We start from the raw sequence: 113786 nt of genomic DNA, 5'->3' as shown, positions 1-113786 counted from the left end.
GCGGTGCGGGCGAGCTCCGCGGCGAAGACCATCCCCACGGCGACCGCCGCGCCGTGGCGCCACTGGTAGCGCTCGTTGTGCTCGATCGCGTGGCCGAGGGTGTGCCCGTAGTTGAGCACCTCCCGGCGCCCGGCCTCCCGCAGGTCGCCGGAGACGATCTCGGCCTTGACCCGGATGCCGCGCTCCACGAGCTCGCGCACCACCTCGGACTGCGAGTCCCGCACCGCCTCCGGGTGGCCCTCGATGAGCTCGAGGATCCGCTCGTCGGCGATGAAGCCGCACTTGACGACCTCCGCCATGCCGGTGAGCAGCTCGTTCTCGGGCAGCGTCCGCAGCGTGTCGAGGTCGCACAGCACGGCCGCGGGCGGGTGGAAGGCGCCCACGAGGTTCTTGCCCTCCGCGGTGTTGATCCCGGTCTTGCCGCCCACGGCGGCGTCCACCATGCCGAGCAGGGTCGTGGGCACGTGCACCACCCGCACCCCGCGCAGCCAGGTGGCGGCCACGAAGCCCGCGAGGTCGGAGACCGCTCCCCCGCCCACGGAGACGATGGCGTCCGAGCGGGTGAAGTCGTTCTGCCCCAGGACCTGCCAGCAGAAGGACGCCACCTGGACGTGCTTGCCCTCCTCGGCGTCGGGGATCTCGGCCGTGAACGCCTGGTAGCCCTGGCCGCGCAGCTCCTCCATGACCACGTCGCCGGTGCTGCGCAGCGCCCTCGGGTGGATGACCAGCACGCGCTGGACCCGGTCGCCGAGCACGCGGGGGACCTCCCCGAGCAGCCCGTGGCCCACGAGGACGTCGTAGTTCTCGGCCGGACGGTCCCCGGTGACGGGGATGGTCGTGACGGTGCGGGGAGCGGACTCGCTCATGCCTGGACCTCCTGGGTGCTGTCGGTGGTGCCGCCGGCGGCCCGCGCGGACCGCAGGCGGACGAGCTCCGCCTCGAGGTCGGCGCCGATCTCCGCGACGGGTCGGTTGCGGGTGCCGTCGAGGGTGATGTCGGCGAGCTCCTCGTAGCAGGCGCGCCGGCACTCGTAGAGCTCCTGCCAGCGCCGCTCCGGGTCCGGCTGGAGCATGGGCCGGGTCCGGTTGCCGCTGATCCTGGGGAGCACGGTCTCGGCGTCCACCTCGAGGTAGGCGACGAGCTCGTGGCGCAGCAGCTCCCGGGTGGACGGGGTCATGGGGGCGCCGCCGCCCACGGAGAAGATCGCGTTGGCGTGGTCGGGGTCCCGGAGGATCTCGGCGATGGTGTCCGCCTCGAGGTCGCGGAAGTACTTCTCGCCGTGCTCCGCGAAGATCCCCGAGATCACGCCGTAGCGGGAGACGATCACCTGGTCGGCGTCCACGAAGTCGTAGCCGTAGAACTTGGACATGTGCAGGGCCAGGAAGGACTTGCCGGCGGCCATGGGGCCGATGAGCACCACGGGCCGCTGCGGGACCGCGGTGCCGTCGGCCGGGGCGGGGAACTGCGCGTTCACGCCTGGCCCTCCCCCGTCTCGGCGGGCGCCACGAGCGGGTCGCCCATGTGGTCGTCGCGCGCCGCGGCGTCGCCCTCGAACTGCCCGAGCTCGCCGGAGGAGTGCAGGTTCTCCGGGACGGCGGCGAGGTAGGCGTCCTTGTTGCGGGCGGTCTCGGCGATCGAGTCCCCGCCGAACTTCTCCGTCACGGCGTCGGCGAGCACGAGGGCCACCATCGCCTCGGCCACCACGCCGGCCGCGGGCACGGCGCACACGTCCGAGCGCTGGTGGTGGGCCCGGGCGGCCTCGCCGGTCGCGACGTCGACGGTGCGCAGGGCCTTCGGCACGGTGGCGATGGGCTTCATGGCCGCGCGCACGCGCAGGACGTCCCCGATGGACATGCCGCCCTCGATCCCGCCGGCCCGGTTGCTCACGCGGCGCACCGCGCCGTCGGCGCCGCGGGCGATCTCGTCGTGGGCCTCGGACCCGGGGCGGGACGCGGTCAGGAAGCCGTCCCCGACCTCGACGCCCTTGATCGCCTGGATGCCCATCAGCGCCCCGGCGAGGCGGGAGTCCAGCCGGCGGTCCCAGTGCACGTAGGAGCCGAGTCCCGGCGGCAGGCCGTAGGCGAGGACCTCCACGACGCCCCCGAGGGTCTCCCCGTCCTTGTGCGCGGCGTCCACCGCCGCCACCATGGACTCCGCCGTGGCGGGGTCGAAGCACCGCAGGGGGTCGGCGTCGAGGGCGGCCACGTCCGCGGGCAGCGGCCGCGGGGCGTCCACCGGCGCGCTCACGGCGCCCACGGCGGTCGTGTGGGAGACGAGGCGCACACCCACGGCCTCGAGCATCTTCGCGGCGACGGCGCCGAGGGCCACGCGCGTGGCGGTCTCCCGGGCGCTGGCCCGCTCCAGCACGGGGCGGGCCTCGTCGAAGCCGTACTTCTGCATCCCGGTGAGATCGGCGTGGCCGGGGCGGGGGCGGGTCAGGGGGGCGTTGCGGGCACGGCCCTCGAGCACCTCATCGTCCACGGGGTCCGCGGACATCACCTCGCGCCACTTGGGCCACTCGGTGTTGGCGATCTCGATCGCCACCGGTCCGCCCTGGGTCACGCCGTGGCGCACGCCGCCGAGCAGGCGCACCTGGTCCTGCTCGAACTTCATCCGCGCGCCCCGCCCGTAGCCGAGACGGCGGCGGGCCAGGGCGTCGCGGACGTCCTGGCTGGTCAGGCTCACCCCCGCGGGGACGCCCTCGATGATCCCGACGAGCGCCTCGCCGTGCGACTCGCCGGCCGTGAGCCAACGCAACATAACAACTCTTTCCGTTTCGGGGTCTCGTCGGCCGGGTCCGCAGGGCGCGGCCGCCGACGGGTCTCAGGTGCGGGGCAGGGACGGGACGGGGAGGACGGGCCGCCCCACCGCCGTGCACATCGCCGCGATCACGTCCTGTTCCCGGGGCAGGGGTGTGCCCGGATCACGGCCGGTGAACAGGCGGATCTGGTCCACCGCCTGGAAGATCAGCATATCGAGTCCCGGGGCCACCGCTCCCCCGGCCCGGGCCCAGGCCCCGGCGACCGCCGACGGCCACGGATCGTAGGCGGCGTCCAGCAGGACGCCCGTGGTCGCCGGGGAACCGGCCTCGAGCTGCGCCGCCAGCTCGTCGGCGCCGTGCGGTGGGAGGGTCGAGACGACCACGTCGTAGCCGGCCAGCAGGCCCGGCGCCTCGTCCCAGGCGCGCAGGAGCACGGGGATCCCGAGCCGGCGGCCCGCCTCGGCGGCGCGCCCGGCGCGGACCGCGGAGCGCACGAAGACGTCCACGGAGGAGGCTCCGAGCAGCTGCGCGGCGGCGACCGCGGCCGTGGCCGTGCCCCCACCGCCCAGGACGGCGGCCCGGGGCGCGTCCGGGACCGTGCCCGCCGCGAGCACCGCGCCCACGATGCCCGTGACGTCGGTGTTGTGGCCCAGGACCGTCCCGTCGGCGCGGAAGAGCAGGGTGTTGACCGCGCCGACCGCGTCCCCCAGTCCCGTCAGCTCGTCGGCGCACGCCGCGGCGACCGACTTGAGGGGCATCGTCACCGACAGCCCGCGCCAGGCGGGGTCGCCGCGGCGGGCGTCGACGAACGGCGGGAGCTGCTCCTCGACGAGGTCGTGGGCGTCGTAGTCCACGTCCTCGCCCAGCACCGCGTACGCGGCGCGGTGCAGGTCCGGGGACCTCGAGTGGCCGATGGGGTGGCCCACCACGGCCGCGTGGGCGGGGCTCACCCGCACCGGCCCTCGTTCTCGCTGCACCACTGGTTGTACTCCTCCACGTACTCGAGGTGCTGCGCGTAGGTCTCGGAGAACTTCGTCTCGCCCGTGTCGAGGTTCACGGTGACCCAGAAGTAGTAGTCGTTCTCCTGCGGGTCGGCGGCCGCCGCGATGGCGGCGTCGCCCGGGGAGCCGATCGGGCCCACGGGCAGCCCCGGGTTGGCGAAGGTGTTGTACCGGTTGGACTCGTCGCGGCGCTCCTCCTCCGTGAAGTCGTAGCTCCTGCGGTCGAGGCCGTAGGTCACGGACGCGTCGGACTGGATGAACCCGGAGGTCTCGCCGTCGGGGTTGTCGAGGCGGTTCTGGATCGCGCCCGCCACCACGTCGTAGTGCTCGGGCTGGACCTCGAACTCGATGATCGAGCCGATGGTGAGCACCTCGAAGATCCTGTCCTCGCCGCTGACACCGTTGTCCTCCAGGGTCGCCCGGGTGCGGTCCACCATGTCGCGCAGGATCTGCTCCGCGGTGGCGTCCAGCGGGAACCGGTACTCCCCCGGGTGCAGCCAGCCCTCGAGGGTCGGGAAGCGCCCGGGGATCCCGAACGCCTCCGTGTCCTCCTCGTAGGCCTCGAACTCGGAGACCGGGATGCCCGTGGACTCGCTGAGGACCCCGAAGACGTCGGACATGCGCAGGGTCCGGTTGACCGCCGCGTAGTGGGTGGCCTCGTCCTCCTCCATGAGCGCGTCCACGGCGGCCTCGGAGCTCATCTCCGTGCGCAGCTCGTACTCGCCCGGCTGGATGAACTGCTCGGCGTGCTCCTCCTGGTAGGTCTCGACGAACGTCTCGGCGTCCGCCACGATCCCCTGCTCCTGGAGCGCCACGGCGATCTGCCCGGTGGTGGCGCCCTGGCCCACGGAGAACGTCACGGGGTCCTTGCCGTCGCCGCGGTAGTCGCGGATCTCGAACCAGCCGAAGGTCGAGCCGAGCACGGACACGGTGATCAGCGCGGCGAGCAGGAACAGGGCGATGGCCGTGGTGAGGGACACGCGGCCGCGGCGCTGCCGCCGCTTGACCTGCTCCGGGGTGAGCTCCTCGTGCTCGAAGACGCCGCGCAGGCCGGTGGAGGGCTGCCGCGAGGACGGCGCGTCCAGGAGGCTCCCCAGACCGCCGCCGCCTCCGGAGGACTCGCGGGCTCCCTCGGGTCGGCGGGACGCCGACTGGTCGTACGGATCGTCGCTCACGAATGCTCTCCGTCCGGATCGGTGGTCGTCAACGGTGCCGTCCGCGCCCGGTCGGGCGCTCCGGCGGTGTCCTCGGCCGTGCTCCCGGCCTCGCGGGACGGCTGCCCGTCCTGCGCCCCGGCGGGACCGTGCCCGTCGAGGTCCCCCCCATTATGCGCGACCGCCGGTTCCGCGGCGGCAGGGACCGGCGGGTCCACCGGCGCCCCGGGCTCCGCACCGGTCGCCCTGGCCCGGTCCACGGCGCTCTGCAGGATGGTGGCCGCGGCCACCTGGTCGACCTTGTCCATGTGGTCCCGGCGGGAGACCCCGGCCTCGAGGAGCGCCCGGTGGGCGTCCACCGTGCTGAGGCGCTCGTCGACCAGCCGCACCGGCACCTCGCGGCCCTTCACGCGCAGCCGCCGCACGAGGGCCTCCGCGTAGTCGCGGGCCATCGCGGTGGAGGCGTTCTCCCCGCCGTCGAGGCTGCGGGGCAGGCCGACGTAGACGGCGACGACGTCGTGCTCCTGGACCAGGCCGGCCAGCAGCTTCACGTCGAAGCCCTTCCGGGGGTCGCGCCGCAGCGTGGTGAGCGGCGTGGCGAGGATGCCGTCGGGGTCGCACAGGGCCACCCCGACGCGGACGAGGCCGACGTCGACCCCCATCCGCCGTCCCCGGGCGAAGGCGTCGCTCACGCGGCGGTGCCGCCCGTCGCCCGGGCGATGTCGGCCAGCACCGCGTCCAGGGCGGCCCCGACCTGGGCGGGGTCCTGCCCGCCGCCCTGGGCGATGTCGTCCTTGCCGCCGCCGCCGCCGCCGAGGACCTGGGCGGCGGTGCGCACGAGCCGGCCGGCCTGCACGCCCGCGTCGCGGGCGCCCTCGGTGGTGGCCACGAGGACCAGGGGCCGGCCCTTGGCGGTGCCCGTGACGGCGACCACGAAGGGCTCGGCCGTCATCCGGCCGCGCAGGTCGAGCGCGAGCGAGCGGACGTCGTCGGCCCCGGAGACCTCCCCCATGTCGTGGGCGAGGACCTTGACCGGGCCGACCTGGCGCACCCCGTCGAGCAGGGACCCCGCCTGCGCCTGCAGCTTCTCCCGGCGCAGCACCGCGAGCTCCTTCTCGGCCGACTTCAGCTTCTCGAGGGTGCCCGCCAGGCGCTCGGGCAGCTCCGCGGAGGACTGCGCCTTGAGCATGCCGGTCAGCTGGTGCACGAGGGTCCGCTCGGCGGCGAGGTGCCGGAACGAGTCCAGCCCCACGAGCGCCTCGACGCGGCGGTTGCCCGAGCCCACGGACTGCTCGGTCAGCAGCGTGAGCGAGCCGATCTGGGCCGTGCCGCCCACGTGCGTGCCGCCGCACAGCTCCCGGGACCACGGGCCGTTGAGCTCGACCACGCGCACCCGGTCCCCGTACTTCTCGCCGAACAGGGACATGGCGCCCATGGCCTTCGCCTCGGCGAGGGCCATCTCCTGGGTCACGACCTCGTGGTTGGCGTGGATCGCGGCGTTGGAGACCTCCTCGATCTCCTGGCGCTGGGCCTCTCCGAGGCCCTCGCCCCACGCGAAGTCGAAGCGCAGGTAGCCCTCCTTGTTGAACGAGCCGCGCTGGACGGCCTCGGGGCCGAGGACGTCGTGCAGGGCCGCGTGCACGATGTGGGTGCCGGTGTGGGCGGCCTCGGCGGCACGGCGCCGGGCGACGTCCACCTGGGCGTGCACCGTGGCGCCGGAGAGGGCCTCGCCCTCGCGCACCACCGCCTGGTGCACGGACAGCCCCTTCACGGGCTGCTGGACGTCGGTGACCTCGAGCACGAACCCGTCGCCGGAGATCGTGCCCCGGTCGGCGGCCTGGCCGCCGGCCTCGGCGTAGAACGGCGTCTCGTCCAGGACCACCTCCACGTGCGTCCCGGCCGGCGCGGCGGGGACGCTCACGCCGTCCTGCAGCAGGGCGCGCAGCACCGTCCCGTGCCCCAGCCGGGTGTAGCCGGTGAACTCCGAGCCGCCCTCGTCCACGAGCCGGCGGAACACCGAGAGGTCGGCGTGGGCGCCCTTCTTGGCGCGGGCGTCCTGCTGCGCGCGGTGGCGCTGCTCCTCCATGAGACCGCGGAAGGCCGTCTCGTCGACCGCGACCCCGGCCTCGGCGGCCATCTCCAGGGTCAGGTCGATGGGGAAGCCGTAGGTGTCGTGCAGGGCGAAGGCCTCCGCGCCCGAGACGGTCCGGCCCTGCTGCCGGGCGCCGGCCACCGCCTCGTTGAGCCGGGTGGTCCCGGACTCGATGGTCTTCAGGAACGCCCGCTCCTCGGCGTAGGCGATCCGGGAGATCCGCTCGAAGTCCTCGGCCACGTAGGGGTAGACGCCGCGCATGGCGTCCCGGGAGGCGGGCAGCAGCACGGGCAGGCAGGGCTCGGTGACGCCCATCAGGCGCATCGCGCGGATCGCGCGGCGCAGCAGGCGGCGCAGGATGTACCCGCGGCCCTCGTTGGAGGGACTGACGCCGTCGGCGATGAGCATCAGCGAGGAGCGGACGTGGTCGGCGACCACGCGCATCCGCACGTCGTCCTCGTAGCCCTCCTCCCCCGGCTTCTCCGAGCCGCGGTAGCGCTTGCCGGAGAGCTCGGCCGCCCGGTCGAGGACGGGCCGGACCTGGTCGGTCTCGTAGAAGTTCTCCACGCCCTGCAGGAGCATGGCCAGGCGCTCCACGCCGAGGCCGGTGTCGATGTTCTTCTCGGGCAGGTCGCCCAGGATCTCGTAGTCCTTGCCCGTGCCCTCGCCGCGCTGGTACTGCATGAAGACGAGGTTCCAGATCTCGATGTACCGGTCGTCGTCGACGGCCGGCCCGCCCTCCCGGCCGTACCGGGGGCCGCGGTCGTAGAAGATCTCCGAGTCGGGGCCCGCGGGGCCGGGCTGGCCGGTGTCCCAGTAGTTCTCGTCCCGGCCCATCCGCTGGATCCGCTCGGCGGGCACGCCCACGGTGTCCTTCCACAGCGTGTAGGACTCCTCGTCGTCCTCGTACACGGTGACCCACAGCCGGTCCGGGTCCAGGCCGAAGCGGCCCTCGTCCACGGGTCCGGTGAGCAGCTCCCAGGCCATGGGGATGGCCCGCTCCTTGAAGTAGTCCCCGAAGGAGAAGTTGCCGGCCATCTGGAAGAACGTGCCGTGCCGGGCGGTCTTGCCCACCTCGTCGATGTCGAGGGTGCGGATGCACTTCTGGATGGACGTGGCGCGCCGGTAGGGGGCGGTCTCCTGGCCGAGGAAGTACGGGATGAACGGGACCATGCCCGCGATGGTGAACATGGCACCGGGCTGGGAGGAGATGAGCGAGGCGGAGGGCACCACGGTGTGGCCCTGGCCTTCGAAGTAGTCCAGCCAGCGCTTGGTGATTTCCTGAGACAGCATTACCGGTGCTTTCCTTCGCGGTGGGTCGAGGGGGGTGTCGAGGGGTCGGTGGGGTCCGCCGAGGCCTCGGCCCCGTGGGGAGCGGTGGTGCCGTCGAGCACCGGCGGGGCGGTGTCGCGGGCGGCGAGGCGCGCGGCCGGCGGCCGGGGCGCGGCCACGCCGAAGGACTCGCGCAGCTCGGCCTCCCGTTCGTCCATGCCCGCCCGCACGGCGGCGGCGAACCGGTAGAGCCGGGACCGCCAGTCCCCGGCGCGGGGGGTGCGCGCGGTGCCGGCGGCCTCCCGGACGGCGAGGTCCTGGCCGGTCGAGCGGGCGAACCGGGTGGCGGCGGCGCCGAGCACCCCGCCGGCGGCCACGAGGGCGAGCCTGCCCCAGAAGCTCATGGCCGGTCCTCCCCCGGGGCGCCGGGGACCGGCTCGTCGGCGGTCCCGAAGCGGTCGGCCCGGTGGGCGCCGCCCGTCGCGGTGTCGCCGGTGAACGCCCGGCGCACGCCGTGGGAGAACGCGGCGACCTTGATCAGCGGCTGGCCCACGGTGGAGGCCACCAGGGAGGACAGCGCGGAGACGTTCGCGGAGGCGTCGGAGACGTTGGTCGTGATGCCGTCCACCTTCTCGAGCTGGGAGTTGGTGGTCGAGACGGTGCGGGTGACCTCGTCGATGAGGGGGACGGTCTCGTTGTTGAGCGAGCGGATCGTCAGCCGCAGCTCGTCGAAGACCTTGCCGAGCTTGAGGATCGGCACCGCGAGCAGGAGGACCAGCACGGCGAACACCCCCGCGGCGAGCAGTCCTGCGATTTCTCCACCGGTCATGGGGCGGCGCGCTCCTTGCTGGTCGGGTCGAGGGGACCGGGGCGGCGGGGCCGCCCGGGCGTGCGGTGCCGGGCAACGGTGCGGTGCCCGGGGATCAACTGTACCGAACGGGAGAGCCCGCGGCGCAGGCGCCGCGGGCTCTCCGCCGGTAAGGCCCTGCTCCCGGGGCGTCCCGGGAGCAGGAGCCCGCAGGATCAGGCCATGCGGGCGTAGTACTCCACCACGAGCTGCTCCTCGCAGGTCACGGGGACCTCGGCGCGCTTGGGCTTGCGGACCAGCTTGGCCTGCAGCTTCTCGATCTGCACGTCGAGGTAGCCCGGGGTGTCGGGCAGCACGGCCTGGTGCGCGCCGGCGGCGGCGACCTGGAAGGGCACCATCTTCTCCGACTTGGCGTGCACGTGGATCAGCTGGCCCTCCTTGACCTGGTAGGAGGGGCGGTCCACCCGCTCGCCGTCCACCAGGATGTGGCGGTGCACGACCATCTGGCGGGCCTGGGCCATGGTCCGGGCGAAGCCGGAGCGCAGGACCAGGGCGTCCAGGCGGGACTCCAGCAGGGCGACCAGGTTCTCACCGGTCTGCCCCTCCTGGCGCTTGGCCTCGACATAGGCGATGTGCATCTGCTTCTCGCGGATGTTGTACTGCGCCCGGAGACGCTGCTTCTCGCGCAGCCGGACGGCGTAGTCCGAGTCGGCCTTCCGGCGGGCACGGCCGTGCTCACCGGGGCCGTAGGGACGGCGCTCGAAGTACTTCTCGGCCTTCGGGGTCAGGGCGATCCCGAGGGCGCGGGACTTGCGCACCTGGCGGCGCGCACGCGTGTTGTTAGCCACGTTTACCTTTCACAATGCGGTGCCCTCCCCCGTCCGGTGCCCGGCGCGGGGGGAGCGTGTTCTGTTCGGTCCGGCCTCCGAGGACGGGACCGGTCCCGCCGGAGAGGTGAGGATCAGCCGCAATCCTCCGGTCCTACAAGCGCCGTGGCCGCTCGCCGTGCACCGTGGTTGAGGCGGTGCGCCGGGCGTGCGGGAGCACGGGCCTTGCCGGCCGACGTCCCACTATAGCGTGTGCGGGCCCGCGGCGCGCCCCGGGCCCGCACAGTGCGGGCCGGCCCCCACAATGCGGACCGCCCCCACAATGCGGACCGGCCCCCGCCCCCGTCCCGGCGCGCCGGAGCGCCGCCCGGGACTCCCGGACGGCGCTCCGACGGCGAGCCCTCGGCGCGGACGCGGTCAGTCGACGTCCTCGTCCACCCAGTCGAAGGTCTTGGTGACGGCCTTCTGCCAGTTGCGGAACAGCCGGGCGCGCTGGGCGTCCTCCATCTGCGGCTCCCAGCGCTTGTTCTCGGCCCAGTTGGCGGTGACCTCCTCCGTCCCGGACCAGAAGCCGACGGCGATGCCCGCGGCGTAGGCGGCGCCGAGGGCCGTGGTCTCGGTGACCTCGGGTCGGATCACGGGCACCCCCAGCTGGTCCGCCTGGAACTGCATGAGCAGCTCGTTGGCGGTCATCCCGCCGTCCACCTTCAGCTCGGTGATGTCCACCCCGGCGTCGGCGTTCATCGCCTCGACCACCTCGCGGGACTGGTAGGCCGTGGCCTCCAGGGCGGCGCGGGCGATGTGGCCCTTGTTGACGTAGCGGGTCAGGCCCACCAGGGCGCCGCGGGCGTCCGAGCGCCAGTACGGGGCGAACAGGCCGCTGAAGGCCGGGACGAAGTAGGCCCCGCCGTTGTCCTCGACCGACGCGGCCAGGGACTCGACCTGCGGCGCGGAGGAGAGGATGCCCAGGTTGTCGCGCAGCCACTGGACCAGGGACCCGGTCACCGCGATCGAGCCCTCCAGGGCGTAGACGGCGTCCTGGTCGCCGATCTTGTAGCACACGGTGCTCAGCAGGCCGTTCTGCGAGTGCACCACCTCGGTGCCCACGTTCATGAGCACGAAGCTGCCCGTGCCGTAGGTGTTCTTGCCCATGCCCTTCTCGAAGCAGGCCTGGCCGAACATCGCGGCCTGCTGGTCGCCCAGGATCCCGGCGATCGGCACGTCCTTGAGGAAGCCGCGGGTGCGGCCCTTGCCGTAGACCTCGGAGGAGGAGCGGATCTCGGGCAGCATCGACGTGGGGATGCCCATGTCGGCGCAGATCTCCTCGTTCCAGTCGAGGGTCGCCAGGTTCATGAGCATGGTGCGCGAGGCGTTGGTGACGTCGGTGACGTGCACCCCGCCGTCCACGCCGCCGGTCATGTTCCACACCAGCCAGGAGTCGGTGTTGCCCATGAGCAGGTCCCCCCGCTCGGCCCGCTCCCGGGCGCCGTCCACGTTGTCCAGGATCCACTTGACCTTGGGGCCCGAGAAGTAGCTGGCCAGGGGCAGCCCCACGCGGTCCTTGTACCGGTCCGGGCCGGCGTCCCCGCCGAGCTCCTCGGCGATCTTCTGGGTCCGGGTGTCCTGCCAGACGATGGCGTTGTAGACGGGCTCCCCGGTGGTGCGGTCCCAGACCACGGTGGTCTCGCGCTGGTTGGTGATGCCCACGGCGGCCAGGTCCCGGGCGTTGATCTCGGCGGAGGCCTCGGCGTCCGCGACGACCTTGCGGACGTTGCGCCAGATCTCCATCGGGTCGTGCTCCACCCAGCCGGCGCGCGGGAAGATCTGCTCGTGCTCGAGCTGGCCGGTGCTGACGATCGTGCCCCGGTGGTCGAAGATGATGGCCCGGGTGCTGGTGGTGCCCTGGTCGATGGCCATGACGTGCTGCGGTTCGGTGCTCACGGGTGGTACCTCACTTCGTTGTGGTGTGCTGCGGGTCGGACGGGTGCGGGCCGCCGGGCTCAGGCCGGCGGGTTGGAGTAGAGCTGGAAGAAGCCGCCGGCGAGCATCGCGCCGAGGACCGGGCCGAGGACCGGGACCCAGGCGTAGGCCCAGTCGCTGGAGCCCTTGCCGCGGATGGGCAGCAGGGCGTGGGCGATGCGGGGCCCGAGGTCACGGGCGGGGTTGATGGCGTAGCCCGTGGGTCCGCCGAGGCTCGCGCCGATGCCGACCACGAGCAGGGCCACGGCCAGGGGGCCGAGCTGGGACGGGGTGTTGCCGAAGAGCAGGATCACCGCGACGAGGACGAAGGTGCCGACGATCTCGGTGACCAGGTTCCAGCCGTAGGAGCGCACCGCCGGCCCGGTCGAGAACACGGCGAGCTTGGTCGCTCCGAGGACCTCCTCCTCGATCTCCTCGTCGAAGTGCTTCTTGTAGGCCAGGAACGCCACGACGGCGCCGAGGATGCCGCCGACGAGCTCGCCGGCGAAGTAGACGAGCGTGCTGACCGCGGTGATGGCCACGCCGGGGGCGTACTCCTCGGCCCCGCTGGCCCACAGGCCCACGGTCACGGCGGGGTTGATGTGGGCGCCGGACTGGTAGGCCACGTACACGCCGGCGAACACGGCCAGGCCCCAGCCGAAGTTGATCATCAGGAAGCCGCCGCCGACTCCCTTGGTCTTCGGCAGCACGGCGTTGGCGACGACGCCGCAGCCGAGCAGCAGCAGCATCGCGGTGCCCGCGACCTCGGACCAGAAGACGGTGGACAGGGGGATCGGCACGGCAGGCGCGACGGCCTGGACCACTGCGTTCGACATCGACAGCACTTGCGACTCCTCGGTTGGTGCGGACTGGGTGGACCGGTCGTCCGTCGGGGACGGCCGGTGGGGTGGGTTTCTGGGTGGACGGGGTCCGGTGGGACGCGCGGCGGCGGGACGCTCAGCCGTCGGTGGGGCGCACGAGCTCCAGGACGTCGGGGGCGGCGGCGCGCGCGGAGGCCGCCGCGGTGTCGTCGGCGGTCCCGGCGGCGGCGTCCTCCGCCGCGCAGCGCAGCCGGTAGGCCTCGACCTCGGCCTCGCGCCGCCGCCCGTCCCAGCCGAGGGCCTCGGCCGCGAGGTCCGCGACCTCCTCCACGGCGTCGAGGCCGTGGCGGGCCTGCTCCCACGTGAGCCGGGTGCGGGTGTCGTAGAGGTCCTCGAGGTGCAGCGCGCCCTCGTGGGTGCAGGCGTGCACGATCTCGGCCCGCAGGTAGGCGGGGGCGCCCGCCAGCGGGCGGCCCAGGTCGGGGCGGTCCTCCACGAGCTCGGTGATCTCGGTGATCGCCGAGCCGTAGCGGCCGAGCAGGTGCTGCACCCGCTCCTCGTCCCAGTCGTGCCGGGCGCCCAGGGTCCCGGCCTGCCGGCCCAGCGCGAGGTAGCCCTCGGCGCCCAGCAGCGGCGTCCGGTCGGTGACCGAGGGGACGGCCTCGGCCCGCTCCTCGCCCAGGGCGAGGTCCACGGCGTCCCGGGCCATCACCCGGTAGGTGGTGAGCTTGCCACCGGCGATCGTGATCAGGCCGGGGGCGACCTCGGTCACGGTGTGCTCGCGGGAGATCTTCGTGGACTGCGCGTCCCCGCCGTCCTTCTTCGTCCCGGGCTGCAGCAGCGGCCGCAGTCCGGCGTACGTGCCGATGACGTCCTCGCGGGTGAGGGGCCGGTCCAGGACCACGTTGGCGTGGTCGATGACGTAGTCGATGTCCTCCGCGGTGGCCACCGGGTTCACGAGGTCCTGGTGGTACGGGGTGTCGGTGGTGCCGATGATCCAGTACCTCGCCCACGGGATGATGAACAGCACGGACTTCTCGGTCTGCAGGATCAGCCCCTTCTCGCCGCGGATCCGCTCGCGGGGCACGATGATGTGGATCCCCTTGGAGGCGAGCACCTTCAGCCCGCCCTCGGCGTGGGCCAGGTCCTGGGTCTGCTCCGTCCACACCCCGGTGGCGGCGATGACGGTCCTCGCCCGGACCGTGTGCTCCTGGCCCGTCTCGAGGTCCCGGACGGTGGCCCCGACGACGCGGCCGGAGTCGTCCTTCGGGAAGTCCACCGCCCGCGTCCGGTTGGCGGCGAGAGCGCCGTAGCGCACCGCGGTGCGCACGATGGTCAGGACGAGTCGGGCGTCGTCGACCTGGCCGTCCCAGTACTGCACGGCGCCCACCATGGAGCCGGGCTTCACGTCGGGGAAGACCCGCTGGACGCCCTTGAAGCCGTAGTGGCGCTGGTAGGGCAGGGTCGCGACCTTGGCGCCGAGGTGGGCCAGGGCGTCGTAGAGGCCGATGCCGGCCGTGACATAGGGCCGCTCCCAGAAGCGGTGGGTCAGCGGGTACAGGAAGGGCACGGGCTTGACGAGGTGGGGGGCGAGGAAGTCGAGCAGGAGCTCCCGCTCGCGCAGGGCCTCGGAGACGAGCTTGAAGTCGAGCTGCTGGAGGTAGCGCAGACCGCCGTGGACGAGCTTGGAGGACCACTGCGAGGTGCCCCCGGCCCAGTCCTGGGCCTCGACGATCCCGGTGCGCAGCCCCCGGGTCACGGCGTCCAGGGCGATGCCGGCGCCGGTGATGCCTCCGCCGACCACGAGGACGTCGAGCTCGGGACCGCCGGAGAGCTCGGCGAGCGCCCGGTCGCGCTGGGTGCTGGAGAGTGCGGGGTGGGCCATGGTGGGGATCTCCTCGGGGCGGGTCGTTGCGGGTGGAAACGTGCTCTGCATCACACTCTGTCCCGGATTGCACCTATGCTCAAAGAGAATGAACGGACGTGCAGCCCGAGGAGGACACCGTGCACGGTGATGCCGAGCTCCACCACGCGGCGGAGCTGTACTACGTGCAGGGCATGACGATGGAAGCGGTCGCGGACCGGTTCGGCGTCTCCCGCCCCACGGTCTCGCGGATGCTGCAGTCCGCCCGGGAGCGGGGCATCGTGCGGATCAGCCTGAGTGCTCCCCCGCACGCGGGACACGACCTGTCCCACCGGCTGCGGGAGGCCTTCGGCGTGCAGGTGCACGTGGCGGGCACGCCCCGCACGGCCACGGAGCCGCAGCGGCTGGAGTCCGTGGCGCGCGCCGCGGCCGGGCTGCTCGGCGACTGGTTCGGGGACGGGATGACGCTGGCGGTCGCGTGGGGGACCACGACCTCGGCGATCGCGGGGCACCTGCAGCCCAAGGCCGTGCGGGACGCCGTCGTGGTGCAGATGAACGGCGCGGTGAGCGTCCGCTCCCCGGGCGCGGCGCAGTCCTCGGCGCTGCTGGGGCAGATGTCGACGGCCTTCGGGGCGGCGCTGGTGCCCTTCCCCACCCCGGCGTTCTTCGACCAGGAGGAGACCCGCCGGCTGATGTGGCAGGAGTCCTCGGTGCGCCGGGTGCTCGCGGTGCGCAGCGCGGCGGACCTGGCGGTGTTCAGCGTGGGGGCCTTCCGGGGGCCGATGATCTCCCAGGTGTACAGCAGCGGCTACCTGCCGGAGGACGCGCTGCGGGAGCTGTCCGCCCACCGCGTGGTCGGCGACGTGTGCACCGTGTTCCTCCGCGAGGACGGCACCTACGCGGACATCGACTACAACCGCCGGGCGAGCGGGCCGACGCCCATGGAGCTGCGGCGGATCCCGCGCCGGCTGTGCGTGGCCGCGGGGGACCACAAGGTGCCGGGCGTGGTGGGGGCGCTGCGCGCGGGCGTGGTCACGGACCTGCTCCTCGACGAGCGCACGGCCGCGGCGGTGGTGCGCCACCTGTTCGGCCGCTGAGCCCGCCGGTCACCGGCCCCTCGGGGCGCGGCCGGTGCGCTTCCCGGTCTCACCGGCCCCGGACGATGCCCCGCAGGATCTCCAGGCGGTGGGCGATCTCGCGCTCGCGGCCGTGCTCGGTCGGCCGGTAGTAGTCGGTGCCGACGAGCTCGTCCGGAGGGTACTGCTGGGCGGCCACGCCGTTGGGCTCGTCGTGGGAGTAGACGTAGCCGCGGCCGTGGCCCAGCTGGCCCGCGCCGGGGTAGTGGGCGTCGCGCAGGTGGAGCGGGACGGGCCCGGCCCGGCCCGCCCGGACGTCGGCGACGGCCTCGTTGATCGCGGTGTAGGCGGCGTTGGACTTCGGGGCGGTCGCCAGGTGCGCCACGGCCTGGGCCAGCGGGATCCGTCCCTCGGGCATGCCGATGAGCTGGACGGCGTCGGCGGCCGCGACCGCGGTCTGCAGGGCGGTCGGGTCGGCGGTGCCGATGTCCTCGGAGGCGGAGATGATGAGCCGGCGGGCGATGAACCGGGGGTCCTCCCCCGCCTCGATCATCCGGGCGAGGTAGTGCATCGCGGCGTCGACGTCCGAGCCGCGGATGGACTTGATGAACGCGCTGACCACGTCGTAGTGCTGGTCGCCGTTGCGGTCGTAGCGCACCGCCGCCCGGTCGAGGGCCTCCTCGGCGTGCTCCCGGGTGATCACGGGGACCGGACGCCCGCGGTCCTCCTCCGCGCCGTCCTCCTCGCTGTCCTCCTCCTCGCCGTTCTCCCCGTCCTCCTCCTCGGTGCGGTCCACCGCCGCCGGCTGCTCGGAGAGGGCGACCCCGGCGGCGGCCTCCAGGGCGGTCAGGGCCTTGCGGGCGTCCCCGCCGCACAGGTCCAGCAGGTGCTCGCGGGCCTCCGGGGAGAGCTCCACCTCGCCGTTCAGGCCCCGGGGGTCGGCGACGGCCCGGTCCACCAGCGCCCCGATGTCGGCGCGCTCCAGCGGCTGGAGGGTCAGCAGCAGCGAGCGCGAGAGCAGGGGCGAGATCACCGAGAAGGACGGGTTCTCCGTGGTGGCCGCCACGAGCACCACCCACTGGTTCTCCACCCCCGGCAGCAGCGCGTCCTGCTGGGCCTTGGTGAAGCGGTGGATCTCGTCGAGGAACAGCACCGTGGTGCGCCCGTGCAGGTCGCGGTCGGTGAGCGCCTCCTCCATGACCTTCCGGACGTCCTTGACGCCGGCGGTGATCGCGGAGAGCTCCACGAACTTCCGGGACACCCCGCGGGCGATCACGTGGGCCAGGGTGGTCTTGCCCGTGCCGGGCGGGCCCCACAGGATGATCGACGACGGTCCCGCCGGCCCCCGGTCCTCCCCCGCCAGGACCTGCAGCGGGGAGCCGGGCTTCAGCAGGTGCTGCTGGCCCACGATCTCGTCGAGCCGGCGCGGGCGCATCCGCACCGCGAGCGGTGCCCGGGAGCGGGTGCGCCGTCCCCGCCCGGCGGGGCGGGCCGGCGCGGCGGCGTCGCGCCGGTCGCCGTCGGAGGCGTCGAGGTCGTCGAAGAGGGAGCCGGTCACCCCCTCAGGCTAGCGGCTGTCCCCGTCGTGGCCTGTCGGACGACAGACGATCGGCGTACGATCAGCATGCTGATCACGTCGGTTCCCCCGGTGGGCGGACGGCGCAGGACGACGGTCGACCAGGAGCGGGCTCCACCCGGGAGCCCGCCCGGCCGTCCGAGGGACGAGGTACCGGTGTTCGAACCCCCCAGTCTGATCTTCGCCGCCGCCGGTCTGGCCGTGTTCGCGGCCGCCCTGCTGCCCCGTCTGCTCGTGCGGGCACCCGTGTCGATGCCCATGGTGTTCCTGGCCGCGGGCGCGGTGGTCTTCTCGCTGACCGACAGGCTGCCCGATCCGGACCCGGTGGCCCACAGCGACGTCACCGTGCACCTCAGCGAGGTCTGCGTGATCGTGTCGCTGATGGGTGCCGGGCTGGCGCTGGACCGCCCGCCGGGGCTCAGGCGGTGGGCCACGACCTGGCGGCTGCTGGGGATCGCCATGCCCCTGAGCCTGCTCGGGGCGGCGCTGCTCGGGTGGTCGGTGCTGGGGCTGAGCGCGGCCGGCGCCGTGCTCGTGGCCGCGGCGCTCGCCCCCACGGACCCGGTGCTGGCCTCCGAGGTCCAGGTCGGGGAGCCCTCGGAGACCCAGGACGACCTCGAGGGCGAGGACGAGGTCCGGTTCGGGCTCACCTCCGAGGCCGGGCTCAACGACGGCCTGGCCTTCCCCTTCGTCTACCTCGCCATCGGCCTCAGTCTCGTGGGCACCGACCCCGTGGCGTGGTTGCCGCACTTCCTCGCCGTGGACGTGGCCTGGCGGATCGCCCTCGGCTGCCTCGTCGGCTTCCTGGTGGGCCGGCTCCTGGGTCGGATCTTCCTGCGCTCCGCGCTCGAGAGCGTCCGCACGACCGTGCACTCCGAGGGATTCGTGGCCCTGGCCGCGACCTTCCTCACCTACGGCCTGGCCGAGATGGTCGAGGGCTACGGCTTCATCGCCGTGTTCGTGTGCGCGGTGACCATCCGCGCGGTCGAGCGGGTCCACGGTGTGCACGGCGTACTGCACAGCTACATCGAGCAGCTCGAGCGGCTGCTGACCGTCGTGGTGCTCGTGCTCCTGGGCGGCGCCGTGTCCCGCGGCCTGCTCAGCGGGCTCACCTGGCGCGAGGTCCTCGTCGCGGCGGCCTTCCTCCTGCTGGTCCGTCCCCTCGCCGGGTGGATCGGCCTGCTCGGCGGCCGGACGGGCCCGTGGGAGCGCGGCGTGATCGTCTTCTTCGGCGTGCGCGGCATCGGCTCCGTCTACTACCTCGGCTACGCCCTGTCCGAGGGCGAGTTCGCCGCGGAGGACCAGGCCCTGTGGCGCATCGTGGGGCTGGTGGTCGTCTCCTCCATCGTGCTGCACGGAGTGACCGCGGGTCCCGTCATCACGAGGCTCGACCGTGCCCGGAGGCGCAGGGCGCGGAAGGGGACGGGAACCGAGGAGGCCGCCTCCCGCACCCCGATCTGACGCCCCCCGTACGGCGGGGGCGAGCGGCGCCGGGGCCGGGCACGGCGGTCCCGGGCTCAGCCCCGCCGGGGCCGGTCCAGCTCGGCGCTGTCCAGGACCAGGGTGAACGGGCCGTCGTTGACGAGCTCGACCTGCATCGCCGCCCCGAAGCGGCCGGTCTGCACGTGCGCGCCGAGCTCCCGCAGCGCCTGGACGTAGGCCTCGAACACCGGCTCCGAGACGGGTCCGGGAGCGGCCGCCGACCACGAGGGGCGCCGGCCCCGGCGGGCGTCGCCGTAGAGGGTGAACTGGCTGATCGCCAACACCGGGGCGCCGAGGTCGGCGCAGGACCGCTCCCCCGCCAGCAGCCGCAGCGTCCAGGTCTTCTCGGCCAGCTTCGCGGCCGTTGCGGCGTCGTCGTCGTGCGTCACCCCCACGAGGGCGACGAGGCCCGGTCCCTCGATGGCCCCCACGACGTCTCCTCCGACGGTCACGGCGGCCCGGGCCGCCCGCTGCAGAACGATGCGCATGCGCCCCAGTCCACCACAGGCGCGGACGGACCGGGAGCACCGCTAGCCTCGTCCCATGGCAGCAGAGCGCACGACGTCCCGGCCGAGCACCGTGGTGGCGGAGGTGTTCGCGCCGGCCCCGCTGGTGCTGTCCCTGCTGGTGCTCGCCGGCTGGTCGGGAGCCGGGTGGCCCGGGGCCGCGTGGGGCCTGGGCACGGCGGTGGTCGTGGCGTCGCTGCCGATGCTCGTGCTGCGGGTGCTGGCCCGGCGGGGACGGGTGGACGGGCACTTCGTGCGCTCCCGCGCGCAGCGGCTGCCCGTCTACGCCGCCACGGGGCTGCTGACGGCCCTCGTGGTGGTGGCCGAGTCCGCGCTGGGCGCCCCCGTCATCGTGCCGGTGACCGCGGGGTTCGTGCTGCTGGGCATCCTGGTGCTGCTGCTCGTGACGCTGCGGTGGAAGGTCTCGGCCCACGTGGCGATGGCGGCGTGCTGGGCCGTGGCCCTCGGCGTCCTCGCCGCCCCGTGGGCGGCGCTCGCCGCGGCGCCGGTGCCGTTCGCGGTGGCCGTCTCGCGGGTGCGCACCGGGGACCACACCCCGGCGCAGGCGGTCGTCGGCGCGCTGATCGGGGTGCTCATCGGGGTGGGCTACGCGGCCGCCGCCGGCAGGGTGCTCTGACGGAGGGCCGGGCCCGGGCCCGTGCAGCGCGGCGCCGGGGCGCCGGCCGCCCAGGGACGGGACGGGGCCTGCTCAGGGCAGGACCGAGAACCCCGGCGGCAGCGGCCGCCGGCCCGTGAGCGCCAGCAGGATCCCGGGCAGGTGCCCGCCGTCGGCGCCGATCTCCAGCAGGGTCTGCCCGGCGTCGGCCAGGACGTGCTCCGGGGGCGTGCGGTCCAGCCCGCAGGCCTGGGCCACGTCGAGGCCGTGCACGGCCAGCTCGAACGTGCGGGTGGGCACGTAGGCGCGCAGCCGGGTGCCGCCCACCACGGTGCGGATCAGGGGGTCCTCGTCGAGCGGCACCTGCGCGAGGGCGTCCCGGGCCCGGTCCAGTGACGCCCGGACGGTGTCGGCCGGGTGCCGGCCGAGCTCGTGACCGGCGACCACGCCCCGGGCCGCGACGTCGGCCGGGTCCGTGGCGGCCGCGGCGAGCGCGTAGTACTGGGCCACCCCGGTGCAGGTCTCGTCCTCGGCGGGGACCGTGAGATAGCTGCCGAGCGTCACGAGCGCGCGGTGGGTGTGGCCCACCAGCGCCCGGACGTCCCAGACGCCGGGGCCCGGGCGCGTCCAGTGGTGCGGGCGGAGCTCCTCGACGAGCTCGGCGAACCAGGCCCCGGCGTCGAGCAGGGCGGTGCGGGCGGCGGCGGGATCACGGCTCATGGGCTCCCCTGGGGTGCTGCGGCGGGGACGGGACACGGCCCCGGACGTGACGGAAGCCTACTGCGGGGCGCCGGCGGCGGGACCCATGTTGCGTCCGGTTGCGCCCGCACACCCTCCGGCCGGGGCCCGGGCGCGCGGTGGTGCCCGCGGTCCGGGCACGGCACGGTCGCGGGACGCCCGGCGGCCGCCGGGACGTCCTACGCTCGGGGGAGTCCGCACGGGCGCCCGTCCTGGCGGCCCGCTCCTGCCCCGCTCCGTGTCCAGTTCTCGTCCCGTCCTCGTCCCGGAAGGCCCAGCATGCCGCCCCGCCCCTCCTCACGGACCATGGCCGCCGCCTCGATCGGCGCCCTGACGATCGCCCTGACCGGCTGCGGCCAGGAGACCCAGGACGTCCAGGAGGTGGACTCCGACTACGCCCGGATCTGCGTCGAGGACCAGGACGGGGAGGGCGGGGCGGAGCCCGTCCGGGTCGACGACGAGTGCGAGGACGACCGCGGCCCGCGGGTCGGCGGCTTCTTCCCGATGTGGGTGCTCATGAGCTCCTCCCGCGCGGTGCCCGTGCCCGCCGTCGGCTCGTCCGTGCCGTCCTCGGCGGGCTGGACCACCGGCCGCCCGCCGGCCTCGGCCACCGTGGCCCGCGGGCTGCCCCGGAACGGGACCGCCGTGGGCAAGAGCGGCGTCTCGCGCGGCTTCGGCGGGTCGAAGACCGGCTGGGGCTCCTGATGCGGCGCATCGACGGCCTGGCCCCACGGCCCGGCTGGGAGCGGACCGTGCGCGACGAGGGGCTCACCTACGCCCTCACCGAGCGACCCGACGGCCGGCGCTTCTCCTACTGGAACGAGACGGCCGCCTACGTCCTCTCCCCCGACGAGGTGGACGAGCTGGAGACCGTCACGGACGAGCTGCACCGGATGTGCGCCGAGGCCGCCCGGTACCTGGCCACCGGCGCCCTGGGCACGCTGGGCCTGTCCGAGGCGGCCTTCGAGCTCGCCCAGCACTCCCTGCGGCTGCGGGAGCCCTCGATCTACGGCCGCTTCGACCTGGCATGGGACGGGACGGGCCCGCCGAAGATGCTCGAGCTCAACGGCGACACCCCCACCGGTCTCGTGGAGGGGGCGATCTGCCAGTGGAGCCGCGTCGAGGCGCTGTTCCCGGGCCTGGGCGAGGACCACCCGGAGTTCGACCAGCTCAACGGGCTGTGGCCCATGCTCGTGGAGCGGTGGCGGCAGCGGCTGCCGTTCTCGGCCACGAAGACCCTGCACGTGGCCTACACCCGTGCGGAGGAGTCCGGGGAGGACGCCGCCAACGCCGCGGTCCTGGCGAACACCGCCGCCGAGGCCGGCTACCGGACCGTCCTGCTGCCCGTCGAGGACGTCCGCTACGACACCCGGTCCCGCGGCTGGGTGCACGCCACCGGGGACGTGGACCACCCCGTGGTGGTGGGGCCCATCGAGGAGATCTTCGCCCTGCACCCGTGGGAGCAGATGGTCGACGACGTGCCCGGGGCGTTCGTGCTCGAGGACCCCACCCTGATGCACCACTGGTACGAGCCGCCGTGGAAGATGTTCCAGTCCAACAAGCTGCTGCTCGTGGCCCTGTGGCGGTGCTTCCCCGGCCACGAGAACCTGCTGGCCGCCCACCCGGACGGGCCCGGTGAGCTGCGGGAATGGGTGCGCAAGCCCGTGTTCGGCCGCGAGGGCGACGGCATCGAGGTGCACGCCCGCGACGTGCGGATCCGCGCGGAGCACGCCCACGACTCCCCGCTGGACGTGTGGCAGGCCTACACCCCCGTCCGGAGCTTCCCGGGCTCCGACGGCGCCCCCAACCACCCGGTCATCGGCTCCTGGGTGGTGGGCGAGGCCGGCGCGGCCGGCATCGGGATCCGGGAGTCCGACGGCCCGCTCACCGACTACTACTGCCGCTTCGTCCCGAACATCATCGACAAGAAGGGCCTGCTGTGACCGCCCACCTGCTCCCCCGGTCGATCTCCACCACGACCTCGGCGGTCATCGGGTCCACCTCGATCGCCCCGCTGTACTCGGCCGTGGTCACGGTGGGGCTGATCCACGCCCTGGTGGGCGCCTGGACCCCCGTGGTCCTGGTCGGCGCCGTGCTCCCCATGGCGGTCGTCTCCCTGTGCTTCGCCCGCCTGGACGCGCTCTACGAGGACCAGGGCACCGTCTACCGGTGGGCCCGGGAGGCCTACGGGGCGTTCACGGGGTTCCTGGGCGGCTGGGGGCTGTGGCTCTCGGCGACCCTCGTGCTCGCCTCCCTGGCCTGGGTCACGGCCGACTCCGCCCTGTTCGCCCTCGGGATCGGCGCCGGGCCCTGGACCACGACCGCCGTGGCCGTCCTGCTCATGGCGGCCTTCGCGGCGGTCTCCTCGTCCGGGATCCGGGTCTCGGCCGCCGTGCAGTGGGTCCTGGCCGTGCTGCAGCTGATCGGGGTGGGCGTGCTGGTGTGGGCCGTGCGCACCGCGCCGGCCCTCCCGCCCGGCACGGGCGCCGAGGACGGCGAGTGGACCGGCTTCTACGGGGCCGCGGAGCTCGCGACCGGCGCCGCCGTGTCGGCCGGGGACGTCGCGGCGGCCCTGCTGCTGGCCCTGTTCCTGTACTGGGGGTGGGACTCCACGTTCTCGCTGACCGAGGAGTCCACCACCCAGCGCGCACCGCGGGTCTCGGCGTGGATCGCCCTGGGCGTGGTGGCCGCCGCCTACGCCGCCATCGGCTGGGCCTACGCCCCGGGCTCCTCGGTGGCCTCCCCGCTGCTGGCCGCCCTCGTGGCGGTCTCCGCGGGCGCCTCCATCGGCACCACGATGATCCCCACCTCCCGCGGCCTGATGTCCATGGCCCGCGGCGGGCACCTCCCCCGCCGCTTCCTGTCCCTGTCCTTCGCCACGTGGACCACCGCAGCCGTCGCGGCCGCGTGGATGACGTTCTCCGGTCCCCTGTTCGACGACTCGATCGGGATCATCTCGGTGCTCGTGGCCCTCTACTACGGCCTGGCGTGCGCGGCGGTCGCGAAGCTCGGCCGGAGCGCCGGGGCGCGGGCGCTCGGTGCGGTGGGCACGGTGCTCATGGCCGTGGCCCTCGTGCTGACGGCCGCGGAGTACGCGCTGACCGCCTCGTGGGTGTGGGTGGGCCTGCTGCTGGGGCTGCTCGTGGTCCCGCTGTGGTTCCTCCTGGGCCGGGGCCGCGACCCCCTGCCGGGCGCCCACGAGCGCACCCCGCACCTGGAGAGCCTGCTCGACTGACACTACCCGCACGGGCCGGGCCCGTCGTCGTCGTGCACGACCGGACCCGGCCCCCGCGGGCGCCGCCGACGGCTCAGGCGTCGACCGGCTTCTTCTCCCGGGCTCCGGGCTGCGCCGCGGCACCGGACTTGGCCTCGGGCTTGGCGTCCACCCCGGCCTCCTTGCGCTGCTGCGGGGTGATCGGCGCCGGTGCGGCGGTCAGCGGGTCGTAGCCGTTGCCGGTCTTCGGGAACGCGATGACCTCGCGGATGGAGTCCGTGCCGGCCAGCAGGGCGACCACGCGGTCCCAGCCGAAGGCGATGCCGCCGTGCGGGGGCGCGCCGTACTGGAAGCCCTCGAGCAGGAAGCCGAACTTCTCGTCCGCCTCCTCGCGGCTGATGCCCATGACCTCGAAGACCCGCCGCTGCACGTCCTGCTGGTGGATGCGGATGGAGCCGCCGCCGATCTCGTTGCCGTTGCAGACGATGTCGTAGGCGTAGGCCAGCGCGTGCTCGGGGTCCTGGTCGAAGGTGTCCAGGAACTCGGGCTTGGGCGAGGTGAACGCGTGGTGCACGGCGGTCCACTGGCCGGCGCCCACGGCCACGTCGCCGGACTCGACGGCCTCGGCCGCGGACTCGAACAGGGGCGCGTCCACGATCCACACGAACGCCCAGGCGTCCTCGTCGATCAGCCCGGTGCGGTGGCCGATCTCCACGCGCGCCGCGCCCAGCAGGGCGCGGGAGGACTTCCGCTCGCCGGCGGCGAAGAAGATGCAGTCCCCGGGCTGCGCCCCGGTCGCGGCGGCGAGGCCATCGCGCTCGGCCTCGGTGATGTTCTTGGCCACCGGTCCGCTCAGGGTGCCGTCCTCCCCGACGAGCACGTAGGCCAGGCCCTTGGCCCCGCGCTGCTTGGCCCACTCCTGCCAGGCATCCAGGGTGCGGCGCGGCTGGGAGGCCCCGCCCGGCATGACCACGGCGCCCACGTAGGGGGCCTTGAACACGCGGAAGGTGGTGTCCTGGAAGTACTCGGTCAGCTCGGTGAGCTCGAGGCCGAAGCGCAGGTCCGGCTTGTCGGAGCCGTACTTGGCCATCGCCTCCGCGTAGGTCATCCGGCGGATCGGGGTGGGGATCTCCACGTCGATGAGCTTCCACAGGGCGGCCACGATGCGCTCGCCGAGGGCGATGACGTCATCCTGCTCCACGAAGGAGGCCTCGATGTCGAGCTGGGTGAACTCCGGCTGGCGGTCGGCGCGGAAGTCCTCGTCCCGGTAGCAGCGGGCGATCTGGTAGTACTTCTCGATCCCGCCGACCTGCAGCAGCTGCTTGAACAGCTGCGGGGACTGCGGCAGGGCGTACCAGGAGCCCGGGGCCAGGCGGGCGGGGACCAGGAAGTCGCGGGCGCCCTCGGGCGTGGAGCGGGTCAGCGTGGGCGTCTCGACCTCGGTGAACCCGTCCTCGTGCAGCATCTCGCGGGCCACCCGGTTGGCGTCGGAGCGCAGCCGCATGATCCGGGCCGGCTCGGGCCGGCGCAGGTCCAGGTAGCGGTGCCGCAGCCGGGCGTCCTCGCCGACCTCCACGTGCTCGTCGATCTGGAAGGGCAGCGCGGCGGCGGTGTTGAGCACGGTCACGGTCTCGGCCATGACCTCGACCTCGCCGGTGGCCAGGGCCGGGTTCTCGTTGCCCTCGGGGCGGCGCTCCACCGTGCCGGTGACCTGCAGCACGAACTCGTTGCGCAGGTGGTGGAAGTCCGCCTCGTCGCGCACCACGATCTGGGCGACCCCGGAGGCGTCGCGCAGGTCCAGGAAGGCCACTCCTCCGTGGTCGCGGCGCCGGCCGACCCAGCCGGCCAGCGTGACGGTCTCTCCGATGTGCTCGGCGCGCAGGGCGCCGAGGTTGTGGGTGCGCAGCACTGAAAAACCCTTCGTTGTTCGGGAGGTGCGGACGGGGCCGCGCTCGTCGCGCGTTGGTCCGGTGTTTCCCCGGTGCCCCTACTCTCGTTCCGGGACGAGTTTACAGCCCGCCCCTCGGGCCCCAGGACGACGACAGGACGACCATGAGCACCTCCCCCGGCCACCCCGCCCTCGCCCGCCGCCTGGGCACCCTCGACGCGGCCGTGATCGGGGTGGGCTCGATGGTCGGGGCCGGGGTGTTCGTGGCCTTCGCCCCGGCCGCGGCGCTCGCCGGTCCCCGGCTGCCGCTGGCCCTGCTGCTGGCCGCCGTGGTCGCGTGGTGCAACGCGAGCTCCACCGCCCAGCTGGCCGCCGTCCACCCCGCCTCCGGCGGCGCCTACCTGTACGCGAACCGGCAGCTGGGCCCGTGGCCGGGCTTCGTGGCCGGCTGGGGGTTCGTGACCGGCAAGACCGCGTCCGCGGCCGCGATGGCCCTGACGTTCGGCCTCTACACGGCGGAGCTCACAGGGGCCGACGACGCCGGGGCGCGGCTGCTCGCCGTGGCCGCGGTCCTCGGCCTCACGGCGGTGAACCTGGGCGGGGTCACCCGCACGGCCCGGCTGACGCAGCTGCTGGTCCTCCCGGTGCTGGTGGTCCTGCTGGCGGTGGCCGTCCTGCTGTTCGCGGGCACCGGTCCGGCCGCGGGCGGGGCCTCCGGGGCGGGGCCCGGCGGCTGGGTCGGCGCGGCGTGGGACGGCACCGCGTGGGGCGTGCTGCCGGCCGCGGGCACCCTGTTCTTCGCCTTCGCCGGCTACGCCCGCGTGGCCACGATGGGCGAGGAGGTCCGGGACCCGGCGCGGACCATCCCCCGGGCCGTGCTGGGGGCGCTGGCGTTCACCCTGCTGCTCTACGGGCTGCTCGGTCTCGGACTGCTGCGCTTCCTCGGGGTCGACCGGCTGGCCGCCTCGACCGCCCCGCTGCTGGCCGTGGTCCGGGACGCCGGCTGGGCGGCGGGACCGGCGACCGCGGGCGCCGTCGTCGTCACCGCGGCCGCCGCCCTGGCCACGCTGGGAGCGCTGCTGGCGCTGGTCGCCGGGATCTCCCGCACGGCCCTGGCCATGGCCCGCGAGCGGGACCTGCCCGGGCCGCTGAGCGCGGTGTCGCGGCGGCACCGGGTGCCGTGGGCGGCGGAACTGGCCGTGGCCGGGCTCGTGGTGGTGCTCGTGCTGGTCGGCGACGTGCGCACGGTCATCGGGTTCTCGAGCTTCGGGGTGCTCGTCTACTACGCGCTGGCCAACCTCTCGGCGCTCACGCTGGCGCAGCGCCCCCGGTGGGCGCCGCGGGCGGTCAACGCGCTCGGTCTGACCGGTTGCCTGGTCCTGGCCTTCACGCTGCCGTGGCAGTCCGTGGTCACCATGCTCGGGGTCTTCGCCGTGGGCCTGGCCGGGCGCGCCCTGGTCCTGGCCCGGCGGCGCTGATCCCGCACACCGGGCCACGCCACACCGGCCTCTCGCCGCCACCGCGCGCCGGCCCCTCGGTCACCCGCCACCGTCCCGCGCCGAGCCCCCACTCGCGTCGCAGTTCCCCAGGAAAAGCGGTATGAATCAAGCTGTTTGCGACAGCTGTGGGTTGATGGGGTTGAGTGGCTGGTTGATCCAGGCCTGGGTGGGTGGGGTCTTGATCGTGTGGCCGGGCCGGGCTCGGGCGGGGTGGGCCCGGTCGTAGGCGGTGCGGGCGGTGGTGCGCGCGGCATGGATGGCCGGCCAGGTGCCGTGGTGGACGCTGGCCGGGGTGTAGCCGTTGAGCCCGCTGTGGCGGTGGTGGTCGTTGTAGTCGGCGAAGAATGCCTGGCACCAGGAACGGGCCGCGTCCAGGTCGGTGAAGCGCACCGGGATGGTCGGGGTGTACTTCACGGTCTTGAACAACGCCTCGATGTGCGGGTTGTCGTCGCTGACCCGCGGGCGGGAGTGGGAGGGTCGGATCCCGAAGCGGGCGTAGAGCTCGTGAGTGCTCCCCGCGCGCATGGCCGAACCGTTGTCGGCGTGGACGACCTCCGGCACGGTGGTCGAGGCGGTGATCGCCTCGGTGAGGAACGCCGCGGCCGTCGCGGCACCCTCCCCGGTGGCCACGTGGTGGCCCACCGCCGCACGGGAGAACAGGTCCATGATCGTGAACAGCTTGTAGCGGGCCCGCCCCGGGCCGGTGAGCTCGGTGACGTCCCAGCACCAGACCTGGTTCGGGGCGGTGGCGGCCAGCACCGGTTTCGGGCGCGTCCCGCCGGGCACCGGGGCCCGCTGCCGGCGCCAGTCCCCGGTCAGCCCCGCCTGACGCACCAGACGGTGCGCGGTGGCGGCGGAGCAGTGGTACCGGCCCGCGTCGACCATCCGTTGCCAGGCCTCGGTGACCGACAGGTGCCCGTAGACCGGGCCGGTGAGCTCGCCCAAAAACGCCGCGGCCTCGCCCGCGGTGATGCGGTGGGCGTAGGCCCTCTCGCGCTGATGGATCGGCTCCGGGCGCGGGCCTGCGTCGTTGTCCTGCCGGCGGGAGCGGTAGAAGCGGTCCTTGGAGATCCCCACCAGTACGCACGCGCCGCGCACGCCGTGCCCGGCACGGCTCAGGGCCGCGACCGCGGCGAGGGCGAGTCGCCGGTGGGTCCTTTCAACCACTGCGGCCAGCCCTGGTCCGATTCCGGAATCGGTTCCGGGCTCCGGGTGCGGGCCCTGGCGCTCTTGGCGGCTGCTTCCAAGAGCGCGGAAGCTTTTCCCAGGATCTCCACCGCCTCCTGCGAGGTGGCCAGCTGGTCCTTGAGCACCTCGTTCTCGGCCCGCAACCGGGCCAGTTCCGCTCGCTCCTCGTAGCTCAACTGTTTCCTTCCGGACACTGGTTGCACCGTCTCGGCCGGGTCCACCAGACGCCCCTGGGCCCGAGCCCGCACCCAGTCATAGACCGTGGTGGGGTCCACCTGGACGTGGGCGAAGAACGCCGCCTTGGCACCACGATCGGTGCACTTGTCGAACTCGATCAGCAGCTCCCACCGCTGCGCAGCACTGAAGTGCTGACGGCGAGAAGCACGCACGGGAACATCCATGAGAAACACCTTCCCCGCCCCACACGTGTCGCACACCAGGCTGACACACAGGGAAAGGACTGGGGAAACGCGGCCCGACTGGGGACTCGGCGGAACGGGCGTCCGGGGAGTCGGGACGCGGCGGCGGTGGGGCCGGCCGGGGCCGGCGAGGGCCCGCGCGGTCAGGCCCCGGCGGCCCGCACGACCGGGCGCAGGTCCTCGGCCGGCGGCGTCCAGGAGGCCGGGTCGGCGCGGACCTGCTCGCCGGAGCGGATGTCCTTGACCTCGTGGGCGAGCGAGCCGTCCTCGCCGCGGACCGTGAACCACACGAAGGGGATGCCGCGGCGCTCGGCGTACTTGATCTGCTTGCCGAACTTCGCCGCGCTCGCGGAGACCTCGCACGCGATGCCGCGCCGGCGCAGCTGCTGGGCCACGTCCTGGGCCGAGGACCAGGACTCCTCGTCCACCAGGGAGACCAGCACCGCGGTGGGGACCTTGCGGGAGGGCGCGGCCATCCCCTGGGAGAGGACGCGGGACACGAGCCGGGTCACGCCCACGGACAGTCCCACGCCCGGGTAGGTCTTCTTGCCGGTGGAGGCGAGGGACTCGTAGCGCCCGCCGGAGCACACGGAGCCCAGCTGCTCGTGGCCCACGAGCACCGTCTCGTAGACGGTGCCGGTGTAGTAGTCGAGGCCGCGGGCGATCGAGAGGTCGGCGACCACCGTGCCGGGGGCGCGGCGCGAGGCCTCCCCGACCACCTCGGCCAGCTCGCGCAGGCCCTCCTCGAGCAGCTGGGTGTTCACCCCGAGCGCGCGGACCCGGTCCACGAAGGAGGCGTCCTCGGTGCGGATCGCCGCGAGCTGCAGGGCGGCCTGCGCCTGCTCGGGGGTCGCGCCGACCTCCTCGCACAGTGCCTGGGCCACCCGCTCGGGGCCGATCTTCTCGAGCTTGTCGATGTTGCGGAGCACGCCGGCGGTGTCCTGCAGCCCGATGCCCTGGTAGAAGCCCTCCGCGAGCTTGCGGTTGTTGACGCGCAGCACGAACGGCGGGATGGGCAGCTTCGACAGGGCGTCGATCATCACGAGAGCGAGCTCCACGTCGTAGCGGAAGGGCAGCGTGCCGTCCCCCACCACGTCGATGTCGGCCTGGGTGAACTCGCGGGCCCGGCCCTCCTGGGGCCGCTCGCCCCGCCACACCTTCTGGATCTGGTAGCGGCGGAACGGGAAGGCGAGGTGCCCGCCGTTCTCCACCACGTACCGGGCGAAGGGCACGGTGAGGTCGAAGTGCAGGGCCAGCTGGTCGTCACCGCGCTCGGCCGGGGCGTCCTCGTCCTCCTGCAGCCGGGAGACGACGTAGACCTCCTTGTCGATCTCGCCCTTGCGCAGCAGCTGCCCGACCGTCTCGACGGCGCGGGTCTCGATCGAGGAGAAGCCGTGCAGCTCGAAGGTCTCCCGCAGGACGTCGAGGACGTGCAGCTCGACCAGACGCTCCTCCGGAAGCCATTCGGGGAAACCGGACAGGGAGGTCTTGCGGGCCATGGGGACGTGCTCCTCGGGTGGGTCGGCGGCGGGGCGGGTGGACGGTCGGCCCGGGCGGGCCCGACGGTTCCGCACTCATCCTAGGGATCCCCGGGCGCACCGCCCAAAGCACCGCGGGGCGCCCGGACGTCCCGCCACCGGGCCCGCGGCGGCCGGAGGAGGTGTCCTCGGTAGTATGGGGCTGACGATTGTCCGGAGCCGGGCGACGACGCCGGGCACGTTCCCGGTGCCGCCGCCCCGGCGAGAGCGAAAGAGTTTCAGCGGTGACAGAACGTCTCGAATCCGACGACCAGCCCACGCCCCGCCCCGCCCCCACCCCGGGGCCCGTGCCGAAGCCGGGGGCCCCGAGACCGGGCGCCCCGGCGGCACCCGCACAGGCCTCCCCCGCCCCGGCGGCGGCGCCCACGCCCCCGGCGACGCCCGCTGGCCCGGCTGCCCCGGCCCTGGCCTCCCCGGAGTCCGTGGCGCGCGCCCGGGCCTTCGGCCGGGTCACCGAGGACGGCCACGTCTACGTGGTCGTCGACGGCGAGGAGGTCCTCTGCGGGCAGTTCCCGGACGCCACCGAGGACGAGGCGCTGGGCTACTTCGCCCGTAAGTTCGACGACGTCGAAGCGCAGGTGGCCCTGCTGGAGCAGCGGGTGGCCGCCGGTGCGCCCTCGGCGGACATGCTCAGCACGGTGGACCACCTCGCCGAGCAGGTCGGCCAGCGCACGATGCTCGGGGACGTCAAGGGCCTCGAGTCCCGCCTGGAGGCCCTGCGCCCGGCGATCCGGGAGCTCGAGGCCGCCGAGCGGGCCGCCCACGAGGCCCAGCGCGCCCAGAACGTCGCGGCGCGGGAGGCGATCGTCGCGGAGGCGGAGCAGATCGCCGCCCAGGACCCCCAGCGCACGCAGTGGAAGCAGTCCTCGGCCCGGATGGCCGAGCTGTTCGACCAGTGGAAGACCCACCAGAAGTCCGGCATCCGCCTGGGCCGGGCCGCGGAGGACGCCCTGTGGAAGCGGTTCCGCACCGCACGCACCACGTTCGACCGGCACCGCCGCGCGTTCTTCTCGCAGCTGGACGCCGACAACGCCGAGGCCAAGAAGGCCAAGGAGGCCCTCATCGCCGAGGCGGAGGCCTTGTCCGGCTCCACCGACTGGGGCGCCACGGCCGCGGAGTACCGCCGGCTGATGGACCGGTGGAAGGAGTCGAAGCGCGCGTCCAAGAAGGACGACGACGCCCTGTGGGCGCGGTTCCGCGCCGCGCAGGACACGTTCTTCGCGGCGCGCAAGGCCGACAACGACCGGATCGACCAGGAGTTCGAGGGCAACCTCGCCGTGAAGGAGCAGCTGCTCGCCGAGGCGAAGGCCCTGCTGCCGATCACGGACCTCAAGGCCGCCAAGCGGGCGCTCGGCGACATCCTGGACCGGTGGGAGCAGGCGGGGAAGGTCCCGCGCGCCCACATGCGCCGGGTGGAGGCCGAGCTGCGCACCGTGGAGGACGCAGTGCGCCAGGCCGAGGACGAGAAGTGGCAGCGCTCCAACCCCGAGACCAAGGCCCGGTCCAACTCGATGCTCACGCAGCTCGAGTCGAAGATCGAGGACCAGGAGGCGGCGCTGGACCGGGCGCAGTCCACCGGGGACACCAAGCGCGCGGCCAAGCTGGAGGGCGAGCTCGCCACCAGCCGCCAGTGGCTGGAGACCCTGCGCCGCTCCGCGGCGGACCTGCGCTGAGCGCAGGCGCACCGGGAGGCCCCGCGGGGCGCTGTCCACAGCGCCCCGCGGGGCCTTTCCCGTGCCGGGGCCGTGGGGCGAGAGTGGCCCCATGGACGTCCCGCCCTGGCACCCCGACACCCTGTTCCTGCCGGCGCGCCCCTTCTCGCGCACCGAGCTCTCGGCCCTCGTCACGGACGGGGTGCTCGTGCCCGTGGTGCTGGAGGCCCACGTGCTGCGCGGCCGTCCCGTGACCCGGGCGGTGAAGGTCGCGGCCCTGGAGGCCCAGCTGCCCCCGCACCTGCTGCGGCGCGGGGTGCTCGGCCGGCTCTCCGCCGCGTGGTTCTACGACTGCGCCGGACGCCCCAGCATCCTGCCGGTGCTGCTGGACAAGCTGCGCCGCACCACGATGTCCCCGGTGCCGGAGGGCCTGGCGCTGCACCAGGTCACGCTGGGCGGCTACGACGTCCACGACGCCGGGCCGGTGCACGTCACCACGCCGCTGCGCACCGCCGTGGACCTGGCTCTGCACGTGCCGGGGCGGGAGGGGCTCGCGGCCCTGGAGAAGCTCATGCACGCCCCGCACCTGCACTGCCCGCCCCCGCTGGTGCAGGCCGCCCTCGAGAGCTTCGAGCGGATGCCCGGCCGGCAGGCGGCGCTGCTGCGGGTCCGCCGTGCCGCCCGTGCCGTCGGGCGCCCGCTGCGCTGACGGCGGCAGGAGCGGCCGACTCCGGGAGCGGACGGCTCCAGGAGCGGACGGCTCCGAGAGCGGCCGGGCCGGCGCGAGGACGGCTCCCACGAGCGACCGGACCGGCACGAAGACGGCCACGGGAGCGGATGGACCAGCGCGAGGACGGCCCCCGGGCCAGCCGGGTCAGCGCGAGGACGGCCCCCGGGCCAGCCGGGTCAGCGCGAGGACGGCTCCGAGATGGGCCGGTTGCCCGAGGTGCGGTAGACGTCGTAGACCCCGTCGATGCGGCGGACCTGGTTGAGCACGTGGTCCAGGTAGCGCGGATCGCCCATCTCGAAGGCGAAGCGGGAGATCGCCAGCCGCGCCTTCGAGGTGTGCACCGAGGCGGCGAGGATGTTGACGTGGTTCTCCGAGAGCACCCGGGTGACGTCCGAGAGCAGGGACTTGCGGTCGAGGGCCTCCACCTGGATCTCGACCAGGAACACGCTGGACTGGGTGGGCGCCCACTCGACCTCGACCACCCGCTCCGTGGACGTCAGGGCCAGCATGTTGGCGCAGTCCTTGCGGTGCACGGAGATGCCGGCGCCGCGGGTCACGAAACCCATGATCTCGTCCGGCGGCACCGGCGTGCAGCAGCGGGCGAGCTTGACGTAGACGTCGGAGGCGCCCTGGACCGTCACCCCGGAGTCGGACACGCGCGGGCGCACCGGCTGGGTGGCGATGGTGGTCTCCGCGAAGTCCTCCTCCGCGCCGTCCGCCCCGCCGAGGTCGCCCACGATCTTCTCGACCACGTTCTGGGCGCTGACCACGTCGGAGCCGATCGCCTCGTAGAGGGAGCTGATGTCGGTGCGGTGGAAGTCCTGGGCCACCGCGAGCAGGGACTCCTGGGTGAGCGTGCGCTGCAGGGGGAGGTGGTGCTTGCGCAGGGCGCGGGTGAGCGCGTCCTTGCCCTTTTCGATCGCCTCCTCGCGGCGCTCCTTGGAGAACCACTGCCGGATCTTGTTGCGGGCCCGCGGGGACTGCACGAACTTCAGCCAGTCCTGCGAGGGCCCGGCGTGCTCCGACTTGGAGGTCAGCACCTCCACCCAGTCCCCGTGCTGGAGCTCCGAGGACAGGGGCACGAGCTTGCCGTTGACACGGGCCCCGATGGTCTTGTGCCCCACCTCGGTGTGCACGGCGTAGGCGAAGTCCACGGGCGTGGAGCCGGCGGGCAGGGCCATGACCTCGCCCTTGGGGGTGAACACGTACACCTCGGACGTGTTGATCTGGTAGCGCAGGGAGTCGAGGAACTCGGAGGAGTCCTGGGTCTCCTCCTGCCAGGACACGAGCGAGCTCAGCCAGGCGAGGTCCCCCTCCTGGGCCTTCGGGGTCGCGGAGTTCGCCTGGTTGGCCTGGTCCTTGTACTTCCAGTGCGCGGCCACGCCGTACTCGGCCCGGCGGTGCATCTCGTGGGTGCGGATCTGGATCTCCACGGGCCGCCCGTCCGGGCCGATGACCGTGGTGTGCAGGGACTGGTACATGTTGAACTTCGGCATGGCGATGTAGTCCTTGAACCGCCCCGGCAGCGGCCGCCACCGCGCGTGCAGGGCGCCCAGCGCCGCGTAGCACTCGCGCACCGTGTTCACCAGGACCCGCACCGCCTGCAGGTCCTGGATCTCGTCGAAGTCCTTCCCGCGCACGATCATCTTCTGGTAGATCGAGTAGTAGTGCTTGGGCCGGCCGGTGATGGTCGCCTCGATGCCCGCCTCGGAGAGGTCCAGGGCGATCCGCTCCCGGATCTTGGCCAGGGACCGCTCGCGCTGGGGCTGGCGCTCCCCCACCATCCGCACGATCTCCTCGTAGACCTTGGGGTAGAGCGCCGCGAAGGCCAGGTCCTCGAGCTCCCACTTGATGGTGTTCATGCCGAGGCGGTGGGCCAGCGGGGCGAAGATCTCGAGGGTCTCGCGGGCCTTCTTCGAGGACGAGGTCTGCGAGACGAAGCGCCAGGTGCGGGCGTTGTGCAGGCGGTCGGCGAGCTTGATGACGAGCACGCGGATGTCCTTGGCCATCGCCACGATCATCTTGCGCACGGTCTCGGCCTGCGCGGCGTCCCCGTACTGGACCTTGTCCAGCTTCGTCACGCCGTCCACGAGGGCGGCGACCTCCTCGCCGAACTCGGCGCGCAGCTGCTCGAGGGTGTAGTCCGTGTCCTCCACGGTGTCGTGGAGCAGGGCCGCCACGAGGGTGGCGCCCGTCATGCCGAGCTCGGCGAGGATCGTGGTCACGGCCACGGGGTGGGTGATGTACGGGTCGCCGCTCTTGCGCTTCTGGCCCTCGTGGCACTTCTCGGCGACCTTGAAGGCGCGCTGCAGGACCTCGAGGTCCTCCTCCGGGTGGGTGGCGCGCACGGTGTGCAGCAGCGGCTCGAGGATCGGCGAGTGGTCCATGGGCCGCCCGGACAGGTAGGACAGGCTCGACCGGGTGCGGTCGCTGCGTCCCGGGAACACGGCGCGGCCCAGGAGCGGCCGGGACGCGGGCACCACGTAGTGCGTGCCGGCCATGTCCGACCGGCGCGGCGGGGTCGGTGCGGCGGCCTGGTCCGCGGGGACGGCCCCGTCGTCGGACGAGCTCATGACCGAGACTTCCTTCCCATCGATGCACGCGGGGCGGCGGCCGTGCGGCCGCCGCCCCGATCGTCGTCTCCGGTTCGGGTTCGACGTGTGCTGCTGTGCGGGGGGCCGCTCCTGCACGACCCGCCCTACGGTGGCTACAGTCTAGTGCGCCGCGGCCCCCTCGGCGGCACGCTCGACGGGCGCCCCCGCGCGGGCCTCCTGCTCCTGGACCGCGGGCTCGCCGCGGCGCAGCAGCGCGTAGAGGGGCGCGGCCACGAACAGGGTGGCCGCGGTGCCCACGATGATGCCGACGAACAGGGACAGCGACAGGTCCTTGAGGGTGCCCGCCCCCAGGACGAGCCAGCCGATGAACAGGATCGAGCCGACCGGCAGGATGCCCACCACGGAGGTGTTGATCGAGCGCACCAGCGTCTGGTTGACCGCGAGGTTCACCTGGTCGGAGAATCTCCGGCCGGCCCGCTCCGGCGGGGCCGTGCCGTCGAGCAGCCCCTCGGTGTTCTCCCGGACCTTGTCGAAGACCACCACGGAGTCGTAGAGCGAGTAGCTGAGCACCGTGAGGAAGCCGATCACCGCGGACGGGGTGACCTCGAAGCCCACGAGCGAGTAGATCCCGGCGGTGATCGCCACCGAGGCGAGCATGCCGGCGACCGCCGAGACGGACATCTTCCAGGTGCGGAAGTACAGGGCCATCAGGGCGGTGGCCAGGACCACGAAGACCACCAGGCCCTGCAGGGCCTGGGTGGTGACGCCGGCGCCCCAGGTGGGACCCACGAAGTTGGAGGTGACCTCCTGCTCGCTCACGCCGTAGGCGTCGACCAGGGCGTCCTTGACGGCCAGGGTCTGGTCGTCGTCGAGCTGCTCCGTGCGCACCCGGACGGTCTCCGGGGCGATGTTGGTGACCTCCACGCCGGCGGCGTCCGAGGACTCGGCGACGGCCTCCCGGCCGGCCTCGATGTCCGGGTCGGCCACGGAGGACACGGTGAACTCGGACCCGCCGGTGAAGTCGATGCCGAGGTTGAAGCCGCCCTTGGCCACGGGCACGAGCAGGGACAGCAGCACGAGGACGCCCACGACGGCGAGCCACTGCTTGGCCCGGCCCACGAAGGGGTAGGAGGTCCGTCCGCTGTGCAGGGCGTTGCCGAAATCTGCGAACTTGGACATCAGGCGTTCTCCTCGGGGGTGCGGGCGGCGGACGACGACGCGCCGACCGGCGCGCCGTCCGGTGCCGCCGCGGACGGGGGGTCCTCCGGCGCGGTCCGCGCCGCGCGCCGGCGCCGCTCGGCGATGGTCAGGCCGTCGTGCTCCGCCTGCGGCTCGCGCAGCCGGCCGGCGCCCCGGTACAGGGGCACCGCGTCGAGGGCCTCGGGGCTGAGCCCCGAGTGCTTCCCGCCGCCGCCGAAGTAGCGGGTGCGGGCGAGCATGACCATCACCGGGTGCGTGAAGAGGAAGACGACGAGCAGGTCGGCGATCGCGGTCAGGCCCAGGGTGAAGGCGAAGCCGCGCACGTTGCCCACGGCCACGAAGTACAGCACGGCCGCGGCCAGCAGGTTCACGGCCTTGGACGCGAGCACGGTCTGGCGGGCGCGCTGCCAGCCGTGGTCGACGGCCGCCGGGATGGAGCGGCCGCTGCGGATCTCGTCGCGGATGCGCTCGAAGTAGACGATGAACGAGTCCGCGGTCTGGCCGATCGCCACGATCAGGCCCGCCACGCCGGCCAGGGACAGGCGGTAGTTCGCGGACCAGCCCAGCAGGGTGATCGCCAGCCAGGTGAGCACGCCCGCGACCACGAGCGAGCTGATGGTCACGAGGCCCAGCAGCCGGTACTGGAAGAGCGAGTACACGCACACGAGCACCAGGCCGATGATCCCGGCGATGATGCCCATCCGCAGCTGATCGGCGCCCAGGGTCGCGGAGATCTGCTGCTCGGACTGGATGTCGAAGCTCATCGGCAGCGCGCCGTACTTGAGCTGCTCGGCCAGGAACTTCGCCTGCTCCTCGGTGAACTGACCCGTGATCTGGGCCTGTCCGTCGGAGATCACGGCGTTCATCGACGGGGCGGAGACCACCTGGCCGTCCAGCAGGATCGCGAACTGGCTGCGGGGGTCGCCGGAGGTGGCGGTGCCGATCCCGTAGAGCCGCTCGGAGAGCTGCCGGAAGGTGTCCGTGGCCTCCGGGCCGAACTGGAGGTTCACGGCGAACTGGTTCAGGGACACGCCCTGGGAGTTCTGGGCGGTGCCGTAGGAGGCGTCCTCGATGCCGGTGCCCTGGATCTCCACGGGCCCCAGGAGGTACTTGGTGCCGGTCTCGGGCTCGCACGCGACGATCGGCTCGCCGGACTCCTGGGCCTCCCGCTCCTCGGGTGACTGGGGCACGGTGCAGTCGGTCGCCTCGAACTCCCGGAACAGCTCCGGGGTGATCCAGTTCGGGTCGGAGGCGTCGGTCGGCTCGGCGGTGGGCTCGGGCAGCTCCTCGTCGGTGGCGCGCTGGTCCTCGGGGACCGGCTCCGCCGCGGCGGTGGTGAGCACGGGCCGGAAGTTCATCTGCGCCGAGGTCTGGATGAGCTCGCGGGTCTCGGCGGAGGGCACGCCCGGCATGGAGACCACGATGTTGTCGCCGGACTGGGTGGCGATCTCCGCCTCGGCCACTCCGGAGCCGTCGACGCGCTGGCGGATGATCTCCACGGCCTGGTCCAGCTGCTCCGGGGAGACCTCCTCGCCGGCGTCCTCCCCCTGCAGGGACGGGGAGAGGATCATCTGGGTGCCGCCCTCGAGGTCGAGGGCCAGCTTGGGCCCCCAGCCGGTGCGGTCGGTGCCCGCGCCCCAGGCCAGCAGCCCGCCCAGCAGGGCGAGCAGCACCAGCAGCCCGATCAGGGACCGCCGGGCGGTCGAGAGGGCGGCCCGCACCCCCGAGCGTGCCGGCGCGGTCGAGCCGCCCCGCCCGGGCGTGCCGTCCGGTGCGGCGGCCCCGGGGTCACCGGGGGTCTTGCGTGTGGTCAGTGCCATGGTCTTCCTTACGAACGACGGCCCGGTGCTGCCGGGCCTGTGCATGGGAACGGGCCGACCAGTGGTCGGCCCGTCGTCCCGTGTGGGGGGGTCAGTCGTTGCGCTGCCCGGGATCGCGCCGGGTGTCGTCGTCGAGGGGGTCCACCGGGGTCGACCCGGCGCCGGGGGCGTCGGGCTCGATCACCGACGGCTCCGCCTCGGTCCCGGGGGCCGGTGCGGGCGCCGTCTCGTCCTCGACGACCGTGGTGACGGTCTGCAGGTGCACGGTCACGGCGGTGCCCGGGGCGATCTCGAGGACGACCTTGTTGGTGTCCCGGTCGATCGAGCGCACCGTGCCGTAGAGGCCGTAGTTCGTCATGACCTCCGTGCCGGGGCCCATGGCCGCCTGCTTCTCCTTGACCTGTGCCATGGCCTTCTTCTGCCGCCGCATGGGCAGCCAGAGCAGGAGCACCATGGCCACCAGCATCAGCGGCAGCAGCCAGGCGGTGCCGCCCCCCGTGGACTGGGGGGCCTGGGCGGCGAGGGACTGGGTGGCGAGGAGCGGGATCACGGACTTCCGTTCGATCGGTGGTGGGTGTCCTCACCATGGTAGGCGATCCACCCTGTCGGCGTCCTGGACGGCGCCCGGTGGGCGGCCGCCGGTCCGCGCACGGATCCGGGGCGGCCCCCGGAGCTCGGTCCCGGTCATCGGCGCCCGGTGCTCAGTCCTCAGTGCTCAGTCCCCGGTGCTCGGCCCTCGGAACCCGGGCCTCAGTCCTCGAACAGGGGCGGGACGTCCTCGGCGGCCGGCGCCGGCGCGGTCCCGCCGAAGGCCGCCCGCAGCCCGGGGTCCTTGAACGCGGCGTGCTCGGGCGGGCGCAGTCCCAGGTGGTCCCAGGCCGCGGCCATCGCGATCCGGCCCCGGGGCGTCCGGCCGAGCAGGCCCTCGCGGACCAGGTAGGGCTCGGCCACGGTCTCGACCGTCTCGGTCTCCTCCCCCACGGCGATCGCCAGGGTGGACAGGCCCACCGGCCCGCCGCCGAACTTCGTCACGAGCGCCTCGAGCACCGAGCGGTCCAGGCGGTCGAGGCCGCGAGTGTCCACCTCGTACATGTCGAGGGCGGCGGACGAGGTGCGGGCGTCGATCCGCTCGATGCCGTGCACGAGCGCCCAGTCCCGCACCCGGCGCAGCAGCCGGTTGGCGATGCGCGGGGTGCCCCGGGACCGGGAGGCGACCTCGGCGAAGCCCTCGGCGGTCATCGCGAGGTCCATGAGCCCGGCGGAGCGGCGCAGCACGAGCTCGAGCTCCTCCACGGAGTAGAACTCGAGGTGGCCGGTGAAGCCGAAGCGGTCGCGCAGCGGGCCCGGCAGCAGGCCCGCGCGGGTGGTGGCGCCCACCAGGGTGAAGGGCGGCAGGTCCAGCGGGATGGACGTGGCGCCGGCGCCCTTGCCCACCACGATGTCCACCCGGAAGTCCTCCATGGCCATGTAGAGCATCTCCTCGGCGGGCCGGGACATGCGGTGGATCTCGTCGAGGAACAGCACCTCCCCCTCGGTCAGGGAGGAGAGGATGGCGGCGAGGTCGCCGGCGTGCTGGATGGCCGGCCCGGAGGAGATCCGCAGGGGGGCGCCCATCTCCTCGGCGATGATCATGGCCAGGGTCGTCTTGCCCAGCCCGGGCGGGCCGGAGAGCAGGACGTGGTCGGCGGAGCGGCCCCGCAGCCGGGAGGCCTCGAGCACCAGGGAGAGCTGCTGGCGCACCCGCTTCTGCCCCACGAACTCGTCGAGGTTCGCGGGCCGCAGGGCCGACTCGAGCTGCTTCTCGTCGGGCTCGTCGTCGGCCGAGACCAGCCGGTCCCGGGCGTTCACGGCGGCACCGTCCTCGCGGGCCACGCTCAGGCCCCCCGCTCGGCACCGGCCCGCGAGCCGGCCTTGGCGGCGCCGAGCCACCCGAGCACGGTGCGCAGGATCGTCGGGACGTCCCCGGAGGCGGCGAGCTCCTCCCGGTCGGCGAGGGCGTCGGCGACGCCGCGGGCGGCGTCCTTCTCGCTCCAGCCCAGGCCCACGAGCGCCTCGAGCACCTGCGCCCGCCACGGCTCCATCGGGGCGGCGGCGGGCTGGGCGGGACGGTCCGGGACGATGAGCTTGTCGGCGAGCTCCAGCACGATCCGGCGGGCGCCCTTGGGGCCGATGCCGGGGACGGTCGTGAACGCCTTGGCGTCGCCCTGCGCGATCGCGCGGTGCACGTCGTCCGGGCCCAGCACGGAGAGCACGGCCAGGGCGGTGCGGGGGCCCACACCGCTGACCCCGAGCATGATCTCGAAGACCTCGCGCTCGGCGGGGCTGCGGAAGCCGAAGAGCAGCGGGGACTCGTCCTTGCGCGCCACGTAGGCGGTGTCCAGGCGGACCTCGCGGCCGATCCGCAGCCCGGCCAGGGTCTCCGGCGTCGCCTGGACCTGGACGCCGAAGCCGGCCACGGCCACGACGGCGGTGGTGAGGCCGACGTGCTCGACCTGTCCCGTGATGGACGCGATCACCGGGCAACTCCTTCCCGTGCCCGGCGGGGGCCGAGCACGGTCGATCGAACAGGTCTACGAATGACGACCACTCTAGCAGTGGGCACCGACTCAGCCGCGCCGGCCCCGTCGGGCGCGGTGCTCGGCCTCGGCCCAGGCCCGCTGGGCGGGGGTCATGCCGGTGCGGGCGGCGGCCAGGGGGCGGGCGCCCTGGTGCGTCTCGGTCCCTGCCGTCGCGTCCACGCCCGTGCCGCCGCCGCGCCAGCCGTGGCAGATGGCGATGGCGAGGGCGTCGGCGGCGTCGGCGGGGCGGGGCGCCGCGTCGAGCCGGAGGATGCGCACCACCATGCGGGCCACGGACGCCTTGTCGGCCCGCCCCTCCCCCGTCACCGCGGCCTTGACCTCGGAGGGGGTGTGCCACGCGACCGGCACGCCGTGGCGGGCCGCCGAGGCGATGACGGCGCCCGAGGCGTGCGCCGTGCCGATGACGGTGTTCACGTTGGTCTGGGCGAACACGCGCTCCAGGGCGAGGGCGTCCGGACGGTACCGCTCGATCCACCGCTCGGTGGCCTCCCAGATCCGCAGCACGCGCACGTCGAGCGGGTCGGCGGCGTCCGTGCCGGCCACGCCGACGTCCACGAAGGACGCGGTGCGGTTGCCGGCCATGTCGATCAGACCGAACCCGCACCGCGTCAGTCCGGGGTCCACCCCGAGGATCCGCTGCGTGGCCGTGGTCAGTCCTCGGAGTCGAGCTGGGCCAGGACGTCGGCGGGGATGTCCGCGTTCGAGTAGACGCTCTGCACGTCGTCGAGCTCCTCGACGGCGTCGACCAGGCGCAGGAACTTCCGGGCGCCCTCCGCGTCGAGCTCCACGAGCATGCTCGGGCGGAACTGCGGGTCGTCGTTGTTGTACTCGAGCCCGGCCTCGTCGAGGGCGGTGCGGATCGCCGGCAGGTCGGTGGCCTCGGAGACGACCTCGAAGACGTCCTCCTGCTCCACGACCTCGTCGGCGCCCGCGTCCAGCACGGCCATCAGCACGTCGTCCTCGGTCAGCCCGTCGGTGCGGGTGACCTCCACGACGCCCTTGCGCTCGAAGAGGAACGCCACGGAGCCGGAGTCGGCCATGGTGCCGCCGTTGCGGGTCACGGCCACGCGCACCTCGGAGGCGGCACGGTTCTTGTTGTCGGTGAGGCACTCGATGTACAGCGCCGTGCCCTGGGGACCGCGGGCCTCGTAGAGGATCTCGGTGTAGTCGACGACCTCACCGGTCAGGCCCGCGCCGCGCTTGATCGCCCGGTCGATGTTCGCCACCGGCACCGAGTTCTTCTTCGCCTTGGACACGGCGAGGTCCAGCGCCGGGTTGCCGGCGGTGTCGGGCCCGCCCATGCGCGCAGCCACCTCGATGCCCTTGATGTACTTGGCGAAGGCCTTGGCGCGCTTGGCGTCGATCGCGGCCTTCTTGTGCTTGGTCGTGGCCCACTTGGAGTGTCCTGACATGCGTCCCTCCTCGGGAAGTCGTTCGTGCTCGGCCGGGACGCGCCGGTCGTCGTCCCGGCACGGCCCGCTCCGGCGGTGGCCGGAGCGGGCCGTGCCGGCCGCCGCCGGGGCGGGCCGGAGAAGTCCTGACCCATTCTACCGGGTGCGCCCACCCCGGACCGGGGGTCTAGCGGGGCCGGGCCTGCGCGACCTCGCGGGCCCGCTCGGCCAGGGTGTCGTCCAGCGGCGCGGCGTCGAAGGCCCCGAGCCGGCGTTCCACGGCGGCGCGGATGAGGTGGTCGGCCACGGCGGGGTTCTTGGGCAGCATCGACCCGTGCAGGTAGGAGCCCACCACGTGGTGCACGCGAGCGCCCTCGGTGCCGTCCTCGCCGTTGTTGCCGGCGCCCTTGAGCACCGTCCCGAGCGGCGCCTGGCCGGGGCCGAGGCGGGTGACCCCGGAGTGGTTCTCGTAGCCGACGACGGTCCCGAACTCCGGGGACTCCAGCACGATGTTGCCGATCAGGCGCGTGGGCCCGCCCACCGTGGTCAGGTCGAGGATGCCGATGCCGGGCAGCGTCTCGCCGGCGCCGGTGCGGAACTCGTGGCCGAAGAGCTGGTAGAGACCGCAGATCGCGAGCATCGGCACGCCGTCGGCGGCCATGGCCCGCAGCTCGGGGGCGATCCGCTGCAGGTCCTCCTGGACCCGGAACTGCCCGGAGTCCTGGCCGCCGCCCCCCACCAGGAGGTCGGCGTCGGGCGGGAACGGGTCCCCGGGGTTGTGGTCGCTCAGCCGTACGGCATAGCCGTACTTCTCCAGCCGGCGCTTGAGGGTGAGGGTGTTGCCCCAGTCCCCGTAGATGTTCATGTCCCGGGGGTAGAGCTGGACGAGGTGGACGGTGCGGTCGGTCACGGGGGCTCCGCTCAGATCTCGGCGACCTCGGCCACCCGGGAGAGCTCCCGGCGCAGCTCGAGCATGGACGTGTAGGTGCAGAAGACGCGCATGGGCCGCTCGCCGGCCCCGGCGACGAAGCGCCGCAGCGCGTCGCCGAGCCCCGGGACCACCTCGCGCACCGGGACCTCGTCGTAGTCCAGGCGCAGGGCCATGTCCCACGCGCGGGTGCCGGCCACCACGTCCACTCCGCCGGAGCGCAGGGAGTGGAAGTCGACGTCCCACAGCCAGGAGACGTCGCGGCCGTCGGCGTACTCGTCGTTGATGGCGATCATCGTGGCGTAGTCGCCCGGCCGGGCCGAGGCCAGTGAGAGCCGGAACCCGGCGGGGTTCTTCACGAGCAGCAGCTGCAGCGGGCGGCCGTCCACGGTGATGGTCTCCCCGCGGCCGAAGGCGGGGGTGACCCGGGAGAGCTCGTCCACCAGCGCGGCGCGGTCGGCGTCGGGCCCGGCCACCGCGAGGGCCAGGGCGAGGGCGGCCGCCGCGTTGTACATGTTGTAGACGCCGTAGAGCTCCACGGTGGTCTCGACGGGCTCTCCGCCCACCGTGAGCCGGACCCGGTTCGCCTCGAAGGACGTCAGCTCCACGTCGGCGGCGGGCCGGGGCGCCAAGTCGCCCTCGTGGTCGTCCTCGGCGTCGGGCCCGCCGGCCGAGCGCATGTCGTCGTCGGAGGGGAACATGGGCCGCAGCGGCGCGGACAGGCCGAACCAGCGGGTCTGCGTGCCCTCCGGGACGTGCTCCGCCAGGGAGACGATCCTGGGGTCCTCGCGGTTGAGCACCACGGTGCCCGTGGTGGCCGCAGCGATCTGGGCCAGCATCCGCCGGGTGGTGTCGATCTCGCCGAAGCGGTCGAGCTGGTCGCGCATGACGTTGAGCAGCAGCGCGTGGCGGGGCTTGACCTGCTTGACGAAGTGCACGGCGTGGGCCTCGTCGAGCTCGAGCACGGCGACGTCCGCGTCGAGGCGGCCGGTGAGGCTCATCTCTCCGAGCAGGGCCGCGGCCACGCCGCGCACGAAGTTGGACCCCGTGCGGTTGGTGAAGACCTTGAACCTCTGCGAGCGCAGCAGCTGGACGGCCATCTTGGTGGTGGTCGTCTTGCCGTTGGTGCCGCTGATGAGCACCACGCCGTGCGGGAGCTTCGCGAGCTCCTCGGCCACGAACCCGGGGTGCAGCCGCTCCATCACGAGGCCGGGGAAGGCGGAGCCTCCGCCGCGCAGTGTGGTCAGGTACCGGATGCCTTGGCCGAGCAGGCGCACGTGGGGTCTGGACATGCGCTCCATCCTATGGTCTGCGCCCCGGCGGCGGCGGGCACCCGGGTGCGTCCTGGGGAGCGCGGCCCCTGGTCCGTCCGGGGCCGCGCGGGGCGCGGAGGACGACGACGGAGGACACGACGCCGCCGCCGCGTGCCGCGCGAGGTGGGGCGCCGCACCCGTAGGGTCGGACCATGGACTCCGTCGGCCCCGCCACTGCTCCGTCCGTTCCGCCGCGAAGGCCGCCCCGGTGGTGGGTGGTCCTGGCGCTGCTGGGCGCGGTGCTGGTGCTGGGCGGGGCGATGCTGGTGCTGCTGCATCCGGCGGACGCGGCGTTCGGGTGGTTCGGGGACCTCCCTGCGAGCGGCGAGACGCTCCCGGCCATGACCGTGGTGACCCCGGAGGCCACGGCGGGGTGGTCCGGGGTGGCCGCGGGTCTCGTCCTGTGGGCCTTCTGCGCCGGCTGGCTGCTGGGCCGGCGGCGTGGCCCGGACGGGCCTGCTCGGCCGCAGAGGCGCTGAGGGGCACAGCCGCGGTGGTGGAGGAACACGGCGCTCCTGACGTGCTCGGTCGGCGGAGGGCTGCCGGGCCGGTCGGCCGGGCCCTTCACAGCGGTCGATCGAGCGGTGGCTCAAGCGGTGGATCGAGCGGTGCGTCGACGGCGTGGAGCTCGTTGGAGAGAGCCGTGCCCTCGACGCCGTCCAGCGGGGTGATGTCCACCACGATGCCCGTCCGCAGGTCGAGGTGCACGCGGTAGACCGTGGCGAGGTCGCCGCCGGTGAGGGTCGGGTCATCGGGGCCGTACTCGAGGATCCGGCTGGCCCGGCTCTCCAGCAGCGGGCAGCACCCGCACCGCGGCGTGTAGCCGTTCTCCCACTCCTCCCCGTCACCGATCAGCGGCCGGCAGGTGGCGGACCAGGTCGGACGTCCCCGCAGCGTCGTGGCCAGGACGTCGCTGACGTCCACGCCGCGGCTGAGCTCGGCCGGGTCGAGCATGGCCGTCCACCGGTAGTCCTGCCACAGGGGATCACCGTGGTCGTAGTGCCAGTCCTCCGGGCGCCGGGCGACCAGACCGTCGGGGCGCAGCACCGGCTCCGGCTCCCGAGTCGACGTCGGAGTCGGCGATGACGGCGGGCCGGCGCATGCCACGCCGTCGCCGTGGCAGGCCACCGCGCTCACGGCCTCGCCGTAGGGCGGGCCCTCGGCGACCTCGACCTCACCGGCAGAGCGGACGACGAGCCGGCCGAGGCGCCGGTCGAGCCAGGCCTCGGCCGGTTCGCCGCTCGCCGTGCTCCCGCGGTTCACCTGTTGCCGGTGGGTGAAGTGCAGGGTGCTGAAGCGCCACGGCGAGCTGCGCGCCAGCGCGCGGAAGTCCTCCGCCGTGGGCGTGTCGGGCAGGGAGGTGCCGGTCATGCGACCGAGTAGAGCACATCCCGCTATCGTCGGACCACGACCGGGCGCGACACTGTCGGCGCGGGCCGGGACGCGCCCGGCGCGGCCGGAGACCGCGGGACATGCCCCCAAGGAACCAGCAGCCTCCACGAACCAGCAACCCCCAGAACCAGCAATCCCCAGGACCAGCAGAGGAGCCGATGCCGGTGGACGTCCAGGTCGGTCCCGTGCCTCCGGAGAGGCCGCGCCCTGCCCCGCGCGCGCCGAACGGGACGTCCCCGACGGCTCCGGCGGGGCCGCGGCCCGCCGCCCGGGCCGACGCCCAGCAGCGGGAGGTCCGGGCCGCCCTGAGCCGGCGCACGGCTCCGCTGTGGCCGGCTCATGCGCCGGTGCGGCCGGCACCGGGAGCGACCCCTCAGGACCGGCGGCAGGTCCGCCGGCTGGCCGGACTGGAGATCCAGCACCACGCGCTGGTGCTGCGCCGGATCAGCACCGCCGGCGTCGTGGCCGTGGCCGAGCCCTGCTTCGATGCCGGGTGGACCGTGGCCGACGTCCTGCACGCCCTGGACTGGACTCCGCAGGGGGCCCGCTACGCCCACGACTCGGTGACCGGGATCGAGAATCCCGGCGCATGGTTCGCCGCCCGGCTGCGCACCTGGACCCACCAGGACGGCACCCCGATGCGCTCCGCCGACCAGCGTGCCGCCGCCGAGGCCGAGCAGCGGCGGGCCGAGGCCCTCGCCGCCGCCCGACGGCACGCCGACCGCCGGCCACGGCAGGAGGGTCCCGGGACGGACACCGCCGCGACGGACACCGGTGCGACAGACTCCGGGGCGACGGACGCGGCCGTGGATCCGCCGGGGACCGCGGCGCCGGACCCGCGGCCGTTCCGGGTGCGCTGGGCGGCCCAGATCGCCGCCGGCCGTGCCGAGCGCGAGCGCCAGGACGGCCGGGACCGCGATCCGGACCGCCCTCGGCGCGGCACCGCCTCCGCTGCTCCGGTGCCGCGCAGCACCGGGTCCGTGCGCGCAGCCGGTCCGCCCTCGTGATGGCGGACGAGAACACGCGTCGGCGCCGGTCCGGTTCCGTGCGCACGCTCGTGGGTCTGCTCCTCGTGCTGGGGGTGCTCGCGGGCGCCCTGGGGCTCCTGGGGCCCGGCCTGCTCGGCGGACTGAGCACGGGGGACAGCTGGCTGCCGTGGGGCCCGGAGTGCACGGTCGAGACCGCCGAGGGAGAGGTCGGGCTCGACCGGGAGCAGGCGAAGCGGGCCACCACGGCGGTGGCGCTCGCGGCCCGCGGGGCGGAGGCCCCCGACACCTCGGGCATCGACGAGGCGGTGCTGCAGCGGCTGGCCGACGGGCCGCCCGGGGACGCCGGTGCGAGCCTCTCCTGCCGGGGCTCGGCGGCCGGTGGTCTGCCGGAGCAGGAGCTGACCGGCACCGGCCTGACCCCGCGCGCCGAGCGGCTGCGCGCGGCGATGACCGAGGTGCTCGGTGCGCAGAGCCTCGGCGGGTTCGCACCCGGCGGAGTCGACCACGGTCACGGGGCGGAGTCGACGCACTACGACGGCCGGGCCGTCGACGTCTTCTTCCGCCCGGTGACCGAGGAGAACCGGCGGGCGGGCTGGCTGCTGGCCCACTGGCTGGTCGCGCACGCCGAGGACCTGGACGTCCAGTACGTCATCTTCGACGACCGGTTCTGGAGCGCCCACAGCTCCCGGGGGCAGTGGCGGGACTACGACGCGCCCGAGCCCGGCAACGAGATCCTCCGCCACCTGGACCACGTGCACGTGGACGTCCTGCGCGGAGGCGCCGGCTGAGCTGGTGCCGGGCATAGGCTGGCGTCATCATGCCGATCGTCGATGTCCGGAAGAAGCAGCCGCCCGCGGTGCCGCGAGGCCGCGGCGGGAGCACCCCCGCCGATTCCGCGTGCCCCGGCGGCGGGGCCCTCGTCACGGACCTCGGCCGGTGGTGAACGGCTCGGTCTGGCGGGCGCCGGGGATGCCGCTGCTGCTGACCATGACCGCTCTGGGCTTCTCGGGCTACGCCGCGCTGCTGGCGGTCGCACCGCTGTGGGCGGTGCGCGGCGGCGCCGACGCGGTCGGCGCCGGGTTGGTGAACGGCGTGCTCATGCTCTTCACCGTGCTCACGCAGCTGTTCGTCCCCCGGGCGCTGCGCCGCTTCGGCTGGGGACCGGTCCTCGTGACGGGCATGCTCCTGCTGGGCCTGCCCGCCCTGGCGCACGGCGCCAGCGCGGCGCTCGGCCCGACCCTGGCGCTGTCCGCGGTGCGCGGGCTCGGCTTCGGGGTCCTGACCGTGACCGGCAGCGCCCTCGTGGCCGAGCTGGTGGAGCCGCAGCGGCGCGGGAAGGCCATCGGCGCCTACGGCCTGGCGATCGCGGGACCGCAGGTGCTGTTCCTGTCGGCGGGACCCTGGATCGCCGAGCAGCTCGGCTTCTGGGTCGTGTTCGCCCTGGCGTCCCTGCCCGCGGCGGCCGTCGTCCCCGCCGTCGGCCTGGCCCGGATGCTGGACCACGTCCCCGAGGCGGTGGACGCCCGGGCCCCCTATCTGAGTCTCCTCCCTCCCATGGGACTGCTGCTCGGCGTCACCCTGGCCGGCGGGGCGCTGATCACCTTCATGGCCCAGATGAGCAGCAGTGCCGTGCTGACCACCCTGGCGCTGCTGCTGATGAATGTCGCGGCCGCGCTCGCGCGCTGGCGGATCGGCTCGTGGTCCGACCGGCACGGGCCGCAACGGTTCATCCCGCCGCTGGTGCTGCTGACCACGGCGGGCATGGCGGTGCTCGCCTGGGCGGTCCACGATCCCCGGGCGACCGTGGCGCCGGCGCTGCTCGTCGGCGCGGCGATGGTGGGCATCAGCTACGGCGGCCTGCAGAACCTCACCCTGGTCGTGACCTTCCAGGCCGTCAGCCGGCAGCACTACGGTCCTGCCAGCGCGGTGTGGAACATCGGCTTCGACGCCGGGACCGGCATCGGAGCGGTCGTGGTGGGGATGGTCGCCGCAGGGACCTCCTTCAGCACCGCGCTGCTGGTGGCCGGAGCGATCTCGCTGCTGACCCTGCCGCTCGCGCTGGCCCGGGCCGGGCGTCGTACTCGTGCCGGCAGAGCGCCGCGGGGAGCACCGTGACCACCTCCCCCCGCGATCACGACGACGGGCCACGCGCCGAGGCCGCCGCGGACGCGGAGTCCGAGGCGCCCGGTGACCCCACGATCGAGAAAAGGAGACGCGTCGTGGACGGAACGAGGCTTCAGCAGATCGCCGAGCAGGTCGCCGCCGGGTTGCCGGCCGTGTCCTGCACCTGGCCCTTCGGCCCCGAGCACGACGTGTTCAAGGTCGGGGGCAGGATCTTCCTGCTGACCACGGAAGCACCCGGGGAGCCGATCGTGACGCTCAAGTGCGAGCCCCCGCACGCGGCGGCACTGCGCCAGGAGTTCCCCACGATCACGCCCGGCCACCACATGAACAAGCAGCACTGGATCTCCCTCGCAGCCGGCCCCGGGATCACCCCGGAGCTCGTCGAGGAGCTGGTGCTGAACGCCTACGAGCTCGTCGTCGAAGGACTCCCCCGCAGCGAGCGCCCCGTGCTGCGCCACCACCGCACCGGTGGGCACCCCTGACCGGACGTCCTGCTGTCCGTGTCCGGGGGACGTCCCCCGTCGTGGTGGGCGTCCTCACCGGGGCGGCCCGTCGTCGCGGACTCAGTGCTCGTCCGGTGTCGACGGCCCGCTTCGGTGAGCGGCCTGGCGCAGCGCCGTTAGGGTCGTGTGGATCAGCCGCGCCCGGGTGGGGTGGGTGCGGGTGTGCGCGACGATGCGCCGGTGGACGGCCGGGTCCACCAGCGGCCTCGCCGTGAGGTTCGCCGGCAGCCCGGTGAGCGCGATCCGGGGCAGCACCGTGATGCCCAGCCCGGCCGCGGCGAGACCGGTCGCTGCGTGGTGGTCGTCGAGACGGGCGACGTAGTGCGGGGTGTAGCCGGCGGCGTGACAGGCGCGGGTGATGATGCGCCCGGTGGGGCCGTCGTGGATGTCGTGGTCGATCCAGGGCTCGTCACGCAGCTGGGCCATGGTCACCGCGGGATGTGCGGCCAGGGGATGGCCGACCGGCAGCACCACGCAGAAGTCCTCCTCGTGCAGGGCATGGCGATGGTATCCCTCCAGGTGGACGGGGGGCCCGTCGAGGGACTCGTTGCGCACGTCGATGTCAGGCGCCCGGCGGCCTCCGGTGGGATGCAGTTCGTTGATGCTGATCTCCACCACCACGTCCGGGGACCGGGCGCGCAGGGCGAGCACGACCTCGGGCATCCAGGCCTGGGCCACGGACGCGAAGCAGGCGACGGCGATCTGCTCGGCCCGGCCCTGCCGCAGATCCTCCACGGTGCGCTCGAGGCGTTCCAGGCTGTTGAGGGTGTCCGCGCTGGCCTCGCACAGGTGCCGGGCGGCCGGGGTGGCCTCGATGCCCCGGCCGTTCTTCTCGAACAGCACCAGCCCGGTCTGCCGGGCCAGGGCGCGGAGGTGCTGGCTGACCGTGGCCGGGGCCAGATGGAGGTTCCGGGCGGCGGCGTGGATCGAACCGGCGGCGATGACCGCGCGCAGGATGGCGAGCCGGTGCGGATCGAGCATGCCTCGATCGTACGCTTTCACCTGTCAATGACGCAGAAATCATTGCTGGTTCCGAAGGCTGATGCGGTGGCACGGTAGAGACTGCGGAGCACTGACCGACAAGGAGTTGCCGTGGACACCTCGAGCTATCTGGCCCTGCTGGGAGTGGCTGTGGTCCTGGCCATCACGCCGGGACCCGACACCGTCCTGACCCTGGGCCACGCCCTGCGCGAGCGGCGGGCCGGGATGCTGGCCGCGGCCGGTTCCGCGCTGGGGGTCTTCGCCTGGGCCGGGCTGGTGGCGGTGGGCGTGGCCGCCTTCCTGGACGACTCCCCGGCCGCCTTCCAGGCGCTGCGGGTTCTCGGGGGCGTCTACTTGTTCTTCCTGGGCTACCGAGCGCTCGTCCCCCACGCTCCCGCCCCGGCCACCGCGGTGCCGACGGCCGTCGGCGTCGCACGGACCGCGGAGTCGGCCGTCGGCGTCGCACGGACCGCGGGGTCGGCCGTCACCGCTGCCCCGGTCCGCCCGGAGCCGTCCCGGCGGAGGGCGCGATCGGCTTTCGCGGCAGGGCTGGTGTGCTGTCTGACCAATCCGAAGACCGGGCTGTTCTTCCTGGCCCTGCTGCCCCAGTTCACCCCGCCCGGAGCCGGGGCGCTGTTCGTCGTGGTGGTGATGGGCGGGACGGTGGCGGCAGCCATCGGGATCTACCTGTTCCTCGTGGCCCTGGTCGCCCACACCGCCGGCACCTGGCTCGACCGTCCCGCCGTGAACCGCAGGATCGAGCTCACCTCCGGAGCGGTCTTCGTGGGGCTGGGACTGATGACCACCGTCCCCGTGCTCACCTCCTGGCTCTGATCGGCCCCGGCCGCGCAGGGACGCCGGCGCCCCGGGGCACGAGGAGGTTGACCTGCCACCGTCCGGACTGGATCATCGGCTACGAACGGGGTGCCGGACACCCCGTGGCACGGCCCGGTTCTCATCCCCCGTCGGTCCCGGGGCGACAGAGAGGCATCCCATGGACGTGATCGACCTGGCCCACATCGCCCCGGGGACGATCGAGCTTGTCGGCGGCAAGGCCCTCGGCCTCGGGGCCCTCCTGTCCGCGGGCGAGCGGGTGCCGGACGGGTTCTGCCTGACCACCGAGGCCCACCGCTCCGGAGCCGTCCCCGAGCAGGCGGTCCTGAGGGCCTACGAACGTCTCGGGGGTGGCCCCGTCGCCGTCCGCTCCAGCGCTGCGGCCGAGGACCTGCCGGACGCCAGCTTCGCCGGCCAGCACGACACCGTCCTCGACGTCGAGGGCGGGGCCGCGCTGCTCGAGGCGATCCGGCAGTGCTGGGCTTCCGTGGACAGCGAGCGCGCCGTCGCCTACCGGGCCGAGCGGGGGCTGGAGGCCGACGACCCGGCGATGGCTGTCGTCGTGCAGCGCATGATCGTCCCGACGGCCGCCGGGGTGATGTTCACGGCCAATCCGCTGACCGGCACCCGCACGGAGACCGTCGTCGACGCGGTCCCGGGGCTCGGCACCGGCGTCGTGGACGGCACCGTGGACACCGACCACTACGTCCTGCCCGGGCACGGCCCGCTCCCCGGGCAGCAGCATCACGGCTGCCTGTCCCCCGGTCAGCTCCGCGAGCTCCAGCAGGCCGGGCAGCGGGTGCAGCGCGCCCTCGGCGGCCCGCAGGACGTCGAGTTCGCCTACGACGCCGAGGGCGCGCTCTGGCTGCTGCAGTCCCGGGCCATCACCACGCTCTTCCCGCTCCCGCCCGGGACCGACCCGGTGCAGGGCGACCCGCGCGTCTACCTTGAGATCGGCCACATGCAGGGGCTGCGGCGTCCGGTCACCCCCATGGGCGTGTCCGTGCTGCGGGAGACGACCCGCCGTTGGCTGCAGATCATCGGCGTCGACGACACCGTGGCCGATCAGTACCTCGTCGACATCGGTGGCCGGCTGTTCACCGACCTCACCGGCTTCGTCCGCAGCCCGCGCCTGCACTCCCGGGTTCCGGAGATGCTGCAGGTCTACGGTCCGGCCGTGGCGCGGGGGATGCGGCGCGTCCTGGAGGACCCCCGCTACGCGCCCCGTCCCGCTCCCCCCGGTCGGCGCGCGCGCTCCGCCGGTGCGATCGCGCGGCTGCTCCTGACCGTCGTGCCGGCCTCGTTGCTCGGCGCGCTGCGGGCCCTGGCACGGCCCGCGGCCGCCCGCGAGCGCGCGTTCCAGGAACTCGAGCAGGTCCGCCGGCAGCCCCGGACCGAGCCGGCGGACACGGCGAGCCGGATCCGTTGCGCCGCCGGTCTGCAGGACGCGGCGATGACCGGACCGATGATGCGATCCCTGCCACCGCTGTGGGCAGCGCTCATCGCCCAGGGTGTGGCCGGCGGGCTGCTGCGCGACGTCCTGCGGCCCGGTGAGCTGAACGCGACCCTGCGCGGCATGCCCCACAACGTCACCACCCAGATGGACCTGAAGCTCTGGTCCGTGGCCGTCGCCGCGCGTCCGCACCGCGATCTCCTGGTCGGCACCGCCCCGGACGAGCTCGCCGCGCGCTTCTCGCGCGGCGAGCTGCCCGAGTTCGGCCTGACGGCCTTCCTGGAGGAGTACGGGATCCGCGGCAGCGCCGAGATCGACGTCGGCTCCCCCCGGTGGGCCGACGACTCCACCCCCGTGTTCGCGGCCCTGGCCGGGTACCTGCAGGTGACCGACCCGGACCAGGCCCCGCCGGCCCGGTTCGCCCGCGCCGCCGTCGAGGCCGAGGCCGCCGTGGCAGAGCTCGTCGACCGCGCGCGGCGCACCCGGCCGCTGCGGGCCCGCCTCGCCGGCACCATGCTGCGCCGCAGCCGGGAGCTGGCCGGCCTGCGCGAGCTGCCCAAGTTCCTGTGGCTGACCCCGCTGGCCGAGGTGCGCCGGCAGCTGCTCACCGCGGGGGCCGAGCTCACCGGGCGCGGCCTGCTGGAGCAGCCGGAGGACATCCTGTTCCTGACCCTGGACGAGGCTCTCGACGCCTCGCACGGCACGGACCTGCGCCCGGTGGTGACCGGCCGGCGTGCGGAGCACCACCGCGAGGCCCGACGGCGGCAGGTCCCGGGCCTGCTGCTGTCCGACGGCACGAATCCCCAGGCCCTGCCGGACGGCACCGCGGCCGAGCACGGGCCGGACGTGCTGGTCGGCCAGCCGGCGGCCACCGGGGTCGCGACCGGGCCGGTGCGCATCGTCCACCATCCGTCCGAGGCGAGGCTGCGGCCCGGTGACATCCTCGTCGCCCCCACCACCGATCCGGGCTGGACCCCGCTGTTCCTGACCTCCGGCGGGCTCGTCACGGAGACCGGCTCCACGATCGCCCACGGCCCGACGGTGGCCCGCGAGTACGGCATCCCGGCCGTCATCTGCGTGCCCGACGCCACCACCCGGCTGACCGAGGGCCAGGTGGTCACCATCGACGGCGCCACGGGGCTGATCCACCTGCACGAGACGGACGGCGAGGCGCAGCGCCCGGGGGTCGCGGGCGCTCGGGAACATCGGGCCGGTGAGCCGGGTCGGACCGCACCAGGAGAATAGGCGCATGTCAGAACGATTCGCCTGGGTGTCCGACCTCGAGCGGGGCGAGTGGCTGCGCCCGATGGAAGCTGAGCCTCCGGAGAGCATCCTGTCGGTGGTTCCGCGCGGCTTCGGGGCGTACGCGCGCGTGCTCCATCCGGTCGAGCGCGACCGTCCGCGGAGGACGAGGACCTGGCAGGGCCTCGACGAGACGACGTACTTCGAGGGTGTCGACGACATCGAGGCCTCGCTCGAGACGGAGCGCGCCACGTGGGCGCAGGCCGCGGCGTCGTTCGGCACGACCATGCACGCCCAGGCGCAGTACGCACGGCTCGTGCGGCGTGACGACGGCGAAGTCGACGGGGTGATCGCCGCCGACGGCTGGCGGTACGGCGACACGTCCGAGGGCTGTCTCGACGCCGTGTCGCTGGCCGCGGCCTCCGCGGTGCTGGCCCGTCACACCACGACCCCGGACGCCGGCGTCGCCGCGATCTGGGAGGGCTGGGGCGGCCTGCTGAGCTCGGCAGGGGTTGCGCACTTCGTGCCCGAGTCGAGCGGGAGGCGGCCCGCCCGGCACGCCGACGAGGACACCGACGAGGACACCGACGAGGACACCGACGAGGACACCGGGCGCGGCGCCGCCCCGTCGCTCCGCGACCGGCTCGCTGCGGCCGGGCGGGCGGGGCTCGCCGGAGCGCAGGCGGTGCTGACGGCTCGTTCCGGGGCTGCCCGCAACGGCCCGGAACCGGGCTCCGGACTGCTCTCCCGGGAGATCGCCACCGGGCCGCGGTTCGAGCTGCACGGGGACACCGGGCGGCGCTACGTCCTGTTCGAGGCGGGTGCCGCCGATTTCGCGGATGCCGCGTGGCCTGCCCGCGCGCCCTGGGTCGACGACGCCGTGTGGGCGCACTCGCCCAGCATCCTGTGGCCGGACGACCACGCCTGGGTGCTCGCCACGGAGATCGACTTCGACTCCACGCTCGTGGCCGGCACCACGGCGCTCGTGCGCGAGCTCATGGAGACCCCGGGGCTCGAGGTGCTGCCCCTTCGCACCGACGCCGACCTCACCCGGGACGGCGACCTGCTCGATCGCCCCGAGTGACATCGAGGGTGGGCACCGCGGTGGACGGCACGCACTTCCCCGGCCGTTCTGCCGAGACGTCGTCGACGTCCGCGTCGCGTGGCCGACCGGCGCGGCGTGGAATCACCACCGTCACACGGGGCGGCTAGTCTTGAGCGCACCCGTCCGCCCACCACGACAGAAGCCGGCCCTTGGACAACCCACTCCTGCGCCCCAGCGACCTCCCCTACGAGCTGCCCGACTTCGGGCGGATCAAGGAGGAGCACTTCCTGCCGGCCTTCGAGGCCGCGATGGCCCAGGACCTCGAGTGCGTGCAGGCGATCCTGGCGGACCCGGACCCGCCCACCTTCGCGAACACCGTCGAGGCCCTCGAACGCGGCGGTCTGCCCCTGGACCGCGTCGAGTCGGTCTTCTTCACCCTGACGGCCGCCCACAACACCGAGGGCGTCCAGCGGATCTACCAGGAGCTCGCGCCGCGGCTGTCGGAGCACAAGGCGGACTTCACCCTCAACAAGGCGCTCTACGCCCGGGTGCGCCGGGTCGACCGCGAGGGCCTGGAGCCGTGGCAGCTGCGCGTGCTGGACGAGTACGTCTCCTGGTTCGCGAACTCGGGCGCCGAGCTCAGCCTGGACGACCAGCAGCGGCTCCGGGCGATCAACGACGAGCTCTCGGAGCTGAGCATCCGCTACGGCAACGACCTCATCCGGGAGGTCAACGCCTCGGCCGTGGTCGTCGACGACCCCGCGGAGCTGGACGGGCTGTCCGCCGCCGACATCGAGGCGGCAGCCTCCGCGGCCGCCGAGAACGGCATGCCGGGACGCTACCTCCTCACGCCCTCGCTGTTCACCGTCCAGCCGGTGCTGTCGGTGCTCACGGACCGCGCGCTGCGCCGGCGGATCCACCTCGCCGCCGTGCACCGCGGCACCGGCGAGCACGGCGGTGCGGGCTCGCAGAGCCGCACGGACCTGCTGCCCGTGGCCGCGCGGATCGCCCGGCTGCGCTCGGAGCAGGCCCGGCTGCTGGGCTACCCCAGCCACGCCGACCAGGTCCTGGCCGGGAGCACGGCGCCGTCCCTGGAGGCGGTGCACGACATGCTGGAGCGGGTCACCGGCCCGGCCGTGCGCAACGCGCTCGAGGAGCGGGCCGAGCTCGAGGAGCTGGCCGGCCACCCGATCGAGGCGTGGGACTGGCCGTTCTGGGCGGAGCGGCTGCGCCTGGAGCGCTACCACGTGGACGCCGCGGCCCTGCGGGAGTACTTCGAGCTGGAGTCCGTGCTGGAGCACGGCATCTTCCGCACCGCGCGGGAGCTCTACGGGCTGGTCTTCACCGAGCGCCCCGACCTGCACGGCTACCTGCCCCAGGTCCGGGTGTGGGAGGTCACCGACGAGCAGGGCCGCGGCGTGGGCCTGTTCCTGGGCGACTGGTTCACGCGCCCCACCAAGCAGGGCGGGGCCTGGATGGGCTCGCTCGTGCACCAGAACCGGCTGACCGGCCAGCGCCCCGTCGTCGTCAACAACGCCAACTTCACGCGGCCGCCCGCGGGCAGGCCCAAGCTGCTGACCCTGGACGAGGTCGTGACGGTCTTCCACGAGTTCGGCCACGCCCTGCACGGGCTGCTGTCCGACGTGCACCTGCCCTCGTTCTCCGGGACGAAGGTGCCGCGGGACTTCGTGGAGTACCCCTCCCAGGTGCACGAGATGTGGGTGCTGCACCCGGACGTGCTCCGGCACTACGCCCGCCACCACCGCACGGGCGAGCCGATCCCCGAGCGGACCCTGACCGGGCTGCGGGAGGCCTCCGCCCACGGGCAGGGCTTCCGGACCGTGGCGTACCTCGCCTCGACCTGGCTCGACCTCGCCTGGCACGGGATCGAGGACCCGGCCGAGCCGGCGGACCCGCGGACCGTGGAGCGGGAGGCGCTCGTCCGCGCTGGGGTGGACGTGCCCGGCATCGACCCCCGCTACCGGACGGGGTACTTCAAGCACGTCTTCGCGGGCGGCTACTCCGCGGGCTACTGGTCCTACATCTGGTCCGAGATCCTCGACGCCGACACGGCGCAGTGGTTCACGGACCGCGGCGGGCCGACCCGGGAGAACGGCCGGCGCTTCGCCGCCGAGGTGCTCTCCCGGGGCAACGAGACCGCTCCGATGGAGTCCTTCGAGGCCCTGCTGGGCCGCCGCCCGCACCTCGGCGCGCTGCTGGAGCGGCGCGGGCTCCAGCAGCGCGAGGAGTTCGTCCACCGGCAGCGCGGGGCGCCCGCCCCGGACGCCCGCGGCTGAGCGGCACGGCTCCCGGACCGGCCGCAGGGGCCGGGCCCCGGCGTCGGGCCGCACGACCGGGCCGGAGGACCGGGACCCGGCCGTGCGGCCGGGCCGCACGGCCGGGCGGGCAGAGCACGCCGGAGAGCGCGGGCCGGGAAGCCCGGACCGTCGAGCTCAGTCCACGGGCCAGGCGTCGGCGATGTCCTGGCGGGTGTCCCCGAGGGTCTGCATGATCGCCTTGGTGCCCGCGAGGACGGGCATGAAGTTGGCGTCCCCGTTCCAGCGCGGCACCACGTGCTGGTGCAGGTGCCCCGAGAGGGAGCCGCCGGCCGCGGCCCCCAGGTTGATGCCCACGTTGAAGGCGTGCGGGGACGCGACGCCGCGGATCGTGGCGACCGCGGTGCGGGTCAGGTCCGTCAGCTCCCGCAGCTCCTCCGTCTCGAGCTCCGTCAGGTCCGCCACGTGCCGGTACGGGCAGACCATGAGGTGCCCGGGGTTGTAGGGGAACAGGTTGAGGATCACGAAGCAGTGCTCGCCGCGGTGGACGATCAGCGACTCCTCGTCCGCACGGAGCGGGCCGTTGCAGAACGGGCACCCGGGGTCCTCCCGCACGGACGGGTCCTCCCCGCGCACGTAGGCGAGCCGGTGCGGGGTCCACAGCCGCTGGAAGCTGTCGGGCACCCCCGGGATCTCGAACTCGTCCTGGCGGATCCAGTGGTGCGGGGGGCCTGCGTCCTGCGCCGTCCCGGTCACTGCCCCACCCCCGCCGTCTCCGCGGCGGCCAGGGGGTCCTGGGGCAGGGCGGCCGTCGGCTCCTGGTTCACGCGGCGCTGGACGTGCGCCACGATCCGCTCGACGGCCTCGCCGACCGGCACGCCGTTGTCCTGCGAGCCGTCGCGGAAGCGGAAGGACACGGCGTTCGCCTCGGCGTCCTCCCCGCCCGCGATGAGCACGAACGGCACCTTCTCCTTGGAGGCGGTGCGGATCTTCTTCGGGAACCGGTCCGAGCCCGCGTCCAGCTCCACGCGCACGCCGCGGGCCCGGAGGGTGTCCACCACGCCCTGCAGGTAGTCGTTGAAGGCCTCGGCCACCGGGATCGCCACGACCTGCACGGGGGCCAGCCACGCGGGGAACGCCCCGGCGTAGTGCTCCACGAGCACCCCCATGAACCGTTCCACGGACCCGAACAGGGCACGGTGGATCATCACGGGCCGCTGCCGGGTGCCGTCGGCGGCCTGGTACTCGAGGTCGAAGCGCTCCGGCAGGTTGAAGTCGAGCTGGATGGTGGACATCTGCCAGGTCCGCCCGATCGCGTCCTTGGCCTGCACCGAGATCTTCGGGCCGTAGAACGCGGCACCCCCGGCGTCCGGGACCAGGTCCAGCCCGGACTCGGCCGCGACCTCGGCGAGGGTGTTCGTGGCCTCCTCCCAGAGCTCGTCCGAGCCCACGAACTTCTCGGGGTCCTTGGTGGAGAGCTCGAGGTAGAAGTCGTCCAGCCCGTAGTCCTTCAGGAGGTCGAGCACGAAGGTGAGCGTGGTGGTCAGCTCCGCCTTCATCTGGTCCCGGGTGCAGTAGATGTGGGCGTCGTCCTGGGTCATGCCCCGAACCCGGGTCAGGCCGTGGACCACGCCGGACTTCTCGTACCGGTAGACCTGCCCGAACTCGAACAGGCGCAGCGGCAGCTCGCGGTAGGAGCGGCCGCGGGACCGGAAGATGAGGTTGTGCATCGGGCAGTTCATGGGCTTCAGGTAGTAGTCCTGGCCCTGCTTGGTGAGCTCACCGGTCCGCGGGTCCCGCTCCTCGTCCACGTGCATCGCGGGGAACATGCCCTCGCGGTACCAGTCGAGGTGGCCGGAGACCTCGTAGAGGTGCCCCTTGGTGATGTGCGGGGTGTAGACGAACTCGTAGCCGGCCTCCGTGTGCCGCTCCCGGGAGTAGTCCTCCATGGTCTTGCGGATGATCCCGCCCTTGGGGTGGAACACCGGCAGGCCGGAGCCGAGCTCGTCGGGGAAGGAGAACAGGTCCATCTCCGAGCCGAGCCGGCGGTGGTCGCGCCGCTCCGCCTCGGCGAGGCGGTCCTTGTAGGCCTTGAGGTCCTCCTTGGTCGGCCACGCCGTGCCGTAGATGCGCTGCAGCTGCTTGTTCTTCTCGGAGCCGCGCCAGTAGGCGGCGGCCGAGCGCGTGAGGGCGTAGCCGTTGCCGATCAGCTTGGTGTCCGGCAGGTGGGGGCCCCGGCACAGGTCCTTCCAGACCGTCTCCCCGGTCTTGCGGTCCACGTTGTCGTAGATCGTCAGCTCGCCGGCGCCGACCTCCACGGAGGCGCCCTCCGCGGCGGCGTCCACGTCCCCGCCGGAGCCGGGGCCCTGGGACAGGCCGATGAGCTCGAGCTTGTACGGCTCGTCCGCCATCTCGGCCCGCGCCTCCTCCTCGCTCACCGCACGGCGGCGGAAGGACTGGGTGGAGTTCACGATCCGCTGCATGCGCTTCTCGATGGCCTTGAGGTCCTCGGGCGTGAACGCCTGCTCGACGTCGAAGTCGAAGTAGAAGCCGTCGGTGATGTAGGGGCCGATGCCGAGCTTCGCGTCCTCGTGCAGCTGCTGCACGGCCTGGGCCATGACGTGGGCGGCGGAGTGGCGCAGCACCTCGAGGCCATCCGGCTCGGAGACCAGCACCCGCTGCACGTCGTCCCCGTCGGCCAGCTCGGTGGCGAGGTCCTTGAGCACCCCGTTGACCCGCGCCACCACCACGGAGCGGTCCTCGCGGTAGAGGTCCGCGGCGGAGGTCCCGGTCCCCACCGTCCGCTGCTCGCCGTCGACGGTGATCGTGAGGGGGGCGGACTCGGGCTGGTGCTCGGGCACGGTGGTCATGGGAAAGGTGCTCCTCGGGTCGGCATCGGCACGCACCGGTACGGGGGGCGCGTGGCAGCGGCGCCGCGGGCGGCGCGCACTGCATCGATGGTACCTGTCGGCCGGGGCGGGCCGCGGCGGGGCCGGTGGCGCCGGGCCCGCTCCGCTGCGCGGTCGTGCCCGCCGCGGGTCCGGCGGAAGAGCGCGTGCCCCGCACCCGGAACGAGGAGGGGCCCCCGTCCAGCCGGCACGACGACGGGGCCCCCGCCACGCGATCGGTGACGGGGGCCCCTGGGGGATCGGGTGCGATCAGATGCGGTCGCGGCGATCGTCGTCGGTGAGGCCGGTGCCGCGGTCGCGGTCGCGGTCGGTGAGGCCGGCGCCGCGCTCGGCGTCGTTCTCGACGTCGACCTGCTCCTTGCGGACGTCGGCGTCGACGCGCTCGGTGTCGCGGACGGTGTCCTTCTCGAGGCCGACCTTCTCGACGCCCACGGTCTCCTTGGCGACGACGGGGCGCTCCTCGTGGAGGCTCACCTCCACGTCCTCCTCGCCGATGGTGCCGGTGGTGGCCTCGTCGCCGTTCAGCGGGGTGCGCTCGACACGGACCTCCTCGCGCTCGAGGGGCACGTCCACGGTCTCGTGGTCGGTGACCACGTACTTGCGCAGACGGGCACGGCCGGTCTCGCGCTGCTCCTTGCCGACGTGCAGCTGCTCCTCGTGCCGGACCACGCCGTTGTCGGCACGGTCGGTGAGGTCGCGGTCGCGGTCGGTGAGATCGCGGTCACCGTCGGCGAGGCCCCGGTCCCGGTCGCGGTCGACATCGGCGATCCCGGCGGTGCTGTTGCGGTCGGTGGTGTCGCGGTCGACCTCGGCGTAGCCGGCGGTGTCGCCCGTGCCGGTCGCCGGGACGGCGTTGCGGTCGGTGTCCGCGGCGTAGCGGTCGTCGCGGTCGGCGACATCCGCGGTGCCCGCGGCACCTGCCACACCGGCGGTGCGGTCGCGGTCGGTGAGGTCACGATCGCGGTCACCGCCGTCGGCGCCGGAGTAGTTCATCTTGTAGTAGCGGTAGATCTCCTCCTCCTCGGCCGGGGAGAGGTGCTGGTCCGCGTCCACGTTCGGGGCGTCCTTGACGACGTCCTTGGTGTAGGGGAGGACGAGGCGGTCGCCGTCCTGCTGGGCGCCGTCGACCGGGACGAAGCTCTCCTTGGCGCCGAAAAGACCGGTGTTGACGGTCACGAAGGTGACCTCTTCGGTGTTGTCGTCCAGGAAGACCTGCTCGACCTTGCCGATCTTGTCGCCGTCCGAGCCGTAGGCGGTGGCCGAGAGCAGTGCGTTGACGTCGTACGTAGCCATGAGAACTCCTTCTCTATTCTGCGAGGCAACGGGCTCCCCTGGACGGGGGGCTCGCCACGGACGATCTCCGCCCGGGGGCGGGGTGCAGCTCGTCCGCTGTCATTAGTAACCATACTGGCAATCAGTGCCCTGGCCAATGGCTTCACCAAGAGTGAAACCCCTGGAACCCCGCGGTTCTCCGGCCCATCCTGTGCTCCTTCCCGGGAGGCCCGGCGGGGCGGCAGCGCGCACGGCCGCCGGTGTTCCCGGGTCGGCGAGGTCCCAGGCCTGCTCGGCGCTGAGGCTGATCCCCCGAGGCCCGGTGCGCCGCGTCCGCCCCCGCACCAGCAGCATCCGCGTGCCGAACAGGTGCTGCCCCGACCGGTCCTGGGCGTCGGCGAAGAAGGCGCAGTCCACCGTGCCCGTGCCGTCGTCGAGGCTGACGAAGACCACCCGCCGGCCGCTGCGCACAGGAGGGGTCATGGTGGAGACCCGCACCCCTGCCACGAGCACCTCGGAGCGGTTGCGCAGCTCCAGCAGCCGCTCCGCGGGCGTGACCCCGAGCTCGCGCAGCACGGGCGCCCAGCTCTCCAGCAGGTGCGCCGAGACGTCCACCGCGAGCAGGTCCAGCTCGGTGCGGACCTTCTCCGCCAGGGTGGGCTCGGGACGCTCCGCGGGCAGGGCGCGCAGCTCGAGGTCCTCGAGCGGAAGGGCCAGCTGCCCCTCGACCTCCCCGGCGGGCCGGGGCGGCCGGCCGCTGTCCGCCCGGGTCCGCAGGGCGTGCACGAGGTCGGCGCGGGAGGCGGCGCCGCCGGACCGGCGCAGCAGGCCGTCGAAGGCCCCGACGGCCGCGAGACGCTCGAGGGTGCGCCGGGCGGGACGGGCCCGCTGCCGCAGGTCGGCGAGCGAGGCGTAGGGCTGCCCGGCCACGATCCGGCGGACCTCGGCCCGGGAGACCCCGTGGATCCCGTTGAGGGCCAGGCGCACGCCCAGGCGGGCGGGGTCCTCCTCGAGCCGCTCCACGCGGTAGTGCTCGTCGGAGCGGTTGACGTCCACCGGCAGGACGGGGATGCCCATCCGCCGCGCCTCCCCCACCAGCAGGCGCTTGGGGTACATCCCGGGGTCGTGCTCCCACAGCCCCGCGAGGAAGGCCTCCGGGTGGTGGGCCTTCAGCCACGCGGACTGGTAGGTGGGCACGGCGAACGCCGCGCCGTGGGCCTTGCAGAAGCCGAACGAGCCGAACGCCACCAGGATCCCCCAGACCCGATCCACGACGTCGAGGGGGTAGTCCCGTGCGCGGGCCCGCTCCCGGAAGAACTCCTCCACCTCGAGCCGGCGCTCCGAGCCCAGCCGCCGGCGCAGCTCGTCGGCCCGGGCGAGACCGCACCCGGTGAAGGTGTCGAGGATGCGCAGGACCTGCTCGTGGAAGACGGTCACGCCGTGGGTCTCGGCGAGGATCGGGTCGAGGGCCGGGTGGATCGAGACGGGCTCGGACCAGCCGTGGCGGTGCTCCAGATAGGGACGGACCATGTCCGAGTGCATGGGCCCGGGACGGAACAGGGAGATGTCCACGATGAGGTCCCGGAAGCTCGTGGGCGCCATCTTGCCGATGAGCTCGCGCTGGCCCGGGGACTCGATCTGGAAGCAGCCCAGGGTGTGGGTCGAGCGGATGAGCTCGAACGTCCTCCCGTCGTCCACGGGGATCGCCTCGAGGTCCAGGCGGGGCCGGTCCGGATGAACACGGGCCACCTCGTCGACGGCGTGGGCGAGCGCCGACTGCATCCGCACGCCGAGGATGTCGAGCTTGAGCATGCCCATGGGGTCCATGTCGTGCTTGTCGAACTGGCTCATGGGCATTCCGGTCCCGCTCGGCTGCACCGGGGTGCGGTCCAGGAGGCTCAGGTCCCCCAGGATCACCCCGCACGGGTGCATGGAGATGTGCCGGGGCAGCCGGTCCAGGCGCTCGGTGAGGTCCACGAGGAGGTCGAGCTGCTTCTCCTGGGCCACCTGCTCGGCGAAGTCCCGCAGCTCCGGCCGGCGGGCGATGGTCTCCCGCAGCGCCGAGGCCGGCAGGTTCCACAGCTGCTTGGCGGCGCTGTCCACGGTCTCGGGGTCGATCCCGAGGGCCAGCCCGGCGTCCCGGACGGCGCCGCGGGCGCGGTAGGCGTTCTGCATGCTCATGAGGCTCACCCGCTCGGGGCCGAAGCGCTCGAAGATCCGCCGGTAGACGCGGTGGCGCTGGGCCGACTCGACGTCGATGTCGATGTCCGGGAGCGTCGAGCGGTCGGTGGAGAGGAAGCGCTCGAAGAGCAGCTCGTGCTCGAGCGGATCCACCGGGGAGACGTCGAGCAGGTGGTTGACGAGCGAGGACACCCCCGAGCCGCGGGCGGCGTGGCGGACGCCCATCTCCCCGATCATCGCGGAGACCTCGGCCACGGTGAGGAAGTAGGAGGCGAAGCCGAGGTCCTCGATCACCCTCAGCTCCCGCTCCAGCCGGTCCCGCACGGTCCGTGTGGCGCGGCGGCCCGGGTAGCGGCGCCCCAGGCCGGCCTCGCACCGGGCCCGCAGCTCCGCGGGCGCCGGCCGTTCCAGGCCCAGCACGGAGGCCTCCGGCACCACCGGACGCCCCCAGCCGCAGTCGGCGACCGGGTCCAGCCGGCACCGGTCGGCGACCCGCTGGGTGCCGGCCAGCAGGGCCGCGGCCCCGGCGGCGCCGAGGTCCGCGGCCCGGGCGATCTCCGCGGCGAGCGCGCGCATCCGCCGGGCGGACTTGAGCCAGCCCTGCCCGTTGGGCTGCAGCGGCTCCGGCGCCGCCGTCCGCCGGGACCCCCCGGCCCGCCCGGTGCCTCCTCCCCTGCCGCCGGGGACGAGGCCGGCCCGCGCCCCGAGGGTCTCGAGCGGGGTGAGGGCGCGAGCGGCGTCGAGGACGTCGGCGGTGGCGGCCTCGGCGGGGGTGGCGTAGCGCACCGCGTTGGTCAGCACGGGGGTCAGTCCTGCCTCGAGGGCGGCCCGCAGCATCCGGGCCGCGTGGGAGGTGCTGCACGCGGTGCCGGGGGCGGCCAGGTGCGAGACCACCTCCACGGCGAGCGCCGGCGCCGGGAGCAGGGACCGCCACCGCCCCAGGGCGGCGCGCCCGGTGCGGTAGCGGCGGGCCGCGAGCTCCTGCCCGACGTCGGAGGCGGGTCCGAGCAGCACGGTCAGGACCGGTCCCTCGTGCCGGGGCGGGACCGCGGCGGCCGCGATCTCGGCGGCGGTCGCCCCGGTCGGGCCCTCCGCGGCGTGGGCGGTGGAGACCAGCCGGCACAGGGCGGCGTAGCCCGCACCGGCGGTGTGGCCGGCCGCGAGGACCACCACGCGGCCGAGGACGCGCTCGCGGCCGGGGGCCAGCAGGGCGAGGTCGACCCCCAGGACCGGGTCGAGGCCGTGCTCCCGGCACGCACCGAGGTGCTTGATCGCCCCGTAGAGCCCGTCCCGGTCGGTGCAGGCGAGCACGTCCGCGCCGTCCGCCGCGGCGGCCGCCGCCAGGGCGGCGGGCCGGCTGACCCCGAAGTGGGCGCTGAAGGCGGTGGCGACGTGCAGGTGCGGAAAGCTCACACCCCCATTCGAATACGTGTTCGAATATTAAGTCAATTGCAAACCGCCGGAAGGACCGTCGGGCCCCCAGGGAGGAGGAAACGCCGCACGAGCATCCCGAGGACGACGGGCGGAACAGCTCTCAGCGGGCCCGCCGCGCTCCCCGGCCCTATGCTGAGCTCGGACGGCTGCTGCGATCGGACGGCCGCACGGCAGAGCGGCAGCGGCCCTCGTCACGACGGAGGGATGTGCGGCATGGCGGAGAGCTACCGGTACGACGTGGAGATCCTGCACCTGCTCGTGTCCCCGGCCCACGCCTACTTCGGCCGCGCCCGGGACGGCGCCGCGGACGTCCCCAGCACCGACGCCGACCGGGCCGAGCTGGTGGCCGGCAAGGGCGTCGTCGGCGACCGGTTCTTCGGCAAGGCCGCGCACCTGGACGCCGCCGTCACCCTGCTGGCCGTCGAGGCGCTCGAGGCCATGGCCGAGGACCTGGACGCGCCCCCGTTCGACCCGCTCCTGACCCGGCGCAACGTGGTTCTCCGGGGCGCCCAGCTGGCCCCGCTGCTGGGCGAGGAGTTCGCACTGGAGTCCCGGGGCGAACTCGTGCGGCTCCGCGGCGGCCGGCCGGCCCACCCGTGCGCCTGGATGGACCGGGTGCTCGCCCCCGGCGCGCACGCCGCCATGCGGGGACGAGGAGGCCTGCGCTGCCGGCCGCTGTCCAGCGGTGTCCTGCACCGCGGACCGGCCGTGCTGCACAGCCCGGTCCCGCTCGACCCGGAGCAGGCCGGGGCGGCGGTCCTGCGGCGGCCGTCCCGGTTGCCGTGATCGCCTCCCGGTCCTGACGGGAGCTTCCCGTGCGGCCGGCTTCTTCCCGTGCGCACCGGCGATCTGCCACGGGGCGCCCGCCGGCACGAACTCGGGCGACCGTGGCCCGGTGCGTCCGACGGCGGTCACCGTCGGACGCACCGGCTCAGGCCTGCGCGAGCTGGGGCAGCACCGCCTCCCCGAAGGCGTCGAGGAAGCGGCCCTGCTCCTGCCCCACGTGGTGCAGGTAGATCTCGTCGAAGCTGAGCTCGGCGTACTCGTGCAGCCACTGGGCGTGCCGGCCGAGGTCGGCGGAGACGTTGACCGCCCCGGCGACCTGCGCGTCCCCGACGTCCTCCTGGACCGCCTTGCGCAGGTAGTCCTGGGGCGAGGCGAGCTCGGCCATGGTCACGGGGTCGAAGACGTTGGTGCGCCACTGGTCGAGGGCGATCGCCCGGGCCTGCTCCTGAGTGGCCGCCCAGCTCAGGTGCACCTGCAGCGCGGCGCGGCCGGTGCCGCCGGCCTCGCGCCAGGCGTCGAGCATCCGGCGCAGGTCCTCCAGGGGCTGCTGGACCGTGATGAACCCGTCGGCCACGGGGGCGAAGCGGCGGACTGTCGTCGGGGTGAGCGCGGCCACCAGCAGGGCGGGCGGGACCTCCGGCGGGTCCCAGATCCGGGCGCGGTCGGCGTGGAAGGGTTCGCGGCAGGACACCTCCTCGCCCGCGTGCAGCCGCCGGACGACGTCGAAGCTGCCCTCGAGGAACCGCTGCCGCTGCTCCTTGGCCGGCCAGTCCGGGGCGACGGCCCGCTCGTTGAGCTTCTGCCCGCTGCCCAGGGCGGTCCAGACCCGGCCGGGGAACATGCGGGCGAGGGTGGCCGTGGCCTGGGCGGTGACCACCGGGTGGTAGCGCCGGCCCGGGGCGTGCACGAACCCGAACGTCAGGTCCGTGCTGGCCAGGGCGGCGCCCAGCCAGGACAGGGCGAACCCGGAGTGGCCCTGGCGCGGTGACCACGGCTCGAGGTGGTCGGAGCACATGGCGGCGCCGAAGCCGGCCTGCTGGGCGTGCCCGACGTCGAGCAGCAGCTGCTCGGGAGGGATCTGCTCGTGGGAGGCGTGGAAGCCGATCGTCGCCATGGGGTCCTCCGGTCGAAGGCGGGAACAGAGAGGTGGGAACAGGTGAGCTGGGGACGGACGAGCCCGGAACGGGTGAGCTCGGGACGGACGAGCCCGGAACAGGTGAGCTCGGAACGAATGAGCCCGGAACGGGTGAGCTCGGAACGGACGAGGGCGGGAACAGGGCAGGACCGGGAGGGGCGGGTGCCGGTCAGCCGGCCGCGCCCCGGAGCTCCTCGGCGGGGGTGCAGACGTTGCGCAGCTCGCCGATCCCCTCGATCTCGGTGACGACCTCCTGGCCGTCGCGCAGCCAGATCCGGCGGGGCTTCTTGGCCAGGCCCACGCCGGCGGGAGTGCCGCAGGCCACGAGGTCCCCGGGCTCGAGGGTCAGGAACCGGCTGAGGTACTCGACCAGCTCCACGGCGGAGAAGATCATCCGGTCGGTGCCGGAGTCCTGGTGCAGCACGCCGTCCACGGTGCAGCGGATCGCCAGTCCCGCCTCGGGGTCGACCTCGTCGGGGGTGACGACCACGGGACCCACCGGGGTGGTGCGGTCGAAGTTCTTGCCCTGGAACCACTCGGAGGTCCGGCCCTGCCAGTCCCGCACCGAGATGTCGTTCATGACGGTGTACCCGGCGATCGCGGCCCGCGCCCGGTCGAGCGTGGCGTGGCGCAGGGGCGAGCCGATCACCACGGTGAGCTCGGCCTCCCAGTCGATCTTCTCGGACTCCTCCGGCATGGCGATGGGGTCGGTGGGGCCGATGAGCGCGGTGGCGTACTTCGCGAAGATCGTGGGGTGCTTCGGGATCTCCTGGCCGACCTCCTCCGCGTGGTCGTAGAAGTTCAGGCCGGCGCACAGGATCTTGCCCGGGCGCAGGACGGGGGTCGCCAGGTCCGCGGGGGCCGGCGCGGGACCCGGCTCCCCCGGCAGGTGCAGGTCACCCCCGGCCAGGAGGGCCCCGACGTCCGGGACGGGAAGGTAGACGGTCCGCCCGTCCTCCTGCCGGAAGGCCTGGGTGGTGCCGTCGCGTCGCACGGTGCCGAGTCTCACGGATGCTCCCTCACGTTCTGCGGTGCGGTCTCCGTCCGATCCTATGCACCCCCGGTGCGCCTATGCACAGCGCACCACCTGCGCCCCCGAGGCGCTCGTGGCCGCGAACAGCCGCCAGCGGCCGGTGTCGAGGGTGTGGACGAGCTCGAGGGTCAGCAGCTCGGAGCGGGCGTTCAGCTGGACCTGGACCCGCCACATCTGCTGGTCCACCGCCCCGATCCCGCGGTCCTGGGGCAGCCGCGCGTCCTCGGACCACCAGGCGCGGCGCTCGTACCAGCGGACGGGGTCCTGCGCCACCCGGTAGCTCCGCCCGCGCCAGCGCACGCCCACCGGCACCCCGTCCGTGTCGCAGTCCACGTCCACGCTCTCCGTCAGAAAACCCACGACGGCTCCTCTCTCCCTCGGCCGGCGCCCGTCCCGCGGTGCGCCCTGTCCCCTGGAAGCTAGAACACCTGTACGACACGCTAACCCCGGGGAGCACTACCAGGGAACAGGTGTTCCCCGCGACGCACTGTTCATGACAGTCGTTCGCATTCGCAATTCGCAGGCGGGGAGCATGGACAAGCCCAGCGAAATGGATACGCTGAGAGCACGGAGGGCGTGCCCTGCGCGACCCGCCCGGACGTCCCTTGTCCCTCGTCCGCCCCGCCGGCATCCACCGGCGTCGACCTCACGGAGGCCTCCCATGACCGGAACCATCACGCTGATCGCCCACACCGCGCAGAACACCAGGACCCCCGCGGTGACCCTGCGTCCGGCCGCCCCGGAGGACGCCGAGAGCCTCGCCCAGCTCTACTACTCCTCCTACGAGCAGGGCGGGGTCTCCAGCCTGGAGGAGGCCCACGAGGTGATCCGGGGGGTCTTCGACGGGGAGTACGGGCCCTTCCTCCCCGAGGCCTCGCCGGTGGTGGTCGACGACGACGGGACCGTGGTGGCCGCAGCGCTCGTGCTGGCCCGGCGGGTCGGGGAGGACCTCCCCGACGTCCCCTACATCTTCGAGCTGTTCACGGCGGCCTCCCGCCGGCGGCAGGGCCTCGCCGAGCAGCTCGTGCGCTGCGCCATGAGCACCCTCTACGACAACGGTCACGACCAGGTCTGCCTGCGGATCGCCGAGGACAACGCGGCGGCGCTCGCGCTCTACCTCACGCTCGACTTCAACCGCTGGGTCCCCGAGACGGACTACGTCTGAGCCCGGCCGGCGCTCCGGAGCCGGGGGCGCGCAGACGACGCCCCGGAAGTCACCGCCCCAGGAGCCACCGGAGAGGCGCCGGACAGAGACACCGACAGAGACACCGGCAGAGACACCGGCAGAGGTGCCACGGGGAAGGCCCGGGGTCCGCAGCAGCGGACCCCGGGCCTTTTCCGTGGCCGGGTCAGAGCGCGAACTCCTCCCGGGCCGGGGGCTCGACGGCGACGTCGACGAACCGCGCCCAGCGCAGGCCCACCTCGACGAGCCGGGTGGACTCGGGCTCGTGGCCGCCGGAGCCCGGGTGGCGGGCCTCCAGCCGCTGCCCCGCCTCCTGCGCCGCGTCGCCCTCGAGCACCGCGGCGTCGCCCTCGAGCTGGAACTCCTGGCCCGTTCCGGAGACCAGCACCAGGGAGACCCTCGGGTCGGCGCCGATGTTGGAGAACTTGCGGCTGGCGATGTTCGTGCCGAAGACCAGGCGGCCGTGGTCGTCCGCCACGAGGTTGACCCAGGCGGACTCGGGGTATCCCTCGTCGCTGTTGGTCGCCACGACGCCACCGCCGTGGGCGCGGACGAAGTCCACGATGCGGCCGACGGCGTCCGGTGAGGCAGAGGTCATGGAGGGGCTCCTTGGGGACGGGGACAGGTCAGGCCCCACGGTACGCGCTCAGAACAGGGCGGGCTGCGGCACCACGAGCTCCGGGGAGTTGTTGCGCACGTTCCCGACCGCGGGGTCCACCGGGTCGAGCACCCAGCGGGCCGCCGTCCGGTGCGCCTCGGCCCGCACCAGGTCCACGAGCTGCGGGGCGTCCTCCTCCCCCGGGCGCAGCCAGTCCCCCACGTGCTCGGGCGCCAGCGGGATCGGCATCCGGTCGTGCAGGCCGTGCAGCTCCGTGAGCACCGGGTGCTCGGCGGAGGGCTCCGGGGAGTCGGTGGTGAGGACGGAGCAGGACAGCAGCCACGTGCTTCCCGCGCCGTCCCGGCCGGGCTGCAGGGCCGCGGAGTGCAGCTCCGCGCCCTCGGGCACCCGCCACCACTCGTAGATCCCGGCGAACCAGATGGTCTCCTCCGGGTCGGCCGGGTGGACGTAGTAGGGCTGCTTGCGCCCGCCCCGCCCGGCCCCGGGCTCCTTCTTCCACTCGTAGTAGCCGTTGGCCGGGACCGCGCAGCGGCGGGCCCGGACCGCCTTGCGGAAGGACGGCTTCTCGAGCACGGTCTCCGACCGGGCGTTGAACATCTTCGACCCGACCGCCGGGTCCTTGGCCCAGCCCGGGACCAGGCCCCAGCGGGCCACGTGGAGCTCGCGGACCAGCTCACCGCCGTCCTCCCCGCCCGTCAGGCGCTCGAGGACGATCGGCACGTCGGTGGTGGGCGCGGTGTTCCAGTTGGCCCGCAGCCGCTCCTGGTCGGCGTCGCCGCCGAGGCTCTCGTCCGGGACGGCCCCGGTCTCGGCCACGAGGTCGCCCACGGCCCGGGCGATGACGTAGCGTCCGCACATCTGCTGCCTCCTCGGTCTGCCCGGCTCGCGGCCGGGGCTCAGTCGGTGAGCTGCCCGTACCCCAGGTACTCGGAGTACATGCCGTACACCTTGCGGATCCCGCGCTCGACGTCGGCCACGGTGGTGCCCGGCCGCAGGTCGTCCACGGCCCCCGCGGTGGTGGGGTCCCAGTCCAGGTCGAGGGCGGCGTAGACGTCGGTGAGCACCGAGCGGATGGGCTCGGACTGCTCGACGACCAGCACCGTGGAGAAGTACCAGGCGCCGGCGACCACCCGCTGGGCGGTCCCGGCCAGCTTCACCTTCCGGCCCGGGGTCGACGACGCCGCCGGGTGCGTCCCGTGCACGCTGTGCTCGCCGGCGCAGTACTCGCCCGGGATCTCGCCGACGTCGGCCTCGACCTCGAGCTCCTCCAGGGCGGCCACGATCATGTCGCCGAAGAGGCGGTAGCGGTCCTGGATGCCCGAGGTGGGGTCCTCGGCGGACTCGAGGTGGTCGATGATCAGGCACCCGCCGTGGTAGGCGGCGGCCCGGCCTCCGACCTTGCGGACCAGGGGCTCGAACCCGCTCTCGCGGGCGGCCCGGGAGGCGTCGGCGAAGCCAGGGCGCAGCTCGTCCCGGCGGCCGAAGGCGACCGTGGGGGCCGGTTCGTAGAGGCGCAGGACGGGCCCGCTGCGGCGCACGTCGGCGAGGAGGGTCATGGCGCTCTCGTAGTCCTGCTGGGCGCCCAGGGACTCGCGCTGGCGGAGAATTTTCATGCTGGTCCCAGTCTAGTGGCGGATCCGGACGGTCCTGCGGCGGGTCACGGCCGGGCGATCCCGCTGCCGCGGAACCACTGCCCCAGGGCCAGGGCGCTGGCCTCCACCTTCTCGGCCCACGCGACCGCCTCCTCGTCGGCGGCGTCGGAGACGTGCTTGACCATCCGCAGCGGCACGCCCAGGTGCCGGCAGGCCACCGCGACCGCCCAGCCCTCCATGTCCACGAGGTCCGCCCGCGCGGCGAGGGCGTCCCGGGTGGGCCCGCCGGCCACGAAGGAGTCGCCGGTGGCGAGCACGGGCCCGTCGCCGCCGAGCTCGATGACGTTGTCCACGGGGATCCCGGCCGCGCGCAGCAGCTCCTCGTCCACGTCCCGGTTGATGATCCGGGAGGGCTCGAGCACCCCGGTCAGCCCGTGCCTCAGGGCGCCGGCGCTGCCGATGTTGAGCACCGTCAGCTCCGCCCGGCGCGCGGGGTCCGGGCAGCGGGTCAGCACCGCCTCGGTGGTGCGCACGGCCGCGGCCGACATCCCGACGCCCGTCAGGACCAGGTCGATGTCCTCCGGGAAGTACTTGGTCTCCAGGGGGTGGGCGGCGAGAACGAGCAGCTGTGGCACCCCGTCACTCTATCCGCCCTCTCCTGCTGCCTCTGCCGCCGAGCCCCCGTGCCCGGCCGTCCCCGCCGCGGCGTCCCCCCACCTGGGGACGCGGCGGGACGGCGCCCGGAGATGGGACGTCAGGCCGGGCGGGCGGCGAACAGCGCGGCGAGCCGCCGGTCGGACTCCGCCTGGGCGTCGAGGTCGTACGCGCCGCCCGTCACGAGCAGCTCGTCCGCCCCGGTCCGCGCGAGCAGCCGCTCCAGCTGCGCCCGGACCTCCGGGGCCGTGCCGTGGACCGAGCCCGTGAGGGCCTCCTCCACGAGGGCCCGCTCCCGGTCCGGGAGCCCGTCGGCATCCGGTGACCGCGCGGGCGCCAGGGGCGGGAACTCCCCCCGGGTGCGGGAGGCGGCCAGTGCGCGGGCCTCGGGCAGCAGCAGCTCACGGGCGGCCGCGCGGGTGCGCGCCACCGCGACGTTCGCCGAGACGACCACGTGCGGGGCCGGCCACCACGACGACGGGCGGAACTGCGCGCGGTACCGCTCGAGCACCGCGGCGCCGCCGCCGGGGCCCTCGCGGAAGAGCGCCGGGCCGCCGAGCACCACGGCGAGTCCCGCCCGGGCGGCGGTCTCCACCCCGGCGCCGGTCGCCAGGACGAAGACCGGCGTCGCGGCGTGGTTCCGGGGCCGGGCGGTCACGGGGGCCGCGCCGGAGAGGTGGGCGAGCAGCTCCGTGAGGTCGGCCTCGAAACGGTCCGCGGCCTCCTTCCCGGTGCGCAGCGCGTCCCGGACGGCGGCGGTGAACCCGAGGGAGCGGCCCACGCCGAGGTCGATCCGGCCGGGGTGCAGGGCCTCGAGGGTGGCGGCCTGCTCGGCGACGACGAGGGGCTGGTGGTTGGGGAGCATGATCCCGCCGGAGCCGATCCTGAGGCGGCGGGTCCGGGCGGCCAGGGCGGCCATCAGCACCGCCGGCGCGGACCCGGCGATCCCGGGCACCCCGTGGTGCTCGGCCACCCAGAACCGGTGGTAGCCCAGCTCCTCCGCGCGCTCGGCCCGCTCCAGGACGCGGGCGAGGTCCTCGGCCTCCGTGGAGCCGTCCCGGGTGCCGGCGCGGTCGAGGAGGGAGAGCGGAACGTCGGAGAGGGGCATGGTGCGCACAACCGGGACGGCGCCGGAAGCATTCCGGGCCGCAGGCCCTGCGGGTCCGGGAGCCGCGGGTCCGGGAGCTGCTCAGCCGGCGCGGCCGAGGGCTTCCTCGGCGGCGACCCAGCCGAGCATGGCGCACTTGACGCGGGCCACGAACCGGGACACCCCGGCGAAGGCGGCGGCGTCGCCGAGGACCTCCTCGTCCGGGACCACGGTGCCCCGGGAGCGCAGCAGGTCCCGGAACGCCCCGATCAGCTCCGCCAGCTCGGCCCGTGTCATCCCGGGGGCGGTCTCGGCCAGCACGGAGGCCGCGGCCATGGAGATCGAGCAGCCCTCGCCCTCCCAGCTGAGCCGCTCGACCACCGGCTCCGCGCCCTCGGCGGCAGGCACGAGCTCGACGCGGACGGTGATCTCGTCCCCGCACGTCGGGTTGTACTGGTGGGACTCCCCGCTCCCGTGCCCGGGGTCCGGGGTGGCCAGCCCCTCCCCGGACCGCCGCTTGGCGTGGTCGAGGATGACCTCCTGGTACATGCCGTCCAGCGCGCTCATCGTCGTCTCCTCGGTCGGTCCGGATCGGTGCGCACGGGCTCAGCCGGCCACGCGGAAGTAGGCGCGGACCCCGGCCAGTTCGGCCAGGAACCGGTCGACGTCCTCGGTGGTGTTGTAGAGGTAGGCGCTCGCCCGGGTGGACGCGGTCAGCCCCAGCCGGCGGTGCAGCGGCTGGGCGCAGTGGTGGCCCACCCGCACGGCCACCCCGGCCACGTCGAGGACCTGGCCGACGTCGTGGGCGTGCACGCCCGCCACGTCCACCGCCGCCAGTCCCACGCGGTCCGCGCCCGGGGCCGGGCCGATCAGCCGGACCCCCTCGAGCTCCGTGAGCCCGGCCGCGAGCCGCTGTCCCAGCTCGTGCTCGTGGGCGGCGACCCGCTCCATCCCGATGCCCTGCAGGTAGCGCACGGCCTCGGCCAGCGCCACGGCCTGGGCCACGCGCTGGGTGCCGGCCTCGAAGCGGGTCGGGGCGGGCAGGTACCGGGCGCCCTCCATCGTGACCTTCGTGATCATGGACCCGCCCGTGAGGAAGGGAGGCATCGCGTCCAGCACCTCGGCCCGCCCCCACAGCGCCCCGATGCCGGTGGGCCCGAGCATCTTGTGCCCGGAGAACACCGCGAAGTCCACCCCCAGGGCGGGCAGGTCCACGGGCAGGTGCGGCACCGACTGGCAGGCGTCCAGCACGCTCAGCGCCCCGGCCGCCCGGGCCAGGCCCACCAGGGCCTCGACGTCGGTGACCGCACCGGTGACGTTGGAGACGTGGCTGAACGCCACCACCCGGGTGCGCTCGCCGATGACCTCGGCGGCGGCCCCGAGGTCGAGGGCGCCGTCGTCGCCGACCGGGATCCAGCGCAGCACGGCCCCGGTGCGGGCCGCCAGCTCCTGCCACGGGATGAGGTTGGCGTGGTGCTCGAGCTCGGTGGTCACGATCTCGTCGCCCGGGCCGAGCCGGAAGCGCTCGGCCTCCTGGCCCCCGCGCCCGGCCGTGGCGTTGGAGAACGAGTAGGCGAGCAGGTTGATCGCCTCGGTGGCGTTGGAGGTCCACACCAGCTCCCGCTCGGTGCCGCCCACGAAGCCGGCGACGACCCGGCGGGCCTCCTCGTAGGCGTCGGTGGCCTCCACGGCCAGCGCGTGGGCCCCGCGGTGGACCGCGGCGTTGCGGTGCACGTAGAAGTCCCGCTCGGCGTCCAGGACGGCCAGGGGCTTCTGGGAGGTGGCCCCCGAGTCCAGGTAGACCGTCGGTGTGCCGGTCAGCAGGGGGAAGTCCTCCCGGAGCGCACGCACCTCGGGATCGGTCAGGGGCAGCACGTGGTTTCCTTCCATGCTCCGACACTGTACGTCCCGGGCCGGGGCGCCGGACGGCCGGGCGCCCCGCGGCGTCACGACCCCGTCAGCGATGGCGGGGCCGCAGGTAGGTGTTGCCGTTCGCGTCCTTCTCGACCACGAACTCCTCCTGCAGGTCCTGGTACCACTGCTGCGTCTGCGCACTGGCCTCGGCGCCCCTGAGATCCCGGGGGCTGCGCACGGCGGGCCCGTAGAACCGCATGGTGAAGTCGTCGAAGCGCCGGAACAGGCTGCGCCTGGGCCGGGCGGGCTCGTCGTCGGAGTGCTGGTGCTTGCGCATGCTGTCCTTCCGGGTGCTGGGTCGGGGCCGTCGGTGCCGGTCCGCGTGCTGCTCCGCACCGGGGGTCCGGTGCGGGACCGGCGTGTCGCAAGGCCTGTGGCGCGGCCGACGCCCACAGGGGTCCTGCCCCCATGATCTCCCGCCCGGCGGCGGGAGGAGAAACCGGCACGGACCGCGAGGGGACGCCGGCGGCGGGGGCCGGGGTGCGGACCCGACCGGACCGGTGCGGGGGCTCACCAGGGGATCAGCCGCGCACGAGGCGGACCAGCAGACCGGCTCCGACCAGCACCGCGCCGGACGCGGTGAGGAGCCACAGCCAGCGGTACGGCGCGACGAGGGCCCAGCGCCAGGGGTGGCGGGCGTGGTAGTAGACCGTGACCTCCGCCCCGGCCGCGGGCGCGGGGGACGGAGGGTGCGGCCAGGACTCCTCGTGGATCTCGTACCGGGTGGTGTGCCAGCGCAGCCGGTGCCGGCCGTCCTCGACCAGGTGCACGGCCGAGGTCCTGACCCACCAGGCGTACAGGCACCGGACGAGCAGTGCGGCCACCAGCAGGGCCCATCCCGCCGTGAGGCACGCGGCGCTCACCACCCCGGTGCGGGCCATCTCGCTGAGCTCGGTCACGGAGGCGAGCCTATCGCCCCGTCCGCCGGGGACGGTCCGCCCCGCACGGCGGGGCACGGCCGTCCCGGTCCTGTCGCCCAGCTTCGTGCTCCGCTCCGGCCCCCGCCCTGCCTCCTGCCCCGGCGCCGCACGTTCCGGACCAGGGGCGTCAGGCCCAGGGCGCCGCCGCGAGACGGGCGAGGACCGGCCCGAAGTCGTAGGCGGTGGTGCTGTTGGTCATCATGACGATGCCCAGGCCGCGGTCCGGGTAGAGGCGCATGACGTTCCAGAAGCCGGCGCCCGTCCCGTAGTGCTCGACCCACTCGTGGGCCCCCGGAGCAGGGCGGCGGAACCAGCCGATGCCGTGGTCGAACGGCCGTCCCGGGTGGGCGATCGTCCGCATGGACCGGGCGGCGTCCGCGGACAGCACCCGGCGTCCGTCGATCTGCCCCTCCCCCAGGTGCAGGCGCAGGAACCGGGCGGCGTCGAGCACGTCGCCCACCAGGCCCCCGAACGCGGGACCGTCGACGTGGAAGGGGCGCAGGCCCAGGTGCGCCCCCGTCCGGGAACCGGCCACCCCACGGGGCAGCAGGAGGCGCAGCAGGGGATCGGCGAGCCGCGGGGCACGCAGATAGCCGGTCGCCGCCACGGCGCCCTGCGGGCGGGCGAACCCGGTGCGGGTCATGCCCGCCGGGCCCAGCACCGTCTCGCACAGGGAGGACTCGAAGGACGTCCCGGTCACCGCCTCGACGACCTCGCCCAGGGCGAGATAGCCCACGTTGGAGTACCGGGCCCGCTCCCCCACCGGATACCGGTACGCCCGCCGACGGCGCATCAGCCGGCGCAGCAGGTCGCCGGCCGGCGGCGGCGGGGCCCCGGCCGGGTGGACCCACCGGATCGGCAGCGGATTGGACAGGCCCGCGGTGTGGGTGAGCAGCTGCTCCACCGTCGGCCGGGCGCCCCCGGGGGCCGGCGGGAAGTCCAGGTGCTCGTCGACGGGCGACTGCAGGTCCAGCCGGCCGGCCTCGGCGAGGGCCATGACGGCAGTGGCGGTGACGGGCTTGGTCATGGAGAACCACGGGTAGGCCGTGCCCGGCGTCGCGGGGACCCGACCGGCCAGGTCGGCCAGTCCGAAGCCTGCCGCGCAGAGCAGGCCGTCCCGGTCGGTCACCGCGAGGGAGAGCCCCGGGACGTGCCCGGCGCGCATCATCGCCGCCACCGCGTCCTGCAGCTCGGCCGGCAGGGGCCCCGGGGCAGGCGTCGAGGCGCGGTCACCGGGCGAGGAGCTGTGCATCGGAACCTCCGGGAGCGGGCCGCGGAGGTCACCGCCGCCCGACAGGACCACGGTGCGGCCGGACTCCCGATCCGTCAAGGGCGCCCGGACCTCCGGGCCGGACAAGACGCATGTCGACCGACGACGCCCGGCCCGACCTCGAGGGACGGACCGGCCGGGAGCTCTCCGCAGTGGGCGGCGACGGCTCGTGCTGCACCGCGGGCGCCGTGCCGGAGCCCGCCCGTTCGCGGCAGGAGGTCACGATCGGGAACACCCCTGGTGACGGCGATCGTTGCAGGAGTAAACTGGAGCCCTCAGCTGTTGCGCCTCGGCTCCGGGACGACGTTCCCGGAGCCACCGGTTCCCCGGAAGGCGCGCCGCGCCCCGGGGGACATCTCCCGGTCGACCGGGGGTCGACCGACGTCTCCGGCACGTGCCACCCGCGCCCGTGCCGAACGATCCACCTCACCACCTCGGGGACCCACCATGAAACACCCACTCCTCTCGCGCGTGCTCACCGGCGCGTCCGCCACCGCCCTGGTGACCGCAGGGCTCGCCGTGGCCGCACCGGCCCACGCCGCGACCGCACAGCCCGTGTACTCCTACGCCCAGGGCTGGCGCGTGGACCAGCACGTGCGCGAGCTCGCGGACGTCAACGGTGACGGCCGCGCCGACGTCGTCGGCTTCGGCAACGCCGGCGTCCAGGTTTCCTTCGGCCGGGCCGACGGCACCTTCGGCACCCCGAGGTTCAGCGTGCGGGACTTCGGCACCGCCCAGGGCTGGTCCAACGCACGGCACGTGCGCACGCTCGCGGACGTCGACGGCGACCGCCGCGACGACATCGTGGGCTTCGGCAACGCCGGGGTCTACGTGGCCTACTCGCAGGGCGACGGCAGCTTCACCGCGCCGCAGCTCAAGGTCCGCGACTTCGGCTGGAACCAGGGCTGGCGCGTCGACAGGCACCCGCGCGAGCTCGCCGACCTCAACGGCAACCTGACCGCCGACATCGTGGGCTTCGGGTACTCCGGCGTCACCATCTCCCACGCCCTGTCCGACCGGACGTTCACGGGCACCGGCAAGCGCATCGACAGCTTCGGCTGGGACCGGGGCTGGCGGGTCGACAAGAACCCGCGGATGCTCGCGGACGTCGACGGCAACAGCACCGCCGACATCGTGGGCTTCGGCGACGCCGGCACGTACGTCTCCTACTTCTCGGCGCTGGGGGACACGTTCACCCAGCCCGCGCTGGAGATCCGCAACTTCGGCTACGCCCAGGGGTGGCGCGTGGACCAGCACCCGCGGATGCTGGCCGACGTCAACATCAACCCCGCCGGCAGCGCCGCGGCGGACATCATCGGCTTCGGCTACTCCGGGGTCTCCGTCGCCCACTCGCTCAACGGGGGGAACTACACCGGTGTGGCCGTGCGGGTGAACGACTTCGGCCAGGCCCAGGGGTGGCGGGGCGACCGTCATCCGCGGACCCACGCGGACATCAACGTCGACGGCATCCAGGACATCGTGGGCTTCGGCAACGCCGGGGTCTACGTGGCGCACGGCCGGGCGGACAGCACCTTCGGTCCGGTGTACCTGAAGACCGCCGCCTTCGGCTGGGCGGACGGCTGGACGGAGGAGCGGTATCCGCGTCTGCTCGGTGACGTCAACGGCGACGGTCGCGACGACGTCGTGGGCTTCGGGCACTCGGCCACGTACGTGCAGCTGTCCTGAGCCCGCCGGCCGCGCTCCGTCGCGGTCCGGTCACGGCCCCGCCCCCGTCCGCGCGGACGGGGGCGGGGCCGTGCCAGGTCACCGGAACCGGCGCCGCCCCTCGTTCGTGGACGTAGGCGGCCATGGTGATCACGGTGATGAGCTGCGCGGCGACGACCACGAAGGTCCAGCCGCCCTCCGCGACGACCACGTAGACGGCGGCGGAGACGATCAGGACCAGCTGCAGGGCGCGTGAGACCGCGAGCGCACGGCCGTCCTCGCCGGGCGGGCCCGCGGCACCGGGCTCGGTGCCCGGACCGGGCTCGGGCTCGCCGGCGGGCTCGCCGGGCCCCGGCGCGGCGGCGGGCGGCTCGGCCCGGCGGCGTCGCGCCGAGTGCACCGTGCTGACCAGCACGACGACGTAGAGCGCCGCCACGATGCCGGTGACGAACAGCATGACGGAGCCGTCGTCGTCCCCGACGCGCAGTCCCACCACGAGACCGAGTGCCACCGGCAGGAGCCAGAGCCCCAGGAGCAGCTTGTCGCGCACGGCCAGCACGAGCCCCTCCCCTCCCTCGGACGATCCCCCGTGACCGCATCCTCGCACCCGGTGAGCCCGCGTGTCTGACCCCTCATCCGGGGATGGCGGGCGCGGCGGGGACCTCCGGCACGAGCCGCGGAGCAGGCCTCCCCGGCCGGACGGGCACGCACCGGCGTCACACTCGCGCCGGTGGCCGTCGTCTGCGGCGCGCCGCGCGGTGACGGCCGGGCAGCGGACGTAGAACTGGAGGGTGCCGCGCGCTCCCCCACGCGCATCCCCCACCAGGCACGCTTCGCCTCTTCCCCCCAGGAGCACCATGAGCAACACCCCCTCCCCCTCCCCTGCCCCGGGAACGGGCCTGACGTCCCGCCGCGGTTCCGCCGCGGGCCGGTGGATCGTGGCGGTGCCGCTGCACCTCACCCTGGCGATCGGGCTGGTCGCCGGCTGCGCGTCCAGCACCGCGTCCACCGACCCGGGCGCCGAGCCCGGCCCCGTCCCGGGAACCGTGACGACGGTGCCCGCCGCTCCGTCCCCGAGCGCCGTGCCGAGCGATGCTCCCTCGCCCACCTCCTCGAGGACACCGGGATCCGTCACCACGGTCGCCCCGTCCCCGGAGCCGGCGGAGACTCCCGTCCGCGCCGTCGCCCCGCCCTCGGGGGCGTTCCTGGCCCTGGAGGGCCTGACGGTCGCCGCCGCCGGGACGATGTCCGACTACGACCGCGAGGCCCTGTTCGGCGGTTGGATCGACGCCGACGGCGACTGCGAGGACTCCCGCAACGAGGTCCTGGCCCGCGACCTGACCGGCGTCACCTCCGCCGACGGGTGCAGGGTCGACACCGGCACCCTCGCCGACCCCTACACCGGGGCGAGCATCGACTTCGTGCGCGGGGTCGCGACCTCCGGTGACGTCCAGGTGGACCACGTCGTCTCGCTCGGCAACGCCTGGGTCACCGGGGCGCGCCGGCTCTCCCCGGCCGACCGCGTGGCCCTCGCCAACGACCCGCTGAACCTGCTGGCGGTCGACGGCCCGGCCAACGGGTCGAAGTCCGACCAGGACGCCGCCGGGTGGCTTCCCCCGAACCGGGCCTTCGCCTGCGACATGGTGGCGATCCAGATCGCGGTGAAGTCCCGCTACGGCCTGTGGGTCACGGCACCCGAGAAGGACGCCATGGCCGAGGTGCTCGCCGAGTGCCCCGACCAGCAGCTGCCCGCCGGCACTCCGTTCGGCGACATCCCCGCCGGGACCGCTCCGGAGCCGGCCCCCGTCGTGGTCGAGGAGGCTCCGGCCGCCCCGGCGGACGTCCACTACGCCAACTGCACGGCCGCCCGGGAGGCCGGCGCCGCCCCGCTGCTGCGGGGACAGCCCGGCTACCGCAGCGCCATGGACCGTGACGGCGACGGCGTCGCGTGCGAGTAGGGCGCCGGCGGAGGAGGACGGCGGGGCCGATGACGCCCGTTCAGCGGCCGGTCGGCTTCCGTTCCCGCGCCGGCGGCGTCGTCCTGGGCCGCCGGCTGGGCCGGGACGGTGCCGGCCGGCCCTGAGGGCGCCTCCTCGCGCTCAGGACTGCCAGGCGGCCCGCCCACCGCTGGCGCGGGCGAACTCCGCCGCGCGGCGGTGCGGCAGCGCGTCCCACAGGGACCCTGCGGCCATGCCCACGAACCACAGGCAGGGGAACCACCACCGCCCGCCGTCCAGGTGCAGATAGCACGCCGTGACGAGGACGAGGGTCAGCACGATGTTGGAGAACATCAGCGTCATCTGGTGCGGCACAGCGGCTCCCTTCAGTGTCCGGCGGCATGCCCTCCGCATCGTGGCAGTGTCCGGCGGCATGCCCTCCGCATCGTGGCAGTGTCCGGCGGCATGCCCTCCGCATCGTGGCACGGCGCTCCCCGCCCCGTCTGACCCCTCTTGGGTGGGCAGATCCGGGCGGGCCACCGGGTGGCAACCGGGGTTCGCCGGGCGGGCCGCCTACAGTGGAGATCCCGCCCCCCAGCGAAGCAGAGGCACCTCATGAGCACGAAGGCCGTCGTCACCAGTCTGTTCATCGCCACCGGTCTCGCCCTGGCCGGCTGCGCCGGCGATCCCCCGGCCCAGGAGAGCACTCCTGCCGCCCGGACCTCGCCCTCCCCCGCGGACACCGTTCGGGGGACAACGCCGGAGCCGACCCCCGAGCCGGCCACTGGGACGACCCCCGCACCGAGCCCCGAGCCGACCACTGAGCCGGCCCCCGAGCCGGACGAGGACTCCGGGCCGCAGCCCGAGGACGCTCCCCCGGCGGCCGGGGAGCCCGGTCCCGCCGATCCGTGGGCCGCGTTCGCCGCCACTCCCGAGGGACAGCCGTACACCGGGACCGTGACCAGGGTCGAGCAGCAGGCGGTCCAGGGCGGCGGACTCGCGCACCGCCTCACCGCGGACACGAACGACCGCGCCGTCGCCGTCGAGATCTGCGGTGCCTACCAGTCCGCGATGGGCACCGGCCAGGACCGGATCGACGTCGTCGACACGGTCGGTCAGCTCCTGGCCTTTGCTCCGGGCGGACCCGGGAGCTGCCAGGTGCAGGTGAACACCGACGTGGGAGCGGTGCCGTTCCCGGAGAAGTTCAGCTATGACGAGGCCCTGGCCGCGTGGCGGAGCGGCGTGCCCTACTACGACGCCTTCTGCGTCAACTACGACCCGGTGACGGAGGCCGGCGTCGCGCAGTGCACGGGCATCGAGAACGGCACCGTGGACAGCGTGACCGGGGAGTACATCGGCGGCTGACCGCCCGCCGGCCCGTGCGCCCGGACCCGGCAGCTCCGCCGGGGGCGAGGCGCGCAGGTCCTGCAGGAGGTGACCCGGGCGGCTCAGGTCCCGCAGCCGGTCGTGCAGGGGCCGAAGTCGTCCGGGGGCGAGGCGCGGCAGGTCCTGCAGGAGGTGACCCGGGCAGCTCAGGTCCCGCGTCAGGTCGTGCAGGGGCCGAAGTCGTCCGGGGGCGAGGCGCGCAGGCCCGGCAGGAGGTGGCCCAGGCGCCTCAGGTCCCGCAGTAGGTCGTGTAGGGGCCGAAGTCGTCCGGGGGCCCGGCGGCCCAGCGCTCCAGGCCGGGGCGTTCGTCGTAGGGAGCGGTCACCGCCTCCAGGAGCCGCCCCAAGGGGTCGAGGTCGCCCTCGACGGCCGCGGAGAGGGCCTCCTCCACCAGGTGGTTGCGGGGGATGTAGACGGGGTTCACGCGATCCATCGCCTCGGGGTCGGGGCGCACGGCCCGCCAGCGCTCGGCCCAGGCGTCGAACTTCCGCCGGTCGAGGAACAGGTCCCGCGCGGCGTGCGCGCCGGCGTGGGCGGTCCCGCTCAGGGCGCGGAAGAACGCCGTCCAGTCGACGCGGTCCTGCTGGAGCAGCACCAGCAGGTCGTCGACCAGGGACGAGGCGACGTCGTCGTCGAGGTCCTGGGGCAGCCCGAGCTTGGCCCGCATTCCCGCCGACCACGCCGCGCTGTACTGCCGCGGGAACGCCTCGAGCGCTTCCTCCGCCAGGGACACCGCCCGGTCCTGGTCCTCGTGGAGCAGCGGCAGCATGGCCTCGGCGAGCCGGGCGAGGTTCCACTGCGCGGCCACCGGCTGGTTGCGGTAGGCGTAGCGCCCACCGCGGTCGACCGAGCTGTAGACCGCGGCCGGGTCGAAGGCGTCCAGGAACGCGCACGGCCCGTAGTCGATGGTCTCCCCCGAGACGGTCGTGTTGTCGGTGTTCATCACCCCGTGCACGAACCCGAGGAGCATCCAGCGGGCCACCAGTGACGCCTGGGCGGCCACCACCGCCTCGAACAGCGCGAGATGCGGGTGCTCGGCACCGGCGACGCCGGGGTGGTGGCGGGCGACGGCGTGGTCGGCGAGCCGGCGCAGGACGTCGATGTCGCCCGTGGCCCGGGCGTACTGGAAGGTGCCCACGCGCAGGTGGCTGCTCGCCACCCGGGCGAGCACGGCTCCCGGCAGGAGGCTCTCGCGGCGCACCTGCCGCCCCGTGGCCACCACGGCGAGGGACCGGGTCGTGGGCACGCCGAGGGCGTGCATCGCCTCGCTCAGGACGTACTCGCGCAGCATCGGACCGACCGCCGCGAGACCGTCGGCCCCGCGGGCGAAGGGTGTCCGCCCGATGCCTTTGAGGTGCAGGTCGCGGCGTCGGCCACCGGCGTCCACCAGCTCGCCCAGCAGGAGGGCGCGCCCGTCGCCGAGGCTCGGGGAGTACCAGCCGAACTGGTGCCCGGAGTAGGCCTGCGCGACCGGCACGGCCCCGTGCGGCACCAGGTTGCCGATCAGCAGGCGGATGCCCTCCGCGCTCCGCAGCCACTCCGGGTCCAGGCCCAGCTCGGCGGCCAGGGGCTCGTTGAGGACCAGCAGCCGGGGGGCGGCGACGTCGTCGGCCTGCCACGGCACGGACAGCTCCCCCAGTTCCTGGGCGAAGCGGCTCTCGAGGACGACGGCGGACAGGGGTTGGGTGCTCACACCGTCCACGCTACCCGGCGGATCCGGCGCTGCCGATGGGCCGGCGCAGTCCGGGCCGCACCGCGGGGCCGGGAACGCACCGCGGGATGCGGGCCCCACCGTGGCGCCGGTGCCGCACCCCGCGGGCCCCACCGTGGCGCCGGTGCCGCACCCCGGATCAGTGCCGCGCCGCAGGCCGCAGCACGGCCACCAGGAAGTCGCTGTCCTCCCGGAACGGGCGAAGGTCCCAGGTCGAGAGCAGCAGCTCGGGCTCGAGCCCGGCCCGCTCGGCGTCCCGCAGGAACTCCGGGAACGGGTAGCCGCGCCCCGCCCCGAAGCCCACGGCGGCTCGCCCGTCGGCGATCAGGTGGCGGCGGAAGCGTCGCAGCACCTCGGTGCGCGTGCTGGGGGCCAGGAAGGCCATCACGTTGCCGGCGCACACCACGGCGTCGAAGGGCTCGGGCACGCCACGGGCCGGCAGGTCCAGCTCCGCGAGGTCCCCGACGAGCCACCGGGGGCCGGGGTGGTCCTCCTGCGCGGCGGCGACCAGGGCGGGGTCGACGTCGACCCCGACGACGGTGTGCCCGCTGCGGTGCAGGTGGCCGCCCAGCCGGCCGGGCCCGCATCCGGCGTCGAGGATCCGCGAGCCGGGCGGGACCATGGCCTCGACCAGCCGGGCCTCCCCCACGATGTCCGCGCCGGCGGCGGCCATGGCCCGGAACCGCTCGACGTACCACGAGGAGTGCCCGGGATCCGCGCGCACCTTCTGCATCCACATGCTCTGTTCCACCACCCCGCCAGGGTACCGCCCGCCGGGTGGTGCCCTGCCACGTCGCCGGAGGGGTGGGTGCGCATCACGGTTCCGGTGGCCACAGGCGTGCGAGCCGGGCCACGCGGAGCCCGACGTGGAGCTCGCTGCGGGTCCGCCCGTCGTCGAGGTCCAGGTCGAGGCGCTCCTTGAGCCGGTCGAGCCGGTAGTAGAACGTCGACCGGTGGATGTGCAGCGCGGCGGCCGTCCGCTGCGCGTCGGCCCCGCAGTCGAGGTAGGTCTCCAGCGTCCGCAGCAGCTCGGGGCGCAGGCCGGCGGCGAGGACCCGGCGCACCTGCCGCGGCAGGTCGTCGGCCGTCAGCTGCTCGAGCGGCAGCATCGCCAGCAGCCCGTCCAGCCCGGCGTCGTCCCAGGTGCTGACCGGCCCGTGCGCGAGGGGATCCAGCCACAGGGTGCGCCACGTGCGGCGCGCGAGGCGGTACGAGCGGTGCACGTCCAGCAGGCTGTCGACCACGGGGCCGATGCCGGCGCGCACCGTGGCCACGTCCGGCCGGGCGAGGATGCGCGCCAGGCGGGGGACGACCACGGGCCGGGGGAAGACGAGGACACCGGTGCCGTCGTCGAAGGTCGAGCCCACCACCGACGCGGTCGAGCTCCTGGCCACGAAGTCGAGGGTCCGGTGCACGGCCAGCACGGTCCGGCCCGTCTCGTCCGGTGCCGCCGCGAGCGGGTCCGTGCCGAGGACCACGGCGCAGTACTGTCGCGACGCGCCCAGGAGACCTTCTCCCACGAGGGCCTCGGCGGCTCCCGGCCGGCGCGCCGGATCGCCCGCGACGAGGGCCGTGAGCAGGGTCCGTGCCCGGTCCCGGTCCCGCGCCGAGTAGAGCGTCCGCAGGGACAGCAGCACGCCGAGGACCGGCGCCTCGCCGACCAGCACCCGGACCGCGTCGGCGGACGGTGGCCGCGGACCCTCCAGGACGGTGAGCAGGAGCCCGACACGGTGGCGGTGGTCGTGCAGCGCGATGACCAGGCACCGGCCCAGCTCCGGGACGTCCTCGACGGCGAAGCCCTCGGGACCGGCGGCGGGAACGTCCCACGAGTCGCTGTGGGCGAGCGCGGCGGAGAGCCGGCGCCGATCGTCGTCGGACTCGTGGATCGACCAGGCGACCACGCGCATCGCGGAGTCGAGGACGATCAGCCGGCGGCCGGCTCGTTCGGAGAGGTCCTGGAGCAGGTCGTCCAGGTCGGGGGTCCGGTCCACGGGTGGTCGGTGGCTCCTCGGGTGCGGTGGGCGGTGGGTGGACGGTCGCGCGCCGCGGGGGCCCGACCGCCCGTCGGACACGGTGTCCGACGAATCGGCACGATCTTCCCACAGCCGTCCGAAGAGGGTGACGGCGCGCACTGGCTACGGTCGGAGCAGGACACCCCGAGAAGCGGAGCGACAGAGGTGGAGCACGAGCCCCGTGGCACGGGCTTCGCGGCAGGAACGGCTGAGCATGAGGAGAGGATCACGCATGACGACCACCGGGAGGCGCATCGCCGTCGTCGGCGCGGGCATCGGCGGGCTGACGCTGGCCATCGAGCTGCGCCGCCGCGGCCTCGAGGTCGAGGTGTACGAGGCGGCCGGGGAGCTGCGCGAGGTGGGGGCCGCCGTGGCGCTGTCCGCCAACGCGACCCGCTTCTTCCTGGAGCGGTTCGGCCTGGAGGAACGGCTGAGCGCCCGGTGGGCGGAGGTCGAGGCGCTGGTCTTCCGCGACGGTCGGGACGGCCGGCTGATCGGCCGGCACGGCACGGGCTACCGCGAGCGCTTCGGCGCCCCGTACGTGGGGATCCACCGCGCCGACCTGCAGCAGATCCTCTCCGGAGCCCTCGGGACGGACGGCCTGCACCTGAGCAAGCGCCTGGTCGACGTCGACGACGACGGCGCGGCCGCGGTGCTGCGCTTCGAGGACGGCAGCACGGCCGAGGCCGACCTGGTCATCGGCGCGGACGGCGCCCGCTCCACCACCCGGCGGCTGCTGCTGGGCTACGACGACGCGCTGTACTCCGGCACCAGCGCCTCCCGGGGCATCGTGCCGCCCGAGGCGCTGTCCGAGCTGCCGGACCCCGGGGCCATCCAGTTCTGGACGGGCCCCGGCGCGCACCTGCTCCACTATCCCATCGGCGGCGGGGACCAGAACTTCTTCCTCGTGGAGCGCGCGCCCTCGCCCTGGCCGCACCGGCGCTGGGTCGTGCCGGTCGAGGACGGGTCCCACCTCGAGCGGTTCCGCGACTGGCACCCGGCGGTCCGGCAGATGGTCTCGGCCGTGCCCGTCACCGAGCGCTGGGCCCTGTTCCACCGCCCGCCCCTGTCCCGCTGGTCCCGCGGCCGCGTGACGCTGCTGGGCGACGCCGCCCACGCGCTCGTGCCGCACCACGGGCAGGGCGCCAACCAGTCGATCGAGGACGCGATCGTGCTGGCCGACCAGCTGGCCGGGAGCGCCGACTGGGACGCGGCGCGGGAGCAGTACGAGCGGCTGCGCCGCGGGCGGACCCGCAAGGTGCAGTACGCCTCGATCACCACCGCCGACGTGCTGCACCTGCCCGACGGTGAACGGGCCGACGAGCGCAACGCCCGGCTGGGACGTCCCGGGGTCGTCGACCGGCATCTCGCGTGGATCCACGGCTTCCGCGCCGACGTCGACGTGCCCGACGAGGCCGGCGGCGGAACCTGGCTCTGAGCCGCTCGACGCCCGGGCCGCAACGGGGGCCGGTGCCGTCCCGGCCGGGGCCGTGCGTGGTTGCTCGTCACTCCCAACGTACAGCGGCGCGGGGGGCTTGCGGCAAGACCCCGTGCGCGCCGCAGAATGCTCGGGCCGGGAGCGGGACCTGCGGGCCGAGGAGCAGCACATGGACGAGCACGACGTGGTGGTGGTCGGCGCAGGGCCGACGGGCCTGATGCTGGCGGGCGAGCTGGCGCTGGCGGGGGTGGACGTCGTCGTCGTCGAACGGCGGGCCGGCCAGGAGCTCGTCGGCTCGCGCGCCGGCGGGCTGCACGCGCGGACCATCGAGGTCCTCGACCAGCGCGGCATCGCCGACCGGTTCCTCGCGGCGGGAACGACCGCCCAGGTCGCCGGGTTCGCCGGTGTTCCACTGGACATCAGCGACTTCCCCACCCGTCATCCCTACGGCCTGGCGCTGTGGCAGAACCACATCGAGCGGCTCCTGGCCGGCTGGGTCCGTGAGCTGGGGGTGCCCGTCCGCCACGGGCACGAGGTGACGGGCATCGCCCAGGACGGCGCCGGCGTCGACGTGGACCTGTCCGACGGCCGGCGGCTGCGGGCGGCCCGCCTCGTGGGGTGCGACGGTGGCCGGAGCCGGATCCGCAGGGCGGCGGGGATCGCGTTCCCGGGGTGGGACCCGACGACCAGCAGTCTGCTCGCCGAGGTCGAGCTCGACGAGGAGCCGCAGTGGGGCATTCACCAGGACGGTCTCGGCAAGCACGCCTTCCGCCGCCCCGAGGACGGTGGGCCGGTGGGGGTCATGGTGACCGAGCGCCACGTCGGACACGGTCGCGAGCCCACCCTGGACGATCTGCGCGAGGCGCTCGTCGCCGTGCACGGGACGGACTACGGGGTGCACAGCCCCACCTGGATCTTCCGGTTCACCGACACGACCCGGCAGGCGGCGTCCTACCGGGCAGGACGGGTCCTGCTGGCCGGCGACGCCGCGCACGTGCACGCCCCGGACGGCGGGCAGGGCCTCAACACCGGGGTGCAGGACGCGGTGAACCTGGGCTGGAAGCTCGGCCAGGTCGTCGCGGGGACCTCACCGGAGAGCCTGCTGGACAGCTACCACGCCGAGCGCCACCCGGTGGCGGCCCGCGTGCTGCGCCTCACGATGGCGCAGGTCGCGCTGCGCCGGCCCGACGACCGGGTGCGGGCCGTGGGCGAGACGGTCGCCGAGCTGCTGGGCATGGACGAGCCACGACGACGCTACGCCGCGACGATGTCCGGTCTGGACATCCACTACGACCTCGGCGCGGGGCATCCCCTGCTCGGACGGCGCATGCCCGATCTCGACCTCCGCACGGCCGGTGGCCCCGCACGGGTCTTCGACCTCCTGCACGAGGCCCGGCCGGTGCTGCTCGACCTCGGGGACCCGGACGGCGTCGACGCCGGGCCCTGGGCCGAGCGCGTCCGGCTGGTGGCCGCCGAACCCGCCGGGGCCTGGGAGCTCCCGGTCCTGGGCACCGTCCCCGCGCCCACCGCGGTGCTGATCCGCCCGGACGGGCACGTCGCCTGGGTGGACGAGGGAGACCGCTCAGGACTGGAGGAGGCGCTCACCGCCTGGTGCGGCCCGCGCCCCGGGCCCCGGGTCAGCGGAGATCGAACCGGTCGAGTTCCATGACCTTCACCCAGGCGGCGACGAAGTCGCGCACGAACTTCTCCCCGGCGTCGGCACTGGCGTAGACCTCCGAGATCGCCCGCAGCTGGGAGTGCGAGCCGAAGACCAGATCGGCCGCGGTGGCCGTCCACCGGAGCTCACCGGTGGCGAGATCGCGGATCTCGTAGACGTCCTCCGACGACTCGGACGGCCTCCACTCCGTGCCGGCCGCGAGGAGGTTGACGAAGAAGTCGTTGGTCAGCGTCTCCGGACGGTCGGTGAGGACGCCGTGCTCCGACCGCCCGTGGTTCGTGCCCAGGCTCCGCATGCCGCCCACCAGGACCGTCATCTCCGGGGCCGTGAGGTTCAGCATGTAGGCGCGGTCGAGGAGCAGCGTCTCGGGCGAGAGCCGTGCGCCGGACTTCACGAAGTTCCGGAAGCCGTCGGCCCGCGGCTCGAGCACGGCGAAGGACTCGACGTCGGTCTGCTCCTGCGTGGCGTCCGTGCGCCCGGGCCGGAACGGGACCTCGACCGGGTGCCCGGCGCTGCGGGCCGCCTGTTCGACGGCCGCACAGCCGCCGAGGACGATCAGGTCGGCCAGGGAGATTCTCCTGCCGTCCGAGCGGCCACCGTTGAAGTCGTCCCGGACCTGCTCGAGGACGCGCAGCACCTCGGACAGCTCCTCCGGCTCGTTCACCTCCCAGCCGCGCTGCGGCTCGAGGCGGATGCGGGCGCCGTTGGCCCCGCCCCGGTTGTCGGTGCCCCGGAAGCTGGCCGCGGCGGCCCACGCGGTCGAGGCCAGCTGCGGCACGGTCAGCCCCGAGCCGAGGAGGGTCTCCTTCAGGGCGGCGACGTCGTCGTCCCCGATCAGCTCGTGGTCGACCGCCGGGACGGGGTCCTGCCACAGCTGCGGCTCGGGGACCCACGGCCCGAGGTAGCGCGTGACCGGACCCATGTCGCGGTGCAGCAGCTTGTACCAGGCCTTGGCGAACGCCTCGGCGAACTGCTCCGGGTGCTCGTGGAACCGCCGGGAGATCTTCTCGTACTCCGGGTCGGCCCGGAGGGCGAGGTCGGTCGTCAGCATCGTCGGCCGGTGCTTCCGCTCGGGGTCGAAGGCGTCCGGGACGGTCTCGTCGGCGTCCTTGGCCACCCACTGGTGCGCCCCCGCGGGGCTCTCGACCAGCTCCCACTCGTGGCCGAAGAGATTGCCGAAGAAGCCGTTGCCCCACCGGGTCGGGGTGCTGGTCCAGGTCACCTCCAGGCCGCTGGTGATCGTGTCCGGGCCCTTGCCCGTGCCGTAGGTGCTCCTCCAGCCCAGACCCTGGCCCGTGACTGGGCAGGCCTCCGGCTCGGGCCCCACGTGGTCCGCGGGTCCGGCACCGTGGGTCTTGCCGAACGAGTGCCCGCCGGCGATCAGGGCGACCGTCTCCTCGTCGTTCATCGCCATCCGCCCGAAGGTCTCGCGGATGTCCCTGGCGGAGGCGAGCGGGTCGGGGTTGCCCTGGGGGCCCTCGGGGTTGACGTAGATCAGCCCCATCTGCACCGCGGCCAGCGGGCCCGTGAGCTCGCGGTCGCCCGCGTAGCGCTCGTCGCCGAGCCAGGTGTCCTCAGGGCCCCAGAACATCTCCTCGGGCTCCCAGACGTCCTCGCGTCCGAAGCCGAAGCCGAACGTCCTGAAGCCCATCGACTCGAGCGCCACGTTCCCGGCGAGCACCAGCAGGTCCGCCCACGAGATCTTCCGGCCGTACTTCTGCTTGACCGGCCACAGCAGGCGCCGGGCCTTGTCCAGGTTGGCGTTGTCCGGCCAGCTGTTGAGCGGGGCGAACCGCTGGGCGCCCTCGCCGGCGCCGCCGCGGCCGTCCGCGGTCCGGTAGGTGCCGGCCGAGTGCCAGCTCATCCGGATGAACAGCCCTCCGTAGTGCCCGAAGTCGGCCGGCCACCAGTCCTGCGAGGTGGTCATGAGGTCTGCGAGGTCGCGCTTGAGCTCCTCGACGTCGAGCTTCTCGAACTCGCTCGCGTAGTCGAAGTCGGGGCCCAGCGGGTCGGTCGTGGTCGAGTGCTTCCGCAGGACGCCCAGGTCCAGCTGGTCGGGCCACCAGTCCTGGACCGTCCGCGGCTGTCCGGTCCTGGGGGTGGGCGCGTCGATGGCCGGGTTCTCGCTCTCGCTGCCGTGCACGGGAGCGTCAGATGTCTGGGACATGGGTCTTCCTTCCGGAATGGCGGTGCGGGGCCGGGACCGGTCGTGCAGCATGCGCACCGGCCTCGGCGGACGAGCCGCACCCGTGGGCGGACAGCACGCGGTCACCGGGTGCTGTCGGACGCCCGGGCGCCGTCAGGCAGGAGGTGGCGCCGTCCGGACTCCGGAGGGCGGTGTGCGCGGCCGGGGCCGACGGGGCGGGGAGAGCGCGACGGACGCCGCGGAGGACCGGGGCTGTGGCGACGTGCGAGTGAGTGGTCACGGCGTCCGGAGCCCCCGGCGGAGTCGGGTCGACCCGCTGGGCGGCGCTCCGGGAGAGCTGCTGGGGATCCAGCTGTGCGTCCACCCTCAAAGTGTCGTGGCCGGTCCGGAGCCCGTCAAGGATCTTCGCTCCGCTGGTCCCGGCCTCGGCGGCAGTGCTGGGCAGAGCCGCCGCGCGTGGAGCGGGTGGAGCACGCCCCGGGCTACCAGAGCATGATCGCGGTGTCCCCGGACTGTCCTGCCCAGGCGAGCCGGACGCGCACCACGTACCGCCTTCCCCGGAAGAGCTTCGCCGACAGGCTGGAGTTGCGGTCCTCCCCGCTGTCGTCGTCGCCGGCGAGGAAGCGCAGCTCGGCGTCGACCTCCTCGAAGAGCACCAGCGTGGTGTCGGCGGTCCCGAAGGTCGCGACCTGGTACTTCCGCGACGCGTCGGGGGTGAACTCGAAGTCCGCCTGCTCCCCCGGGGCCAGGGTCAGCGGCGTGGACCGGAACGGCTCGAGGGCCGGGAGCGCGTCCGGCAGCACCGGGTAGAAGGTCCGCACCCATTCCGTGTCCTTGCCCGAGAGACCGCCCGGGGGGCTGATTCCCGGCTGGTAGCGGGCGGGCTCCTTGATGAGCCCCTCGGGGAACGCGTACTGCATCACCGAGTCGGGATCCCAGGTCGAGCCCTCCACCTCGTCCTGGCCCAGTTTGCGCAGGACGTTGTGGTGCGTCGTCTCCGGGGACCAGTGGTTCGGTGCCGCGGCGAAGAACTCGTAGACCCTGGCCTCGTCCCACACGATTCCGGCGAACGGGTTCTGGTGCTCGTGGGGCAGACCCATCGTGTGGCCGATCTCGTGCAGCGCCGTGGTGCGTCCGTACTCGTCGGTCAGGTCCCAGCCGAAGTTCATGGTCGGTGCCTGGGTGCCGATGGTCAGGACGTCCCTGCCCACGTAGGACCAGGACCCGTCGGCCTGGTCGAAGGAGATCCTGACCTCCGCCTCCCCCGGCTCGTCCACCTCCTGGAAGCCGAGGCCGATCCCCAGGTCCTTCCACTCCTCGAACGCGCTCCGCACCGCCTGGCGCTGCGGCTCGGGGCCCTCGCGGAACGCGTAGTGGAGCACGGTGCCGTTGACCCATTTCTGCGCCATGAGCCGGACGAGCCGCTGCCTGACAGCCACCAGTCCCTCCGGGACCGGACGGACGATGCGAGGCTTGACGGCGCAGTACGGACGAACTGGGGAATCGGTCATGGTCGGCTCCTGACACGTGCCTGTCCTGCGATCTCGGATGCCGCACGGCCACGGCCCGTGCGGCGCCGCCGGAGAATCCCGGCGGCAGTCGTTCCGCGCGGCGCACCGCGAGTGCCGTCGCAGTGATGTGCATCGACACAACCACGGGCGAGCAGCACGTCCAAGAGGTCGGTCCTCCCCGTGCTGCGGCTGTGATCATGTGACGACAACATGAAGGACCCGGCTCCGACGTGGGACGTTGTGGCGAGCCTCGCCCTGATGCGCTGCTGGGCGGACGGAGCGGGACTCCGGCTCCGCAGATCGTCGCTGCACGAATGCACCCTCGTCACATGAAACCGCATGCCGTGGACTCGTTCCTTCTCCCCCGATCCTTTGCTGTACTGGGCTCAGGAATCCGACCTGCCTGAGGGGCGTGGGCTGCATGGAACAGTTTGCCGACCTGGTGCTGGAGGGCGGGGGTGTCAAGGGCATCGCCCTGGTGGGGGCCATCGAGGTGCTCGAGGAGCGCGGCTACCGCTTCAAACGAGTGGCCGGCACCTCCGCCGGAGCCATCGTCGGGGCCCTGGTCGCCGCCGGCGCCCCGGCGAGGAAACTGGTGGACATCATCGGCTCCGTCCAGTACCCCGATTTCCGCGACGGCTCCCGGCTGACCCGGACCACCGCGGGCAAGGCCGCCGGGATCCTGGCCCGCAACGGCATCTACCTCGGTGAGCACCTTCGCTCCTGGCTGCAGTCCCAGCTCGACGACTACGGCGTCACGACATTCGCCGACCTGCCCTACACGGACGACGAGCGGCCCCCTGCCCCGGAGCGGGCCTTCCGGCTGGTGGTCACCGCCTCGGACATCAGCAGGGGCCGGCTGCGCTACCTGCCCTGGGACTACGACGAGTTCGGCCGCGACCGGGGCGCCCAGCACGTGGTCGAGGCGGTCCGCGCCTCGATGTCCATCCCGTTCTTCTACCGTCCCGTCCGCTGGGACACCGCCGACGGCCGGAGGGCCTGGCTGGTCGACGGCGGGATGCTCTCGAACTATCCCATCAGCGTCTTCGACGCCCCGACCGGAACCGCGCCGCGCTGGCCCACCCTGGGCATCAAGCTCTCCGCGCATCCGGACGCGGTCCAGGGCACCAAGTACCCGATCAACGGGCCGGTGAGCATGAGCCGGGCCATGCTCAAGACCATGACCGGGTTCTACGACCAGATGCACATCGAGTCCTCCGACGCCCAGGCCCGCACGATCTTCGTCGACACCGGCGCCATCCGCGCCACCGACTTCAACCTCACCGACGACGACCGGGACTTCCTCTACCAGAACGGGCGCCGGGCCGCCGAGAAGTTCCTCGACGGCTCAGCCCACCGCCCGCCGTGGGACTTCAGCGCCTACATCGCCGCACACCGCTGAAGCTTCGCCGGCCCTGCCGACCCCGCCGAGCTCGCGGGCCGGCCACCGCTCCCGCCGTCGTCCTCGGGGCGGGCTGCCGACACCCTCAGGTCGAGGGCGCGCGAACGCCGTCCCCGGCATTGCCTGGGTCCCTGACGATCTCCGCGTCCCCGCCGGTCCCTGCGATCCCCGGGTCCCTGACACCCTCCGCGTCCCCGCCGGCCCCCGCGTTCCCCGGCTCCCTGACGCCCTCCGCGTCCCCGCTGGCCCCCGCGTTCCCCGCATCCCCGCCGGCCCCCGCGTCCCCGCCGGCCTCAGCGGCAACCTGGGCGTACGACGCCGAGACCCGGCGGTAGACCGGAGTCAGGAAGGCCAGCAGCGCGGCCGCGATCATGATGATCCCGGCCACCAGGAACACCAGGGCGATGCCCCGGGAGGTGCCCTCGCCCAGCAGAGGAGCCAGCTGGGCGCTGCCCTCCGCCGACCGTGCGTACGGGATGATCCAGACCTGGGCGATCGGCGCGATGAGGAACGCGGTGACCGGCGCTGCCGCCGACTCGAACGCCATGGCGAATCCGAACACCCGGCCCTGCCGCTCGAGCGGCACGACACGCTGGATGATCGTCTGTTCGGCCGCCTCCACGAAGGGGACGAGCACCAGGTAGAGCCAGATGCCGAGGACGTACAGCCAGGCCCACTCCCGCACGGTGAACACCGCCCCGAGCACGCCCATCGCGATCACCGCGAGCAGCATGGTGCGCAGCGGGTTGGACCCGAGCCCGAACTTGCCGATCAGCGCCCCGCCCACGATGAACCCGGTCGCGCCGAGCGCAAAGACCGTTCCCCAGATCTCGACGGGGAACATCTCCAGGCCGTAGGGGTCCATCAGGGCCATGTAGACGCCGCCGATGAAGTTGTTGAACGTCGAGAACAGGATCAGCGCGAACAGTCCCGACACGGCCAGCACGGCCGCGAAGGCTCCCCGCAGATCGAAGCCGCCGTGGGCGTCCGTGGCCGCGGCGCGCACCTCCTCGGGCATGCGCAGCGTCAGGAGGTGCCCGAAGGCCACGGCCGTGAGCAGCACGGCCACCACGACCGTCCAGCCCATGCCCAGGAGCCCGATCGAGAGGCCGGAGAGCACCGAGGTGACGATGAACATCAGACCCTGCACCATGCCCACCAGCCCGTTGGCGTTGGCGCGACGGTCCGGCTCGATGAGGATCGTGACCGTGGTGGACAGGGCGATGTTGCGCATGTTCTCCACCACCGCACCGATCAGCACGACCAGGGCGAAGACCCAGATCCACGGCTGGGTCAGGTCCGCCATCGCGGACGCCGGGGCGAGGAGGAACAGGATTCCGGCCAGGACGAACATCACCAGGGTGAAGGCCGCGGCGAAGCGCATCACGGCGAGCTTGCGGTAGCGGTCCACGAAGGTGCCGAAGCTGATGCTGGAGAGCGCGATCAGCAGCATGTAGGCGCCGCCGACCACCCCGGTGGCGATCACGTTCCGCGTCTGCAGGTAGACCCAGAACGTCAGGGCGAACCAGAGATAGCTGGTCGTGATGTTCGCGAGCGCGGTGTTCACCAGGATCCCGGCGAAGGTGCGGGAGCGCTGCGCCGGACTGCGCAGGGAGGTGTCGACGGCACCTGGATCGACGAGGTCCGGGGCCTGGCCGTCGTCGGTCGGAGCGGGCGTGCCGGTCGCGTCCGCGGGGAGCGCCGCACGGCCGACGGGGGCCACCGCGGCCCGGGACAGACCCGGTTCCTGCTCGTTCATGCGGCTCAGTCTAGTGAGGGGTGCGGACACGATAACGGCTCGGAGCGGGGCACCGAGGAGCAGTTCTGCAGCGGCCCGGCCGGGCGAGCACGCTCCCCCGGCCACGGTCCTCGAACGGCACACCCCACCCGGGAAGGCGAGGACTGTCGTTGCCCGGTCGGGCCGATCAGTGGGCCAACCCGGCGTCCCCGTGCACGGTCTTCGAGCAGGACACCCCACCTGGGAAGGCCGAGGACGCTCGCGGCCCGGCGTGGCCGACCAGCAGGCCTCGAACGGCACACCCCACCCGCGAGAGCCCGGGACGGCCGTGGCCGGGCTCGGCCTTAGCGCGTCGGAGGCGCTGGAGAGAATGGGGTCATGACGGCGACGGCGCAGTGGCAGCTCCCGACCCCGGTGACCCGTGACGGATTCCGGGATCGCCCCGGGCTGACGGACATGACGGGGCCTGGAGCGCGGCGCGAGGTGGTACGGGCCGCCGCCGCCCAGCTCGTGGACGCCGCCGCCGCGGAGGCACGGGCAGTCGGTGCCCAGATGCGCTCCATCCACCGGCTGTGGCTGGCGGCGCAGACGGCTCGTACGGCGGCCCGGTTCGAGACGATGGCGCAGGCAGATGCCGAGATGTCCGCCCGAGGGTTCGTCCGCCCGAACCCGTTGGGCCCGCTGGCTGAGGCGGAGCACCAGCTGGTCGTGGACGTGGCGGCCGAGGTGGGGCCGGCGCTGCGGGTGCCGGCCGGCACGGCCCGGCGGCGGGTGGAGGACGCCGTCCTCCTGGCCGAGATGCTGCCGGAGGTCTTGACCGCCCTGGAGGAGGGCCGCATCGGTGCGGCCCAGGCCACGGTGATGGTGGAGCAGTGGCGCGAGCTCATCGAGCAGGCACCGACCTGGACTCCCGGGAGCTGCGCCCCACCGCCCGTCGACGCGGTCTGCCGCCTGATCACCGAGCTCCTGGAACGGGCACCCCACGCCACGGCCGCGCAGCTGCGGGCGGTGGCTCGCGCCCGGCGGGCGGTGCTCGTAGCCGACGCCGAGGAGCGCAGCCGGTGCAGTGCCCGGAAGAACCGCACGGTGTGGGTGGAACCGGCCCCCGACGGGACGGCTTTTCTGCACGCACTGCTGGACGCGCACGTGGCGGTCGCCGTGCACGGCAGGCTCGAGGACCTGGTGGCCCTGCTGGGCGAGGACGTACCGGCTCCCGACGGTCTCGGGCAGGCCGGTCGGCCCCTGTCGGACGGCTCGGAGGACGCTGAACCGCGCTCGGCCGGAGAGCTGCGCGCAGATGTGCTGGCGGACCTGTTGCTGGACGGTGTCCTGCCGGACGAGCCGCGCTTCCCACGCGGAGTCCGGGCCCGGGTGACCGTGACGGTGCCGCTGGCTCTGCTCGCCGGCGAAGGCGTCGGGGCGGACACCGCCGCGTGCGGCGCCCCGATGCTCTCCGGCTTCGGGCCGATCAGCACGGAGGTGGCCCGCCGGCTGGCCGCCGGCGCCGGCGCCTGGCACCGGGTGCTGACCCATCCCGTGTCCGGCGTGGTCCTCGACCACGACCGCACCGTCTACGCCGTGCCCCGGGACCTGCGCCGTCTGGTCGAGCTGCGCGACGGGACCTGCCGCTTCCCCGGGTGCCGGCGCCGCGCCGAGAGCGGCGACCTCGACCACACGGTGGCCTGGGCGGACGGCGGTCCGACGGCCGAGCACAATCTGGCCGCGCTGTGCCGGCACCATCACCGGGTCAAGCACCGCGATGGGCACCTCGGGCGCTGGTCGGTGCGGCGGGTCGCACCCCAACCGGACGGCGGGACGGGCGGCACCCCTGCCGAGCACGCCGCGGTGCTGGAGTGGACCTCCCCGGGCGGGCTCGTGCACCGGTCCGTACCCGAGCACGTCCGTGACCGGAGCGCCGCTGCGGACGGCCCGCTGCATCCCGCTCTCGGCTCCGCGGCCGGATGCCCACCGCCGTCGCCACCTGCCGACGACCCCCCGCCCTTCTGAACCGAGGCCTCGATCAGCACCGCCGGCAGCCCGGCCGGAGCAGGACGTCATGGCGGGGCAGTTCAGGCATCGTGTCCTCCGAGGGCAAGCCGTTGACGCCCGCATCCCGCGGCGACAAGATGGTGCACCACGGATGCCGCCGCAGCACGCCGAAGGACCACGCCATGGGAATCGTCCAGGTCGACCTCTTCCTCACCCTCGACGGCGTCTACCAGGCGCCGGGCGGGCCCGACGAGGACCGTTCGGGCGGCTTCGAGCTCGGTGGCTGGCAGGGGGCCTACTTCGACGACGAATCGGGGGCGACGGTCGGCGCGGGCATCGAGCGCCTGGACGCGCTGCTGCTCGGTCGCAGGACGTACGACATCTTCGCCGGCTACTGGCCGGCCCACGACGGCGACGAACCGATCGCCGTGAAGTTCAACGCGGTGCCGAAGTTCGTCGTGTCCCGCACCCTGAGCGCTCCCTCGTGGCAGGGCACCACAGTGCTGAGAGATGTCCGGTCCGAGGTGCGAGCCCTCAAGGACCGGTTCGACGAGGTCCACGTGGTCGGCAGCGGCGACCTCGTCTCGACCCTGCTGAGGGAGGACCTTGTCGACCGGCTGAACCTCCTGCTCTATCCCGTGGTCCTGGGCTCGGGCAAGCGCCTCTTCGGCCACGGCTCCGTCCCGGCCGCCTTCACCCTGGCGGAGCCACCGCGGGCGTTCCCGAAGGAAGCGGTCTCGCTCGTCTACGAGCGGGCCGGCGACCCGGTCACCGGCGTGGACGTCTCCCAGCCGGCCCAGTGAACGACGCCGCAACGCCCTGTTCGCCGTGTCCCTGTCATCTGGACCGGGCTGTCGGACGACCGGTCCCGACGCCGTCGTGAGGCACCTCGGCCTGTCATGAAGCAACGCGGCTCCCCACTGCCGCGTCGATCACGCAGCGGAAGACATTCAGAGGAATCCGCTACAATACCGCCGACCGAACCCGCGAAGAAGGACCTGGGATGGGCGAGCTGGAGGCACCGCGGTACCGGGTGCCGTTGCGGCTACAGGGTGTGGACGGCAGGCTGGCGACCTTCGTGGTGCCACCGGAGTTCGCAGAGCACATTGCCTCGGCCACGCCGGCGAAGAACGCATGGACCCGGGACTTCAACACCGGTCTCGCCGGCGGGGTCCGCATCGATCGATCCACCACGCCGCCGACCGTTGTCAGCTACCTCACCCGGCCCTTGAAGCAGGTCGACGTTGCCGGCGAAGGATGGGTGGCGCTGCTCCGGCGTGACACGCGTCCCCGGGCCAAGAGGCCCTACCAGTTGGTCTCCGTGACGTGCAGCATCGGTCCGGGCAAGGCCAAGAGCTCGAACTGCGACCCGGCGCCGGTCCCGGTCCACGTTGCCCCGCCCATGGCCCTGGACGACCGGATCTGATGTCCGGAGCCCATGGGCGCACCACCCATCAGACCCGGTTGAGGGGAGACGGCGATGCCAGATCAGGAGGTCTTCGTCCCCTACGGCCCCACGCACTGGGCTGCTCTGGGCGTCTGCGCCCTCGGGGCTGTGCTCGTGGTGATGCTGGGCCGCCGCCTTCGGGGGTCCGGGGCCGAGGCGGTTTTTTCTCGGGCCTTCGCCGCGGTGCTGACCACGTACACCGTGACGATGCTCGTCTACCGGTCGCTGCCGGGCAATTTCGACGTCCACATCTCTCTGCCGGTCCACCTCTCGGACGTCGCGTGGATGGTCGCTGTCATCGCCCTGTGGACACGGGTCCGCTGGGCGACGGCGCTCACCTACTACTGGGGACTGACTCTCAACCCGCAGGCCATCCTCACCCCGGCACTCGACTCGCCGGATTTCCCCCACATCGACTTCGTCGACCTCTGGGTCCAGCACATCCTGGTCCTCTGGGCCACCCTGTACCTGATCTGGGGACGCGGCGATCGGATTGGCTGGGGCAGCTACCGCCTGGCCATGGTGGTCACCGTCACGTGGGCCGTGGCTGCCTTCGGACTCAACAGCTGGCTGGGGACCAACTACGGCTTCCTCAACGGCAAGCCGGACAACCCTTCGATCCTCGATCTGCTCGGGCCCTGGCCGTGGTACCTGCTGGTGGAGTTCCTCGTCATCGCCGTGGCTTGGGCGCTCATCACCTGGCCCTGGACGATCCGGCGAAAGAGCACAGCCGAGCCCCGGGTCGGCGCGGAAGGCTGAGGCAGCACGGCACCAGGGCATCGAGTCATGTCTGTCGACGACGGCGGTCCGGCCCACCTCGGGAAGGTGGGCCGGACCGCCGTCGTCGTCCAAATGGCTCAGGCCGGGATGTGCGACGCCGACCTGAGTGAGCAATTGCCCAGGAACGGGAACCCCGGACTTCCGGGATCGGCGTCGATTGGTCACGCTCCTGGCGGCATCGAGTCATCTGAGCATTTCACGAAGCTCGGCAGGTGCCTGCACGACATGTCATCGTGGCAGCTCAGTTGCATCTGCACTCACCTATGACGCGCCGCTACCAGTTGTCGTCGCCGCGAACCAGTTCAGCCCGCGATCCGGCGTCGTCAGCAAACGCCGCGGCAGTCGGATATGAGGTGACGCTGGGGTCACCTTGCTCAGACAGGTCGGGATCTCACACGGGATCAGAAGTCCCAGTCCTCGTCCTCCGTGTTCACGGCCTTGCCGATCACGTAGGAGGAGCCCGAGCCGGAGAAGAAGTCGTGGTTCTCGTCGGCGTTCGGGGACAGCGCGGACAGGATGGCCGCCGAGACGTCCGTCATGTCCTTCGGGAACAGCGCCTCGAAGCCCAGGTTGTTCAGGGCCTTGTTGGCGTTGTAGTGCAGGAACTTCTTGACGTCCTCGGTCCACCCGACACCGTCGTAGAGGGACTCGGTGTAGAGCACCTCGTTCTCGTAGAGCTCCTCGAGCAGCTCGTACGTGTAGAGCTTCAGCTCGTCCTGGCGCTCCTGGGACTCCTGGGCCAGGGCCCGCTGGAACTTGTAGCCGATGTAGTAGCCGTGCACGGCCTCGTCCCGGATGATGAGGCGGACCAGGTCGGCCGTGTTCGTCAGCTTGGCCCGGGAGGACCAGTACATGGGCAGGTAGAACCCGGAGTAGAAGAGGAAGGACTCGAGCAGGGTCGAGGCCACCTTCTTCTTCAGCGGGTCGTCGCCCTTGTAGTACTTGATGATGATGTCGGCCTTCTTCTGCAGGTGCGGGTTCTCCCGGGACCAGCGGAAGACGTCGTCGATCTCCTTCATGGAGGACAGCGTCGAGAAGATGGACGAGTAGGACTTCGCGTGCACCGACTCCATGAACGCGATGTTGGTGTACACCGCCTCCTCGTGCAGGGTCACGGCGTCCGGGATCAGGGAGACGGCGCCCACGGTGCCCTGGATGGTGTCCAGCAGCGTCAGGCCCGTGAAGACCCGCATGGTGAGCTGCTGCTCCTCCGCGGTGAGCGTCTTCCAGGAGGGGACGTCGTTGGAGATCGGCACCTTCTCGGGCAGCCAGAAGTTCGCGGTCAGCCGGTCCCAGACCTCGTCGTCCTTCGGGTCCTCGATCCGGTTCCAGTTGATGGCCTGGGCCTGGTGGTGGAGCAGCTGCACCTTGTCGATGCTCTCGCTCTTCTCCAGAGTCATGGTCTGTCTCTTCCTCGAACGGGGTGGGCCCCCGCGCGCGTCCTGCGGACGCACGCGGGGAGTTTCGTGAGTGGCCGCCGGGGCCCTGTGGTCACAGCATGCAGGAGACGCAGCCCTCGACCTCGGTGCCCTCCAGCGCCAGCTGGCGGATCCGGGAGTAGTACATCGTCTTGATGCCCTTGCGCCACGCGTAGATCTGCGCCCGGTTGATGTCCCGGGTGGTGGCCGTGTCCTTGAAGAACAGGGTCAGGGACAGGCCCTGGTCCACGTGCTGCGTGGCCGCGGCGTAGGTGTCGATGATCTTCTCGTAGCCGATCTCGTACGCGTCCTGGAAGTACTCCAGGTTCTCGTTGTTCATGAAGGGCGCCGGGTAGTACACGCGGCCCAGCTTGCCCTCCTTGCGGATCTCGATCTTCGAGGCGATCGGGTGGATCGAGGACGTCGAGTTGTTGATGTAGGAGATCGACCCGGTCGGCGGCACGGCCTGCAGGTTCTGGTTGTACATCCCGTGCTCCATGACCGAGGCCTTGAGCTGCTCCCAGTCCGCGCGGGTGGGGATGTGCACGCCGGCCTCCGCGAACAGCTGCCGCACCCGCTCGGTGGCCGGGACCCACTCGCGGTCGGTGTACTTGGTGAAGTACTCCCCCGACGCGTACTGGGACCGCTCGAAGCCGGCGAACACCGACTTGCGCTCCTTCGCGATCTCGTTCGACGCGCGGACCGCGTGGTACGTGACCGTGTAGAAGTAGATGTTCGTGAAGTCGAGGCCTTCCTCGGAGCCGTAGTGGATGTGCTCCTTGGCGAGGTAGCCGTGCAGGTTCATCTGCCCGAGGCCCACGGCGTGGGACATCTGGTTGCCGCGTTCGATCGAGGGCACCGAGGTGATGTCGGACATGTCCGACACCGCGGTGAGCCCCCGGATCGCGGTCTCCACCGACCGCCCGAAGTCCGGGGACTCCATGGTCAGCGCGATGTTGAGGGAGCCGAGGTTGCAGGAGATGTCCTTGCCGACCTCGTCGTAGTTCAGGTCCTCGTGGTACGTGGACGGCTCGGAGACCTGCAGGATCTCGGAGCACAGGTTGGACATGATGATCTTGCCGTCGATCGGGTTGGCCCGGTTCACCGTGTCCTCGAACATGACGTACGGGTAGCCGGACTCGAACTGCACCTCCGCGAGGGTCTGGAAGAACTCGCGGGCGTTGATCTTCTTCTTGGTGATCCGGCCGTCCGCGACCATCTCGTGGTACTTCTCGGACACGTTGACGTCCGAGAACGGCATCCCGTAGACCCGCTCCACGTCGTACGGGGAGAACAGGTACATGTCCTGGTTCTTCTTGGCCAGCTCGAACGTGATGTCCGGGATGACCACGCCCAGGGAGAGGGTCTTGATCCGGATCTTCTCGTCCGCGTTCTCCCGCTTGGTGTCCAGGAAGCTGTAGATGTCCGGGTGGTGGGCGTGCAGGTACACCGCGCCCGCGCCCTGGCGGGCGCCCAGCTGGTTGGCGTAGGAGAACGAGTCCTCCAGCAGCTTCATGATCGGGATGATGCCCGAGGACTGGTTCTCGATCTTCTTGATCGGGGCCCCGGCCTCACGGACGTTGGTCAGCGCGAACGCCACGCCGCCGCCGCGCTTGGACAGCTGCAGGGCGGAGTTGATCGACCGGCCGATGGACTCCATGTTGTCCTCGATGCGGAGCAGGAAGCAGGAGACGAGCTCGCCGCGCTGCTGCTTGCCCGCGTTGAGGAACGTGGGGGTCGCCGGCTGGAAGCGCCCGGCGATGATCTCGTCGACCAGCTGCGTGGCGAGCAGCTCGTCGCCGTCCGCGAGGTAGAGGGAGACCATGACCACGCGGTCCTCGAAGCGCTCGAGGTAGCGCTGGCCGTCGAAGGTCTTCAGCGTGTAGGACGTGTAGAACTTGAACGCGCCCAGGAAGGTCTCGAAGCGGAACTTCCGGGAGTAGGCCCGCTTGGAGAGCTCCTTGATGAAGTCCATGCTGTACTTCGCCAGGACCTCGGGCTCGTAGTACTGGTGCGAGACCAGGTAGTCGAGCTTCTCCTCGAGGTCGTGGAAGAAGACCGTGTTGTTGTTCACGTGCTGCAGGAAGTACTGCCGCGCGGCCTGCCGATCGGCGTCGAACTGGATGTGGCCGTCGGCGTCGTAGAGGTTCAGCAGGGCGTTGAGCTCGTGGTAGCCCAGGCCCCGGTACTTCTCCGGGACGCGCGTGTCCTCGTGGCCGGGCTCGACGCTCACGCCCGGAGCTGCTGAAATTGTCGCCAAAACTGTTCCAATCCTTGATTGACCTCGTGGACGTCCTCGGGGGTGCCCATGAGCTCGAACTTGTAGAGAACGGGGACGTTGCACTTGGCCGCGATCTTGTCCGCGGCCAGGCAGAACGCCGGCCCGAAATTGGTGTTGCCCGCGCCGATGACGCCGCGCAGGAACCGCCGGTTGGTCTCCTTGTTGAGGAACTTCACGACCTGCGGCGGGACGGCCCCGCTGCCGTTGGGCCGCCCGTACGTCGGGGCGACCAGCACGAAGGGCTCGGTGATCTCAGGGGGCTCCTCCCCGGTCAGAAGAGGAAGGCGCAGCACGCGGGCGTCGAGCTTCTCGACGAAGCGGTGCGTGTTGTTGGAGACCGAGGAGAAGTAGACCACCAGTGGGGCGTGGCCGTCCGGTGCCGCGGCGGTCTCGCCGTGGTCCTGCTGAGCGTTCCCGGGACGGGTGCCGGGGTGGTGCGTGCTCATTGCTTCCGCGCTCCGGGATGGGGTGGTGGGTGGGTGGTCGGGCGCCGCGGGGAAGCGGGCGGCGCGCCGGCCTCAGGCCGTGAGGAGGACGGCCAGGGAGGTGATCTTGTCCGGACGGTACCCGGACCAGTGCTCGGTCGGCGTCTCGACGACCGGGACCTGCTGGTAGCCCAGGGCCAGGACGTGGGCCAGGGCGGCCTCGTCCTCGGTGACGTCGACGACGTTGTACTCGATGCCCTTCTTGGTCAGAGCCCGGTAGGTGGCATTGCACTGGACGCAGGACGGCTTGCTGTACACGGTCACGGACATCGCTGTTTCCCCTTGGTCGGTCGGGTGGTTTTCGAGGGAGATCCGCGACTTCCGCAGACTCTGCGGCGGTGAAGGGGTATCTCCGGGTGGCTGATTTCAATACTACATCTAGTGCCAGGAAGGGGAAGCGACCCCTAGATGCAGTGGTGACGGTTGTCCACAGCTCCCTTCTCGCTATCCCCAGGAAGGCCCTGGTCCATCCACAGGGGCCTCCGCAGGGGGTCGCGGATTTCCGCCCCCGGGGTGCCGTTGTGCACAGGCTGTGCGCACCGCGGCCCCCCGGCCGGTGGACAGGATTAATTTTCGGACACGGCGTGTCGGGTCCGGCGGCGGGGCCGGCGCAGCCCGACCGCCGCGGCGGCGAGCCGGCCCCGCAGGCCCCGGTAGGGCGGGTAGACGACCCGCAGGGTGTCGGGGGCGAGCGGCTTGTCGAGGACCGCCCGCGCGTGGGAGAACGTGGTGAACGAGAACTTCCCGTGATAGGCGCCGGTGCCGCTCTCCCCCACCCCGCCGAACGGCAGCGCGGGGCTGGTGAGGTGCAGCAGCGGGGCGTTGAAGGACAGCCCGCCGGAGGACGTGCGCCGGCGGAACAGCTCCTTGACCGACCGCTCCTCCGTGAACACGTACAGGGCCAGCGGCTTGTCCCGGGCGGTGATCAGCTCCACGGCGTGCTCCGCGGAGGACACCGGCACCAGCGGCAGGACGGGTCCGAAGAGCTCCTCGGCCATGAGCGGGCCGTCCGGGGCGGAGCGCACCACCGTGGGCGCGAGGTAGCGCTCCCCCGGCTCGGCCGTCCCGCCGCAGACCACGTCGTGGTCGGGGACCTGGTCCAGGAGCCCGGTCAGCCGGTCGAGGTGGCGGCCGGTGACGATCCGCCCGTAGGAGTCGCTGCGGGACGGGTCCGGGCCGTAGTGCTCCTCCACCGCGCGCACGAGCTCCGGCTCGAGGGCGGCGAGCGTCTCGGGGGTGCCGAGCACGTGGTCCGGGGCCACGCAGGTCTGGCCCGCGTTGAGGAACTTCCCCCACACGATCCGCCGTGCGGCGGTCCGCAGGTCGGTCGAGCCGTCCACCCAGACCGGGGACTTCCCGCCCAGCTCGAGGGTCACCGGGGTCAGGTGCCGTGCGGCGGCGGCCATGACGGCCCGTGCGACCTTTCCGTTGCCGGTGTAGAAGACGTGGTCGAAGCGGTGCTCGAGCAGCCGGGTGGTCTCCGGCACGCCGCCCTCGACCACGCTCACGCAGTCCCCCAGGTAGCGCTCGAGCAGCTCGGCCAGCACCCCGGAGACGGTGGCGGAGACCTCCGAGGGCTTGACGACGACGGTGTTGCCGGCGGCGAGCGCTCCCGCCAGCGGGCTCAGGACGAGCTGGACGGGATAGTTCCACGGCGCCATCACCAGCACGGTCCCGAGCGGCTGGTGCTCGACCCGGGAGCGGGCGGGGGCGAGGCTCAGCGGGACGGGGACCCGGGCCGGGGTCATCCAGCGGGCGAGCTCCTTGCGGATGCCGGCGACCTCCTCGAGGGTGAAGCCGAGCTCCGTGAGCCACGCCTCCGCCGGGGGCTTGCCGAGGTCGGCGGCCAGGGCCTGCTCGAGATCCGAGCGGTTCTCCCGCACGAGGTCCTCGAGCCGGTGCAGCCGGTCCAGCCGGGTCGCGAGGTCGACGTCGGGGACGAAGGCCGCCCGGGCGCGGTCGACGGCGGCGTCGACGGCCGGGAAGTCCGCCGGTGCGTCGGCCGCGACGTCCGCGGGGCCGGGAACGGTGAGACTGCTGTGGATGCTGGTCATGGCTCCAGGGTAGGGCCCGGCTCGGACGCCGGAGACTCCGGTGGCTGCGGCGACGAGGCCCCGCCCCCGCCCGGGGTGCCCGGCTCGGAGGCGACGGACGGCGGGATCGGGCGTCCGACCCGCCGGCCGGGCCCTCGCCGGTCAGAGCAGCCCGTGCTCCGCGAGCTGCCGGGAGATCGACGCGCCGTCGTTGCCCTCGATCCACAGCGTTCCCTCGGGGATGGTCACCCGCCGCTCCTCGTTGACCAGGGGCGTGCCGGCCAGCACCGCCTCCGCCGGGGACAGGTTGCGGATGACGATGGCGGCCACGTGCTCCGGATAGCGGTTGACGAATCCGCTGTAGATCTCGGGGTCGTGCTGGCCGTCGTCGCCGATGAGGATCCACCGCACGTGGGGGAAGTTCCGGGCCAGCCGCTCTAGGTTCTGCACCTTGTGCGCGGCCCCGGCCCGGAACCAGCGGTCCGTGGTGGGGCCCCAGTCGGTGAGCAGCAGGGCCCCGGCCGGGTAGGCGTTGCGGGTGAGGAAGCGGCGCAGGGTGGGCGCCACGTTCCAGGCGCCCGTGGAGAGGTAGAGGAACGGCGCCTCGTGGTGGCGGTGCAGCAGCCGGTCCATCATGACCGCCATCCCGGGGGTGGGGGTGCGGGCGTGCTCGTTGAGCACGAAGGAGTTCCAGGCGGCCAGCATGGGGCGCGGCAGGGCCGTGACCATGACGGTGTCGTCGACGTCGGAGACCACGCCGATCCGCTGCTCGTCCGCCACGACGAACACGCGGGACTCGACGGTCTCGGAGCCCTCCGTCTGCATCCACACCGTGTGCTCGCCCGGAGCCAGGGACACCTGCAGGTCGACGTCGACCACGCCGCCCTTGTCGGCCACCAGGTGGAACTCGAACTCGTCGATCCAGACGTTGACGTGGGCAAAGGCGATGGGCACGGAGGTGAACGAGCGCCAGCCGCGGATCGACTCCGCGCTCTCGTCGGTGGACTCGATGAGCCCCCGGGTCTTGAGCAGGGCCCGGCCGAGCACCCGCACGTGGTGCTCGGAGCCGTACCCCTCGAAGGCCACCATGACCGGGATGTCGCCCCGGGCCTCGGCGCGCCGCTGCCGGAACCGGTGGAGCCGCTGCTCGAGGCGGTAGCCCACGTTGATGGCTTCCTCGGTGACCTGGTCGACGGTCTGCATGAGCTCCGAGCTGCTGGATTTCTTCGCCATGCGCCCAGTGTTCCACAGGGCACACCCGGGACACGGCGGCGCCCGCGGGGCGCAGCGGGCCGGGTGTCCGATCCGCTCCGCCCCACGGGCGCCGGGGTCCTGCCGGTCAGTTCTTGATGTAGCCGTTCGGGTTCAGCACGTACTTCGTGGCGGCCCCGGCGTCAGTTCTTGATGTAGCCGTTCGGGTTCAGCACGTACTTCGTGGCGGCCCCGGCGTCGAACTCGGCGTAGCCCTGCGGCGCCTCCTCCAGCGGGATGGCCTTGGCGTTGACGGCCTTGGCGATCTGGATCTTGTCGTGCAGGATCGCCATCATCAGCTGTCGGTTGTACTTCATCACCGGGCACTGTCCGGTGGTGAAGGCCAGGGACTTCGCCCACCCCGTGCCGAGGCTGATCGACAGGGAGCCCTTCTTCGCCGCCTCGTCCACCGCGCCCGGATCACCGGTCACGTAGAGGCCGGGGATGCCCAGCGCTCCGCCCGCGGCGGTGATGTCCATGAGGGAGTTCAGCACGGTGGCCGGAGCCTCGTGGGAGGCGTCCTTGCCGTGCCCCCTGGCCTCGAAGCCGACGGCGTCCACGCCGCAGTCGACCTCCGGGACGCCGAGGATCTGCTCGATCTGCTCGGCGGGCGAGCCCTTCGAGACGTCCACGGTCTCGCAGCCGAAGCTGCGCGCCTGGGCCAGTCGCTGCTCGTTCATGTCCCCCACGATCACCACCGCGGCCCCCAGCAGGTGGGCCGCGGCCGCCGCGGCCAGGCCCACCGGTCCGGCGCCGGCGATGTAGACCGTGGAGCCGACGCCCACCCCGGCCGTGACCACGCCGTGGTAGCCCGTGGGCAGGATGTCGGAGAGCATGGTCAGGTCCATGATCTTCTCCAGGGCCTGGTCCCGGTCCGGGAACTTCAGCAGGTTCCAGTCCGCGTAGGGCACCAGCACGTACTCGGCCTGCCCGCCGACCCAGCCGCCCATGTCCACGTAGCCGTAGGCGGAGCCCGGCCGGTCCGGGTTCACGTTGAGGCAGATGCCGGTCTTGCGCTCCTTGCAGTTGCGGCACCGCCCGCAGGAGATGTTGAAGGGGACGGAGACGATGTCCCCGACCTTGATGAACTCGACGTCCGGCCCGCACTCGACGACCTCGCCCGTGATCTCGTGGCCGAGGACCAGGTCCGTCGGGGCCGTGGTGCGCCCGCGCACCATGTGCTGGTCCGAGCCGCAGATGTTCGTGCTCACGGTCCGGAGGATGACCCCGTGCGGGACCTTCCGGCCGATGTTGGCCGTGTTGATCCCCGGGGCGTCCTTGAGCTCGAACTCGGGGTATTCGGTATCGATGACCTCGACCTTGCCGGGACCCTTGTAGGCGACCGCTCTGTTGCCTGCCATCATGACCTCTTCCGTGGTGGATGTCCGTCACGGGCGTTCCCGGTGGAGCACCACCGCGGAAGCCCTCGTTCCCGACGGGGACCCGTCTCGATGTGACCCTGAGCTCGCTGTGATCCAGGTCACGGAGAACGGCCGCCGGTGGTGCTGACGCTAACAGGACGCGTCAACGAGCGGAAGGGATGGGAGCAGGCAGAACGGAATGCGAAAGAGCCCGCCCCGCGTATCGCGGAACGGGCTCTTTCATCCTGGTGGAGCTGAGGGGACTCGAACCCCTGACCCTTTGCATGCCATGCAAATGCGCTACCAGCTGCGCCACAGCCCCAGGTCGTTGCCTCGAGAGACATTATCACAACCTGGACGGTGTCCTTGTCGGTCACCCTTTCCCGGTTGATCCAGCACCTCGCTGGGCAACGCATTCATAGTAGACAGCCGATCAGGATCAAGGCAAATCGTCGGCAGCGGGCGCCGGCGCGGCCTGGCCCGTGGCGGTGCCGAGGTCCACCACGGGGCTGTCCCGCCACAGCCGCTCGAGGGCGTAGAACGCGCGGTCCTCGTCGTGCTGGACGTGGATCACCACGTCGCCGTAGTCCAGGAGCACCCAGCGCCCCTCGGAGCGACCCTCGCGGCGGATCGGGCGCAGCTGGAGCTGCTCGACCAGCTTCTCCTCGATCTCGTCGACCACGGCGTTGACGAGCCGCTCGTTGGAGGCGGACGCGACCAGGAACGCGTCGGTGATGCCCAGCGCCTCGCTGACGTCGAGGGCCACGATGTCGTGGGCCTGCTTGGCGTCGGCCGCGGCGGCCGCGACGCGGAGGATGGAGAGGGAGAAGTCGTTGACAGTCAAGAAGGATCCTTTCCCGGCGAACCGGAGGTTCCGTCCCACGGGGACGGATGGAGTGGACGAGTGGAGCAGGACAGCAGGTGGTGTGCTCAGAGCACGAAGAGCACGAGCACGACGACGAGGGCCGCGAGCACTGCCAGCAGCAGCAGGACCCACCAGGCGGCGCCCGTGCGGCGCCGGTACTCCCGCCGCTCGAGCAGCTCGAGCCCCTCGGCGGTGCCGGCCGGCACCGGCGGGGCCGGTGGGTCCTCCTCGGACCACGACGCCGCGGACGCCGGCGCCGGCTCGGACGGGTCGGCCGGCACCGGCGGAGCCCCGGATGGGTCCTCGGCGCTGCCCTGCGGGCCGTCCTCGGCGGCGGGAACCGGCCCGGCTCCCGGCGAGGTCTCGGCGGCAGCGGAGGGCACGTGCTGGGCGGGAGCGGCCGCCGTGGCGGCGTGGGAGCCGTGGTGCCCGGCGTCCTCGGGCGCGACGATCTCGATGTGCGTGAGCGCGGCCAGGTCCTCCGGCGCGAGCCGGTTGCTGAACAGGGACGGGTCGACGTGCACGGGGTCGTGGGACACGTGCCCGTCCGGGCCGTCCGGACCGCCACCGGGGAACACGACGGTGATCTGTTCGAGCGGCTCCTGCCGGTCCTCCGGCGGCGCCGGGGAGAGCGGCGCGGAGGGAGCCGCCGGGGCGACCGGCTGCTGGGGAACTCCACCCGTGCCGGAACCCGTCTGGGCGGCCTCCGCCTGCGCGGCGAGCTCCGCGAACCGGCGCTGCTTCTCCAGCAGCTCCGGGTCCGCGGGGCCGCCGGTCTCCTCGAGCTCCCGCGCGCGCTCCGCGAGCTCGCGCTGCAGCCGGGCCAGCCGCCGCGGCCCGAGGGGCTTCACGGGGCGGACCGGCACGGCGTCCTCGCCCAGATCGATGACCGGGGCCGGCCCGGAGGGCACCGGCGGCGTGCGCACCGCGGTGCCGTCCGCCGGCCCCGGCGTGCCCACGGCCGGGTCGGCCGGCTCTGTCGTGCCGACGGCCGGGCCGTCCGCCTTCCCCGGGTCGTCCCGCACGGCGTCCTCGCCGAGATCGACGACGGGAGCCGCCCCGGAGGTCGCCGTGGGCGTGCCCGTAGTGGGGCCGTCCGCCGACTCGGGCGCGCCCACGGCCGGGTCGGCCAGCTGCTCGGGGTCGTCCCGCTGGGGGTCCTCGCCGGCCATCAGGGCGCCTTCGCCGCGGTGCCGCGGACGCCGACATGGTCCGTCGTCGCCCCGTCCTCGGCGCCGAGGTAGAGCCCGTACTTGTTGATGTACTGCACCACGCCGTCGGGCACGAGGTACCAGACGGGCTTGTGCTCGGCCACGCGGGCGCGGCAGTCCGTGGACGAGATGGCCATCGCAGGCACCTCGAGCAGATTGACGCCGCTGGACCCGACGGGCGCGGCGAGGTCGTGACCCGGCCGGGTCACGCCGACGAAGTGGGCCAGCTGCCAGAGCTCCTCCGCACCCTTCCAGGTCAGGATCTCCGCCATGACGTCCGCGCCCGTGATGAAGAACAGGTCCGCCTCCGGCCGCTGACGCTTCAGGTCCCGCAGGGTGTCCACCGTGAACGTGGGACCGTCGCGCTCGATGTCCACGCGGCTGACGGTGAACCGCGGGTTGGAGGCCGTGGCGATCACCGTCATGAGGTAGCGGTGCTCCGCGGGGCTCACCGCCCCCGCCGCCTTCTGCCAGGGGTGCCCGGTGGGGACGAACACGACCTCGTCGAGATCGAACTCCCCCGCCACCTCGGACGCGGCCACGAGGTGGCCGTGGTGGATGGGGTCGAACGTCCCGCCCATGACGCCGAGCCTGGTGCGCCCCGGCGTCCGGGGCGGCACGGCCGTGCCCGTCAGGGGCAGGCCCCGGGTCCGGGCGGCGGTGTCCTGCGAAGCGGTCGTCACGACGGTGGGATTCCCCGGCTCAGGCGTGGCGCTTGGCGGCGTACTCGTCGAGCATCGCGCGCTCGTCCGCGGGCAGGTCGGCCGGGTCCTCGTGCTGGCCGGCCTCGGGGCTGAGGCCCCGGTTGGCGTAGGACAGCGTCACCACCATGAGACCGATCAGCACGACGAAGACGGAGACGCCCCAGACCCACGCGGGCACGCCGGGCTCGGCGGCGGCGTGCCCGCCCTCCGCGGCGGCGAGGACGGTGATGACGGTGTTCTGGAGCATGGGGATCCCTTCTGGCGCCGGCGTGGCGGCGGGGGTGGTCGGTGGGCGGTCCGTGCCGCCGACGTCGGCGGGCCCGGGCGGTTCTCATCGTACTGAATCCGCGGCGGGCCCGCCGCGTGCGGGACTCAGGCGCGGGTGTGCCCGTCGCCCTGGACGATCCACTTCGTGGTGGTCAGCTCCTCCAGGCCCATGGGACCGCGCGCGTGCATCTTCTGGGTGGAGATGCCGATCTCGGCGCCGAGGCCCAGCTGGCCGCCGTCGGTGAACCGGGTGGAGGCGTTGACCATGACCGCGGCGGCGTCGATCTCGGCGACGAACCGCTCGGCGTCCGCGAGGTCGTTGGTCACGATCGCCTCGGTGTGCCGGGTGGACCACCGGTCGATGTGCTGGAGCGCCTCGTCCAGGGAGTCGACCACCTTGACGGCCAGGTCCATGGACAGGTACTCGGTGCCCCAGTCCTCCTCGGTGGCGCGCAGGTGGTGGCTGCCGGCGGGGAGCATGGCCTCGGCCCGCTCGTCGACGTGCAGCGTGACGCCGGCCCGGTCCAGGGCCGCGAGCACGGCGGCGCCGTGCTCGAAGCCGCTGTGCAGCAGGAGGGTCTCCGTGGTGTTGCACGTGCTCGTGCGGTGGGTCTTGGAGTTGACCACCACGTCCACGGCCATGTCCTTCGACGCAGAGTGGTCGACGAAGAGGTGGACGTTGCCCTCTCCGGTCTCGATGACGGGGACCTTGGCGTTCTGGACGACGGACTGGATCAGCCCGTGCCCGCCGCGCGGGATGAGGACGTCGACCTTGCCGCGGGCGGCCATGAGCGCGTTCGCGCCCTCGCGGCCGTACTCGTCGACGCTCTGGACGCAGTCCACGGGAAGCTTCACGTCGGCGAGGGAGTCCCGGATGATGCCCACGAGGGCCCGGTTGCTCTCCTCCGCGGCCGAGCCGCCGCGCAGGAGCACCGCGTTGCCGGACTTCAGGGCGATGCCGGCGATGTCCACGGTGACGTTGGGGCGGGCCTCGTAGATGGCGCCGACCACGCCCATCGGCACGCGCACCTGGCGCATCCGCAGGCCGTTGGGCAGGGTGGAGCCGCGGACGAACCCGCCCACGGGGTCGGGCAGGGCGGCCAGCTCGCGCAGGCTCTCGGCCAGGGCGGTGATCCGCCCGGCGTCCAGCTTGAGCCGGTCGAGGAGGGCCGTGGAGGTCCCGTTCACGCGGCCGCGCTCGAGGTCCTTGGCGTTCGCGGCGAGGATCACGTCCTGCTTGCGCTCGATGCGGTCCGCGATGGCGAGCAGCGCCCGGTCCTTCCAGGCCCGGGTGGCGCGGCCGAGCACGCGGGCGGAATCACGGGCGTCGTCGGCCATGGCGGCCACGCCGGCGACGGGGTCCTCCCCGAAGGTGGCGATGACGCCGTGGTCGGACACGACCGCCTTGTCGGTCGTGCGGGTGGCTTCGTCGGTGGTCACGGAATCGTGTGCGGCGGAAGTCATTTCTTCAGTTTAGTCCGTGCGCCGCGTGCGCGCAGGACCACCAGGTTGTCCACGTGCACGAGCTCCCGGCTGTAGTCGTCCCCGAGCTCGTCGGCCAGCACCGAGGTGGACTTGCCGAGCATCGGCGGGATCTCGTCCGAGGAGTAGTTGCTCAGCCCGTGCGCGATCTCCTTGCCCGCCGGGTCCCGCAGCGAGACGGGCTCCCCCGCCTCGAAGGTGCCGGACACGCCCGTGACCCCGGCGGCCAGCAGGGAGTTGCGGTCGCGGATCGCCTCGACGGCGCCCGGGTCCAGGGTCAGGGAGCCCTTGAT

100 protein-coding genes and 1 tRNA gene (2 of these 101 running past the window's edge) are annotated in these 113786 nt (G+C 73.3%); 30 read left to right on the top strand and 71 right to left on the bottom strand.

Annotated features, from left to right (window positions below; genetic code table 11):
- From aroB to ACPYN7_RS04445, 13 genes are all read right to left on the bottom strand, one after another.
- Nucleotides 1-866: the 5' portion of a 3-dehydroquinate synthase gene (aroB, locus tag ACPYN7_RS04505; RefSeq protein ID WP_058872666.1), read on the bottom strand. Its footprint begins 250 nt before the window's first position; 866 of the gene's 1116 nt are visible here — the first part of the coding sequence; it begins with the start codon at nucleotides 864-866; its stop codon lies off the left edge, out of view.
- Nucleotides 863-1474 carry a shikimate kinase gene (locus ACPYN7_RS04500; protein WP_424346808.1) on the bottom strand — a complete coding sequence of 204 codons (612 nt, stop codon included), beginning with the start codon at nucleotides 1472-1474 and terminating at the stop codon, nucleotides 863-865. The genes aroB and ACPYN7_RS04500 overlap by 4 nt, the downstream gene beginning before the upstream one ends.
- Nucleotides 1471-2760, bottom strand: coding sequence for a chorismate synthase (gene aroC, locus ACPYN7_RS04495; protein ID WP_058872668.1), 1290 nt, complete (start codon nucleotides 2758-2760; stop codon nucleotides 1471-1473). Before aroC ends, ACPYN7_RS04500 begins: the two co-directional genes overlap by 4 nt.
- A gap of 63 nt (nucleotides 2761-2823) precedes the next feature.
- Nucleotides 2824-3738, bottom strand: a complete 915-nt coding sequence (locus ACPYN7_RS04490; protein ID WP_231738244.1) for a shikimate dehydrogenase — start codon at nucleotides 3736-3738, stop codon at nucleotides 2824-2826.
- Nucleotides 3708-4937, bottom strand: coding sequence for an endolytic transglycosylase MltG (locus ACPYN7_RS04485; protein ID WP_058872670.1), 1230 nt, complete (start codon nucleotides 4935-4937; stop codon nucleotides 3708-3710). Before ACPYN7_RS04485 ends, ACPYN7_RS04490 begins: the two co-directional genes overlap by 31 nt.
- Complete coding sequence (ruvX, locus tag ACPYN7_RS04480) at nucleotides 4934-5608, bottom strand: Holliday junction resolvase RuvX (protein WP_231738245.1); 675 nt, start codon at nucleotides 5606-5608, stop codon at nucleotides 4934-4936. The genes ACPYN7_RS04485 and ruvX overlap by 4 nt, the downstream gene beginning before the upstream one ends.
- The gene (gene alaS / locus ACPYN7_RS04475) at nucleotides 5605-8301 is read right to left on the bottom strand and encodes an alanine--tRNA ligase (protein ID WP_424346807.1); all 2697 of its coding nucleotides are present in this window, start codon (nucleotides 8299-8301) and stop codon (nucleotides 5605-5607) included. Before alaS ends, ruvX begins: the two co-directional genes overlap by 4 nt.
- A complete protein-coding gene (locus tag ACPYN7_RS04470; RefSeq protein WP_058872673.1) occupies nucleotides 8301-8684 on the bottom strand; it encodes a hypothetical protein in 384 nt (127 codons plus the stop codon). The genes alaS and ACPYN7_RS04470 overlap by 1 nt, the downstream gene beginning before the upstream one ends.
- Entirely contained in the window at nucleotides 8681-9109 is a 429-nt protein-coding gene (locus tag ACPYN7_RS04465) for a DUF948 domain-containing protein (protein ID WP_058872674.1), read from the bottom strand. The genes ACPYN7_RS04470 and ACPYN7_RS04465 overlap by 4 nt, the downstream gene beginning before the upstream one ends.
- Nucleotides 9110-9303: 194 nt before the next feature.
- Nucleotides 9304-9936 carry a 30S ribosomal protein S4 gene (rpsD, locus tag ACPYN7_RS04460; protein WP_017832285.1) on the bottom strand — a complete coding sequence of 211 codons (633 nt, stop codon included), beginning with the start codon at nucleotides 9934-9936 and terminating at the stop codon, nucleotides 9304-9306.
- A 396-nt stretch (nucleotides 9937-10332) separates the two neighbouring features.
- On the bottom strand, nucleotides 10333-11856 hold the full coding sequence (gene glpK, locus ACPYN7_RS04455) for a glycerol kinase GlpK (protein ID WP_269433303.1): 1524 nt from the start codon (nucleotides 11854-11856) through the stop codon (nucleotides 10333-10335).
- Between the two features lie 59 nt (nucleotides 11857-11915).
- A complete protein-coding gene (locus ACPYN7_RS04450; RefSeq protein ID WP_197412620.1) occupies nucleotides 11916-12710 on the bottom strand; it encodes an MIP/aquaporin family protein in 795 nt (264 codons plus the stop codon).
- Between the two features lie 121 nt (nucleotides 12711-12831).
- Nucleotides 12832-14580 (bottom strand): glycerol-3-phosphate dehydrogenase/oxidase, encoded by a 1749-nt coding sequence (locus ACPYN7_RS04445; RefSeq protein ID WP_058872675.1) that lies wholly within the window; start codon nucleotides 14578-14580, stop codon nucleotides 12832-12834.
- A gap of 98 nt (nucleotides 14581-14678) precedes the next feature.
- Here ACPYN7_RS04445 and ACPYN7_RS04440 point away from each other — a divergent pair, with 98 nt between their 5' ends.
- Complete coding sequence (locus ACPYN7_RS04440) at nucleotides 14679-15656, top strand: sugar-binding transcriptional regulator (protein WP_424346806.1); 978 nt, start codon at nucleotides 14679-14681, stop codon at nucleotides 15654-15656.
- Nucleotides 15657-15705: 49 nt separating this feature from the next.
- Here ACPYN7_RS04440 and ACPYN7_RS04435 read toward each other — a convergent pair whose 3' ends face one another.
- The gene (locus ACPYN7_RS04435; RefSeq protein WP_424346865.1) at nucleotides 15706-17070 is read right to left on the bottom strand and encodes a replication-associated recombination protein A; all 1365 of its coding nucleotides are present in this window, start codon (nucleotides 17068-17070) and stop codon (nucleotides 15706-15708) included.
- A gap of 297 nt (nucleotides 17071-17367) precedes the next feature.
- Between ACPYN7_RS04435 and ACPYN7_RS04430 the strand changes: the two genes are divergently transcribed.
- Nucleotides 17368-18672, top strand: a complete 1305-nt coding sequence (locus ACPYN7_RS04430) for a cation:proton antiporter (protein WP_424346805.1) — start codon at nucleotides 17368-17370, stop codon at nucleotides 18670-18672.
- Nucleotides 18673-18728: 56 nt separating this feature from the next.
- On the opposite strand, the gene dtd is transcribed toward ACPYN7_RS04430, so the two are convergent.
- On the bottom strand, nucleotides 18729-19181 hold the full coding sequence (gene dtd / locus ACPYN7_RS04425; RefSeq protein ID WP_058872678.1) for a D-aminoacyl-tRNA deacylase: 453 nt from the start codon (nucleotides 19179-19181) through the stop codon (nucleotides 18729-18731).
- Nucleotides 19182-19236: 55 nt separating this feature from the next.
- On the opposite strand from dtd, the gene ACPYN7_RS04420 reads away from it, so the two are divergent.
- Nucleotides 19237-19836, top strand: coding sequence for a hypothetical protein (locus tag ACPYN7_RS04420; RefSeq protein ID WP_424346804.1), 600 nt, complete (start codon nucleotides 19237-19239; stop codon nucleotides 19834-19836).
- A gap of 72 nt (nucleotides 19837-19908) precedes the next feature.
- Here ACPYN7_RS04420 and ACPYN7_RS04415 read toward each other — a convergent pair whose 3' ends face one another.
- Entirely contained in the window at nucleotides 19909-20535 is a 627-nt protein-coding gene (locus ACPYN7_RS04415; RefSeq protein WP_058872680.1) for a maleylpyruvate isomerase N-terminal domain-containing protein, read from the bottom strand.
- Between the two features lie 297 nt (nucleotides 20536-20832).
- Between ACPYN7_RS04415 and ACPYN7_RS04410 the strand changes: the two genes are divergently transcribed.
- From ACPYN7_RS04410 to ACPYN7_RS04400, 3 genes are read left to right on the top strand one after another with little or no spacing between them, the layout of a single operon-like run.
- Entirely contained in the window at nucleotides 20833-21258 is a 426-nt protein-coding gene (locus ACPYN7_RS04410; RefSeq protein WP_157571251.1) for a hypothetical protein, read from the top strand.
- Nucleotides 21258-22496 (top strand): glutathionylspermidine synthase family protein, encoded by a 1239-nt coding sequence (locus ACPYN7_RS04405; RefSeq protein WP_058872682.1) that lies wholly within the window; start codon nucleotides 21258-21260, stop codon nucleotides 22494-22496. The genes ACPYN7_RS04410 and ACPYN7_RS04405 overlap by 1 nt, the downstream gene beginning before the upstream one ends.
- Nucleotides 22493-23788, top strand: coding sequence for an APC family permease (locus ACPYN7_RS04400; RefSeq protein WP_058872683.1), 1296 nt, complete (start codon nucleotides 22493-22495; stop codon nucleotides 23786-23788). Before ACPYN7_RS04405 ends, ACPYN7_RS04400 begins: the two co-directional genes overlap by 4 nt.
- A gap of 73 nt (nucleotides 23789-23861) precedes the next feature.
- On the opposite strand, the gene aspS is transcribed toward ACPYN7_RS04400, so the two are convergent.
- Complete coding sequence (aspS, locus tag ACPYN7_RS04395; protein ID WP_424346803.1) at nucleotides 23862-25676, bottom strand: aspartate--tRNA ligase; 1815 nt, start codon at nucleotides 25674-25676, stop codon at nucleotides 23862-23864.
- 143 nt (nucleotides 25677-25819) lie between these two features.
- On the opposite strand from aspS, the gene ACPYN7_RS04390 reads away from it, so the two are divergent.
- Nucleotides 25820-27133, top strand: a complete 1314-nt coding sequence (locus tag ACPYN7_RS04390) for an APC family permease (RefSeq protein ID WP_424346802.1) — start codon at nucleotides 25820-25822, stop codon at nucleotides 27131-27133.
- A 126-nt stretch (nucleotides 27134-27259) separates the two neighbouring features.
- On the opposite strand, the gene ACPYN7_RS04385 is transcribed toward ACPYN7_RS04390, so the two are convergent.
- The 3 genes from ACPYN7_RS04385 to hisS all read right to left on the bottom strand — a co-directional run bounded on the left by ACPYN7_RS04385 (nucleotide 27260) and on the right by hisS (nucleotide 30260).
- Nucleotides 27260-28321, bottom strand: a complete 1062-nt coding sequence (locus ACPYN7_RS04385) for an IS3 family transposase (protein ID WP_424346801.1) — start codon at nucleotides 28319-28321, stop codon at nucleotides 27260-27262.
- Complete coding sequence (locus tag ACPYN7_RS04380; protein ID WP_424346800.1) at nucleotides 28270-28743, bottom strand: hypothetical protein; 474 nt, start codon at nucleotides 28741-28743, stop codon at nucleotides 28270-28272. Before ACPYN7_RS04380 ends, ACPYN7_RS04385 begins: the two co-directional genes overlap by 52 nt.
- Nucleotides 28744-28904: 161 nt before the next feature.
- Nucleotides 28905-30260, bottom strand: coding sequence for a histidine--tRNA ligase (gene hisS, locus ACPYN7_RS04375; RefSeq protein ID WP_058872686.1), 1356 nt, complete (start codon nucleotides 30258-30260; stop codon nucleotides 28905-28907).
- 263 nt (nucleotides 30261-30523) lie between these two features.
- On the opposite strand from hisS, the gene ACPYN7_RS04370 reads away from it, so the two are divergent.
- Nucleotides 30524-31972 (top strand): DUF349 domain-containing protein, encoded by a 1449-nt coding sequence (locus ACPYN7_RS04370; RefSeq protein WP_424346799.1) that lies wholly within the window; start codon nucleotides 30524-30526, stop codon nucleotides 31970-31972.
- 91 nt (nucleotides 31973-32063) lie between these two features.
- On the top strand, nucleotides 32064-32660 hold the full coding sequence (locus ACPYN7_RS04365; protein WP_058872687.1) for a type IV toxin-antitoxin system AbiEi family antitoxin: 597 nt from the start codon (nucleotides 32064-32066) through the stop codon (nucleotides 32658-32660).
- Nucleotides 32661-32857: 197 nt separating this feature from the next.
- On the opposite strand, the gene ACPYN7_RS04360 is transcribed toward ACPYN7_RS04365, so the two are convergent.
- The 10 genes from ACPYN7_RS04360 to ACPYN7_RS04315 form a co-directional block, all read right to left on the bottom strand.
- Nucleotides 32858-35182 carry a RelA/SpoT family protein gene (locus ACPYN7_RS04360; protein ID WP_424346864.1) on the bottom strand — a complete coding sequence of 775 codons (2325 nt, stop codon included), beginning with the start codon at nucleotides 35180-35182 and terminating at the stop codon, nucleotides 32858-32860.
- Between the two features lie 213 nt (nucleotides 35183-35395).
- Nucleotides 35396-36415 carry a protein translocase subunit SecF gene (secF, locus tag ACPYN7_RS04355; RefSeq protein WP_424346798.1) on the bottom strand — a complete coding sequence of 340 codons (1020 nt, stop codon included), beginning with the start codon at nucleotides 36413-36415 and terminating at the stop codon, nucleotides 35396-35398.
- The gene (secD, locus tag ACPYN7_RS04350) at nucleotides 36415-38256 is read right to left on the bottom strand and encodes a protein translocase subunit SecD (RefSeq protein WP_424346797.1); all 1842 of its coding nucleotides are present in this window, start codon (nucleotides 38254-38256) and stop codon (nucleotides 36415-36417) included. Before secD ends, secF begins: the two co-directional genes overlap by 1 nt.
- 91 nt (nucleotides 38257-38347) lie before the next feature.
- Nucleotides 38348-38806, bottom strand: coding sequence for a preprotein translocase subunit YajC (gene yajC, locus ACPYN7_RS04345; RefSeq protein WP_424346796.1), 459 nt, complete (start codon nucleotides 38804-38806; stop codon nucleotides 38348-38350).
- A 200-nt stretch (nucleotides 38807-39006) separates the two neighbouring features.
- A complete protein-coding gene (ruvB, locus tag ACPYN7_RS04340; protein WP_231738247.1) occupies nucleotides 39007-40104 on the bottom strand; it encodes a Holliday junction branch migration DNA helicase RuvB in 1098 nt (365 codons plus the stop codon).
- Between the two features lie 26 nt (nucleotides 40105-40130).
- The gene (gene ruvA, locus ACPYN7_RS04335) at nucleotides 40131-40772 is read right to left on the bottom strand and encodes a Holliday junction branch migration protein RuvA (protein ID WP_058872691.1); all 642 of its coding nucleotides are present in this window, start codon (nucleotides 40770-40772) and stop codon (nucleotides 40131-40133) included.
- Between the two features lie 90 nt (nucleotides 40773-40862).
- Nucleotides 40863-41459, bottom strand: a complete 597-nt coding sequence (gene ruvC, locus ACPYN7_RS04330; protein WP_368825239.1) for a crossover junction endodeoxyribonuclease RuvC — start codon at nucleotides 41457-41459, stop codon at nucleotides 40863-40865.
- Nucleotides 41460-41485: 26 nt separating this feature from the next.
- Nucleotides 41486-42247 (bottom strand): YebC/PmpR family DNA-binding transcriptional regulator, encoded by a 762-nt coding sequence (locus ACPYN7_RS04325; protein WP_424346795.1) that lies wholly within the window; start codon nucleotides 42245-42247, stop codon nucleotides 41486-41488.
- 166 nt (nucleotides 42248-42413) lie between these two features.
- A complete protein-coding gene (locus ACPYN7_RS04320) occupies nucleotides 42414-43136 on the bottom strand; it encodes a type 1 glutamine amidotransferase (RefSeq protein ID WP_197412616.1) in 723 nt (240 codons plus the stop codon).
- An 11-nt stretch (nucleotides 43137-43147) separates the two neighbouring features.
- Nucleotides 43148-44455, bottom strand: coding sequence for a MurT ligase domain-containing protein (locus ACPYN7_RS04315; RefSeq protein ID WP_424346794.1), 1308 nt, complete (start codon nucleotides 44453-44455; stop codon nucleotides 43148-43150).
- Between the two features lie 164 nt (nucleotides 44456-44619).
- On the opposite strand from ACPYN7_RS04315, the gene ACPYN7_RS04310 reads away from it, so the two are divergent.
- The gene (locus tag ACPYN7_RS04310) at nucleotides 44620-44946 is read left to right on the top strand and encodes a hypothetical protein (RefSeq protein ID WP_424346793.1); all 327 of its coding nucleotides are present in this window, start codon (nucleotides 44620-44622) and stop codon (nucleotides 44944-44946) included.
- An 85-nt stretch (nucleotides 44947-45031) separates the two neighbouring features.
- Here the strand turns inward: ACPYN7_RS04310 and ACPYN7_RS04305 are convergent, their stop codons facing one another.
- Nucleotides 45032-45838, bottom strand: coding sequence for a hypothetical protein (locus ACPYN7_RS04305; RefSeq protein WP_424346792.1), 807 nt, complete (start codon nucleotides 45836-45838; stop codon nucleotides 45032-45034).
- 185 nt (nucleotides 45839-46023) lie between these two features.
- On the opposite strand from ACPYN7_RS04305, the gene ACPYN7_RS04300 reads away from it, so the two are divergent.
- From ACPYN7_RS04300 to ACPYN7_RS04285, 4 genes are all read left to right on the top strand, one after another.
- Nucleotides 46024-46866, top strand: a complete 843-nt coding sequence (locus ACPYN7_RS04300; protein WP_424346791.1) for a hypothetical protein — start codon at nucleotides 46024-46026, stop codon at nucleotides 46864-46866.
- Nucleotides 46866-47636 carry a hypothetical protein gene (locus ACPYN7_RS04295; protein WP_424346790.1) on the top strand — a complete coding sequence of 257 codons (771 nt, stop codon included), beginning with the start codon at nucleotides 46866-46868 and terminating at the stop codon, nucleotides 47634-47636. Before ACPYN7_RS04300 ends, ACPYN7_RS04295 begins: the two co-directional genes overlap by 1 nt.
- Nucleotides 47637-47784: 148 nt before the next feature.
- Nucleotides 47785-48963 carry an MFS transporter gene (locus ACPYN7_RS04290; protein WP_424346789.1) on the top strand — a complete coding sequence of 393 codons (1179 nt, stop codon included), beginning with the start codon at nucleotides 47785-47787 and terminating at the stop codon, nucleotides 48961-48963.
- Nucleotides 48960-49454, top strand: a complete 495-nt coding sequence (locus ACPYN7_RS04285; protein ID WP_424346788.1) for an MmcQ/YjbR family DNA-binding protein — start codon at nucleotides 48960-48962, stop codon at nucleotides 49452-49454. The genes ACPYN7_RS04290 and ACPYN7_RS04285 overlap by 4 nt, the downstream gene beginning before the upstream one ends.
- An 81-nt stretch (nucleotides 49455-49535) precedes the next feature.
- On the opposite strand, the gene ACPYN7_RS04280 is transcribed toward ACPYN7_RS04285, so the two are convergent.
- Complete coding sequence (locus ACPYN7_RS04280) at nucleotides 49536-50456, bottom strand: LysR family transcriptional regulator (protein ID WP_424346787.1); 921 nt, start codon at nucleotides 50454-50456, stop codon at nucleotides 49536-49538.
- Between the two features lie 111 nt (nucleotides 50457-50567).
- On the opposite strand from ACPYN7_RS04280, the gene ACPYN7_RS04275 reads away from it, so the two are divergent.
- The 4 genes from ACPYN7_RS04275 to ACPYN7_RS04260 all read left to right on the top strand — a co-directional run bounded on the left by ACPYN7_RS04275 (nucleotide 50568) and on the right by ACPYN7_RS04260 (nucleotide 57327).
- Nucleotides 50568-51290 (top strand): LysE family translocator, encoded by a 723-nt coding sequence (locus ACPYN7_RS04275; protein ID WP_424346786.1) that lies wholly within the window; start codon nucleotides 50568-50570, stop codon nucleotides 51288-51290.
- Nucleotides 51291-51450: 160 nt separating this feature from the next.
- Entirely contained in the window at nucleotides 51451-53988 is a 2538-nt protein-coding gene (locus ACPYN7_RS04270; protein WP_424346785.1) for a PEP/pyruvate-binding domain-containing protein, read from the top strand.
- A 4-nt stretch (nucleotides 53989-53992) separates the two neighbouring features.
- A complete protein-coding gene (locus ACPYN7_RS04265; RefSeq protein WP_424346784.1) occupies nucleotides 53993-55069 on the top strand; it encodes a hypothetical protein in 1077 nt (358 codons plus the stop codon).
- Between the two features lie 170 nt (nucleotides 55070-55239).
- Complete coding sequence (locus ACPYN7_RS04260; RefSeq protein ID WP_424346783.1) at nucleotides 55240-57327, top strand: M3 family metallopeptidase; 2088 nt, start codon at nucleotides 55240-55242, stop codon at nucleotides 57325-57327.
- 156 nt (nucleotides 57328-57483) lie between these two features.
- Here ACPYN7_RS04260 and ACPYN7_RS04255 read toward each other — a convergent pair whose 3' ends face one another.
- The 4 genes from ACPYN7_RS04255 to ACPYN7_RS04240 all read right to left on the bottom strand — a co-directional run bounded on the left by ACPYN7_RS04255 (nucleotide 57484) and on the right by ACPYN7_RS04240 (nucleotide 65081).
- Nucleotides 57484-58062 carry an HIT family protein gene (locus tag ACPYN7_RS04255; protein ID WP_424346782.1) on the bottom strand — a complete coding sequence of 193 codons (579 nt, stop codon included), beginning with the start codon at nucleotides 58060-58062 and terminating at the stop codon, nucleotides 57484-57486.
- A complete protein-coding gene (thrS, locus tag ACPYN7_RS04250; RefSeq protein ID WP_424346781.1) occupies nucleotides 58059-60176 on the bottom strand; it encodes a threonine--tRNA ligase in 2118 nt (705 codons plus the stop codon). The genes ACPYN7_RS04255 and thrS overlap by 4 nt, the downstream gene beginning before the upstream one ends.
- Before the next feature lie 288 nt (nucleotides 60177-60464).
- Nucleotides 60465-61508 (bottom strand): PRC and DUF2382 domain-containing protein, encoded by a 1044-nt coding sequence (locus ACPYN7_RS04245; RefSeq protein WP_424346780.1) that lies wholly within the window; start codon nucleotides 61506-61508, stop codon nucleotides 60465-60467.
- Nucleotides 61509-61610: 102 nt separating this feature from the next.
- Complete coding sequence (locus ACPYN7_RS04240) at nucleotides 61611-65081, bottom strand: DNA polymerase III subunit alpha (protein WP_424346779.1); 3471 nt, start codon at nucleotides 65079-65081, stop codon at nucleotides 61611-61613.
- Nucleotides 65082-65315: 234 nt separating this feature from the next.
- On the opposite strand from ACPYN7_RS04240, the gene ACPYN7_RS04235 reads away from it, so the two are divergent.
- Nucleotides 65316-65888, top strand: coding sequence for an MOSC domain-containing protein (locus ACPYN7_RS04235; RefSeq protein ID WP_424346778.1), 573 nt, complete (start codon nucleotides 65316-65318; stop codon nucleotides 65886-65888).
- 145 nt (nucleotides 65889-66033) lie between these two features.
- On the opposite strand, the gene ACPYN7_RS04230 is transcribed toward ACPYN7_RS04235, so the two are convergent.
- From ACPYN7_RS04230 to ACPYN7_RS04220, 3 genes are all read right to left on the bottom strand, one after another.
- The gene (locus ACPYN7_RS04230) at nucleotides 66034-67002 is read right to left on the bottom strand and encodes a TIGR03885 family FMN-dependent LLM class oxidoreductase (RefSeq protein WP_424346777.1); all 969 of its coding nucleotides are present in this window, start codon (nucleotides 67000-67002) and stop codon (nucleotides 66034-66036) included.
- Nucleotides 67003-67192: 190 nt separating this feature from the next.
- Entirely contained in the window at nucleotides 67193-68032 is an 840-nt protein-coding gene (locus ACPYN7_RS04225) for a fumarylacetoacetate hydrolase family protein (RefSeq protein ID WP_424346776.1), read from the bottom strand.
- Nucleotides 68033-68092: 60 nt separating this feature from the next.
- Nucleotides 68093-68416 (bottom strand): DUF6504 family protein, encoded by a 324-nt coding sequence (locus tag ACPYN7_RS04220; RefSeq protein WP_424346775.1) that lies wholly within the window; start codon nucleotides 68414-68416, stop codon nucleotides 68093-68095.
- Between the two features lie 301 nt (nucleotides 68417-68717).
- On the opposite strand from ACPYN7_RS04220, the gene ACPYN7_RS04215 reads away from it, so the two are divergent.
- Nucleotides 68718-69221, top strand: coding sequence for a GNAT family N-acetyltransferase (locus ACPYN7_RS04215; RefSeq protein WP_058872708.1), 504 nt, complete (start codon nucleotides 68718-68720; stop codon nucleotides 69219-69221).
- 184 nt (nucleotides 69222-69405) lie between these two features.
- Here ACPYN7_RS04215 and ACPYN7_RS04210 read toward each other — a convergent pair whose 3' ends face one another.
- The 10 genes from ACPYN7_RS04210 to ACPYN7_RS04165 all read right to left on the bottom strand — a co-directional run bounded on the left by ACPYN7_RS04210 (nucleotide 69406) and on the right by ACPYN7_RS04165 (nucleotide 77277).
- Nucleotides 69406-69837: a pyridoxamine 5'-phosphate oxidase family protein gene (locus ACPYN7_RS04210; protein ID WP_424346774.1), complete on the bottom strand. Its 432-nt coding sequence runs from the start codon at nucleotides 69835-69837 to the stop codon at nucleotides 69406-69408.
- A gap of 48 nt (nucleotides 69838-69885) precedes the next feature.
- On the bottom strand, nucleotides 69886-70716 hold the full coding sequence (locus ACPYN7_RS04205; protein ID WP_424346773.1) for an SOS response-associated peptidase: 831 nt from the start codon (nucleotides 70714-70716) through the stop codon (nucleotides 69886-69888).
- A gap of 38 nt (nucleotides 70717-70754) precedes the next feature.
- Nucleotides 70755-71471, bottom strand: a complete 717-nt coding sequence (locus ACPYN7_RS04200; protein WP_424346772.1) for a lipoate--protein ligase family protein — start codon at nucleotides 71469-71471, stop codon at nucleotides 70755-70757.
- A 44-nt stretch (nucleotides 71472-71515) separates the two neighbouring features.
- Nucleotides 71516-72085 carry a nucleosidase gene (locus ACPYN7_RS04195; RefSeq protein WP_424346771.1) on the bottom strand — a complete coding sequence of 190 codons (570 nt, stop codon included), beginning with the start codon at nucleotides 72083-72085 and terminating at the stop codon, nucleotides 71516-71518.
- A 119-nt stretch (nucleotides 72086-72204) separates the two neighbouring features.
- Complete coding sequence (locus tag ACPYN7_RS04190) at nucleotides 72205-73212, bottom strand: MsnO8 family LLM class oxidoreductase (RefSeq protein ID WP_424346770.1); 1008 nt, start codon at nucleotides 73210-73212, stop codon at nucleotides 72205-72207.
- 81 nt (nucleotides 73213-73293) lie between these two features.
- The gene (sufU, locus tag ACPYN7_RS04185) at nucleotides 73294-73758 is read right to left on the bottom strand and encodes a Fe-S cluster assembly sulfur transfer protein SufU (RefSeq protein ID WP_058872713.1); all 465 of its coding nucleotides are present in this window, start codon (nucleotides 73756-73758) and stop codon (nucleotides 73294-73296) included.
- 39 nt (nucleotides 73759-73797) lie between these two features.
- Nucleotides 73798-75081 (bottom strand): aminotransferase class V-fold PLP-dependent enzyme, encoded by a 1284-nt coding sequence (locus ACPYN7_RS04180; RefSeq protein WP_424346769.1) that lies wholly within the window; start codon nucleotides 75079-75081, stop codon nucleotides 73798-73800.
- 67 nt (nucleotides 75082-75148) lie between these two features.
- On the bottom strand, nucleotides 75149-75382 hold the full coding sequence (locus ACPYN7_RS04175) for a hypothetical protein (RefSeq protein ID WP_058872715.1): 234 nt from the start codon (nucleotides 75380-75382) through the stop codon (nucleotides 75149-75151).
- Nucleotides 75383-75626: 244 nt separating this feature from the next.
- Entirely contained in the window at nucleotides 75627-76004 is a 378-nt protein-coding gene (locus ACPYN7_RS04170; protein WP_424346768.1) for a hypothetical protein, read from the bottom strand.
- Nucleotides 76005-76152: 148 nt separating this feature from the next.
- Nucleotides 76153-77277, bottom strand: a complete 1125-nt coding sequence (locus ACPYN7_RS04165) for a serine hydrolase domain-containing protein (protein ID WP_424346767.1) — start codon at nucleotides 77275-77277, stop codon at nucleotides 76153-76155.
- Nucleotides 77278-77742: 465 nt separating this feature from the next.
- Between ACPYN7_RS04165 and ACPYN7_RS04160 the strand changes: the two genes are divergently transcribed.
- The gene (locus ACPYN7_RS04160; protein ID WP_231738250.1) at nucleotides 77743-78981 is read left to right on the top strand and encodes an FG-GAP repeat domain-containing protein; all 1239 of its coding nucleotides are present in this window, start codon (nucleotides 77743-77745) and stop codon (nucleotides 78979-78981) included.
- Here the strand turns inward: ACPYN7_RS04160 and ACPYN7_RS04155 are convergent.
- A complete protein-coding gene (locus ACPYN7_RS04155; protein ID WP_424346766.1) occupies nucleotides 78914-79519 on the bottom strand; it encodes a hypothetical protein in 606 nt (201 codons plus the stop codon). The two genes, ACPYN7_RS04160 and ACPYN7_RS04155, sit on opposite strands and share 68 nt — an antisense overlap.
- Before the next feature lie 298 nt (nucleotides 79520-79817).
- Here ACPYN7_RS04155 and ACPYN7_RS04150 point away from each other — a divergent pair, with 298 nt between their 5' ends.
- Nucleotides 79818-80918 (top strand): excalibur calcium-binding domain-containing protein, encoded by a 1101-nt coding sequence (locus ACPYN7_RS04150; RefSeq protein ID WP_424346765.1) that lies wholly within the window; start codon nucleotides 79818-79820, stop codon nucleotides 80916-80918.
- 141 nt (nucleotides 80919-81059) lie between these two features.
- On the opposite strand, the gene ACPYN7_RS04145 is transcribed toward ACPYN7_RS04150, so the two are convergent.
- Nucleotides 81060-81272, bottom strand: a complete 213-nt coding sequence (locus ACPYN7_RS04145; RefSeq protein WP_058872720.1) for a hypothetical protein — start codon at nucleotides 81270-81272, stop codon at nucleotides 81060-81062.
- 240 nt (nucleotides 81273-81512) lie between these two features.
- Between ACPYN7_RS04145 and ACPYN7_RS04140 the strand changes: the two genes are divergently transcribed.
- Nucleotides 81513-82262 carry a hypothetical protein gene (locus ACPYN7_RS04140; RefSeq protein ID WP_424346764.1) on the top strand — a complete coding sequence of 250 codons (750 nt, stop codon included), beginning with the start codon at nucleotides 81513-81515 and terminating at the stop codon, nucleotides 82260-82262.
- 250 nt (nucleotides 82263-82512) lie between these two features.
- Here ACPYN7_RS04140 and ACPYN7_RS04135 read toward each other — a convergent pair whose 3' ends face one another.
- From ACPYN7_RS04135 to ACPYN7_RS04125, 3 genes are all read right to left on the bottom strand, one after another.
- Nucleotides 82513-83976 carry a protein adenylyltransferase SelO gene (locus ACPYN7_RS04135; RefSeq protein WP_424346763.1) on the bottom strand — a complete coding sequence of 488 codons (1464 nt, stop codon included), beginning with the start codon at nucleotides 83974-83976 and terminating at the stop codon, nucleotides 82513-82515.
- A gap of 157 nt (nucleotides 83977-84133) precedes the next feature.
- Nucleotides 84134-84748 (bottom strand): class I SAM-dependent methyltransferase, encoded by a 615-nt coding sequence (locus tag ACPYN7_RS04130; RefSeq protein WP_424346762.1) that lies wholly within the window; start codon nucleotides 84746-84748, stop codon nucleotides 84134-84136.
- A 61-nt stretch (nucleotides 84749-84809) separates the two neighbouring features.
- The gene (locus ACPYN7_RS04125; protein ID WP_424346761.1) at nucleotides 84810-85985 is read right to left on the bottom strand and encodes a PucR family transcriptional regulator; all 1176 of its coding nucleotides are present in this window, start codon (nucleotides 85983-85985) and stop codon (nucleotides 84810-84812) included.
- A gap of 253 nt (nucleotides 85986-86238) precedes the next feature.
- On the opposite strand from ACPYN7_RS04125, the gene ACPYN7_RS04120 reads away from it, so the two are divergent.
- Together ACPYN7_RS04120 and ACPYN7_RS04115 are read left to right on the top strand one after the other, a co-directional pair.
- Complete coding sequence (locus tag ACPYN7_RS04120; RefSeq protein WP_424346760.1) at nucleotides 86239-87444, top strand: FAD-dependent monooxygenase; 1206 nt, start codon at nucleotides 86239-86241, stop codon at nucleotides 87442-87444.
- 169 nt (nucleotides 87445-87613) lie between these two features.
- Nucleotides 87614-89113: an FAD-dependent monooxygenase gene (locus ACPYN7_RS04115; RefSeq protein WP_424346759.1), complete on the top strand. Its 1500-nt coding sequence runs from the start codon at nucleotides 87614-87616 to the stop codon at nucleotides 89111-89113.
- Here ACPYN7_RS04115 and katG read toward each other — a convergent pair.
- Together katG and ACPYN7_RS04105 are read right to left on the bottom strand one after the other, a co-directional pair.
- Nucleotides 89082-91289, bottom strand: coding sequence for a catalase/peroxidase HPI (katG, locus tag ACPYN7_RS04110; protein WP_424346758.1), 2208 nt, complete (start codon nucleotides 91287-91289; stop codon nucleotides 89082-89084). The genes ACPYN7_RS04115 and katG overlap by 32 nt on opposite strands.
- Before the next feature lie 461 nt (nucleotides 91290-91750).
- Nucleotides 91751-92779: a M12 family metallopeptidase gene (locus ACPYN7_RS04105; RefSeq protein ID WP_424346757.1), complete on the bottom strand. Its 1029-nt coding sequence runs from the start codon at nucleotides 92777-92779 to the stop codon at nucleotides 91751-91753.
- Between the two features lie 421 nt (nucleotides 92780-93200).
- Between ACPYN7_RS04105 and ACPYN7_RS04100 the strand changes: the two genes are divergently transcribed.
- On the top strand, nucleotides 93201-94181 hold the full coding sequence (locus tag ACPYN7_RS04100; RefSeq protein WP_424346756.1) for a patatin-like phospholipase family protein: 981 nt from the start codon (nucleotides 93201-93203) through the stop codon (nucleotides 94179-94181).
- Nucleotides 94182-94266: 85 nt separating this feature from the next.
- On the opposite strand, the gene ACPYN7_RS04095 is transcribed toward ACPYN7_RS04100, so the two are convergent.
- Nucleotides 94267-95940, bottom strand: coding sequence for an MFS transporter (locus ACPYN7_RS04095; RefSeq protein ID WP_424346755.1), 1674 nt, complete (start codon nucleotides 95938-95940; stop codon nucleotides 94267-94269).
- A gap of 357 nt (nucleotides 95941-96297) precedes the next feature.
- On the opposite strand from ACPYN7_RS04095, the gene ACPYN7_RS04090 reads away from it, so the two are divergent.
- The 4 genes from ACPYN7_RS04090 (at nucleotide 96298) to ACPYN7_RS04075 (ending at nucleotide 100114) form a co-directional block, all read left to right on the top strand.
- Nucleotides 96298-97926 (top strand): DUF222 domain-containing protein, encoded by a 1629-nt coding sequence (locus tag ACPYN7_RS04090; protein ID WP_424346754.1) that lies wholly within the window; start codon nucleotides 96298-96300, stop codon nucleotides 97924-97926.
- 164 nt (nucleotides 97927-98090) lie between these two features.
- Nucleotides 98091-98711, top strand: a complete 621-nt coding sequence (locus tag ACPYN7_RS04085) for a dihydrofolate reductase family protein (protein WP_424346753.1) — start codon at nucleotides 98091-98093, stop codon at nucleotides 98709-98711.
- 200 nt (nucleotides 98712-98911) lie between these two features.
- On the top strand, nucleotides 98912-99334 hold the full coding sequence (locus ACPYN7_RS04080) for a hypothetical protein (RefSeq protein ID WP_424346752.1): 423 nt from the start codon (nucleotides 98912-98914) through the stop codon (nucleotides 99332-99334).
- Between the two features lie 54 nt (nucleotides 99335-99388).
- A complete protein-coding gene (locus ACPYN7_RS04075) occupies nucleotides 99389-100114 on the top strand; it encodes a TIGR02206 family membrane protein (protein ID WP_424346751.1) in 726 nt (241 codons plus the stop codon).
- Between the two features lie 422 nt (nucleotides 100115-100536).
- On the opposite strand, the gene nrdF is transcribed toward ACPYN7_RS04075, so the two are convergent.
- The 14 genes from nrdF to proB form a co-directional block, all read right to left on the bottom strand.
- Nucleotides 100537-101535 carry a class 1b ribonucleoside-diphosphate reductase subunit beta gene (gene nrdF, locus ACPYN7_RS04070; protein WP_058872733.1) on the bottom strand — a complete coding sequence of 333 codons (999 nt, stop codon included), beginning with the start codon at nucleotides 101533-101535 and terminating at the stop codon, nucleotides 100537-100539.
- A 91-nt stretch (nucleotides 101536-101626) separates the two neighbouring features.
- Nucleotides 101627-103786 (bottom strand): class 1b ribonucleoside-diphosphate reductase subunit alpha, encoded by a 2160-nt coding sequence (gene nrdE / locus ACPYN7_RS04065; protein WP_058872734.1) that lies wholly within the window; start codon nucleotides 103784-103786, stop codon nucleotides 101627-101629.
- Complete coding sequence (nrdI, locus tag ACPYN7_RS04060; RefSeq protein WP_058872735.1) at nucleotides 103783-104280, bottom strand: class Ib ribonucleoside-diphosphate reductase assembly flavoprotein NrdI; 498 nt, start codon at nucleotides 104278-104280, stop codon at nucleotides 103783-103785. The genes nrdE and nrdI overlap by 4 nt, the downstream gene beginning before the upstream one ends.
- A gap of 72 nt (nucleotides 104281-104352) precedes the next feature.
- Complete coding sequence (gene nrdH, locus ACPYN7_RS04055) at nucleotides 104353-104589, bottom strand: glutaredoxin-like protein NrdH (protein WP_058872736.1); 237 nt, start codon at nucleotides 104587-104589, stop codon at nucleotides 104353-104355.
- A gap of 296 nt (nucleotides 104590-104885) precedes the next feature.
- Nucleotides 104886-106373 (bottom strand): aldehyde dehydrogenase family protein, encoded by a 1488-nt coding sequence (locus tag ACPYN7_RS04050; RefSeq protein WP_424346750.1) that lies wholly within the window; start codon nucleotides 106371-106373, stop codon nucleotides 104886-104888.
- A gap of 141 nt (nucleotides 106374-106514) precedes the next feature.
- On the bottom strand, nucleotides 106515-107585 hold the full coding sequence (locus tag ACPYN7_RS04045) for an App1 family protein (protein ID WP_058872738.1): 1071 nt from the start codon (nucleotides 107583-107585) through the stop codon (nucleotides 106515-106517).
- Nucleotides 107586-107746: 161 nt separating this feature from the next.
- Nucleotides 107747-108964, bottom strand: a complete 1218-nt coding sequence (fdhA, locus tag ACPYN7_RS04040) for a formaldehyde dehydrogenase, glutathione-independent (protein WP_058872770.1) — start codon at nucleotides 108962-108964, stop codon at nucleotides 107747-107749.
- 246 nt (nucleotides 108965-109210) lie between these two features.
- Nucleotides 109211-109286, bottom strand: a tRNA-Ala gene (locus ACPYN7_RS04035).
- Between the two features lie 117 nt (nucleotides 109287-109403).
- Nucleotides 109404-109808 (bottom strand): ribosome silencing factor, encoded by a 405-nt coding sequence (rsfS, locus tag ACPYN7_RS04030; protein ID WP_058872739.1) that lies wholly within the window; start codon nucleotides 109806-109808, stop codon nucleotides 109404-109406.
- Nucleotides 109809-109894: 86 nt separating this feature from the next.
- Nucleotides 109895-111001, bottom strand: coding sequence for a hypothetical protein (locus tag ACPYN7_RS04025; RefSeq protein ID WP_424346749.1), 1107 nt, complete (start codon nucleotides 110999-111001; stop codon nucleotides 109895-109897).
- Nucleotides 111001-111723 (bottom strand): nicotinate-nucleotide adenylyltransferase, encoded by a 723-nt coding sequence (nadD, locus tag ACPYN7_RS04020; protein ID WP_408669405.1) that lies wholly within the window; start codon nucleotides 111721-111723, stop codon nucleotides 111001-111003. Before nadD ends, ACPYN7_RS04025 begins: the two co-directional genes overlap by 1 nt.
- A 19-nt stretch (nucleotides 111724-111742) precedes the next feature.
- Entirely contained in the window at nucleotides 111743-111991 is a 249-nt protein-coding gene (locus tag ACPYN7_RS04015; RefSeq protein WP_424346748.1) for a hypothetical protein, read from the bottom strand.
- Nucleotides 111992-112116: 125 nt separating this feature from the next.
- Nucleotides 112117-113475, bottom strand: a complete 1359-nt coding sequence (locus ACPYN7_RS04010; protein WP_197412618.1) for a glutamate-5-semialdehyde dehydrogenase — start codon at nucleotides 113473-113475, stop codon at nucleotides 112117-112119.
- Nucleotides 113472-113786, bottom strand: partial view of a glutamate 5-kinase gene (gene proB, locus ACPYN7_RS04005; protein ID WP_082696903.1) — the 3' portion only. The gene runs 939 nt beyond the window's last position; 315 of the gene's 1254 nt are visible here — the last part of the coding sequence; its start codon lies beyond the right edge, outside the window; the stop codon is at nucleotides 113472-113474. Before proB ends, ACPYN7_RS04010 begins: the two co-directional genes overlap by 4 nt.

The organism is Kocuria sp. CH-021, assembly GCF_049716185.1.
Taxonomy (GTDB): domain Bacteria; phylum Actinomycetota; class Actinomycetes; order Actinomycetales; family Micrococcaceae; genus Kocuria; species Kocuria cellulosilytica.
Note: the sequence above shows the minus strand (reverse complement) of the source record. Positions and strands in the feature narration are given on the sequence as shown.

Bases quoted from the DNA above. Each gene is read 5' to 3' on its own strand.
- nrdI (WP_058872735.1), bottom strand. From the start codon at position 104,280: ATGAGCACGCACCACCCCGGCACCCGTCCCGGGAACGCTCAGCAGGAC.
- ACPYN7_RS04215 (WP_058872708.1), top strand. From the start codon at position 68,718: ATGACCGGAACCATCACGCTGATCGCCCACACCGCGCAGAACACCAGG.
- ACPYN7_RS04080 (WP_424346752.1), top strand. From the start codon at position 98,912: ATGGGCGAGCTGGAGGCACCGCGGTACCGGGTGCCGTTGCGGCTACAG.
- katG (WP_424346758.1), bottom strand. From the start codon at position 91,289: ATGTCCCAGACATCTGACGCTCCCGTGCACGGCAGCGAGAGCGAGAAC.
- fdhA (WP_058872770.1), bottom strand. From the start codon at position 108,964: ATGGCAGGCAACAGAGCGGTCGCCTACAAGGGTCCCGGCAAGGTCGAG.
- sufU (WP_058872713.1), bottom strand. From the start codon at position 73,758: ATGAGCGCGCTGGACGGCATGTACCAGGAGGTCATCCTCGACCACGCC.
- ACPYN7_RS04025 (WP_424346749.1), bottom strand. From the start codon at position 111,001: ATGGCCGGCGAGGACCCCCAGCGGGACGACCCCGAGCAGCTGGCCGAC.
- ACPYN7_RS04365 (WP_058872687.1), top strand. From the start codon at position 32,064: ATGGACGTCCCGCCCTGGCACCCCGACACCCTGTTCCTGCCGGCGCGC.
- ACPYN7_RS04140 (WP_424346764.1), top strand. From the start codon at position 81,513: ATGAGCACGAAGGCCGTCGTCACCAGTCTGTTCATCGCCACCGGTCTC.
- ACPYN7_RS04295 (WP_424346790.1), top strand. From the start codon at position 46,866: ATGGCGGACGAGAACACGCGTCGGCGCCGGTCCGGTTCCGTGCGCACG.
- secD (WP_424346797.1), bottom strand. From the start codon at position 38,256: ATGGCACTGACCACACGCAAGACCCCCGGTGACCCCGGGGCCGCCGCA.
- ACPYN7_RS04380 (WP_424346800.1), bottom strand. From the start codon at position 28,743: ATGGATGTTCCCGTGCGTGCTTCTCGCCGTCAGCACTTCAGTGCTGCG.
- ACPYN7_RS04450 (WP_197412620.1), bottom strand. From the start codon at position 12,710: ATGTCGAACGCAGTGGTCCAGGCCGTCGCGCCTGCCGTGCCGATCCCC.
- ACPYN7_RS04090 (WP_424346754.1), top strand. From the start codon at position 96,298: ATGACGGCGACGGCGCAGTGGCAGCTCCCGACCCCGGTGACCCGTGAC.
- dtd (WP_058872678.1), bottom strand. From the start codon at position 19,181: ATGCGCATCGTTCTGCAGCGGGCGGCCCGGGCCGCCGTGACCGTCGGA.
- ACPYN7_RS04420 (WP_424346804.1), top strand. From the start codon at position 19,237: ATGGCAGCAGAGCGCACGACGTCCCGGCCGAGCACCGTGGTGGCGGAG.
- ACPYN7_RS04200 (WP_424346772.1), bottom strand. From the start codon at position 71,471: ATGAAAATTCTCCGCCAGCGCGAGTCCCTGGGCGCCCAGCAGGACTAC.
- ACPYN7_RS04390 (WP_424346802.1), top strand. From the start codon at position 25,820: ATGAGCACCTCCCCCGGCCACCCCGCCCTCGCCCGCCGCCTGGGCACC.
- ACPYN7_RS04410 (WP_157571251.1), top strand. From the start codon at position 20,833: ATGCCGCCCCGCCCCTCCTCACGGACCATGGCCGCCGCCTCGATCGGC.
- alaS (WP_424346807.1), bottom strand. From the start codon at position 8,301: ATGCTGTCTCAGGAAATCACCAAGCGCTGGCTGGACTACTTCGAAGGC.
- ACPYN7_RS04205 (WP_424346773.1), bottom strand. From the start codon at position 70,716: ATGTGCGGACGCTACGTCATCGCCCGGGCCGTGGGCGACCTCGTGGCC.
- ACPYN7_RS04175 (WP_058872715.1), bottom strand. From the start codon at position 75,382: ATGCGCAAGCACCAGCACTCCGACGACGAGCCCGCCCGGCCCAGGCGC.
- ACPYN7_RS04315 (WP_424346794.1), bottom strand. From the start codon at position 44,455: ATGGAGCGCATGTCCAGACCCCACGTGCGCCTGCTCGGCCAAGGCATC.
- ACPYN7_RS04160 (WP_231738250.1), top strand. From the start codon at position 77,743: ATGAAACACCCACTCCTCTCGCGCGTGCTCACCGGCGCGTCCGCCACC.
- nrdF (WP_058872733.1), bottom strand. From the start codon at position 101,535: ATGACTCTGGAGAAGAGCGAGAGCATCGACAAGGTGCAGCTGCTCCAC.
- ACPYN7_RS04280 (WP_424346787.1), bottom strand. From the start codon at position 50,456: ATGCTCGATCCGCACCGGCTCGCCATCCTGCGCGCGGTCATCGCCGCC.
- ACPYN7_RS04045 (WP_058872738.1), bottom strand. From the start codon at position 107,585: ATGGCGAAGAAATCCAGCAGCTCGGAGCTCATGCAGACCGTCGACCAG.
- ACPYN7_RS04165 (WP_424346767.1), bottom strand. From the start codon at position 77,277: ATGCACAGCTCCTCGCCCGGTGACCGCGCCTCGACGCCTGCCCCGGGG.
- ACPYN7_RS04265 (WP_424346784.1), top strand. From the start codon at position 53,993: ATGTCAGAACGATTCGCCTGGGTGTCCGACCTCGAGCGGGGCGAGTGG.
- ACPYN7_RS04470 (WP_058872673.1), bottom strand. From the start codon at position 8,684: ATGAGCTTCTGGGGCAGGCTCGCCCTCGTGGCCGCCGGCGGGGTGCTC.
- ACPYN7_RS04075 (WP_424346751.1), top strand. From the start codon at position 99,389: ATGCCAGATCAGGAGGTCTTCGTCCCCTACGGCCCCACGCACTGGGCT.
- secF (WP_424346798.1), bottom strand. From the start codon at position 36,415: ATGTCCAAGTTCGCAGATTTCGGCAACGCCCTGCACAGCGGACGGACC.
- ACPYN7_RS04230 (WP_424346777.1), bottom strand. From the start codon at position 67,002: ATGGCGACGATCGGCTTCCACGCCTCCCACGAGCAGATCCCTCCCGAG.
- ACPYN7_RS04305 (WP_424346792.1), bottom strand. From the start codon at position 45,838: ATGACCGGCACCTCCCTGCCCGACACGCCCACGGCGGAGGACTTCCGC.
- ACPYN7_RS04270 (WP_424346785.1), top strand. From the start codon at position 51,451: ATGGACGTGATCGACCTGGCCCACATCGCCCCGGGGACGATCGAGCTT.
- ACPYN7_RS04115 (WP_424346759.1), top strand. From the start codon at position 87,614: ATGGACGAGCACGACGTGGTGGTGGTCGGCGCAGGGCCGACGGGCCTG.
- ACPYN7_RS04095 (WP_424346755.1), bottom strand. From the start codon at position 95,940: ATGAACGAGCAGGAACCGGGTCTGTCCCGGGCCGCGGTGGCCCCCGTC.
- ACPYN7_RS04435 (WP_424346865.1), bottom strand. From the start codon at position 17,070: ATGCGCCCGCGCCGGCTCGACGAGATCGTGGGCCAGCAGCACCTGCTG.
- ACPYN7_RS04210 (WP_424346774.1), bottom strand. From the start codon at position 69,837: ATGACCTCTGCCTCACCGGACGCCGTCGGCCGCATCGTGGACTTCGTC.
- ACPYN7_RS04050 (WP_424346750.1), bottom strand. From the start codon at position 106,373: ATGACCAGCATCCACAGCAGTCTCACCGTTCCCGGCCCCGCGGACGTC.
- ACPYN7_RS04085 (WP_424346753.1), top strand. From the start codon at position 98,091: ATGGGAATCGTCCAGGTCGACCTCTTCCTCACCCTCGACGGCGTCTAC.
- ACPYN7_RS04235 (WP_424346778.1), top strand. From the start codon at position 65,316: ATGGCGGAGAGCTACCGGTACGACGTGGAGATCCTGCACCTGCTCGTG.
- ACPYN7_RS04015 (WP_424346748.1), bottom strand. From the start codon at position 111,991: ATGCTCCAGAACACCGTCATCACCGTCCTCGCCGCCGCGGAGGGCGGG.
- aroC (WP_058872668.1), bottom strand. From the start codon at position 2,760: ATGTTGCGTTGGCTCACGGCCGGCGAGTCGCACGGCGAGGCGCTCGTC.
- ACPYN7_RS04180 (WP_424346769.1), bottom strand. From the start codon at position 75,081: ATGGAAGGAAACCACGTGCTGCCCCTGACCGATCCCGAGGTGCGTGCG.
- ACPYN7_RS04360 (WP_424346864.1), bottom strand. From the start codon at position 35,182: ATGGCCGGCACGCACTACGTGGTGCCCGCGTCCCGGCCGCTCCTGGGC.
- ACPYN7_RS04105 (WP_424346757.1), bottom strand. From the start codon at position 92,779: ATGACCGATTCCCCAGTTCGTCCGTACTGCGCCGTCAAGCCTCGCATC.
- ACPYN7_RS04465 (WP_058872674.1), bottom strand. From the start codon at position 9,109: ATGACCGGTGGAGAAATCGCAGGACTGCTCGCCGCGGGGGTGTTCGCC.
- ACPYN7_RS04325 (WP_424346795.1), bottom strand. From the start codon at position 42,247: ATGTCAGGACACTCCAAGTGGGCCACGACCAAGCACAAGAAGGCCGCG.
- ACPYN7_RS04120 (WP_424346760.1), top strand. From the start codon at position 86,239: ATGACGACCACCGGGAGGCGCATCGCCGTCGTCGGCGCGGGCATCGGC.
- ACPYN7_RS04445 (WP_058872675.1), bottom strand. From the start codon at position 14,580: ATGGCCCACCCCGCACTCTCCAGCACCCAGCGCGACCGGGCGCTCGCC.
- hisS (WP_058872686.1), bottom strand. From the start codon at position 30,260: ATGGCCCGCAAGACCTCCCTGTCCGGTTTCCCCGAATGGCTTCCGGAG.
- ACPYN7_RS04010 (WP_197412618.1), bottom strand. From the start codon at position 113,475: ATGACTTCCGCCGCACACGATTCCGTGACCACCGACGAAGCCACCCGC.
- nrdH (WP_058872736.1), bottom strand. From the start codon at position 104,589: ATGTCCGTGACCGTGTACAGCAAGCCGTCCTGCGTCCAGTGCAATGCC.
- thrS (WP_424346781.1), bottom strand. From the start codon at position 60,176: ATGACCACCGTGCCCGAGCACCAGCCCGAGTCCGCCCCCCTCACGATC.
- ACPYN7_RS04100 (WP_424346756.1), top strand. From the start codon at position 93,201: ATGGAACAGTTTGCCGACCTGGTGCTGGAGGGCGGGGGTGTCAAGGGC.
- ACPYN7_RS04190 (WP_424346770.1), bottom strand. From the start codon at position 73,212: ATGCCCCTCTCCGACGTTCCGCTCTCCCTCCTCGACCGCGCCGGCACC.
- ACPYN7_RS04310 (WP_424346793.1), top strand. From the start codon at position 44,620: ATGGACTCCGTCGGCCCCGCCACTGCTCCGTCCGTTCCGCCGCGAAGG.
- ACPYN7_RS04415 (WP_058872680.1), bottom strand. From the start codon at position 20,535: ATGAGCCGTGATCCCGCCGCCGCCCGCACCGCCCTGCTCGACGCCGGG.
- ACPYN7_RS04150 (WP_424346765.1), top strand. From the start codon at position 79,818: ATGAGCAACACCCCCTCCCCCTCCCCTGCCCCGGGAACGGGCCTGACG.
- ACPYN7_RS04405 (WP_058872682.1), top strand. From the start codon at position 21,258: ATGCGGCGCATCGACGGCCTGGCCCCACGGCCCGGCTGGGAGCGGACC.
- ACPYN7_RS04245 (WP_424346780.1), bottom strand. From the start codon at position 61,508: ATGGCTACGTACGACGTCAACGCACTGCTCTCGGCCACCGCCTACGGC.